The 115,343-nt window shown below is 44.8% G+C and carries 107 protein-coding genes and 2 tRNA genes (1 of these 109 running past the window's edge); 62 read left to right on the forward strand and 47 right to left on the reverse strand.

The features are described 5' to 3' along the window. Positions 1-9 precede the first annotated feature (9 nt). From J4227_01590 to J4227_01730, 29 genes are all read left to right on the forward strand, one after another. Positions 10-7,200 carry a hypothetical protein gene (locus J4227_01590; protein ID MBS3109198.1) on the forward strand — a complete coding sequence of 2,397 codons (7,191 nt, stop codon included), beginning with the start codon at positions 10-12 and terminating at the stop codon, positions 7,198-7,200. Between the two features lie 97 nt (positions 7,201-7,297). Then, entirely contained in the window at positions 7,298-7,843 is a 546-nt protein-coding gene (locus J4227_01595) for a hypothetical protein (protein ID MBS3109199.1), read from the forward strand. Between the two features lie 40 nt (positions 7,844-7,883). Then, a complete protein-coding gene (locus J4227_01600) occupies positions 7,884-8,993 on the forward strand; it encodes a hypothetical protein (protein ID MBS3109200.1) in 1,110 nt (369 codons plus the stop codon). A gap of 22 nt (positions 8,994-9,015) precedes the next feature. Next, positions 9,016-9,540 (forward strand): hypothetical protein, encoded by a 525-nt coding sequence (locus tag J4227_01605; protein MBS3109201.1) that lies wholly within the window; start codon positions 9,016-9,018, stop codon positions 9,538-9,540. Positions 9,541-9,586: 46 nt separating this feature from the next. Then, a complete protein-coding gene (locus J4227_01610) occupies positions 9,587-10,105 on the forward strand; it encodes a hypothetical protein (protein ID MBS3109202.1) in 519 nt (172 codons plus the stop codon). 264 nt (positions 10,106-10,369) lie between these two features. Continuing rightward, positions 10,370-10,618 (forward strand): hypothetical protein, encoded by a 249-nt coding sequence (locus J4227_01615; GenBank protein ID MBS3109203.1) that lies wholly within the window; start codon positions 10,370-10,372, stop codon positions 10,616-10,618. A gap of 67 nt (positions 10,619-10,685) precedes the next feature. Further along, positions 10,686-10,964, forward strand: coding sequence for a hypothetical protein (locus tag J4227_01620; protein ID MBS3109204.1), 279 nt, complete (start codon positions 10,686-10,688; stop codon positions 10,962-10,964). Positions 10,965-11,219: 255 nt separating this feature from the next. Then, positions 11,220-11,375, forward strand: a complete 156-nt coding sequence (locus tag J4227_01625) for a hypothetical protein (GenBank protein ID MBS3109205.1) — start codon at positions 11,220-11,222, stop codon at positions 11,373-11,375. A 148-nt stretch (positions 11,376-11,523) separates the two neighbouring features. Beyond that, a complete protein-coding gene (locus tag J4227_01630) occupies positions 11,524-12,348 on the forward strand; it encodes a hypothetical protein (protein MBS3109206.1) in 825 nt (274 codons plus the stop codon). A 12-nt stretch (positions 12,349-12,360) separates the two neighbouring features. Next, positions 12,361-13,239, forward strand: coding sequence for a hypothetical protein (locus J4227_01635; GenBank protein MBS3109207.1), 879 nt, complete (start codon positions 12,361-12,363; stop codon positions 13,237-13,239). Between the two features lie 51 nt (positions 13,240-13,290). Beyond that, positions 13,291-13,446, forward strand: coding sequence for a hypothetical protein (locus tag J4227_01640; GenBank protein ID MBS3109208.1), 156 nt, complete (start codon positions 13,291-13,293; stop codon positions 13,444-13,446). 53 nt (positions 13,447-13,499) lie between these two features. Next, the gene (locus J4227_01645; GenBank protein ID MBS3109209.1) at positions 13,500-14,621 is read left to right on the forward strand and encodes a hypothetical protein; all 1,122 of its coding nucleotides are present in this window, start codon (positions 13,500-13,502) and stop codon (positions 14,619-14,621) included. Between the two features lie 9 nt (positions 14,622-14,630). Further along, positions 14,631-14,909, forward strand: coding sequence for a hypothetical protein (locus J4227_01650; protein ID MBS3109210.1), 279 nt, complete (start codon positions 14,631-14,633; stop codon positions 14,907-14,909). 56 nt (positions 14,910-14,965) lie between these two features. After that, positions 14,966-15,208, forward strand: coding sequence for a hypothetical protein (locus J4227_01655; protein MBS3109211.1), 243 nt, complete (start codon positions 14,966-14,968; stop codon positions 15,206-15,208). Between the two features lie 9 nt (positions 15,209-15,217). After that, positions 15,218-15,700 (forward strand): hypothetical protein, encoded by a 483-nt coding sequence (locus J4227_01660; GenBank protein MBS3109212.1) that lies wholly within the window; start codon positions 15,218-15,220, stop codon positions 15,698-15,700. A gap of 17 nt (positions 15,701-15,717) precedes the next feature. Next, positions 15,718-17,781, forward strand: a complete 2,064-nt coding sequence (locus J4227_01665; GenBank protein MBS3109213.1) for a hypothetical protein — start codon at positions 15,718-15,720, stop codon at positions 17,779-17,781. An 85-nt stretch (positions 17,782-17,866) separates the two neighbouring features. Continuing rightward, the gene (locus J4227_01670; GenBank protein ID MBS3109214.1) at positions 17,867-18,925 is read left to right on the forward strand and encodes an N-acetylmuramoyl-L-alanine amidase; all 1,059 of its coding nucleotides are present in this window, start codon (positions 17,867-17,869) and stop codon (positions 18,923-18,925) included. 28 nt (positions 18,926-18,953) lie between these two features. Then, on the forward strand, positions 18,954-19,523 hold the full coding sequence (locus J4227_01675; GenBank protein MBS3109215.1) for a hypothetical protein: 570 nt from the start codon (positions 18,954-18,956) through the stop codon (positions 19,521-19,523). Further along, positions 19,516-20,142, forward strand: coding sequence for a hypothetical protein (locus J4227_01680; protein MBS3109216.1), 627 nt, complete (start codon positions 19,516-19,518; stop codon positions 20,140-20,142). The genes J4227_01675 and J4227_01680 overlap by 8 nt, the downstream gene beginning before the upstream one ends. 32 nt (positions 20,143-20,174) lie before the next feature. Beyond that, positions 20,175-23,057 (forward strand): hypothetical protein, encoded by a 2,883-nt coding sequence (locus tag J4227_01685; protein MBS3109217.1) that lies wholly within the window; start codon positions 20,175-20,177, stop codon positions 23,055-23,057. A 283-nt stretch (positions 23,058-23,340) separates the two neighbouring features. Beyond that, positions 23,341-24,396, forward strand: coding sequence for a DUF2240 family protein (locus J4227_01690; protein ID MBS3109218.1), 1,056 nt, complete (start codon positions 23,341-23,343; stop codon positions 24,394-24,396). Between the two features lie 388 nt (positions 24,397-24,784). After that, positions 24,785-25,336, forward strand: coding sequence for a hypothetical protein (locus J4227_01695; protein MBS3109219.1), 552 nt, complete (start codon positions 24,785-24,787; stop codon positions 25,334-25,336). Then, the gene (locus J4227_01700; protein ID MBS3109220.1) at positions 25,333-37,926 is read left to right on the forward strand and encodes a DUF853 family protein; all 12,594 of its coding nucleotides are present in this window, start codon (positions 25,333-25,335) and stop codon (positions 37,924-37,926) included. Before J4227_01695 ends, J4227_01700 begins: the two co-directional genes overlap by 4 nt. 106 nt (positions 37,927-38,032) lie before the next feature. After that, positions 38,033-39,079 carry a hypothetical protein gene (locus J4227_01705; protein MBS3109221.1) on the forward strand — a complete coding sequence of 349 codons (1,047 nt, stop codon included), beginning with the start codon at positions 38,033-38,035 and terminating at the stop codon, positions 39,077-39,079. Positions 39,080-39,313: 234 nt separating this feature from the next. Continuing rightward, positions 39,314-39,745, forward strand: coding sequence for a hypothetical protein (locus J4227_01710; protein ID MBS3109222.1), 432 nt, complete (start codon positions 39,314-39,316; stop codon positions 39,743-39,745). 55 nt (positions 39,746-39,800) lie between these two features. Beyond that, positions 39,801-40,808: a DNA repair and recombination protein RadA gene (gene radA, locus J4227_01715; protein ID MBS3109223.1), complete on the forward strand. Its 1,008-nt coding sequence runs from the start codon at positions 39,801-39,803 to the stop codon at positions 40,806-40,808. Positions 40,809-40,951: 143 nt separating this feature from the next. Continuing rightward, entirely contained in the window at positions 40,952-41,314 is a 363-nt protein-coding gene (locus J4227_01720) for a TRAM domain-containing protein (protein MBS3109224.1), read from the forward strand. A gap of 43 nt (positions 41,315-41,357) precedes the next feature. Further along, positions 41,358-41,882: an RNA 2',3'-cyclic phosphodiesterase gene (thpR, locus tag J4227_01725; GenBank protein ID MBS3109225.1), complete on the forward strand. Its 525-nt coding sequence runs from the start codon at positions 41,358-41,360 to the stop codon at positions 41,880-41,882. 34 nt (positions 41,883-41,916) lie between these two features. Then, positions 41,917-42,004 (forward strand) — tRNA-Arg (locus J4227_01730). 7 nt (positions 42,005-42,011) lie between these two features. On the opposite strand, the gene J4227_01735 is transcribed toward J4227_01730, so the two are convergent. Beyond that, the gene (locus J4227_01735) at positions 42,012-42,905 is read right to left on the reverse strand and encodes a hypothetical protein (protein MBS3109226.1); all 894 of its coding nucleotides are present in this window, start codon (positions 42,903-42,905) and stop codon (positions 42,012-42,014) included. Between the two features lie 114 nt (positions 42,906-43,019). Between J4227_01735 and J4227_01740 the strand changes: the two genes are divergently transcribed. The 5 genes from J4227_01740 to J4227_01760 all read left to right on the forward strand — a co-directional run bounded on the left by J4227_01740 (position 43,020) and on the right by J4227_01760 (position 44,850). Further along, positions 43,020-43,202, forward strand: coding sequence for a hypothetical protein (locus J4227_01740; GenBank protein MBS3109227.1), 183 nt, complete (start codon positions 43,020-43,022; stop codon positions 43,200-43,202). A gap of 138 nt (positions 43,203-43,340) precedes the next feature. Continuing rightward, positions 43,341-43,432: transfer RNA gene (locus J4227_01745), tRNA-Cys, on the forward strand. Positions 43,433-43,739: 307 nt separating this feature from the next. Continuing rightward, a complete protein-coding gene (locus tag J4227_01750; protein MBS3109228.1) occupies positions 43,740-44,132 on the forward strand; it encodes a hypothetical protein in 393 nt (130 codons plus the stop codon). Between the two features lie 202 nt (positions 44,133-44,334). Beyond that, on the forward strand, positions 44,335-44,568 hold the full coding sequence (locus tag J4227_01755) for a DUF2683 family protein (protein MBS3109229.1): 234 nt from the start codon (positions 44,335-44,337) through the stop codon (positions 44,566-44,568). Continuing rightward, the gene (locus J4227_01760; protein ID MBS3109230.1) at positions 44,569-44,850 is read left to right on the forward strand and encodes a type II toxin-antitoxin system RelE/ParE family toxin; all 282 of its coding nucleotides are present in this window, start codon (positions 44,569-44,571) and stop codon (positions 44,848-44,850) included. 180 nt (positions 44,851-45,030) lie between these two features. Here J4227_01760 and J4227_01765 read toward each other — a convergent pair whose 3' ends face one another. The 3 genes from J4227_01765 to J4227_01775 form a co-directional block, all read right to left on the reverse strand. After that, entirely contained in the window at positions 45,031-45,465 is a 435-nt protein-coding gene (locus J4227_01765) for a hypothetical protein (GenBank protein MBS3109231.1), read from the reverse strand. Further along, a complete protein-coding gene (locus J4227_01770) occupies positions 45,462-46,043 on the reverse strand; it encodes a nucleotidyltransferase domain-containing protein (protein MBS3109232.1) in 582 nt (193 codons plus the stop codon). Before J4227_01770 ends, J4227_01765 begins: the two co-directional genes overlap by 4 nt. Positions 46,044-46,186: 143 nt before the next feature. Beyond that, a complete protein-coding gene (locus J4227_01775) occupies positions 46,187-46,696 on the reverse strand; it encodes a hypothetical protein (protein ID MBS3109233.1) in 510 nt (169 codons plus the stop codon). Between the two features lie 131 nt (positions 46,697-46,827). Between J4227_01775 and J4227_01780 the strand changes: the two genes are divergently transcribed. The 4 genes from J4227_01780 (at position 46,828) to J4227_01795 (ending at position 48,710) form a co-directional block, all read left to right on the forward strand. After that, on the forward strand, positions 46,828-47,046 hold the full coding sequence (locus tag J4227_01780; protein MBS3109234.1) for a hypothetical protein: 219 nt from the start codon (positions 46,828-46,830) through the stop codon (positions 47,044-47,046). Positions 47,047-47,108: 62 nt separating this feature from the next. Beyond that, the gene (locus J4227_01785; GenBank protein MBS3109235.1) at positions 47,109-47,837 is read left to right on the forward strand and encodes a tRNA (adenine-N1)-methyltransferase; all 729 of its coding nucleotides are present in this window, start codon (positions 47,109-47,111) and stop codon (positions 47,835-47,837) included. A 71-nt stretch (positions 47,838-47,908) separates the two neighbouring features. Continuing rightward, the gene (locus tag J4227_01790) at positions 47,909-48,136 is read left to right on the forward strand and encodes an Lrp/AsnC ligand binding domain-containing protein (protein ID MBS3109236.1); all 228 of its coding nucleotides are present in this window, start codon (positions 47,909-47,911) and stop codon (positions 48,134-48,136) included. 13 nt (positions 48,137-48,149) lie between these two features. Next, positions 48,150-48,710, forward strand: coding sequence for a DUF99 family protein (locus J4227_01795; protein ID MBS3109237.1), 561 nt, complete (start codon positions 48,150-48,152; stop codon positions 48,708-48,710). Positions 48,711-48,726: 16 nt separating this feature from the next. Here the strand turns inward: J4227_01795 and J4227_01800 are convergent, their stop codons facing one another. From J4227_01800 to J4227_01815, 4 genes are all read right to left on the reverse strand, one after another. Further along, positions 48,727-50,481 carry a ribosome biogenesis/translation initiation ATPase RLI gene (locus tag J4227_01800; protein MBS3109238.1) on the reverse strand — a complete coding sequence of 585 codons (1,755 nt, stop codon included), beginning with the start codon at positions 50,479-50,481 and terminating at the stop codon, positions 48,727-48,729. Between the two features lie 121 nt (positions 50,482-50,602). Then, positions 50,603-51,130, reverse strand: coding sequence for a hypothetical protein (locus tag J4227_01805; protein MBS3109239.1), 528 nt, complete (start codon positions 51,128-51,130; stop codon positions 50,603-50,605). A gap of 118 nt (positions 51,131-51,248) precedes the next feature. Next, positions 51,249-52,727 (reverse strand): type I glutamate--ammonia ligase, encoded by a 1,479-nt coding sequence (gene glnA / locus J4227_01810; protein MBS3109240.1) that lies wholly within the window; start codon positions 52,725-52,727, stop codon positions 51,249-51,251. Between the two features lie 128 nt (positions 52,728-52,855). Beyond that, complete coding sequence (locus J4227_01815; protein ID MBS3109241.1) at positions 52,856-52,999, reverse strand: hypothetical protein; 144 nt, start codon at positions 52,997-52,999, stop codon at positions 52,856-52,858. Between the two features lie 135 nt (positions 53,000-53,134). On the opposite strand from J4227_01815, the gene J4227_01820 reads away from it, so the two are divergent. The 3 genes from J4227_01820 to J4227_01830 all read left to right on the forward strand — a co-directional run bounded on the left by J4227_01820 (position 53,135) and on the right by J4227_01830 (position 55,718). Next, complete coding sequence (locus J4227_01820; protein ID MBS3109242.1) at positions 53,135-53,578, forward strand: Lrp/AsnC family transcriptional regulator; 444 nt, start codon at positions 53,135-53,137, stop codon at positions 53,576-53,578. Next, positions 53,575-54,237, forward strand: a complete 663-nt coding sequence (locus J4227_01825) for a YggS family pyridoxal phosphate-dependent enzyme (GenBank protein ID MBS3109243.1) — start codon at positions 53,575-53,577, stop codon at positions 54,235-54,237. Before J4227_01820 ends, J4227_01825 begins: the two co-directional genes overlap by 4 nt. A gap of 68 nt (positions 54,238-54,305) precedes the next feature. Further along, a complete protein-coding gene (locus J4227_01830; protein ID MBS3109244.1) occupies positions 54,306-55,718 on the forward strand; it encodes an alkaline phosphatase family protein in 1,413 nt (470 codons plus the stop codon). 18 nt (positions 55,719-55,736) lie between these two features. Here the strand turns inward: J4227_01830 and J4227_01835 are convergent, their stop codons facing one another. Further along, positions 55,737-57,110: a hypothetical protein gene (locus J4227_01835; protein ID MBS3109245.1), complete on the reverse strand. Its 1,374-nt coding sequence runs from the start codon at positions 57,108-57,110 to the stop codon at positions 55,737-55,739. A 45-nt stretch (positions 57,111-57,155) separates the two neighbouring features. Between J4227_01835 and J4227_01840 the strand changes: the two genes are divergently transcribed. Beyond that, positions 57,156-57,524, forward strand: coding sequence for a toprim domain-containing protein (locus J4227_01840; protein MBS3109246.1), 369 nt, complete (start codon positions 57,156-57,158; stop codon positions 57,522-57,524). Between the two features lie 52 nt (positions 57,525-57,576). Here the strand turns inward: J4227_01840 and J4227_01845 are convergent, their stop codons facing one another. The 5 genes from J4227_01845 to J4227_01865 all read right to left on the reverse strand — a co-directional run bounded on the left by J4227_01845 (position 57,577) and on the right by J4227_01865 (position 61,961). After that, positions 57,577-57,756, reverse strand: coding sequence for a hypothetical protein (locus J4227_01845; protein ID MBS3109247.1), 180 nt, complete (start codon positions 57,754-57,756; stop codon positions 57,577-57,579). Positions 57,757-58,020: 264 nt separating this feature from the next. Beyond that, complete coding sequence (locus J4227_01850) at positions 58,021-59,046, reverse strand: NFACT family protein (GenBank protein ID MBS3109248.1); 1,026 nt, start codon at positions 59,044-59,046, stop codon at positions 58,021-58,023. Positions 59,047-59,114: 68 nt separating this feature from the next. Then, positions 59,115-60,593, reverse strand: a complete 1,479-nt coding sequence (locus J4227_01855) for a phosphoenolpyruvate carboxylase (protein ID MBS3109249.1) — start codon at positions 60,591-60,593, stop codon at positions 59,115-59,117. Positions 60,594-60,657: 64 nt separating this feature from the next. Beyond that, a complete protein-coding gene (locus tag J4227_01860; protein MBS3109250.1) occupies positions 60,658-60,819 on the reverse strand; it encodes a hypothetical protein in 162 nt (53 codons plus the stop codon). Further along, positions 60,792-61,961 carry a pyridoxal phosphate-dependent aminotransferase gene (locus J4227_01865; protein ID MBS3109251.1) on the reverse strand — a complete coding sequence of 390 codons (1,170 nt, stop codon included), beginning with the start codon at positions 61,959-61,961 and terminating at the stop codon, positions 60,792-60,794. Before J4227_01865 ends, J4227_01860 begins: the two co-directional genes overlap by 28 nt. Positions 61,962-62,113: 152 nt before the next feature. Between J4227_01865 and J4227_01870 the strand changes: the two genes are divergently transcribed. Then, a complete protein-coding gene (locus J4227_01870; GenBank protein MBS3109252.1) occupies positions 62,114-62,629 on the forward strand; it encodes a hypothetical protein in 516 nt (171 codons plus the stop codon). A 50-nt stretch (positions 62,630-62,679) separates the two neighbouring features. Then, entirely contained in the window at positions 62,680-63,315 is a 636-nt protein-coding gene (locus J4227_01875) for a hypothetical protein (protein ID MBS3109253.1), read from the forward strand. A 40-nt stretch (positions 63,316-63,355) separates the two neighbouring features. On the opposite strand, the gene J4227_01880 is transcribed toward J4227_01875, so the two are convergent. Genes J4227_01880 through J4227_01890 form a run of 3 tightly spaced genes read right to left on the reverse strand, consistent with a single transcriptional unit; the run spans position 63,356 to position 66,343 of the window. After that, complete coding sequence (locus J4227_01880; protein ID MBS3109254.1) at positions 63,356-63,778, reverse strand: GNAT family N-acetyltransferase; 423 nt, start codon at positions 63,776-63,778, stop codon at positions 63,356-63,358. 34 nt (positions 63,779-63,812) lie between these two features. After that, positions 63,813-65,639 carry a glutamine--fructose-6-phosphate transaminase (isomerizing) gene (gene glmS, locus J4227_01885; GenBank protein ID MBS3109255.1) on the reverse strand — a complete coding sequence of 609 codons (1,827 nt, stop codon included), beginning with the start codon at positions 65,637-65,639 and terminating at the stop codon, positions 63,813-63,815. 5 nt (positions 65,640-65,644) lie between these two features. Next, complete coding sequence (locus J4227_01890) at positions 65,645-66,343, reverse strand: NTP transferase domain-containing protein (protein MBS3109256.1); 699 nt, start codon at positions 66,341-66,343, stop codon at positions 65,645-65,647. Positions 66,344-66,625: 282 nt separating this feature from the next. On the opposite strand from J4227_01890, the gene J4227_01895 reads away from it, so the two are divergent. Both J4227_01895 and J4227_01900 read left to right on the forward strand, forming a co-directional pair. Next, positions 66,626-67,567, forward strand: coding sequence for a helix-turn-helix domain-containing protein (locus J4227_01895; protein ID MBS3109257.1), 942 nt, complete (start codon positions 66,626-66,628; stop codon positions 67,565-67,567). A 600-nt stretch (positions 67,568-68,167) separates the two neighbouring features. Then, on the forward strand, positions 68,168-68,860 hold the full coding sequence (locus tag J4227_01900) for a hypothetical protein (GenBank protein MBS3109258.1): 693 nt from the start codon (positions 68,168-68,170) through the stop codon (positions 68,858-68,860). 157 nt (positions 68,861-69,017) lie between these two features. Here the strand turns inward: J4227_01900 and J4227_01905 are convergent, their stop codons facing one another. Further along, positions 69,018-69,548: an adenylate kinase family protein gene (locus J4227_01905; GenBank protein MBS3109259.1), complete on the reverse strand. Its 531-nt coding sequence runs from the start codon at positions 69,546-69,548 to the stop codon at positions 69,018-69,020. 227 nt (positions 69,549-69,775) lie between these two features. Further along, complete coding sequence (locus J4227_01910) at positions 69,776-70,468, reverse strand: winged helix-turn-helix transcriptional regulator (GenBank protein MBS3109260.1); 693 nt, start codon at positions 70,466-70,468, stop codon at positions 69,776-69,778. Positions 70,469-70,679: 211 nt separating this feature from the next. Here J4227_01910 and J4227_01915 point away from each other — a divergent pair, with 211 nt between their 5' ends. Then, complete coding sequence (locus tag J4227_01915; protein MBS3109261.1) at positions 70,680-71,177, forward strand: TIGR00270 family protein; 498 nt, start codon at positions 70,680-70,682, stop codon at positions 71,175-71,177. Here J4227_01915 and J4227_01920 read toward each other — a convergent pair. The 7 genes from J4227_01920 to J4227_01950 all read right to left on the reverse strand — a co-directional run bounded on the left by J4227_01920 (position 71,161) and on the right by J4227_01950 (position 81,985). After that, on the reverse strand, positions 71,161-72,726 hold the full coding sequence (locus J4227_01920) for a glycosyltransferase family 39 protein (GenBank protein MBS3109262.1): 1,566 nt from the start codon (positions 72,724-72,726) through the stop codon (positions 71,161-71,163). The two genes, J4227_01915 and J4227_01920, sit on opposite strands and share 17 nt — an antisense overlap. Positions 72,727-72,762: 36 nt before the next feature. Beyond that, positions 72,763-74,193 carry a phospholipid carrier-dependent glycosyltransferase gene (locus tag J4227_01925; GenBank protein ID MBS3109263.1) on the reverse strand — a complete coding sequence of 477 codons (1,431 nt, stop codon included), beginning with the start codon at positions 74,191-74,193 and terminating at the stop codon, positions 72,763-72,765. 12 nt (positions 74,194-74,205) lie between these two features. After that, the gene (locus tag J4227_01930; protein MBS3109264.1) at positions 74,206-76,785 is read right to left on the reverse strand and encodes a glycosyltransferase family 39 protein; all 2,580 of its coding nucleotides are present in this window, start codon (positions 76,783-76,785) and stop codon (positions 74,206-74,208) included. A gap of 120 nt (positions 76,786-76,905) precedes the next feature. Further along, positions 76,906-77,607, reverse strand: coding sequence for a thioredoxin fold domain-containing protein (locus tag J4227_01935; protein MBS3109265.1), 702 nt, complete (start codon positions 77,605-77,607; stop codon positions 76,906-76,908). Between the two features lie 4 nt (positions 77,608-77,611). Further along, complete coding sequence (locus J4227_01940; GenBank protein ID MBS3109266.1) at positions 77,612-78,889, reverse strand: glycosyltransferase family 2 protein; 1,278 nt, start codon at positions 78,887-78,889, stop codon at positions 77,612-77,614. Positions 78,890-78,940: 51 nt separating this feature from the next. Further along, a complete protein-coding gene (locus tag J4227_01945) occupies positions 78,941-80,476 on the reverse strand; it encodes a hypothetical protein (protein ID MBS3109267.1) in 1,536 nt (511 codons plus the stop codon). A 9-nt stretch (positions 80,477-80,485) separates the two neighbouring features. After that, on the reverse strand, positions 80,486-81,985 hold the full coding sequence (locus J4227_01950; protein ID MBS3109268.1) for a glycosyltransferase family 39 protein: 1,500 nt from the start codon (positions 81,983-81,985) through the stop codon (positions 80,486-80,488). Positions 81,986-82,038: 53 nt separating this feature from the next. Here J4227_01950 and J4227_01955 point away from each other — a divergent pair, with 53 nt between their 5' ends. Further along, positions 82,039-82,770, forward strand: coding sequence for a DNA repair protein RadB (locus tag J4227_01955; GenBank protein MBS3109269.1), 732 nt, complete (start codon positions 82,039-82,041; stop codon positions 82,768-82,770). A 70-nt stretch (positions 82,771-82,840) separates the two neighbouring features. On the opposite strand, the gene rpsB is transcribed toward J4227_01955, so the two are convergent. From rpsB to J4227_01990, 7 genes are all read right to left on the reverse strand, one after another. Then, complete coding sequence (gene rpsB / locus J4227_01960) at positions 82,841-83,434, reverse strand: 30S ribosomal protein S2 (protein MBS3109270.1); 594 nt, start codon at positions 83,432-83,434, stop codon at positions 82,841-82,843. Positions 83,435-83,641: 207 nt separating this feature from the next. Continuing rightward, positions 83,642-84,337 (reverse strand): ABC transporter ATP-binding protein, encoded by a 696-nt coding sequence (locus J4227_01965; GenBank protein MBS3109271.1) that lies wholly within the window; start codon positions 84,335-84,337, stop codon positions 83,642-83,644. 25 nt (positions 84,338-84,362) lie between these two features. Then, a complete protein-coding gene (locus tag J4227_01970; GenBank protein MBS3109272.1) occupies positions 84,363-85,088 on the reverse strand; it encodes an ABC transporter ATP-binding protein in 726 nt (241 codons plus the stop codon). Next, the gene (locus J4227_01975) at positions 85,081-85,941 is read right to left on the reverse strand and encodes a branched-chain amino acid ABC transporter permease (GenBank protein ID MBS3109273.1); all 861 of its coding nucleotides are present in this window, start codon (positions 85,939-85,941) and stop codon (positions 85,081-85,083) included. Before J4227_01975 ends, J4227_01970 begins: the two co-directional genes overlap by 8 nt. Further along, positions 85,941-86,822: a branched-chain amino acid ABC transporter permease gene (locus J4227_01980; protein ID MBS3109274.1), complete on the reverse strand. Its 882-nt coding sequence runs from the start codon at positions 86,820-86,822 to the stop codon at positions 85,941-85,943. Before J4227_01980 ends, J4227_01975 begins: the two co-directional genes overlap by 1 nt. Before the next feature lie 82 nt (positions 86,823-86,904). Next, entirely contained in the window at positions 86,905-88,107 is a 1,203-nt protein-coding gene (locus J4227_01985; protein MBS3109275.1) for a penicillin-binding protein activator, read from the reverse strand. Positions 88,108-88,271: 164 nt separating this feature from the next. Beyond that, positions 88,272-88,841: a M48 family metallopeptidase gene (locus J4227_01990; GenBank protein ID MBS3109276.1), complete on the reverse strand. Its 570-nt coding sequence runs from the start codon at positions 88,839-88,841 to the stop codon at positions 88,272-88,274. A 90-nt stretch (positions 88,842-88,931) separates the two neighbouring features. On the opposite strand from J4227_01990, the gene J4227_01995 reads away from it, so the two are divergent. Next, positions 88,932-90,230, forward strand: a complete 1,299-nt coding sequence (locus tag J4227_01995; GenBank protein ID MBS3109277.1) for a hypothetical protein — start codon at positions 88,932-88,934, stop codon at positions 90,228-90,230. A gap of 32 nt (positions 90,231-90,262) precedes the next feature. On the opposite strand, the gene J4227_02000 is transcribed toward J4227_01995, so the two are convergent. Next, on the reverse strand, positions 90,263-90,457 hold the full coding sequence (locus tag J4227_02000; protein MBS3109278.1) for a hypothetical protein: 195 nt from the start codon (positions 90,455-90,457) through the stop codon (positions 90,263-90,265). 91 nt (positions 90,458-90,548) lie between these two features. Here J4227_02000 and J4227_02005 point away from each other — a divergent pair, with 91 nt between their 5' ends. Continuing rightward, positions 90,549-92,033 (forward strand): glycine--tRNA ligase, encoded by a 1,485-nt coding sequence (locus J4227_02005; GenBank protein ID MBS3109279.1) that lies wholly within the window; start codon positions 90,549-90,551, stop codon positions 92,031-92,033. A 207-nt stretch (positions 92,034-92,240) separates the two neighbouring features. Beyond that, complete coding sequence (locus J4227_02010) at positions 92,241-92,927, forward strand: hypothetical protein (GenBank protein ID MBS3109280.1); 687 nt, start codon at positions 92,241-92,243, stop codon at positions 92,925-92,927. Between the two features lie 108 nt (positions 92,928-93,035). On the opposite strand, the gene J4227_02015 is transcribed toward J4227_02010, so the two are convergent. From J4227_02015 to J4227_02025, 3 genes are read right to left on the reverse strand one after another with little or no spacing between them, the layout of a single operon-like run. Further along, positions 93,036-93,605: a hypothetical protein gene (locus J4227_02015; GenBank protein ID MBS3109281.1), complete on the reverse strand. Its 570-nt coding sequence runs from the start codon at positions 93,603-93,605 to the stop codon at positions 93,036-93,038. 52 nt (positions 93,606-93,657) lie between these two features. Continuing rightward, positions 93,658-94,275 carry a hypothetical protein gene (locus J4227_02020; GenBank protein ID MBS3109282.1) on the reverse strand — a complete coding sequence of 206 codons (618 nt, stop codon included), beginning with the start codon at positions 94,273-94,275 and terminating at the stop codon, positions 93,658-93,660. Positions 94,276-94,277: 2 nt separating this feature from the next. Further along, positions 94,278-94,874 carry a hypothetical protein gene (locus tag J4227_02025; GenBank protein ID MBS3109283.1) on the reverse strand — a complete coding sequence of 199 codons (597 nt, stop codon included), beginning with the start codon at positions 94,872-94,874 and terminating at the stop codon, positions 94,278-94,280. Between the two features lie 161 nt (positions 94,875-95,035). Here J4227_02025 and J4227_02030 point away from each other — a divergent pair, with 161 nt between their 5' ends. Together J4227_02030 and J4227_02035 are read left to right on the forward strand one after the other, a co-directional pair. Further along, the gene (locus tag J4227_02030) at positions 95,036-95,653 is read left to right on the forward strand and encodes a hypothetical protein (protein ID MBS3109284.1); all 618 of its coding nucleotides are present in this window, start codon (positions 95,036-95,038) and stop codon (positions 95,651-95,653) included. 239 nt (positions 95,654-95,892) lie between these two features. Then, complete coding sequence (locus tag J4227_02035) at positions 95,893-96,681, forward strand: hypothetical protein (protein ID MBS3109285.1); 789 nt, start codon at positions 95,893-95,895, stop codon at positions 96,679-96,681. 43 nt (positions 96,682-96,724) lie between these two features. Here the strand turns inward: J4227_02035 and J4227_02040 are convergent, their stop codons facing one another. After that, on the reverse strand, positions 96,725-96,892 hold the full coding sequence (locus J4227_02040) for a hypothetical protein (GenBank protein MBS3109286.1): 168 nt from the start codon (positions 96,890-96,892) through the stop codon (positions 96,725-96,727). 302 nt (positions 96,893-97,194) lie between these two features. Between J4227_02040 and J4227_02045 the strand changes: the two genes are divergently transcribed. The 6 genes from J4227_02045 to J4227_02070 all read left to right on the forward strand — a co-directional run bounded on the left by J4227_02045 (position 97,195) and on the right by J4227_02070 (position 105,222). Then, a complete protein-coding gene (locus J4227_02045) occupies positions 97,195-98,739 on the forward strand; it encodes an ATP-binding protein (protein ID MBS3109287.1) in 1,545 nt (514 codons plus the stop codon). An 85-nt stretch (positions 98,740-98,824) separates the two neighbouring features. Beyond that, positions 98,825-100,051 (forward strand): DNA repair exonuclease, encoded by a 1,227-nt coding sequence (locus J4227_02050; protein ID MBS3109288.1) that lies wholly within the window; start codon positions 98,825-98,827, stop codon positions 100,049-100,051. 248 nt (positions 100,052-100,299) lie between these two features. Further along, on the forward strand, positions 100,300-102,657 hold the full coding sequence (locus J4227_02055) for a beta-propeller domain-containing protein (GenBank protein ID MBS3109289.1): 2,358 nt from the start codon (positions 100,300-100,302) through the stop codon (positions 102,655-102,657). 94 nt (positions 102,658-102,751) lie between these two features. Next, positions 102,752-103,504, forward strand: a complete 753-nt coding sequence (locus J4227_02060) for a hypothetical protein (GenBank protein ID MBS3109290.1) — start codon at positions 102,752-102,754, stop codon at positions 103,502-103,504. An 80-nt stretch (positions 103,505-103,584) separates the two neighbouring features. Then, complete coding sequence (locus J4227_02065; protein ID MBS3109291.1) at positions 103,585-104,418, forward strand: hypothetical protein; 834 nt, start codon at positions 103,585-103,587, stop codon at positions 104,416-104,418. 66 nt (positions 104,419-104,484) lie between these two features. Further along, positions 104,485-105,222 carry a hypothetical protein gene (locus tag J4227_02070; protein ID MBS3109292.1) on the forward strand — a complete coding sequence of 246 codons (738 nt, stop codon included), beginning with the start codon at positions 104,485-104,487 and terminating at the stop codon, positions 105,220-105,222. A gap of 36 nt (positions 105,223-105,258) precedes the next feature. Here J4227_02070 and asnS read toward each other — a convergent pair whose 3' ends face one another. After that, positions 105,259-106,560, reverse strand: a complete 1,302-nt coding sequence (gene asnS, locus J4227_02075; GenBank protein MBS3109293.1) for an asparagine--tRNA ligase — start codon at positions 106,558-106,560, stop codon at positions 105,259-105,261. Positions 106,561-106,620: 60 nt separating this feature from the next. After that, entirely contained in the window at positions 106,621-107,166 is a 546-nt protein-coding gene (locus J4227_02080; GenBank protein ID MBS3109294.1) for a hypothetical protein, read from the reverse strand. Positions 107,167-107,272: 106 nt separating this feature from the next. Between J4227_02080 and J4227_02085 the strand changes: the two genes are divergently transcribed. Together J4227_02085 and J4227_02090 are read left to right on the forward strand one after the other, a co-directional pair. Then, positions 107,273-107,722: an Lrp/AsnC family transcriptional regulator gene (locus J4227_02085; protein ID MBS3109295.1), complete on the forward strand. Its 450-nt coding sequence runs from the start codon at positions 107,273-107,275 to the stop codon at positions 107,720-107,722. A gap of 30 nt (positions 107,723-107,752) precedes the next feature. After that, positions 107,753-108,115 (forward strand): hypothetical protein, encoded by a 363-nt coding sequence (locus J4227_02090; GenBank protein MBS3109296.1) that lies wholly within the window; start codon positions 107,753-107,755, stop codon positions 108,113-108,115. Between the two features lie 11 nt (positions 108,116-108,126). Here J4227_02090 and J4227_02095 read toward each other — a convergent pair whose 3' ends face one another. Genes J4227_02095 through J4227_02120 form a run of 6 tightly spaced genes read right to left on the reverse strand, consistent with a single transcriptional unit; the run spans position 108,127 to position 113,636 of the window. Then, positions 108,127-108,600: a hypothetical protein gene (locus J4227_02095; protein MBS3109297.1), complete on the reverse strand. Its 474-nt coding sequence runs from the start codon at positions 108,598-108,600 to the stop codon at positions 108,127-108,129. Positions 108,601-108,606: 6 nt separating this feature from the next. After that, entirely contained in the window at positions 108,607-109,926 is a 1,320-nt protein-coding gene (gene aspS, locus J4227_02100; GenBank protein MBS3109298.1) for an aspartate--tRNA(Asn) ligase, read from the reverse strand. Positions 109,927-109,974: 48 nt separating this feature from the next. After that, complete coding sequence (locus J4227_02105) at positions 109,975-110,601, reverse strand: MBL fold metallo-hydrolase (protein ID MBS3109299.1); 627 nt, start codon at positions 110,599-110,601, stop codon at positions 109,975-109,977. Between the two features lie 42 nt (positions 110,602-110,643). After that, complete coding sequence (locus J4227_02110) at positions 110,644-112,347, reverse strand: N-acetylmuramoyl-L-alanine amidase (GenBank protein MBS3109300.1); 1,704 nt, start codon at positions 112,345-112,347, stop codon at positions 110,644-110,646. A 54-nt stretch (positions 112,348-112,401) separates the two neighbouring features. Further along, positions 112,402-113,091 carry a hypothetical protein gene (locus J4227_02115; protein ID MBS3109301.1) on the reverse strand — a complete coding sequence of 230 codons (690 nt, stop codon included), beginning with the start codon at positions 113,089-113,091 and terminating at the stop codon, positions 112,402-112,404. Further along, a complete protein-coding gene (locus J4227_02120) occupies positions 113,088-113,636 on the reverse strand; it encodes a hypothetical protein (GenBank protein MBS3109302.1) in 549 nt (182 codons plus the stop codon). The genes J4227_02115 and J4227_02120 overlap by 4 nt, the downstream gene beginning before the upstream one ends. 112 nt (positions 113,637-113,748) lie before the next feature. Between J4227_02120 and J4227_02125 the strand changes: the two genes are divergently transcribed. Continuing rightward, the gene (locus tag J4227_02125) at positions 113,749-114,819 is read left to right on the forward strand and encodes a dihydrodipicolinate synthase family protein (protein MBS3109303.1); all 1,071 of its coding nucleotides are present in this window, start codon (positions 113,749-113,751) and stop codon (positions 114,817-114,819) included. A gap of 18 nt (positions 114,820-114,837) precedes the next feature. Here J4227_02125 and J4227_02130 read toward each other — a convergent pair whose 3' ends face one another. Further along, positions 114,838-115,343, reverse strand: the 3' portion of a protein-coding gene (locus tag J4227_02130; GenBank protein ID MBS3109304.1) for a hypothetical protein. 256 nt of this gene lie beyond the right edge of the window; the window shows 506 of its 762 coding nt (coding positions 257-762); its start codon lies off the right edge, out of view; it ends in the stop codon at positions 114,838-114,840.

Here is a 115,343-nt window from a genome sequence, read left to right on the forward strand (position 1 = left end):
AATGCCAATGTGATAAGGGCATATGCCTACGACGATGTCGGGAATTATGCTGTCTCCGACAGCATAATGGTTGTGCATGATAATGTGAAGCCTGGCATGGCAGGAATATATCCAGTTGCTGCGACAAGCATTAATAATCCAAAGCCAACAATCAAGGCTTTTGCCTCGGACTATGGAACCGGACTGAATAGCTCAAGCGGCTCATTCTCAATAAGGGGAGCAACATTCAGCTCTAATGAAGGTGTCAAGTTCGAGGGGGATGCGACTTATGGAAACCTGTCGTTCTATTATTCCATGGGATTGCTGGCTTCGCCTGATGGGAAAGCCGCAAGCTATGACTTAAGTGCATTGATGAAGGACAACGCGGGTAATTTGGGCAGCGTTGCATGGAAATTCTTCTATGATCCCAATGCACCAATCATGACATCTGTTTATCCGGCAGACCAGTCATTTATAATGGAGCCCAGCCCGATTGTGTCTGTTGCATTCAACAAGAAAATAGAGCAGATAGATGTAAGGATAGAGAACAATGACACTGTGACTTCATTGCCCATGATTGAAAATACAGGATCGCAGTCATTTAAATTCAAAAATGATGGCTTAACCCTTGAGGGAGAAAGCACATTGATGGTAGGAGTGACCGACACGGCAGGCAATTTTGCGCCTTATGCAACAAGGTTCTATGTTGATATGGACTTGCCTGTTGTGGAACTTGACAGGATCCTGCTCACAAATGCCACATCGATAACAGTCAATGGCAGGTATGCTGACAGATATGTTGACAAAATTGAGCTGGTGTCGCCAGCGTCGCAATATAGAAAGATTACTTATGGCGTTGACGCTGATGACCAGGGAACTTTCAGCTTTGACAGCATTGCCTTGCCCAAAAACACGCTGAATGCCATTGCTGTCAGGATTACAGACAAAGCAGGACGAACATACCAGGACACATTCAATATTGAGCAGGATTCAACACCTCCTGGCCTGGCATTCACAATCCCAACCCTGTCCAGGATTGCTGAAATTCCAATTGCCGGGACAACCGACGGCATGATTATCAAGCTGTATGTTGATGGTGATTTCGTCAAGGAATTAAGAATAATTGACAATGAATTTGCAGATACAGTCACTCTGCCAACTGATGGAATCCATAAAGTGGCCATTGCTGCGTTTGACGCTGCTGGCAACAAGGCTTATGCAGAAAAAACAGCAAGGCTTGATACACACGTGCCGATTGTTGATGCTGTTGAACCTGCTGCAGGTGAAGTCCGAAAAGATGCCAGTGCCATACGCGCTTACTTGTCAGATGAGACAGGGGGAAGCGGCCTGGATTTCACCAAAAGCAAAATAATCCTGACAAAAGACGCAGTGGAAATAGAAGGGACACTCAGCAACGACGGAAATTCGAGGGTGTCTTTTGCACCATCAGCGCTGCTTGCTGACGGCAGTTATATTATCAGTGTTGTTGCTTATGACAAAGCTGGAAATGCCGGAACAGAGTTTGCCTCAGCTTTCAGCATTGACTCAACCGGGCCAAACATAATTATAGACATGCCAGCGGAAGCACTGACCTACACAAATGCCAGCAACATCAGGATTGCAGGAAGGGTGGATGCCTCCATAGGCAAGACAATCCTTGAAAGTGCTGTGCTACACAATGGTGCTGCGACACCAATCACTTCGCCATTTGATTATTCCCTGGCTTTGGCTGCGGGACAGAATAATGTAGTTATCTATGCAAAAGACAGCACAAATATTGAAGCAAGCGTGCTGAGACAGGCAATACAGGACATGGCATTGCCAACAATCAGCATACTGAACAGGGAATCAGTTGTGAATGTTGATACAATTGAAATTTATGGAGCCTACAGGGATAATTATCCACTGCTGCCCAATGCTGTGATTGTGAAAAACCTCATGACTGGCCAGTCTGTTGAGGCAGATTTATCGTCCAATAGCGCCTATCGCACATCTGTCAGCCTTGTTGAAGGCCCGAACAGGATTAGGGCGACAGTGACTGACAGGTCAGGCAATGTGAATTCTGCAGAAATGGTTATTGTCAAGGATACATCCGCTCCGGTGATAATTGTAACATCACCGGCCCCATTGCCATATGTTACAGGCTCAAGCATGGTCAATGTGACCGGAAGCGCGAAATCCAACAATACTGCCGGGACAATTGTCAAGCTGTTTGTAAATGGAGGGCAGAAAGCGAGCAAGACCCTGACAGAGGATGGCTTGTTCAGCTTCATGAACATTGCAGTAATCGATGGCGCCAATGAAATGCTCATAACAGCAACCAAACAGGGCCAGACCGGAATGTTTGCCTTCAATGTGACAAGCGACCGAACAGGGCCAGTTATCCAGATTGTACAGCCATCTGTTTACCCTGAAGGAAGCTATGACGCGTACACAAGCCTGGACAGGAACATACCAATCCAGCTGAAGACTGATGAAAATGCAAATTGCGCAATTAAGCTGAGAGTGACCGGGGCATCGAGCATTGCAGAATTTGCGCCGGGAGGAACTGAGCACAAGTTTGAATACCCATATGTATTGCCAGCTGGAATCAGCACCTTTGACATGACTTGCGCCGATACCTTCAACAATGTGAATACCAAGCTGATGAGGCTGCATGTTGACATTTCTGACCCCAAGATAAACAGCGTGGCAGTGGCTCCAAATCCTGTTATGCAGTTCACAGAGCCATTGACAACAATGACTGCAATTGCTCATGAGGCAGTCAGGTGCAGATATGTTTCCAATCTGACATCAGGCATACAGCCAATTGACAATCCTGTGAGAAAGGAATATGCGTACAGCGTCGGAAAGCAGTTTGACACGCTTGGCTATACCTCGGTAAATGTCAGGAGCATGATTGCCGAAGATGACTTCGGCTCAACCCTGAATGGAACCTTTGGATTCTATGTTGTCTGCAAGGACATTTCAGGCAGGATAACTTCCAATGTAATGAAATCGGACATTGAAATTAACTTTGACTGGCCGCTGCTAATAATGTCGCAGGGGCCGGCTGGCTTGATTAACAAGAAAAATGCAACGCTATATGCTTCCACGAACATCAATGCAAGCTGCGACGGGATAAAGAGCCTGTTTGAAAGGGTTTCCATGCAAAGCAGGTATGTTGGAGGCCCATTGAAACTGGAGGCATTCAACCATACTGCATTCCTCAGCAACCTGGACGACGGCGATTATGAATACACAATCACGTGCACTGATGCTTCAAATTCAGCAAAGACTGCCAGCTCACAGGCGAGGTTTACTGTTGACACGCAGACTCCCGCACCAATATTTGCAAATCCGACTCCTGATATGCCAACTGACCAGAATGCAGTTGAAGTGAAAGGCATAGTGGAAGTGAACTCAAGCGTCAGGATATTTGTGAATGGCATTGCTGTTGGATGGGCAGATGTGAATGGCACAGAATTCACGCTTTTGGTTGGGCTGCCGTGGGACGGCTGGAACACAATCATGGCCGAAGTGACAGACCGGGCAGGAAACAGGAATTCTGCAAGCACCACTGTTGTTTATACCACAAGGGCGCCGGTCATCTGGCCCGGGTACCCAGATGAGGAAAGTGTGAACGGCCTCACTGTCCGTGAGATTATGGCGTGGGCATACACGGATTGGGGAATTGATTTGAACCACGACCTGTCAAGCATTAAATTGCACAATAGCCATGGAATCATTGCAGATGCTGGCACGGTTTTGATAGGCGACGATGGCACAATAGGGCTGGTGTTGTCCTCGGCTTACGATCCATTGCCAGAAGAGAATTACACTGTTGAAATAACTGCAACTGATGTTTTAGGCAGGACAACAACTTATAGCTATCCGTTCAGTGTTGACCTGAGCGGCCCGATTATCCAGCTGACAAGCCCGAAAACAGGCGCGAGCGTTACAATTAATACGCCGAATGTAAATGTTGCAGGAACAATTACCGGCTCATCAAGGATTTACTCAGCGAATCTCACCCTGAACGGTGGCACAGCAATTGACATTCTGAATTATTCAAATACCGGCACAATGTCATTCAAAGTGCCCAGCACATTACGGGAAGGAGTTAACACATTCACGATAATGGCAAGCAGTGAGCTGGGAAGGCTCCCGCGAATTGGCACTTACACAGTCATGCTCGACACTGTCGGGCCAATAGGCACTGTTGAAGTTGATGACATGCAGGCTCTGGAGCCGGGAACTGACAAGCCGATGACAACAAGCAATCCGAGGCCAGCCATAAAGGTTTCATTTGGGGAATTAGCGAATTACAGCAATGCCAGCTTTGCCCCTTATCCGCCCGGAGCGCCAATTGGACTGTCATTGGTTGAGAATTCAGGGAACACATTCTTTGTGTTCAGGCCAAACAATGACCTCAATGAAGGGCAGTATAGATTTAACATGTGGGCAAGGGATGAGATTGGAAATCCAGGAAAAACTGAAAGCATAATGGCAGTCAACTTCAGCTTCAATGTTGAGCTGCAGGAGCCGCCAAATGGCAGGAGCCAGACAAGCATATTCAACATAACATTCAGGACCTCGCAGAATGCTTCATGCAGGTATGGCTTCATAACCAGCAGGCCCTTTGCATCCCAGGAAATGTTTGACTATACTAATTTCAACCAGCATAAGCTGTACAATTTCAGCCTCGGCACTTCAGGATTCAACGGGGATAATTTCTTTGTAATCTGCAATACAACAAGCGGGATAAGAGGCAGCAATGGGGAATACAGGTTTGCGTTCACGCAGGACAGCGTGCCCCCTACAATTACTGAATTGTATGCTACGCCAAACCCTGTAAGCGAATGCACTGCAACCGGCTGGAGCGGCTGCACGCTGATGACCGAAGTGACTGCAATTACAGATGAGCCAACAAAATGCAGGTATGATGAGGACCTGCAGGATTTCAGCCAGATGAGGCATAACTTCGGCAGCTTCAACAAATATTCATTGACAAACAAGGTCAACATTACCTTCCCGGATGAAGGGGACTATGACTATTTTGTTTCATGCCAAGACCAGACATGGCCGGCTTTGGACAGCATGACAAAACCGCTGGCAGTTGCAGTGGACACATCAATACCATTTACAATAATTGAAACCGGGCCAGAAGGATTTTTCTCAACAGGCTCTGTTACATTGACTGCCAGAACCAACAAAGCCGCTGATTGCGCATTCTACACCCATGCAGGCGGCCTGGTCTCGCCAAAGAGCTTTGGCAGGACAAGCCACTCAGTTGTGTACGCAAATTCGCAAAGCGGAACCATGTCCTTCCAGGTAAATTGCTCGACACTGTCTGAGCTTGCGCACGCTGAAATTTCCTTTGTGAGCGACAAGACACCGCCTGTTTTCAAGTATGTGAATGACAGCGCAGCTGCCGGTGACCCTGGCAAAACAAATCTTGACGATGAGCTGAGGGTCAAATTCCTCGCGGAGGACGAGGAATCGGGAATTGATTATTACCAGTATACAATTGAAAACAGATCAAACAGCATGATTATTGCATGGATTAAGACAACAGATGATGACACCTGGATTGAGGTTGACAACCTTGAGCTAACCAATGGGACTTACAAGTTCAGGGTCAATGCGACAAATAAGGCCGGCCTGAGCACTGTTGCATTGAGCGACGGCATTGTTGTTGACACCTCATACCAGCCATACATTGCACCTACCTGCACCGACGGCATAATGAACCAGGGAGAAAAAGGAATAGACTGTGCAGGGCCATGCTCCCGAAAGTGCCCATTGGACAGCGAATGCAACAGCAATGGTGACTGTGCTTCAGGCTACTGCGATATCAGCGAAGGCAAATGTGCAAAATCACTCTGCGAAAATGGAGTATTGGACACCAACAACGGCGAAACAGCAATTGACTGCGGCGGCTCATGCCAGAAGAAATGCAGCCTCGGCCAGGCATGCAGCATCAGCAGCGACTGCAGCAACAATTATTGCAACCCCAAGCTGAGAATTTGCGCTGTGGAAAGCTGCACCGATGGCATCAAGAATGGCGATGAGTCTGGAATTGACTGCGGAGGAAGCTGCGATAAATGCGAGGAAGGAGAATCGTGCAGGAGTGATGATGACTGTGAATCAGACTATTGCGGAGAAACAAGGACTTGCGGGCCTGAGCCTGATGAGCCAGGCAGTGAAGTGCCTCCCGAGGATGTGGACACAGATGGTGACGGGATACCTGACCTGATAGAAATACAAATGGGCTCAAACCCGAACCTGGATGACGCTGATGAGATAAATCAGGAAACAGGCAGAACATACAAGGAAGACTATGATCTGCTCCTGGAACAGGAAAGGCAGGAGAACCAGGGAGGAGCAGGAACTGAAGTCCCGCCGCCAGAGCCGGTTAAGGGATGGAGCATCATGACATACCTGCTGTTGCTGCTGCTGGTCATACTCCTGGGCGGAGGAGGCTATTATGTTTATACAACTTACTTCCAGGAAAAGAAGGCGCCAATAAGGCCGGGAATGCTGCAGGGGCAAAGGCCTGGCATGCTGCCTGGAGCAGGAAGGCAGGGCATGGGGCCTGGAATCCTGAAACCTGGCATGGCACGGCCGGGAATGCTGCCGGGGCAAAGGCCATTGACACCGCAGATGAAAGCCCTGATGCAAAGAAGAGCCCAGGAGCGCCTGCAAAAAAGAAAAGGAGTTTTCCAGGCATTCGCTGAAGGGCAGGCAACAAAGACGCAGGCGCGGCCAGGGGAAATCCGGCCAGTCGATGCGGGCAAGCAGGGAGTGGAAGCTGGGCCAACAGAAAAAGGCAAGGCCAAAGAAGGAGAGGCGCCAAAATGGGACCAGGGAATTGACCAGCAGCAGGAATGGCTTGACCTAAGGGAACTTACGCCTGGAAAGATTGTTGCGAAGATTACAGAGAAAGGCAAGGACATATTTGACCAGCTCGCAGACTTTGCAGGGTTGTCCACAGCGGAACCAAAAAAAGGCGAAACCAGAATAGGAAAGGAAACAAAGCTGCCTCAAGAGGCGCAGGAGAAGCCAAAAACACAGGCAGCTCCGGAAAAAAGTGAAGGCAAAAAGCCTGTAAGTGAAGCACCAGAAAAGCCCGAAGCCGAAGAACAGGCAGAGAAAAATAAGAAGGGCAAGAAAGAAAGAACAGATGAGGATATTTTTGAGGAACTGAGAAAAACTGCTGAGGGCAAGGATCAAAAGTGATGGGCTGATACAATTATTGAGATTGTGCTTATTGAAAGTATATTTGCTGAAATTATGCATTAACTTGGAAATCATAATGGCATGGCAGGGCTGAAAAATGGGAAACAAAAAGATGGCAGGAAGTGCAGCGACAAAAGCGCAAATGCTGAACAGCCAGATATTTATCTACATCCTGGCAATGATTGTAACGTCGCTTATTCTCCTTTATGGCTATGATGCTATAGGCAAGATGAGGGAGCAGACAAAGACTGTTTCAACGCTCCAATTCAAGACTGACATTACGAATGCAGTTGAGTCATTGGGGTATGAATTCGGGACTGTTGAGATAAAGTCGCTATCAATGCCCGGTGAAATTATTGAAATTTGCTTTACCAGCCTTCCGAGCGACACTGTGAATCCGCCGCCGCCAGCAGGAGACCCTGCCTGGAATGGGTATCAGACAATTGAGGACAGTGTGTACAGCAGTGTTGAAAACAACATGTTTCTTTTGGGCAGCGGAATTTTTGACCCCCATTATATTGGGCCAATAAGTGTGGACAATGGCGCCCACCAGGGATTCAAGTGCTGGAGAAGCGTGGGCGGCAAGGTTAGGCTAAGGCTGGAAGCAAAAGGCAGGTTTGTCCTTATTTCAGATGCTCCCTAAGGCAATCAAAGGATACCTGATTAATCCTTAATCTCGGACAATGGAATCAAAAAAAGGGGTTATAGAGGTACAGTTCAACTGGATATTCATTCTTGTAGCAGGAGCACTCATTTTAACCCTATTTGTTGGGCTTGTGCAAAAACAGGGAACAATTTCCAACCAAAAAAGGGATGTGGATATCAGGGGAAAGCTGAATACCATCCTGGTGAGCGCCAAGCAAAGCGTTGGAACGCAGTTTGTTATTTCTATCCCAAAGACTGAAATAACATTTGGATGCAACGGCTATTCTGTTGGAGGCACAAATCCCTTCCAGCTCGGTGAAAGCTTCTCACCGAGCATGATTAAGTCCAGCGACAATACCCTCGTATTGCAGTCTTTGGACTGGAGTGTTCCATACAGGATCTCCAATTTCCAGTATATCCTGACGCCCGATGTAAGGTATGTTATTACCCCGGACTCAGCATATGTTAATGATGTGAGGAGGCTATTGCCCGATAACATAAGTGTCACATATTTCAGCGGCACTAATATTGCAGACTTGGGCGGCATGGATGACCTGAATAATTACAAAGTGAGGCTTATTTCGGTTGAAGAAGGCGGATCTGGAGGACAAAGGCCGTCTGCCTATGGGGGATTCGTTCCAGGATGGATTGTGGATATGAAGAAGGAAGATGTAACAGCGTTGCATGTGGTTGTGATGGAATCCCCGAGCGGAAATCCATTAAATGGGTGGGGCATTCTGGAATTCTACTCCTGGGACGGCTCAGGCTTTGTGCTTGACAAGGAATACAGATATGTAAAAAAAGAGACCATGCTCGGCGCCATTGTGACTGACAACCATGAAACCTTTGGGTGCGTTTTTGAGAGGGTAAAGTCAAAATTCAACATGGCTTCGGACATTTACAGAAAAAAATCAGAATCGCTTGATGGATTATACCAGTTTGGCGTTGCTGCGCCTTATGAAGGGCATTGCGCAATTCCGAGCCATTATACACTCGCAGTGTCAAAAATTGATGGCATGAAAACTGAAATGAACAAGATGCCCCAGCCTGACCTTGAACAACTTTACAACAAAGCCTACAAGGAAGCCGGCAACCTGGCCACCATGAACAGGGAATTGCTGCAAAAAAGCTGCCCGCTGATTTATTGATGGGAAAATGAATGGGGAAGCAATGGGAAAAAAAGCGCAAATAAGGATGAGTGAAAGCATAGCAATCATGATTGTGTTCTTTGTGCTTTTGGTATTCGGGATTGTATTCTATTCGCAAATAGAAAGAAGAAACATCGGTGTTGCCATTTCCAGCAGCCAGGACCTGAAGGCAGTTGAAGTTGCCCAGGTGTTTTCATTCCTGCCTGAAGTGCAGTGCACAAAAGAGAATATTGTGATAAACAACTGCTTTGACCTTATGAAGCTTGAAAGCCTGAGGCATTGGGTTGACCCCGACAATGCAGGAACCAATCCTGTCGAGCAATACTATTACCCCATGTTTCTCATGAGCAAGCTAACAGTCAGGCAGATATACCCTGATGCAGGGGAGATGGTGATATATGACCTGGAGCCGCCTGGAGGGGAGTGGACAAAAAGCGCCGCCACGCAGATTCCTGTTTCGCTTTACAATGCAACCGGTGACCCTGTTGCCGGGAGGCCGCCATTTTATGCATTCGGCTACCTAGAAGTGGAGGTTTTCAGCAAATGATGAGAACAGCCAATGGTGAGAATAATGCTAACTGAGGAAAATGCAAATGGCACTAAAAAATAAAAAGGCCCAAATGGAGATATTGGGGATTGCGGTGATAGTTGTTTTCCTGGCCCTCGGCATATTCTTCATTGTCAAGTTCAACATCCTAAACGAGCCGGAATCAGCCAAGAAGGTTTATACGCAAAGTGAATTGGCCTCAAATACAATAAGCGCAATGCTCGAGACAACTGCTGCAGACTGTTCAAACCTGAAACTGCTGGATATTATCATAGACTGCGCAGATTTCTATTCAAGCGACGGTGACATTGTGTGCAATACGGCAGGAGGGGTAGAAAACAGGTCATGCAGCTATGCTAGGCATACCATGGATTATATGCTTTCATCAACGCTTGAGTATTGGGAAAAGAATTATGTTTTCAATGTGACTACCCTGAGCGGGAGCAGTGTTTTCCCGGTCTATGGCCGCGCATATGGAAAATGCGCAGGGGAAAAAAGGCATGGACAGTTTTTCTTCCAGACAGGCACAGGAACTATGCTGGTGCAGCTGGATGTGTGCAGCTGATGGGATTGTTCAGATATGAAGCCAATGGCTCAGTTGAAAATATAGCCAGCATCAATATGCGATGGTTATTAAGCAGATTGGCCAAGTTGACAGGGGGATGTCCCTTACGGGGATGTCAACTCCTGCACTAAAGCAATTTACACCAGAGCCGATGCTGGCCGAAGCGAAGCTGAGATTTTCAACTGAGCAGAAGCCAACGATAAATTTAAATACTACTTGTAACTAAATCCCCATACAATGAAAGCCTTGAAAGAGGTGAGGTTTATGAATAAAAAAGGACAGGGAATTTCTCTTAATGTTATAATCATTGCAGCGATTGCCCTGCTTGTTCTCGTGATACTTTCAGTGATATTCATGGGAAGGATGGGCATTTGGAGCACAAAGAGCAAGGAATGCTCATCTGCAACAGGCGGAGCCGGTACATGCATGGAAGCCTGCGGAGGGGAATATCCCACACCAATTGACATCTATGAGTGCCCAACAGGGCAGCAATGCTGTGTTAAGCCAACATAAAGGCTTGACAGGCATTTTTTTAATTTTCTTTGTTTTATTATTATAGTTTTTATAGTTGGTTGTTAAAATGAATAAAAAAGGGGATATATCAATTACAACAATCATTGTGGCAGCAATAGCCCTGCTTGTGCTCATAGTTCTAATTGCAATTTTTACCGGGAGAATAAGCCTTTTTGGCAAGACTTATGACACTGAGACAACGGCTGCTCAGAGGTCTATTTGCGGTGTCGGGGGGGGCAGGTGCGTCAAAGGTGACTGCCCATTCCCATTGACGCAGGACAGTTCACGAGCGGACTGGATAGACTGCGCAACTGGCACTGAAATCTGCTGCAGGCCGGGCAGTTAGAGTTCTTTGAACCATTGAATTGGCAGTATGCGGAAGGCATAGGGCTTAATTCGGCCCTCATTCAACTGTGATAATGAGAGGGTTAATTTTCTCTTTTCCCCCATCGCAAAACCGAGAGCGGAGAAAGATTAAGCCGCTGGTACAACGACCGCGAATCATGTTGCTATAGGCCAATTAATTTTGGCTGGTGTGATAAGATCGCATTAAGCAATTATGACCGCAACTTTTATATACGCTTTGGGCTTGAATTCAGGCATGAAGTTAATGATTTTGGCAAACAAAATCCTGAAATCGCGGAAAGGCGACGAGGACAGTTCAGGGCTTTGGTCGCCAGCTGGCCTGATCATTGTCGGGACAGTGCTTGTGCTGGGATTTTTCATAATAGCCAAGATAATAGGGATATTGGACTAATCAGAACTTGCCCATATGATTGTGCCCAGATGCAAGATTGATGTGTGCACGAGACAAAGGAAAAATGAATATTTTTGTCCGGACAAAGAAAAAAAAGGGGAATATTGCAGTTATGCCTTATGTAATTCTGACAACTGTGTTTATATTAGTGTGGTCAATCTATATTGCCAATTTTAACCTGAAAGCAAAGGAAAGCAAGGAGGTTGAGGCATGCAGGTTCAGCGTTTTCAGGAACTCTGAGCTTAGGGCAGAAATACTGGCCAAGAAATTCATTGGCCTTGAAATCCCGTCTTCTGAAATTGCTGCAATTGAATGTCCAAAAAGAAAATTGTTAATTGACACAAAGATGACAAGCGCGTACGAAGACAAGGAATTTGGGGCCAAGGACCATATTGCCGAGGCCATGCGGCTATGCTGGTACCAATGGGGCAGGGGCAAATTATCGCCTTTTGACGAGAGCTTTTTTGACTCAAAAAATAAATTCTGCGCTGTGTGCTATGATGTAAAATTTGATGACTCGTTTAGCAGGAAATACGCAAAGCTGGACAATTTTCTTAACTTCCTGGCGCAATATAATGTCCCTGACGGCGGCACCAGGTATATCAACTACCTTACTAACAGCAACCATACTTGGGAGATTACGCAGGAAATGAAGCTGCAATTCATTGACAGCATTGACACAAGCAAGGATTACGCAATCTTGTACACCATTGACAAGCCTGGCACAATTGTCCAGAGCATGACAGGGGCTGGAGGCGCTGCTGTAGGCACGTATGCTGGCTGCAAATTCGGTGGATTGCTAACCCCTTTCCTGGGGCCTCTCGGAGTGGTCATAGGCTGTGGCGGCGGTTTTGTGATTGGAGGATATTATGGCTATGCAATCGGTGAAACAAGCCTTGTCGGGGACTCGAAAGTCATGCTTTTGCAGAGCAGCGTGCTGAGAGAGCACGGGTGTGATGTTCTCTACCAATAGCAGGTGTAATAAATGCCGGGAAAAAATGGGCAGGTTGCCGAGCAATTGACAACTGTCATTATTCTTGTACTGATATTGCTGGGAGTTCTTCTTGTGTTCCAGCAGAAAGTGTGGGACCTGAAAAAAATGGACAACCAGAAGGATATATGCAAAACAAGCGTGATGCAGTATGCCGCTGCAAATTTCCAGGGCCAGGAGTTTATTAGTGAGCTTAAATGCCCGACACAAAAGCTGGAAATTGTGGATAAGGATGAGGCAGACATTAAAGCCAAATTGGCAAATGCAATGTATGACTGCTTTGACCAGTTTGGCCAGGGAAAATATGCCTTGTTCACCGGCAAAGGCGATGGCAATTACTGCATCATCTGCCATGTAATCAGCTTTGACGCCAGAATGAAGATATCTGCAAAGAGCTTCAATGACTACCTTGCCCAGACAACAGTGCCAGGCACCAGCTACAAATACCAGACATTCCTGCTTGGGCACAAGACAGAGAGCGGCTGCGGGGAAGTTGAAGGCTACGGCCAGATTCATGACCAAAGCTATGATATAAACACTGAGCTGGAATATGCTACAATTTTTACCTATGGAAAAAAAGGCTACATGGGAAAGCTGATGACAAGCTTCACTTTTGGAGCTATAGGGATTGTGGCAGCAATACTCACTCCTTTTACCTGGGGGGGCAGCCTTTTGATGGCCTCACTGGTCATTGGCACAACAGGCACCACAGGCGCGATAATTGGCTATAATGCAGGCTGTGGTGAGCTCCAGGATTGGGATGCAGGCATTATCCTCATGCCTTATGTGCCTGAGGAATTGGTCAAGTTGGGATGCACAGAATTGCCTGCTGAGCAGTTTGTCCCCGGCCCCGCTGAGGAAGTGCCTTCATAATCCCGCACATAAACACAAAAAATTTATACTCACACGGCATTGACGGCATGTATGAAACGGGAAAAATTCTGTGGAAAAGGCCAGAGTACAAGCCTGTTGTTCTGGATAATATTTGCCGTGCTGCTGCTCCTGGCAGGGCTTGCATTTGTCTATTTCAAGTTTCAGCCCGCAACCAATGATATTTTCAAATTTTTCAAGTTTGGATAAGAAAACAAGATCAGCGCAAATTGCCTGGCAAAGCGGGCAAATGAACATTAAATATGGCAAAATTCCCTGGAAAAAAAGGGCTTGGATGGAGCACAGTCATCAAGCTGATTGTAGTGGCACTCCTTATCATTGTGATTGTGCCTTTTATCAAGTTTGGATATTATGACTGGGCAGAGATTGCTGCCAGGAACTTGGACCCCAACTGCCCCCAGCCAGAGAAATATTACATTAATACCATGGACACTATGCTTGACCAGGGAAAAAGCCAGGAAGCAGGAAAGTTCATGGCTGATTCATATGCATGCTTTAGGATTAAGCGCCTCAACCTTGACCAGCAAAAGAACTTTGAATTGGCTGAGGCCGTGGCTGCAATTGACAAGCAAAAGGCAGTTGACCTGTATCTCACTTATATAACGAGCTATCCAACAGGAGGCTACATTGACCATGCCAGGTTTGGGATATCCACTGCTTATTTTGACAGCGGAAACTGGCTGGGCGTCACACAGATGCTTACGTCTGTAACCGGAAGCCTGGGAAGCGAAGACAAAGATGACCAGAAAGAATTGATGCTGGCCAAGGCAAATTTTATGCTTGGGCAGAAAGACCCTGAGACTTATCCGGGCTATACGGAAACCGGAATCAGCCTCCTGCAGCAGTATTATTCAAAACATTATGGCGATGAAAAAGCAACAGCTGTGGCCTTTCTCTTGGCCGGATATTACTCCAAGGGACTGGATTATGACAATGCAATAAACTGGCTGAATGTGGTTGTCTCGGGTGACAATACAATCCTTGCGCTTGATGCGCAAAGCCAGATAGCAAACCTGTATTTCCTGAGGAGCAGGAATGAGCCTGCCAACAAAATCAATGATTTGAGGACATCAGTTGATGAGTATGGCAAATATGAGACTGAGGTGTATGCACGGCTTGAAAGCTCAGGGGTTGTCGATGATTGGAAAGATGGCAGGCTTGATACAATAAAGATGACACAGTGCAAAGTGCAGCATGAATTAGCTAATAATATAAAGACAGACAAGGAAGAGTATGAGAGAGCCAAGGAAATGTGCAACAAAATAGTCAAGGATTATTCCAGCAGCATATATAAGATTGAAGCAGAAAAATATATTGAGGAGCATATTATTGCGGACTGCAACAAGAATAACCTGGGATGTTAGGTGGTAAGAATGGGCATGATCTCAAAGGAAAGAAAAGGGGATATTTCGATTGAGGTGCTTATCTGGGCTGCGCTTGGATTGCTGGTCTTGATATTCCTGATATTCATATTCATGGGAAAAATTAATTTCTTTAACATGAATACCCCTGATGACTGCAAGGGGTCATGCATAAAGGCAACAGAGGACTGCCCGTCGTCCGGAATGCTGAGGGTATACACGAAAGACTGCCCGGATGTTGAAGAAGGGGAGACCAAGGTCAAGCAGGTTTGCTGCCAGGCATTGGGATGATGAAATCGCCCAACACAGTGATTAGGGCATTAATGCGGATAATCCGGTGAAACAAGATGGAAAACAGAAAAGGGGAAATGACAATCGAAACCCTGATTGGTTTTGCACTCCTGATAGTTGTGATTTTTGTGGTCATTTTCATCCTGATGGACAAATATGATTTTTTCAGGCAGAATACAAGCTGTGAGGCGCAGGGCGGCACATGCCAGACTGAAGAAAGCTGCGATTCCACAAGGGTTTACACCGGGAAATGCGACAGCGGAAAAATATGCTGCAGCCAGGAAATTGGAGGGGGGTAGTGCAAGCCAATGGGAAAAAACCACAGATTTATTTCAGGAAAAAGAGGGCAGCTTCTAAAATATTTGGGCATAATGATTATAGGCATTGTAGTACTTGTGATTATAATGTGGTACATCAAGACTGATATCAGCGACCCCCTGAATTATTTTAAGCCTGGAAAGATGGAAGAGACCAGGAGGGTACAGTTGCAGGTCCAGAAAGAAAATTGTGAGAAGTATGCTGCTGATGAATTTACAAACCTTGATGCGGATTTATGTGTGGACAGGTTTGACGCATGCCTGGGAGATGGCCTTGGAAATACTGCTGACATTGACAATGACAATATGCCTGACTTGTGCGAAAGCAACCCTGAAACCAGCAAGATTACAAGGTGCAAGGATTTTGAAGCTGTTGACAGTGGAGCAATACAGTGCTGCACGCAGGATTATGTGGAACTGTATGCTTCTGCAGTCGGCTATATAGAATGTGAGAAAGTTGGTCTTTTTGGCTAGGCAAAAGATTGAGCAACATGGGAATTTTTCCAATACTAAAAGCGGTGAAGCTTGGGAGGCATAAAAATAAGAAAGCGCAGGTAGCAAGGATGTTGCTCGAGTTGGGAGGCTTATTTCTTGCAGTGGTTGTATTCTTTGCATTTGTGGATTTTGGCGGGAAAATGCTGGGCATTTTCCTCAAGGACCCAAAAATTGAGCAAGCAAGGGGCAATTTCAATGCATTGGTCACGTACGTCAATGAAGCCATGGAGGAAGATGATGAATTTGCAGCCAGGTTCGGCAAGCCGATTACAATACCTGAACAGTTTGCAATAATCGGCTTTGACAGGGAGTATAACAACCTGCAGGCTACAACAACTTGTTATGGGAATACCAATGACAACGTAGACCTGATAGGAGGGACATATCTCAAGCCAACGGCATGCGGCAATAAGGCATGCCTTGTCCTGTTTTCAAAAAACATTGTGACACCATGGGACAAGGGAGTCAGAAGTGAGGGAGGGGATTGGGACTCAATCCAGGCACTCACAGACGAGGCAGTTGTGGCCTATGTGACCTTTGATGACGTTGAGCAGTTTTCAGGGACAGCAGAGAAAGACAGCGTTTTGTTTGACAATTGGGGAAAGATGAAACCTGACGATGACCAGTTTTACCATTACCTTGATTTGCCAAATGAGGGAAGCGACGAGTTTAATGATCTTTATGCATCGGAATACCTTATGCTTTTTGGAGAATGCTGGCCCAGGGAAGGCACACGCTGGGGAGTCAGGAATGTCTATGTTGAAAAATTCACAGCTACAACGCCATCCGGTGATAAGCACACACAGATTTACATAGCCAAGGAATCTGACACTACAACGAGGCGTTACAGCGAAATCAATGCCAGGATGGACTTCAAGGAATACATCGAAGCACAAAATTACTGCGAGGCCAGTGAAGGAGACATTTGGTGGAGCAGGAATGAGCCACATTATAATGAAAGGCTGTGCCAATGCGGCTATGCCAATATCAATCTGCCCCCTGGCTATATCATAAAAATCGAAAACGGCTGGGCAAGGCTGTATCTTCAGGCAAACCCTGAAAATCCTGATGATTTGACAGAGATCATGAATGAGCCGCTTACCGTGCCCATGCTGGGCAAAGCAAAAAACAGGATAATAATTATAGGTGACCAGCCTAAACTGGAGCTCGAAGGCTACCATAGCCTCCACATGCATAGGGTTGATGGCAGCATAGTGGCAAGCGACAACAGCCTGAGCGTCAGCGAGCAATGCACCCTGAGAAAAGAAGCTGAACAAATGGCCATCAGGACTTATCACTCATTCGAGGATGCGATTGGATATTACTATCCGGCCAATTTCAAGCTTCCCGATGATGCCCCGGCAGATTACCCGTGCATTATGGGAAGGTCTGCGTTTGAAGTTCTGCAAAGCCTGGACAAGGAATACAACCTGCTCCTGAACGAGGATGGGCAAAGGGAGATAAAGCTTAAGGATGATGAAGACAATGTAATCAAATCTGACAAGTCTGTTTTGCCGAACAGCCCGTGCGTTATTGACAGTTCTTTGGCCCTGAGCAATGTTGACATGTTCCACAGCTTCGGGGTTTATACCGATGACACTTCATTGACAGGCTTCCCCACATTTTTCCTTAAGGATGGCAGGTCATGCTTTGAGCTTATTGGCGCTTCAGATGGCAGCGGCACATGGATCAGGGATAGCCTTGGCCAGGAGCTCCCTGTGTGCAATTACAGGCAGATAAATCCGAAAATGGCTGAGAGGCTCGAATTGATAATAACAAAACTTAATGAGTGCCAAGGAGCTGCCTTTGGCGACTGCAGTGATGACATGGAAGCAATTAACGCTCCTGGCTATGCCATAATGCTTGAACAGCTGGAAGGGGTTAATGAGATTAGGATTGGCCTGCACCTCAATGGCTTTGCAGTGGACGAGCGGATAATTCATGGCAGTGTCTGCAGCGGGCAGCCATTGAAGGCAGACATCGTCACGCTTCCTTCTTCGAGCTCATACATTATGAGAAAAACAATTGATGAGGGAATTTGCTTTAATTCACTTAACTGAATTTCTGGAGCATTGTTTGGCACGCGCAACAAAAAGTATATATAGTGCATAAACAGAATCCGGCTATGCAAAAGAGGGCCAAAGCATGGCGCTGAGAAGCCTCAAAGGCAAGAAAGGGGATGCCAATGAGCAGGTACTTTGGGTACTTGGGGAAATGCTATTCGTGGTAACCTTCGGGGTGGCTGTTTTCACCTGGCTTTCTTCGCTGGAAAAAGACACTACCCTTGAGAAGAATTACCTGGCCAGGGACCTGAGCCTGGTTGTTGGCGCAGCCTACTCTTCACCGGGCGGGCTTGAATATGAATATGCGCAGACCCTCGTCAACCTGTCTGACTATAATTTCTTTTTCAAATCGCAAATTCTTTCTGTCAGCGAAAAAGCCGACAAGAAGAAAGGAAGCCTGTATTACTGGTATGCCGACAATAAAATCAGCAAGTCGTTTCTTGACAAGGAGCTTGACGGGCCAGCGACAATCAAGGTATGCAATTCTGGCGGAGAAGTGGTTGTTGGTGAAGAAGAATGCCTGAGCGTTGTCCTGCCAAAATGCCCCGAGGCTGAGACAAAGCTTGACAGAAAGCCTGTAATCATGCTGGACCCGGTGTTTGGAGGGGCAGAGACAGGCAAGACAAGCCCTGATGGCACCGCCAAGGAGGCTGAGATTGCGAGAAAAATAGCGCTTTCCCTTCAAAATTATGATGTGGCAGGGCATTTTACCATTATTCCCACAAGGGACCTGAATTTTGACCTTGCTGATGACCAAACCATGACAATTGACGACAGAAAAGAATTGCTTTCAAGGACAAGCTATGACGTGCTGGTGAAAATCAGCATTGGCGAATACAGCGATGACAGGACTGCTGTAAAGGTCTGGGTCCCGGATTTTGCAATAAGGAACATGCTCAATGAAAAAATGGGGTGCAATATCGGCAACATGCTCCTGCAAAATGTCCCTGACATTGCCTCAGCAAGCCCGCCGATTGAAAAAATTGACCCATTGCTTAACCTGAAGGAAGAGCCAGGCGTTGTGGCAATTGAGCTGGAGCTTGGAAACATTAACAGCCCTGATGCAGAGCTGCTGTCGGCTCCTGGAAAAACCGCAAAGGCGATCTATGACGCACTGAAATTTTACTATGGAATCGATTAAATTGAGGAATTACAGCATGAAAAATACCATGGCAAAAACATCAAGAGGCAAAAAGAAAGGAGACATAACTTTTGGAACGCTCGTTCATGCCTTTATCAGGATTCCATTCCTTCTGATAGTGACTTTCTTCATTTATTTTGCAATAAGGGGGCAGATTGTAAACAATATTGATGTGCAGGGCGCTGAGATGGAGCTGTTTACACAAAGGATGATTTATGGAAGAAACAGCATTTCATATTATGACAGCCAGCTTGAAAGGCTTTACCCGGGAACAATACGGCTGGAGGATTTCAGCCAGGAATATTTCTCCCAGAATGTCGAGCCTGCAATTTTCTACAGCGAAGACAATAGGATCATAGGCGCGAAATTAACGCTTCTGGAAAAAGACGGGGCAAGGATTGGCGACAAGGACTACGTTGTCTATTACAACAAGGGGTTTTTTGTGGAGAAGGACAAGCTTTTCCGTGCAGGTGCGGGTTTCCAGACAGGCAAAGGAGGAGTCACTGCGAGCCTGACAAAGGTCTTGGTGACAGTCATGGAGAAAGGCAAGGCGCGCCAGGGATTGCTTGAGGTAATGATACTGATGCAAAATGTTTAAGGCAACAAATCGAAAAAGGGCAGGGAAAAAAGGGAGCCTTCTGGCCTCGCCGCTTGTAGACATGTGGGCGTTCATTGTCTTTGTGATAGTGGCAATTTTATTCCTGATACTGATGTTCTTCACCAGGACAGGAATACAGTACAGCATCAGCGCAGAATATGGAAAAATCAATGCGGAGACAAGCTTCATGAGCTTCCTGAGGGCAAAATCAGTCCAGATGGAAAATGGAAAGTACGCGAGCATAACTGAAGTTATCCCAATTGTTGATTTTGATGATGAGAACAGCGGGTATTTCAAGGCCGTGAAAATGGCGTCAGAGGACTTTGTCAACAGCTATAATTTCGAGAGCAGTGCGCAAGACGCCTGCAGGGCCAAGGTCACGGTCAGGATAGGCGAGGACAGGGAAATTGTCCTTGTTGACAAATTCAGGGAAATGCATTATTGCAATGCGGTCCGGGGAGAGGGAAATGCCAAGCATGACATTTGGGCATCGACAGAAGTAAAGGTTCCTGTGAAAATTGGCCTGGAGAAAACAGAGGGCAACAGGTTCCACGTTGTATTTGAAGTTTACAGGACCTATCTCTGCAGCACAGTGCCGGGCGCGCCTGACCAATGCTAGGATGTGAATAAAAACCAGGAGACTCAGGAAATATGCAAGGAAATAAGCAAGCACGGGGATTTTTTAGAAGGGAAAAAGGCTTGATTTTCAGCCCTTCGATAGTCCTGATAGCATTTGCTGCCCTGCTTTGGGGATTCATAATAATCCAGGCCAAGAATGCTCCTGAAAAGCATGAAATAGGGGAAAGGCAGGTGCAGGTTTTCAAGGCAATTCAAAGAGGCGAAAGGGCCCTGCTTTACACCGACCTGTCTGCGATGCTTGCAGTGGACCAGGCTTTCTATGACCTTGGAGTCAACGGCGGTTTCGGTGAGATTAGCAATTGCGGGCAATACCTCGGAACCAACCTTTGGAATTCAAAAACAGGATACTGCATGCCTGACTCCACAGCTGAATTTCCCTTAATGTTCAATAAGGATTTCCAAAAAATCCTCGCGACTTATGATGATGTGATGATCTCTGTTGACAACTATGACTATAACTTTGACGCTTCCAAAAATGTCCTTGCAGGAATAGCGACAACGGATGTTGTTTTGCCAATCGGAACCCCGCAATTCCAGGCCGGGACTCTTGGTGGAGAACAAATTTATACTGCTTATTCCGCAGTTTACCAGCCTCCGAAGAATGCCCAGGAAACCCTTGAAAGGATTAATTCAGATTATTCCGGCACAATTAGCCAGGCTTTGGCCGAGGATGGGATTTCTGGCCTGATTGACACTTCGCTTATGGCTGCAATGATTGCACAGGAAAGCAGGGGAGTATATGATGCCATATCACCGACAGGGTGCCTCGGGGTTGCACAGGCATGCTACTGCACTGCATGGGCATATTCTTCGCTTCCAAAGGGCGGCGGATGCCAAGGATACAGCAAGACAGGCATTGAATTATACCAGAAGCTCAAGACATGCAATTGCGTTGGGACAGGCAACTCCAAGGTTTGCGAGTGCAATCCTGGAAATGATGACAGGTTCCAGGTTGATCCGTCAATAAAGCTTATGTCACACAGGCTCTCATCAGCATTGGACCATTATGATGGATACAAGGAACAGCTGATTCTTGGGATAACGGCATACAACACAGGAGAAGGCGTGCTGGACAAGGCAATACAAAAGGCATCAGCTGGCGGGGCCAATAAGAAGGATTTGACATGGGCAGAGATTGCCAGCAAGATTGATGCAGGGCTTGTTGCAGAGCTTATACCATACTTCAGGACACGGCCTGCTGAGGCGCAGAGGCAAGTCCGGGACCTTTTGGCTTATGCCCAAAGCGTGCTTGGCTACAGGCAAAAATATCTTGAGTTGTATCCAAGTAGCCCTGGCAGTGCCAGTCCTGACCCTGAAAGGCCAGTTGTCATAGAACAGAAGAAATATTCCTCGTCAACAATAGTCGGCGCCTCTGGAAAATATGCAATAAAGCCGTCATTCAGTGTTGAAATCCCCTTCAGCTTCCAGGATTACAAAAACATTATGGAGGAAAGCCTGAAGATGATTGCGGCATGCAACAACACTGGGCAGGTTGAAAAATGTGTTGCTGACTTTGTAGCAGGATTGAATTCAAAATGGGGTGAAAACCTTGTGTGGGATATTGGAGAATGCGGGCAATACCCGGATACCTTGGTCAGCCAGATTGCTGAAGGCATGGAAGACTGCAGGAGCAGCATTGAGGACAATTGCACATGCCTGGTTCAGCTTCCGCATAAGGATGACCCGATAATAGCGGAGAGCTACATTTCCATGAAGAACAGGCTTGGCAATCTTGACATGTATTATGGAAGGCTGGAAGATGAGGATGCAAGCCAGGAAACCGGGACGCGCAGAAAGGCAGGATACAACATGAAAAATGCAAATGTGAGCCTGCTTGCCTTAAGCGATGAGCAGGAGCCAATGCAAAATGCAGAAGACCTGGAAATACAGATAATTTTCAGCTCGGACAGATTTGACAGGGTAGTGTTTAGCGGGAGCGAAACAGGATACGGCACCGAATGGATTTATGATGAAAACAGCAAGCTTAGTGAGGAAAATGATGTTATCCTTCTTTACAAGATGGGCAATAATTTATCCTTTGTGAAGCCAGGTGATGCTGCACGGCCAGACCTTGCAAGAAAATGCGGCCCGGACAGGACGACAAAGATTTGCGTCAGGACTAAAACTGAATTGGTCGCCTATGACGCTGATGATGAAGAGGTCAAAAATAGGAATGCCAAAGTCGGGTATGCTGTGTACATCCCTGACAATATCCCGCCTGCGAAAGTCAGGAACATCCTGGCTGAAGACGCCCCTGGTGCAGAGAATGCGCTGCGAATAACATGGGACAAGGGCAGCGAAGAGGATATAATGAGGTACAGGATTTACTATTCAACTGAGCCGTTTTCTGAAATCAGCAATTTTAACCCAGTGCTTTTCCTCGCAGATGAAGTGGAAAAGAATCTGGATGATGCTCAGACAACACAGAGCAGCATTATACGAGGATTAAGCCTTTATGACAACCTGGCTGAAAGGAACAGATATTACATAGCTGTGACAGCAGTTGATTATGTTGGCAATGAAGAAAAAATGATTGGGGCCGCGCCAGGCCCTGATGGCTCTGGCGGCAATGCGGAAATTGATGACATAGATGATGCACGGCCTGTGATAATACCCGGGTTTTTTGCGCAGGCGAGCGGAGGCTCAGTGACTTTATTGTGGAACAAGCCGGATACAAATAATGATGGAAGCAGGGTTTGGGACCTTCAGGGATACAGGCTTTACAATGGCGACGACAGTTTTGTGGCAAATATTGTTAATGCGGAAGCCACAACTTATACAGTTGAAGGTGTTTCAAGCGGGACGCACAGCTGGAAGCTGGAAGCAGTCGATGAAACATGGAAAAGCGCAACTCCTGCATTGAAAATTGAAAGCAACAGCGTTGAGATTCCGTAGCATTCATCGTGATATATGCCGCAAACTATCTGAGCCGCTTCTGCCATGGGTAAATCCATGGCGATTTTCCCCCCCCCTCGGTTGCCAAAAGGGAGAAAAAAAATCGGTCGTTGAAAACAACCAGAAGCGATGCCATGCAAAGGCCGATTGTTGGGCTTTATTGTCAGAAAAATGAACCTAAAGCTAAAATTTAAAAAAGATTTAGGCTTTTTGGCCCTTAATCACCTTTTTATTCGCAAATTACATGGATTCCGGAGCGCATATGGATATAGGGGGTTGATTGATGATTAAGGTTCCTATCGAAGACATAAGAAAAAGAATTTCTGAACAGGCCAAGCTTTCCGAGGCTGAAATTGACACCCGCATCGAGAAGAAGATGGAACAGCTTTCTGGCTTAATTTCAAGGGAGGGGGCTGCGCATATCATCGCGAATGAGCTTGGAGTCAGGCTTTTCGAAGTGCCTTCAAGCGGGCCTGTGCAAATCAAGAACATAATGGCCGGCATGAAAAGCGTTGAGACTGCCGGAAGGGTCCAGCAGGTTTATGAAGTCAGGAATTTCAATGCCAATGGCAGGGAGGGGAAAGTAGGCTCGTTTGTTCTCGCTGATGAGACTGGGAATATAAGGGTTGTGCTGTGGAATGACCAGGTCAGCAACATGGATGGCCTGAAACAGGGGCAGATTGTCAAGCTCGAAAGCGCATATGCCAAAGACAACAGGGGGAGAAAAGAGCTTCACATAAATGACAGGAGCAAGCTTGTTGTGAATCCACTGGGGATTAGGGTGGCTGAGGCTGTGAGTTCGGCAGCGGAACGGCCAAAAGCGACAAGGAAAAGCCTGAAAGACCTTTCTGAAAATGATGACAATGTTGAAATTGCAGGCACTATAGTCCAGGCTTTCAATATAAGATTTTTTGAAGTATGCCCAAGCTGCGGCAGAAGGGCCAAGGAAAGGGGCGAAGACGGATTCTATTGCGACCAGCATGCGAGGGTTGAGCCGCAGTATTCTTATGTGCTCAACACTGTTTTGGATGATGGCACTGGAACCATAAGGTCAGTAATGTTCAGAAACCAGGTGGAAAGGCTGCTGGGCAAAAGCGCGGATGAAATGAAGCTGTACAGGGAAGCGCCTGAAGAATTTGAAAATGTAAAGCGCGACCTCATCGGGAATATGGTTAAGTTCATTGGCAGGGTCAACAAGAATGAAATGTTTGACAGGCTCGAGTTTGTGGCAAATATGGTGTTTACAGACATTAATCCAGAAGATGAAATAAAAAGGCTTGAAGCTGAGATTGAGGCCACAAAAAAAGAAAAGGACATAAAAAACATAGAGGATATCTAATTTGGATTTCTAAGCATTGATAATTGATTTCTTTATTTTATAAGACTATAATCATTAGTTCATCAGAATTTTATTTATCTAATATGAGTTTATTATTAGATTGTCACATTATATTATTTATGGAGTTATTATTACATTAGTTTATTGGATATTCACTTTATTTTATAGGTATTATTTTCTATATATTTCCTAGATTATATGATAAAAATATTAATTAATACTAGTGTATATTCTGTAATATTGTAATTTTATTACTTTATGTGTAATATGTCTTTATTTTATATTATTATTTTCATATATAAACAGATAAATTTATATAAGATAAGGAGTGATTGTGTATAATACTTTACATAATTAGTGTATTAGTCGTTGAAAAGCAGAATTGGTCGTGGCAATTTTGGACAAGGATAATAAAAACGACAAAAATGAACTTCTTGATATATTGAGGACTCTAATTCAACAGATCAAGGAAAAAAGAGGCCTGACAAAAGATGAGCTTTTGGGGTTGCTTGAAGAGGAAGGAACCACTGTTCCGCTTTATGTTTTTTCAACTCCTTTAGGGCCGCTGGAAGCCCTTGTCAAATTCCTGAAAGAAGAACGCAACTTGAAATTCAGTGAAATTGCCAGCATTCTTGGCAGGGACAATAGAAGCATCTGGAGCAGTTATAGGCATGCAATTGCCAAAATAAAAAATCCGCTGTCGGCATATGCAAAAGAATCCAAAAAGAAAAAGGCAGATGCAAGATTGGAGAGTTTAGCGGTTATCCCAATTGATGCCGGTATTTTTTCTGACCGCAAATTAAGCGTTTTTGAGCACCTTGTTGCCTATCTAAAGGAAACAAAGGGCATCAGCGTGGCCGACATTTCCAAAATTGTCAATAGGTCCAATGGAACAGTCTGGGCAACTTACCATAATGCAAAGGTGAAGCTAAAAGCATGAGCAGCAGGAAACCCATTAGGAAAGAGAAAATTACAAATCCAGGGGAGCACCTTGAGGAATGGAAAAAGTTCAAGGAGCAGCTGAAAGAGCATTATGAGAGCAATCCTGACCAAAAAATCCAGGACAAGGACCTGCATTACTGGAAAGAACATGCTGACAACAGGATTGCCAGCCTCGAAGACGAGGTCAAAAAGGCAGAACGAAAGCAGAAATGGGCTGCTGGGCTCCCATATGCGTATCTGGTTGTATTGCTTTTTGTTGCGCTTTTCCTGGGCAATGGAAATCTTACCGGATTCGTTGTGAGTGAGCAGGCATATGACTCAGACCTTGGCGGCTTTATTGGCTACAGCGAGAGCATTGGAATCTCATACGTTGATTCCAACCAATACATGTGGCAGCCTGACCAGGCAGGAACAATTACCGCAGTGAGGCTTTCAGGCACTGTGATTGGGGAAGGAACAGCCAGGGTGTACCTGGCAGACGGCAGTAGCAAATACTTGATTTATGATTCAACCGGGGACAAGCTGGCTCTGGCTGATGGAAGCGCAAAGCCCGGCTGGCCAACATATGCAGAAGACTACAATGACAATATTTCAGCCATAATGGAATATGCGCAGGACAGTGAATTTGACACTGACAATGATGGGCTTGAGGCTGAAAATGGCGTTGTTGACTTTACTGTTGAAAACAGCGATTTTGGGCAGGGCATGGCTGATGATGGCAAATGCACAAGGTGGGAGATTTACTCAGAGGATGAAAAGGAATCGAGCTTTGAATGCTATGGCGCTGAAAGGTGCTGCAATTTCATCGGCCTGATACCTGCTGCAAATGACTGGAATGAAAGGTATTATGTCTTCAAGGGAAAATACACAGCGACTGAGAACAATAAGGTAAGGTCGCAGCTGGTCTATGTCTCTGAAGATGGATGGGGTATTCATTCAACAGGGTGGATGGAGTTGAATGCCAGGTTTGAGTCTGCAAACAAGATAACCTTTGCCAGGCAATGCCGGGAAACATGCGACATGTCACTTGCCTCAGACCATTACTTCCTGCTTTTTGAGCTTGATAATGCAGCTGTGAGCATTGACAGCATCGAATACGCACTTAAGGATGATGGAATAATTGCTGGCACAGTGGTTTCAGGCAATCAAAGCATCAATGAATCATATGATGCAGCAAATGCGTCTGATGCAGCAGAAGAGATTCCTGAAGCGGAAATTGTTGAGGAGGAATTGGAACAGGGCGCATTGGATAGAGGCGATGTTTCTGTTGATGGCAAAGTATTGGAGGAGATTTCCGGGAATGGAAAAGCAAGGGTTATCCTGAAGAAAAAAGTGCAGCCTTCAGTGCTTGACTTTGCAGCTGTGCTGGAGGCTGCAATACAGGGAGACACTGGCCAAATCAAGACAGTGAATTTCGCAAGGGATGAATTCTTTGAGGAAATGCAGGGCATGGAAGGCATAACTGGCTTTGCACCGCAGGATGCCGGCCTTCTGGAAGAAAAGATAAAGGAAAAGAAAAAGGATGTGGCGGATTCGAAGAAAGCGGCAGAGGATGTCACCAGCCTGCTGGCATCTGCCAATATTTTGAAAATTGAGCAGGAAACAGATGACATTATTGCAGTTGAGATAGATGCAGCTGACCTTGCTGATTTGGTAGCAAGCGGGGAGTTCAGTGAGATAGCTGTTGATGAGCCCGTTTCGCTCTTCATAGAAGAAAGCATGGCCCTCACAAAAATAGCTGATGTGAAAAATACAGGATATGACGGGACAGGCAGGAAAATCTGCTTCCTGGACACGGGAATGAATTATGATGCATTTGGACTGGCCCTGAATTCAACAGTGTTCGGAAAGGATTTCATAAATGATGACGATGACCCAATGGATGACCATGGCCACGGGACAAGCGTTGCCAATGTGCTGCTCAATGTTGCACCGTCAGCCAGCATTTACTCGGCAAAGGTCGTCAATGCATCCGGGTATGGCTATGAATCTGATGTCCTGGCAGGATTGCAGTATTGCATGGACCAGAATGTTGATGTCATTTCATTCAGCATCGGCTCCGGAATGTCAGATGGCTTTTGCGATTCAAATCTTGTTGCATCACTGAGCAATGACGCGGTTGAGCAGGGGATTTATGTTGCCTCGGCAACAGGCAATGACGGCAGCCAGACAGGATTAAGGGTGCCTGCGTGCGCGAGCAAGGTTGCGAGGGTTGCTGCTACCACAAAGCAGGATGAAGTTGCCCCATATTCCAATGTCAATGAAATAGTGGATATATTTGCGCCCGGAAGCCTGATAAATACAATTGACCTGAACGGCAATGCAATTGTCAGCAGCGGAACATCGTATTCTGCTCCTTTTGTCGCAGCATCTGCTGCCTTGCTGCTGCAGAATGAAAGCCTTGCCCCGGCTGAGATGACCTACAGGCTGAGAAGCACTTCTGAAGTTTTCAATTATTCAGGGATACAAAGGAACAGGCTGAGTCTATGGAACGCCCTAATTGATAATGTGACAAATGAACCGTATGATTATAGTGCGGGTGAAGCAAATGCCAGTACAAGTGTGTATGTAGTGCAGTATTCATATGTGAGCAGTGTAGTAAGCGATCCTATTCTATATTCTGTAGCGGACGAAGATACAGGAGACCGATCTTGGAGTACTATTGCTACTGGATATGATCCCAGGTATGCTGCTGTCAGTGATAATGCATATTCGAGAGTTTATCTTGGTAGTAATGACGTTTCCGATTATTTAAACCTAACTCATTTCACCTTTACAAGCATACCCAGTACAGCTGTTGTGATGGGTATTGAAGTCGCTGTGGAAAGACACTGCATCAATACTTGCGATGTATTTAGTGATCACACAGTTCAATTATTAAAAAATTCAGTTCCTGTGGGCGATAATAAGGCTACAGGTTTGTATGACTGGAATCCTACGACAGATACAGTCGTGACTTATGGCTCAAGCACTGATTTATGGGGGACTTCATGGTCTCGATCTGACGTGACAAACAGTTGGTTTGGAGTAAGATATGCTGTCCAAAATGGTGTCGATAGGCAGTATCAGGCTCGTGTGGATATGATAAACATAACAATCTATTATAATATGCCACCAACAATTTACCAGCAGATAAATTTCACCAATTGGACTAGCGCACATGCTTTCAATATGAGCGCAGCTGTCACTGATGTCGATGGGGCTTCAGACATATTGTTTACGAATTATACAGTAAACAATACCAATGTTGTTTGCCATCCGGGCAGCAATAGCAGCAATGGAAATGTATTTAATGTGACATACAATTGCAGCGGTCCTGCGTTGACGCATGTGAAAGTGATGATTAACTTCTCTGATACTGCTGGCAATCATATATTCACTAATTATAGTGAATATATTGTGCCGAATCTGCCTCCTACCATAACAAGTGGCTCGGTTTACCCAAACACTGTTTATGTGGGAAATAATGTTACCATGAATATTAATACAATGTCAGATCCTGAAGGCGATGGAATAACAAAGTTCTGGTACAGGTTTTACAGCGGCGGACTATCCCAGAGCAACATTGTCCAGGACTGGACAGTCTTGAACAGGACAAACTACACAATACAAGTGACAGACGCGCACAAGACAATATACATTCGCGCTAAAGTTGAAGATAATTACACCAATAGCTCAGAATATACACGACAAGTTGCTGTAGCTAACTCTCTGCCAGGCCATGACATCAACATGTCACTGTACCCCCTGAGCGGCGCCTACATGACAACAACATTGAGAGCAAACTGCAATTTCACAGATGCAGATGGAGACTCATATACGAGGTATTATAATTTCTATGATGTAAATGATAGTGCCTATCGCACAGGTTGGACAACAACTCCAACATACACTCCAAGTTCACATGCAGCCAATGCGCATGATAACTTAACTGCCAGCTGCAAGGCAAATGATGGGTATGGTGACTCGGAAGAAGTCTACACCAACCTGACAATAACCGTGCATATGGATAATACAGCCCCTGGAACGCCAACCTCGCTGTCCTTGACAAATCCAGTCTATGTCGGCAGCACCTTGACGGCTTCAGGCAGCGGAGCCAGTGATGCGGACAGTGACACATTGTCATACTACTACGACTTCTACAATGTGAATGATTCCACCAGCCTTCAAAGTTATTCCACTGATGCTACTTATGTGCTTGCCGCATCTGATGCGCATGACAGAATTAGGGTAAGGGTTTACGCCAATGACACCCTGAATGGAGGCAATTACTACGAGCAGAATAGGACTGTAAGCAACAGCAATCCTGCTATGTACAAACAGAATGTGGTCAATCACTCCCATACCTCGCACAGCTTCATTGTGACAGCAAATGTATCAGACGATGACACTGCAGCTGACATAATCCATACCTCAATTGCAACAACCTCGGGAACTTGCACACTAGTAGGCAATTCAACGTCAGGAAATTATTATGGCGCCAAATACAATTGCACCGGAACCCCGTATCAGTCCACCACAATTAGGATAGGTTTCAAGGACGCCTTTGACGCAACAGTCAACAGCACAGCAACATCGCATACCTACATAAACCATGTCCCTGAAGTCTACCTCCAGAACAACTTCACAAACGCAAGCATTGGGCACAGCTTTATTGTGGCAGCAAATGTGTCAGACAACGACACATACACTGATATTGTGGCAACAAGCATTGCAATCTCATCAGGCTCGTGCACCCTGCTTGGCAATTCCTCTGCTTGGAGGTATTTCGGAGTGAGATATAATTGCACAGGATTGGGATTAGTGCCGGCTTCAGCGAGCATTGGCTTCCTTGACATTGCAGGAGACGATATAAACACAACCACTTCAACCAACCATTATCCCAACAATGCCCCGACATTATTGAGCGATGTGACATTTGCCAACCTATCCGGCTACCATGGATTCCTTGCGACTGCAAACGCTACTGACCTTGACGGTGCATCGGACATAAGGGTTGTTGCGATAAACACGAGCAACGGGACATGCGACTATGTAAGAAATTCCTCATCGCTGAATAATTTCGGCGTTGTTTTTAACTGCACTGGAAAAGGCCTGGAGATCGCAAGCGTGATTGTCAATTTCACAGACAATTCGTCAGAATTCATCACCACGTCAGGGGCGAATACTTACCCGAATATGGCGCCTGAAATTAATCCTGTAAGCCTGAACCAAAGCACTTTTGCCACAACCGAGGAGATTAATGCCAGCGCCCTTGCCTGGGATGACGACCTGGATACCCTAAACGCCACATTCTACTGGATTGTAAACGGCATAGGCAGGTTTACTGATACCAGGTGGGTAATACCATATAATACGAACATATCCTCAGTGTTAGCGTCAACAGGATACCATGCCTTTGAGAGAATCAAAGTAAACATCACAATACTGGACAACAACAGCTACCAGAATTCAACTGTGAGCATGGAATACTTTATTTATGATTCAAATGCTCCTGAAATCGGGCTGCTCAGCCAGTCCTCAGGATACTATGACAATATTACAGACATAACCTTGTCGGCAGAGGCACAGGATGAAGATGGGGTGTGGTATGCCTATATCGCCACAAACGAGTCAGGTGCCTGGAGCAATCATACAACTCTTACGAACTTCCCATTGGGCAATTACAGTGACTTCAACTTCACTGCCAATGAAACCCATATTACAGGCATGGCATATGTCAGCTCAAAGTATTATATCATAGGAAACGATACAGCGAGAGTTAGGGAAATAAACGAAACAGGCGGATTCACGAATTTCAATTTCAGCGTTGCTGCACAGGATACCAATCCAACTGGCATTGCCTTCATCAACGGCAAGTTCTATGTGCTTGGAAATGCAACTAACTCAGTTTACGAATACAACATGACAGGCAACTACACAGGCTTCAACTACAGTGTTGGGAGCCAGGACACTGCGCCGCTGAGCCTTGCTTATGCCAATGGAAAGATGTATGTGCTCGGCCAGGCAAACAAAAGGGTTTACGAATATAATGTTTCTGGCGGCTATACAGGCTACAGCTGGAATGTTGCTGATGTTGAAACTGACCCAAGAGGCTTAACATTTGTCTATCCAAATTTCTACCTGGCAGGGGCTTCGGGGCTTTCAGTGTTTGAATTTAATGGCTCAGGCAATTATTCAGGGAGAAGCATGAATTTCAGCCAGCACATAGCAGACCCTCAAGCAATAACTTTCGGAAGCGGAAAGTTCTATATCGCTGATTCAGTCACGGGGCTTGTCTTTGAGTATCACAACCTGAGCAGCTACAACTCTCCCGTTGCTGTCAATTCCTACCCCTATGAATACTCCATTGAATCATTCATATGGAACAACCACAGCAAGCTGAACAAGGATGTTGTGGCATGGAGGATATACAGCGTTGATTACTCAGGCAACATTAATACCAGCGCAGTCAGGACATTCACAGTAGTCACAACAACGCAGGGGGAAATTGAAATGGAACCGGGAAGCGATTTCCCGTATAATGCCAGCTATGTCCAGAACAATATAACACTGCATCTGAATCTGAGCAACATAGGGGCAGCAAATATGACAGATGCGAACATGACAATTTCATTCTCAGCAGGAGACTGGCTGACAAACCTGTCTAACAATTTCATATCATGCGGCAATGTCACAAACGGCACAAAATGCAGCAGGGACGTGACGATTTCAATTCCTGGGAATGAAGCGTCCGGACTGTATACAGTCTCAGTTATAGGGGAATGGATAAATCCCGACACCACAAGCGACTTTACCCTGGCCAGCTTTGCAATGAACATACTTGAGCACCCGAACATAAGCGTCTCAAGGGCAAATGTAAGCATTGAGACACAACATGGAAGATCGACATTATTGGCAAATATAACAATCAATTCAACAGGCAATACAGTCACGCCCACGATTTACCTCAATGCTGACAGCGGCAACCTTTCATCATCTTACATAGTTTTCAGCCCTGGCTCGGGAACATTCTCACTGGCGCAGGGCACACAAAAAAATGTCAGCGTATATGCCAACCTTCCGGCCGGCCTGGCCCAGGGACTTTATGCCGTTGACATTACAACTGTGATGGGAACATTGCAGAGAGGCAACATTACAATATTCGTGACAGTGCCGGAGGACACAACCTGGAACATAACGCATGATTTGGTCAATGGGACAGAGGTTGACCAGGGCGCCACAGATTATGTGCTCGGAAATATTACAATCAATAACAGGGGCAATACCCTGGATGCCTACCAGTCCAGCGATACTTCCTCATACATTACAAGGAGCCCGTCCGGGGCTTTCACAGTTGTCAACCAAACTGGGAATGGGATAACAATCACAGCCACAGTTGCATCTGATGACCCAGCAGGGACCCAAACTTACAGCGTGACTGTATTCCGCTCAGCGAATTTCTCAGACAGCATAACCATACTTGCAAATTTCAGTATCGCCAACAAGCCGCCGAACATAACCAATGTTGCCCTGTCTGATGATTATCCTGAAATGAACTATGGCCATACAACAATAAGCGCAAATGTCACGGATATTGGAGGAGTTGATGCAGTCTGGGCAAACATAACCCTCCCTGACTCAAGCTTTGTTATCCAGGTAATGGCCAATATCTCTGACGCTGAATATGAATTAAATTACACTCCAACAAATGCCGGCACCCATTATGTCACAATCTATGCAAATGACACTGAAAGCAACATAAGCTTCTCATCATCATTGCCCTTCTACCCGATTGAAACAGTGAGCCTCTATGCATATTTCAACTCCACTTCGGAAACAGTGTCAGGCATCACACAGTCGGATGGATTTGACATAGACATAAATGTTTCAGTCAACAAATCAGGCAAGGGAACTGGCTATAACGCAAATACGACCTGGTCATTGCCAGCTGGCTGGAGTGTTTCGCCGAGCATGACCACCCATGGCAACCTAACCTTGAATGAGACTGCAGTGTATTCAATCACAATCCCGCCGGGCACATCTGCCGGAACCTATGCTGCAGTTGCAAATGTCAGCTGGAAGAACCCAAACAATTCCTACAATTTCTCAACCAGGAACATCACAGTCACTGTGTCGAGCAACCCGCAGCTGGGCATGGCTGCAACAGGAAGCCAGACAATCAGCCACAACACAACAGGCACAGTCGAATTCTATGTGAATGCAACAGGCAATGATGAAGTGAGCAACATAAACCTTTCATGCTATTCAGGCATTGTGTGCACCGACTTCACAACATCCATCAATGAATCGCACATTGACTTGGTTGCGGGAGAAAACAGGTCGTTGTCAATAAATGTAACTGTGCCTAAAGGCTATGCGCCAGGAACCTACACCGGCCAGGTTAATGCCTCTTCATCCAGCCTGAATGTTTCCATGGAATTAAGCATCACTGTGCCAACAGATGACAACTGGTATTTGAGCCCTGCTCTGTTCAATAATTCAGTGGGCTATGGCAATATCGGATCATTTGGCACACTGACAATTGTCAGCACAGGAAATGTGAACCTGACATTTGACACAAACAGCACCAACATGAGCATGGCTGCACCAAATGTCACAAGCATATTTGTCCAGGCCAATAGCGCAGCATATATCACTGTAAATTACACTGCGCCCAACACCCCTGGTACGCATAATGCGAACATCAGCATTTTCAATGCGAGCAGCACAGTGACAACACAGAATGTAACAGGATGGCTAAGCGTGGTGAATTTTGTTGTATTCCTGGACTTCCCACAGAACGGCAATGCAGCGACAACATCATCTGGATATAACCTGTCAATTAGTGCTGTGGGATTTGTAGATAATGCGGAACTGCTTGAAAACTTAACATGGACAAGGGTGACAATTTATGATGTTGATTGCCCAATCTATGCGCAGGACTTCGAGACAATAAATTGCACTACGCCAAGCCTGGATGATGGCCCATACTATGACATAAAGGTATGGGGAAATTTCACAAATTACTCTGCAATAGCCACAACAACAGAATCAGGGGCAGTCCATTACATTGACCTTACGCCGCCTGTTTTCCACAATTGGACTGAGCCAAGCGCTGCGAACGGCAGCGATGTGATGGTGGAGATGAATGCTTCTGATAATGTTAATGTCACTAATGTTTCAATTACTGTTGTATATGAAGATGGCACAAATTTCACAAGCCTGATGCAACAGCTTGGAAACCTGGTAACATTCCGGGCAATCTTAAGCGGAAGCGTCGGGGACTATGATGTCTATTTCACTGCAACGGACAATGCATCCAACACAAGGAATGCAACTGGTTATTATGAGATCTATATCCCGGTAAATATCACAGGTGAAGTCACAGACAGCAACGGAGATGCGGCAACTGCAAGCTTCAGGCTTCTCAGGCCGTCCAACAACAGAACACTGTTCAATTTCACAGGAGGCAGCTATAATTTCACAAGCCATGAAATCCACCAGAGAAGATACGATGTCGAGATATGGCAGGACACTTCAAGGATTTTCCTTGCAAATGTTTCCTTCAATGACAGCCTGCAGGATTTCTTTGACTTTGACACACTTGGCCTGAATGTGATAACCGAAATTCCAATGTACAGGGAATTGAAGGGGTTGGCTGTTTCATCAAACTTAAGCAGCCAGACCGGAAACATAACTTTCAATTATTCCGGGATGGCAATAGATGATCCAATTGATGTAACTGTTTTGGGCTGCTTAAATTGGAGTTTCGCATCAGGCCAGACAACATGCGATGGCACATGGGCAGAACTTGGCAATGTCAGCAAGGACATTAGCAGATATACAGTCACCGGCCAGATAACAGGATTCTCGGCATACATTGCAGCAGAAAATAGGTGTGGAAATGGCAATTGTGAAACAACCTACAGCGAAACTGTGTCGAATTGCGCAGTGGACTGCGCAGCAAGCTCATCCTCAAGCAGCACATCAAGCAGCAGTAGCAGTGGTGGAGGGGGCGGAGGAGGCGGAGGTGGCGGATCTGCATCAGCCGAGCCTAATGCCACAGCCCTGCAGGAGCAGTTGAACGAGACCAGGCAGCAGCTCAATGAAACAAAGGAGTTGCTAAAGGATTTGGGAACTGCTGTGAAAAAGCTTGAAGTCGGCCTGTCAAGGCTGGAATTTGAGCTGTACCAGGGTGAAACAGCAACAACAACCTTAACTTTACAGAATGCACAGCTTACAGACACTTATGTCCTGCTGGAGCTTGAAGGAGATGCCGGACAATTCATCTCGATTGAGGACAACAGCTTCACAATGGCTGGCAAGCAGTCATCAAGCCTGTTAATTACAGTTGACATTCCAAAAGACACAAAAGCTGAAACTTATAGGGGCTACTTGATTGTCAAATCAGGCGGGGAAGAAAACAGCATTCCAATTAGGATTAAGGTGCTGGAATTCTCCCAGCTTCTGGATTTCAGGATAGAGCCACTGGAGGAGATTGTGCAGCAGGGCGACAATGTGAGGATACAGGCCAACTTCATCAACCTCGGAACTGAGAGGATAGATGACATAACATTCGAGCTGAGCCTGGTTGATGTGCAAAATGGCGAGCTAATAGACAGCGTTGAGGACACTGTTTCTGTGAGGACAACATCCAGCATTACAAAGAAATTGAGGACAACCAAGAAAACAGGGATAGGAGATTATCTTGTTCAAGGCAAGGCAAAATATGGGACAGGCACAAGAATAGATGAGGTTGAGGCAACAACCCATGTCGCAGTCATCACCTCCCAGAAATTCGAGCTGCCTGGCCCGCTGAAAACAGTCCCAATATGGCAGCTGATCGTGGCAGTTGTCACGCTAATACTGATGTCAACAGGCACAGTATCTGTTTACAAGACAGTGCAGAGGAAAAAACGCTACCAGTTCAAAGTAAATTCTGCGCTGCTGCCCAAAAAGGCTGAAAGAAATGTGGAGATTGGCAGGCTTGCAGAAAGCATGACCTCCAGCTATCTTGAGCTGGACAAAATGCAGACTCATACCATTGTTGCCGGAGCCACGGGCTCTGGAAAAAGCGTTGCATCACAGGTAATTATTGAAGAGGCCCTGAAGAAAGGGATAGCAGTGATTGTATTTGACCCAACTGCCCAATGGTCAGGATTCCTGAGGCCGTGCCAGGAGCAGCAGATGCTTTCAAAGTACGCCAAGTTTGGCATGAGCACAAAGCAGGCAAAGGCTTTCAACGGGAATATCTACCAGGTAAACAACCCGCTAGAGATAGTGGATGCGCAAAAATACGCAAAGCCAGGCGAGATTAACATCTTCAGCCTGCACAGGCTTGAGCCAAAAGATGTAGACATGTTCCTCACAAACACGATTAGGCAGATATTTATGTCCACGCCGGAGGAGTCGCCGAAGCTGAAGCTGCTGGTGGTATACGACGAAGTCCACAGGCTATTGCCGAAATTCGGCGGCTCCGGCGCTGGATTTGTGCAGGTTGAAAGGGCGTGCAGGGAGTTCAGGAAATGGGGAATAGGCCTTGTGCTCATCAGCCAGGTATTGTCGGACTTTGTGGGTGAAATCAAGGCGAATATAGGCACGCAAATACAGATGAGGACTGCAGATGAGAAAGACCTGGAAAGGCTGAGGGTAAAATACGGAGAGGAGATTGTCAGAAGCATTGTCAAGGCGGACACCGGGACAGGAATGCTGGAGAATCCATCATACAACAAGGGCCTGCCATACTTTGTCAGCTTCAGGCCATTGCTGCACAGCGTGACAAGGCTCGGTGACATTGAGCTTGCAAGATATGACCTGTACAACAGGAAAATAGACGACATGCGATACCAGATGGAGCAGTTGGAGGCAGAAAAGATTGATGTGTTTGAGCTGAAGCTGGAGCTGGACCTTGCCCTTGAAAAGCTAAAGATAGGGAAATTCGACATGGTTGACATTTATCTTGAAAGCATTGAATCAAGGCTGCAGAAATACTGGCTGCAGCTGAAGAAGAGGCCAAAGAGAAAGCAGGTGCAGCTGGCCAAATTGGAAGACATTATAAAGCTGACCCAGAGGGATGTGATGATGAGGCAGGCTGAGCAGAGAAGGCCGAGCCTCGGCAATTCCAAGGTCGCAAAGGCTATATTGAACAATGCAAGGCCGGGCAGGATATATATCATAGAAGAAAAAGGGATAGAAGGAAGCATTTTGGCCTCGACAGCCATTGCCAATAAGGGCTATAAGTCAATTTTGATGACAAACAAGAATCCCGCCATGCTGTACAGGCAATTCAGGCTGCAAAATACGCAAATGTTCATGTTCAATGCATATGACAGGAATGGAAGCATCACTGACGAAAGCCTGGAAAGGCTGTACTACAGCATAGCCGAGGTTATGAACAGGAACCCGAAATCAGTGATTGTCATCGACGGGCTCGTTGGGCTGAGGAACCATGTGGAATTCAGGAAGCTGGTCATGTTTGTGAACTATCTGAAAAATGCAATCGCAAAGAAGGAGGCAATAATTTTGGCGCCCATGTCCGGCACCCCTCTTTCAGACGCTGAATATGAAGCTATGAAAAAGGATGCTGACCTGATAAGGCCGACCTGAGACGGATTTTAAAAAAGAATATAAGATAGAAAATTATTATATTGAGTAAATTGCCTGGATTGATTGGCAGGAAAACCTGCAGCAACCCGGGAAAAAGAGGTGGACAGTGAGATTGTTCGGAAAAAAAGAGGAGAGTGCGGAAACCCCTGACATTGCTAGCGATGCCCCTCCGGCACCAATGCAGGCCACTTCTAAGGACATTGCCCTTCTTCAGAAGGATGTTGAAACAATGAAGGCAATGATTTCCACACTGCGTGAGATGAAAAAGGACGACCAGGAAAAATTCTCCCGCCTCCTCGAGCAGATTGGGGAGCTCAGGAGCATGCTTTTCACAAAGGAGCAGGAGATGAAGGACATCAATGTCAGGGTCGGAAAGGCAATCGACCTTGTTGAGACAGCACAGGTTGAGAAGATCCTGGTGGAAAAAAAGAAAGAGGATGCCAAGGTGCAGATTCTTGGCGCAAAGATTGACAGCTACAAGGCAATTAGCGACAACATTATCACAGAGCTCAAGGACATACGCGGCAAGATTGAGATGTTCAAGGGAACTGAGCAGGTGCTGAAGCTGAACAGCGAGATTAAGCATGACCTCGCAAGCACAAAGCTGCTGAAAAATGAGATTGAGCGCCATGCGGACAGGATTGAGAACGCATTTATCGACTTCAACAAGAAATATGATGAATACAGGGTTTTCAAGAATGAGATTGAGAAGCTCAGGGACAAGATTACCCTGACGCTGAAGGAAATTGACCAGTTCAAAGTTGAATTCCGCAATCTCGCAAAGAAAGAGGACCTTATAATGATTGAGGGGGACGTGTCAAGGAAATTAAGGTCAGTTGATGAATACAGGAACATGTTTGAGACGCTGAAAACGACAATAATACAGATCAAGGATGATTTGGCGCTCGAAAAGAATAATTTCATGGAATGGCATGCGCGGATGAGGCAGGAAGCAGAGGAGGAAGGGGAGATTGAGGAGCTGCAGAAAAATTTCCTGGAGATTAAAAACAGCCTGCACGGCAACATCATCAAGATTAACAGGTGGATTGGCCATTTCAATTCAAAGCTGCAGAGCATGGAAGAAAATGCCGGCCAGAATAATCTGCAGGGCGGCCAAAAAAATCAGGGAGGGGCAAGAAACAAGAACAGCTAAACTTGCTGGCGCGCCCTGAACAAATTGCCATTCTTCGTCGATAAAACTTATTTTTACGGAATTCTCCCAAACAAGACACAGCCACTGGACACTGGACATGCTGCCGCAGCGTATTTATAGATTTCTGCATCCATTAGCAAATGCAAATAACCCGGGCTGCGCCTGGAAAGCTTGCAAAAGTGTCAATTGAACGCTCCACTATGCGTCCGAGATGCCAGAAACGGCGGAAGATGCATGGATGAAACAAAACCCGAAAGGAAGGAGGCGGAGAAAATGGAATCGAAAGGCATAAGAAAATATGGTGTAGTGGGACAAAGCAGATATGGGATGGGGGATCAAAGCGAAACCCCGGTGGCAACAGCAGCTGAAAAAAACCAGCCTGAGAAAAAAATCTCGACTGGAGGGATTTCTGCAACAATCTGGCAAAACCAGGGCGTTTCCAAAACTGGGCAAGCAGCTGTTTACAGGACAATTACCTTGCAGAGAAGGTACAAAGACAAGGCCGACAAGTGGCAGAGCACTAATTCTCTAAGGGTCAATGACCTGCCCAAAGCAGCACTTGTGCTGAACAAGGCCTTTGAATACCTTGTTCTAAAGGAACAGGGCTCAAACTTCAACAGCCAGGAGGCTGTTGAAGATGACATTGAGGAAGAGATAGTTATATAAATTATGAACAGGTGATAAGATGCCAAGACATGAAGCAAAGCTGGTTGAACCAGAGATGGAAACAGTAGTTGAAATGATTGAGATTACAAAAAAAGTAGAGCCGGTCAAGATGGAAAAAACAAAAAAAGCGCTATCAGTCATTGATTTGCCAGGAGTGGGGTCTGCAACAGCAGAGAAATTGTCAGCTGTTGGCTACACTGACCTGCTTTCCATAGCTGTGGCTTCGCCTGGCGAACTTGTTGAAGTTGCCGGCGTAAGCGAGGCTGTTGCCAGGAAGATGATACAGGGAGCGAGAGACTCCATGGAGATGGGCTTTGAATCCGGCGATGAGCTTCTAAAAAAAAGGGAAAGCGTCCAAAGGATTACCCTTGGAAGCGAGGCCCTTGACAAGCTGCTTGGGGGCGGCATAGAGACCGGCGCCATCACAGAGGCATTCGGCGAGTTTGGCTCTGGAAAGACACAGATTGGCCATAACCTGGCTGTTCGATGCCAGACAATGGCTGGCGAGGAAAATCCGGTTGCAGTTTACATAGACACAGAAAGCACATTCAGGCCAGAAAGGATAAAGCAGATTGCAGAAGGGCACGGGCTTGACCCGGAAAAAGTGCTGAAGCACATAAAGATTGCCAGGGCCTTCAATTCAGACCACCAGATGCTGCTTGCGGAGAAGGTTGAAGATTTAATCAAGAAGCAGGGACTGAATGTCAAGCTTGTGGTTGTCGATTCCCTGACAGCGCATTTCAGGGCAGAGTTTATAGGGAGGGGGACTCTCGCGGAAAGGCAGCAGAAGCTTAACAAGCACATGCACACGCTCATGAAACTTGCGGACATGAATAACCTTGCGGTTTACGTAACAAACCAAGTCATGGCAAAGCCGGATGTATTCTTTGGCGACCCAACCCAGGCAATTGGCGGCCATGTTGTTGCCCATGCATCAACTTACAGGATGTACCTCAGGAAAGGCAAGAAGGGGAGCAGGGTTGCAAAACTTGTGGACTCGCCGAGCATGCCAGAAGGCGAAGCGGCATTCTATGTCGAGACAGGCGGACTCAGGGATGTTTAAGCACCCTGGTTTTTTTCTTTTTTACAATAAAAACCTAACCTTTATAAATGAAGGGCAGGAAGAGAATTGATACTGTGCTTATGCACAGAAAGCTCTGTGGCAGTGTCACGGAGTTAGATAAATTACAGAAGGTGAAATAACAGATGGAAAGAAATTTTAGAGGAGGTTCTGGATTCAGGCCTCAAGGCGGTGGATTTTCTCCCGTTAAAGTGGGGGATGAGTTGGACGTAAAGATAGAAGCTGTAGGCGAGAAGGGAGACGGTATCGCCAAGAAAGATGGTTTTGTCTTGTTTGTGCCTAACACAAAGAAGGATGATCAGGTCAGGATCAGAGTGACAAAGGTGCTCAGAAAGGTTGGCTTTGCCGAAGTTGTCGGCGCTGGAGCCAGCAGCGATGACGCTGGAGAAAGCTCCGAAGTGTCTGACAACCAGGGTTCTGACAGCGGCGAAGAAGATTACGCAGGCGAAGACTCCGAAGATTTCGGAGAGGAAGAAGAAACCCAATAAGCTTTAGGTAAATTTTTTATTTTCTTATTTTTTCTTTGTTTCTATGAGACTTTTTGTAGCTGTAGACTTGCCTGAAAATGCCAAGGGATACTGCCAGGACCTGCAAATGCATATTTCCCATGGAAAATTCAGCTTGGCAAAAGGCTTCCATATAACGCTGAAATTCCTTGGGGAAGTTGATGAGGACAAGTCATGTAAAATTGTGGATCGCCTGAAAAAAATCACGGCCCAAAAATTTGAGGCGACAACAGGCAGGATTGGATTCTTTCCCAATGAAAGCCATGCAAGGGTTGTCTGGATTGCTTCTGGCCCTGAAAGCAGGTATGAAGCATTGCATCTGGATGTGGAAAATTGCCTAAGAGGGATGTTTCCAAAAGATGATTTTGTTCCGCATATTACTCTGGCAAGGGTCAAGTTTATTGATGACAAGGAGATGTTCAGGAGCAGCCTGGAAAAGGCCGAGCTGAGATCAATTGCATTTCCAGTTGACAGGATCTTCCTGAAGCAGAGCAATTTGACTCCGGATGGGCCTGAATACAGGGATTTGGCAGAGTTTGCGCTGCAATAATCTTTATATAAGGCAGCGGTTACCATACTGCCATGAGCCTGTAGCCTAGTCTGGAAGGGCGACAGCCTTCTAACCTAATGAAGGAAAGCTGTAGGTCGAGGGTTCAAATCCCTCCAGGCTCGTTTTAATTCAATTCTCTGCGACTGCCTTTTCCAAGAAAATGACTGGATCCCTTATAGTGGTCTGGTATTTCTTCCTCTCGGGGTCCATTGGTGTATAAATCTCATTCTTATCAGCATCCACTGTCTTCTTTAAGGGGATATATTCATAGTCCAATGACAAGATAACGCTTTTTTTCTCTTCCGGATAGATTATATCATATGAAGACATGGGGATCATTGTGATATTGGTCTGCCCAACTTTGCTGAATTTCAGATTAAGTCCTGCCCTATACAGGATATTTGTGCCTTCCATCAGCCTGATCTCAGTGAATTTGATGCTCGGGTCTACAACCTTGGTGTCCAGGTCTGTCAGCTTATACTCAACCCTGAATTCAGAGCTGTTGTGATAGAATGGGTTGGGATAGCTGACATAAAAATTGAATGAGAAGCCTGAGCCTGCAAAAGTGGTAAAATATTCCGCTGTTTTCTGGAGCGTGTCTTCATACTGCATTTCGCATTGCGCATTGGCATTGCACGCCCAGAAGATGTAGCTTGAGGTTTGCTCCCTGCCCCTGGAATCCATGTAAACAAGGTTGCCTTCGCACTTGCCATAGTCCTCGGGGCAAGTGCATTTGCTGCCTGTTATGTTGTTTTCAATTTCTTCCTGCACACCGTTGCCGCAGCAGTCCTGGACAGGCCTTTTCCTGCAGATCTCTTTTTCGCAGAAGGCATATTGGCACACGCCAAGGGTAGAGCCGAAAACCCGCATGCAGTCAGCATCCTTTTTGCACTGCGGCTCAGGAGCCGTTGGCTCAGGAGCCGTATTCTGCGCAGTGTTGCTCACCTTAATACTGCTGCACGCGCTCAGCAAAATAACTGCTGCCAGAAGAATCCCCAGTGTCAGTCTGTGCCGGAACCTCATCCATATGCAGTATGAACAAGCTTATTTAAATATTATGGTCGATAAAAGCAGTCAACAGGAGGTACCATGCTGATTATGGAAAAATATAAATAAGTTTTCAAGTATGATAACGGTATGCGACGCATCATTACCTGGATTGAGGAGGAGCACATAACACTCCTGATATTATTGGTGGTACTTGGCATAATCCTGAACTCCCCCCCGAGTAATAGCCTGTTCGGAGGGCTACTGATTTATGGCGTACTGATTGTCCTTCTCTTAAAAGCAGGCCACAGGCTATACGGTAAATTCAGATGATTGCGGCTTGGATAAATTTCCACAAAGTTTTATAAACAGTATTAAATGGCTATGCATGGGGTTTTAGGTATTGAGCAAAGCGAAATTCCCAAAAGACTTGTGCTCCTCCTGTTTTTACCGGATTTTTGTTAAAAATCCGCGGGCATGGCCAAGCGGTAAGGCGACCGCCTGCAGTTACCAGAATTGCAGGAGAAAGCGGTTATTCGGGGGTTCGAATCCCTCTGCCCGCTCTTTTAATTCTAATTTTATAGACGAGAATTTCGAAAAGTCAGATATTTAGGCAAATATTTATTAATAGCTACATTTTTCAAGTTTGTATGAAAAACATAGAATGTATTAAATTAAATATCCTCTTTTCTACAGTTACAACTACAACATTCTAAACCATTGTTCCCTGCCACTCAAGGGCCTTTCTTCGCTTTTTGCTTGGTCTTGTAAACCTCTAAGGCAAAAACCTGAGAAAAGCTTCTGGCAGAAACCTGTTTTATGGACGAAATTTAACTTACATAATGCAAATTAGATGGAGGACTGATTAACATGAATGATTTTGATATGAAAGTATACGATGCAATGGGAAAGTATATTGGTAGAAAGTTTGAGGAATCAAGACTCGCACTGAGAGAGGTAGCTGTGTATGCTGATGGCTTACGCAAGCCAAACCTTTGGAATCCCGGAGCAGACAGCTTTGAGAGTCTGCTTGATTGCTTTTCGAATGAAGGGCAACATGGGATTGATGTATGGGCTGACAATGGTCATTGTTACTATGACTATTGGTTGGGTCCTAGAATAATTAAACTTGCAAAGTTGGCAGAAGTTCATGGAGAGAACAGCACACCTGCTGAAGCCATTGTAGATTACTATAAAGGCAAAAAAATGCTGGTGTCCATACAGAAAGTTAATCATAATTGGGCTATAGTTCCCGAAATCTGACTGGCTTTAGCAGTTGGTGCCATTAGTCTTGACGAAGCAAAAAAGACAATAGAATCAGCTTAGAAGCTTATTAACTAACAAATTATTTTTTTTATTTTTTTAACTTTTTTGATGTTGCCAAACCTTTTATACTCACTTAACTGCATTCAAAACCGAAAACTATATAAATAAGTTAAACTTAGTCTAACTAAGGTGATATTATATGGTAAATGCGCTGGTCAACTTGGACGAGAATACCAATAGGGTTCTGAATATTGTAAAAGCACAGCACGGATTGAAAGACAAAAGTGAGGCAATTAGTTTTGTTGTTGAAAAGTATATTGAAGAGCAAGGTGAACCTGAACTCAGGCCTGAATTCATTGCAAAAATGAAACAAATAGAAAAGCAGAAAAGTATCAGGGTCAATGACTTTGCAACGAGATATGGGTTGAAATAGATGTATAATCTTGATATCAAACCAGAAGCAGACAAGATATTTAGCAAGCTTTCAAAGAAAAACAAGAAGCAGCTGGCAATAATTTATAAGAAAATTGAGGAAATAAGGAACAACCCTGAACACGATTACAAATTCTTGAGAACCCCCTTACAATCGTTCAAAAGAGTCCATATTGACAAACATTTTGTTCTGATTTTCAAAATAGACCATGAAAATGAAATTGTTGACATATACTACTTTGACCACCATGATAAAGTCTACGAATGGCAACCTAAGGAATAAGATTGAGCCTTTCTTTAGTGGTAACCTATTCCTTTATACTTAAGATATTTACTTTAATTGTGCGTATAAATGAAGCAAAGAGCCAATCTCATTAGTTCGGGAGATTGAGCGAAGCGAACAACTCCCTAAGTTCCGTGCGAGCTGAGGCCAGCTCTGATGAATCCCTCTGCCCGCTCTTTTCTATTTTAACTCTTTTTTCAAGGAGGCGATAATTTCTGTTGCGCACTTCTTCCAGAATGTCTTTATCTCTTCGGCTTGCTGGACAGTGACTTTGTACCCACGATAGTTTGCATCATGCCGGATTTTCTTCAAGCGAGTCAGATGGTTCAGCATGATTTTTTCTTTTATTTCAAACGCCTTAAGAATCTCTATGCTAACTTCATGGTTTCTCGGCTCATATCCATTCAACCACCACTTCGCATCTCCTAGTTGTCTTATAGACTCATAGATTTCTCTAAAAATCAGAGTGGCAGAGTCTTCGTTTAGGCCAACAGAATTGGCAACAGTAGCGTTTGTTTCCGCAGATTTTATCATGGATGTAACCTGCTGGAGGTCTCTTTGCCTCAACCTGAGCTGGTCTGTCTTTAGGTAATATTCTATATTTTCCTTCTTCATGGCCTAACCTCCAGGAAACCAGATAGTAAAATACCATTTGCAATGTTATTGAATACATTAATATCAATTTTCTTGCGGTTGAATTTATGTATCTGTATTTTTCTTTCAATCTGCTTCTCAAGCTGTGTTTCTTCCTTAAATATAAATGTTTGATAGTCAATATCTTCGTCTGTTTCTATGGCTATGTCGATATCAGAACCAGAAATATCTTCCCCTTTCCTAAAACTGCCGAACAGGACAATCGCTTTTGGATTGTTGAAATCGGTGATAAGTTGCTCCACAAGACCGCTTTGGTATACAAGATTGAGATTGTATATGATTTTATTTTTGATGTATAGCGGGTTGTCCATCTTGGCCCTTATCCGCCATATTTTAGAAAGTTTAGTAATGTCTATAAGACCAAGTTTATTAAAATCATTCAGGACTTTGCCAATATGTGCTTTAGCTACTCCAGCTACCTTGGCTAGGTCAGATAGGCTAAATTCCCTGTCGGGATACTTAAACAATACCTCTACTACTTTCTGTCTTGCGGTTTCATAATATAACTTAAGTAACATATTTGGAACAATAGGTTTCATTTTGTAACATATGTTACATATTAGAACTATATAAATTTATGCATTTTTAGAGCCCGTAAAATTTGAAATAAAGAACAATTTACCCGATTCTCCAAAAGTTTAAAGCCCTTATCGTAAACGCTCTGCCCGCTCTCTTAATTTTCTTAGATGATCATATTGTAAACAAATCTCGCGACCGGGTCCACATCCGGGCCGCGCACAATGGCACCGCCAAGCGCGCCTGTTATTGTTATCAGCGCCAGCCCGGCCAGGCCAACAAGAACAGCAAACCATGAGCCAAGCAGGAAAGAGTTTATTGCAGCAATTCTGCGAAACAGCGGGTTTTGCCTCCACTTTTCTGCGAAACTTGTTCTATCCAGAATTGCGACAAGGTATAGCAAGGACACCACCATAAAGAAAATAGTTGTCATGTATGCAAAATTCTGGTGGGTTTCAACAAGCTTGTGAAAGGCTCCCCGCTCAAACTCATCTTCAATCATTTTGCCGGTTATTACGCTTGGAAAAGCTGAAAGCGTTCCAATAAACAGCATGGAAGCCTTGACACCGAACCACCAGCCAGCCGAATTCAGCTTTTTACTGTGAACTATCTCAGAGATGGAGTACAGAGTAAACAATGCAACAGGAAAATGCACAAAAATAGGATGGATGTTCATGCCAGTCTGGATTATTGCCTTGATTATAAATTTTGTCCTTAAAAAAATATAGGTTTTACTACTCTAAAATCGATAATTATTTATAGTCGATAAATAATAAAATAAGCACTTACGCCCGGGAGGTGGGATGAATGGGAGAGATATACTGTCACGGTGGCTATTGCAACAAGTGCCGAGGGATGATGTGGATTGTTGGCGGCATCCTGATTCTGGCGAATGTGTACTGGCTTAAATGGGACTGGTGGGTCTTCATTGCAGCATTGATAATCCTCAAGGGATTGTCCAAGACTGTCATGCCCATGTGCTCCTGCTGCAGGGACCAGATGAAAAAGGCCGGCAGGAAAAAATAAGCGATAAACCGCAGATGTTTGGATTACCAAGGTTTTTATAACCTTGAATTTTCTTTTTAGTTATGCCTTCGAGAATATTAATTGCGGACAAAGGGCGGAAATTCTTTGTTAAAGACATATCAAAAGACTATCACTGCCAGTTCGGGTTCGTGTCAGCAAAAGACCTGAAAAGGAAGTCCGGGAAGGTATCTACAAACACAGGGAAGGAGCTTCATATTTTTGAGCCGTCATTCATTGATGTGTACAGGAAAATCAGGAGGGATGCGCAGATTGTCGCCCAGAAGGACATTGGCCTTATAATTGCAGAAACAGGCCTGAATTCCAAAAGCATTGCTGTTGATGCAGGGGCAGGCAGCGGGGCAATGTGCTGCTTCCTTGCCAACATTGCAAAAAAAGTCACTGCATATGAAATCCGGGAGGATTTTTTCCAGGTTGTCAGGAAAAACATTGAATTCCTAGGGTTAAAAAATATAACTTTGAAGAATGGTGACATATACAAGGGCATTGATGAGAAAAATGTGGATTTGGTTACCCTGGACCTGCCTGAGCCGTGGAAGGTTATAGACCATGCGTCAAAGGCCCTGAAGAACGGGGGCTTCCTTGTGTCGTATTCGCCGTCAGTGCCGCAGATGGCTGACTTCGTCAATGCACTGCACGCCAGGGATGATTTTGTGCACGTCAAGACAATAGAAATAATTGAACGAAGCTGGGAAGTGGCTGAAAGGAAGGTCAGGCCGATGTCCAGGATGATAGGCCATACCGGATATTTGAGCTTTGCCAGAAGGGTTTAGCGAAGATTTTTATAATGAAAAAACAATATTAGCAAATAGCCAACTTAATTTCAAAATCAGGGGTGGTCCGAATGATAGCGTATGTTTTAATTGCCCTTAAGCACAGCGACGAGAAAAAAATCCAGACCCAGCTCCAGAAGCATAAGGAGGTCATGGATGTGCACATATTGTTTGGCGAGTGGGACATAATGGCAAAGGTGAATGTCAGTTCGCCTGAAGAGCTCGGGACCTTTGTCATGGAAAAGATCAGGAGCTTAAGCGAGGTCAAGCTTACAAGCACGCTCATAGTTGCCAAATAGCTTCTTCCTTAAAATGAAAAGGGAAATACGCGTCATCGGAATCGATGATGCGCCTTTTGACAAGTTCAGGGACAAAACAGCAATGCTAGTTGGCATTGTCTACCGCGGCGGGCAATTTATGGACGGTGTTTTGTCATCCAGGGCCAGAGTGGACGGGGAAGATGCCACAGGGAAAATTGCATCAATGGTCAAAAAATGCAAATTCCGCCCGCAATTGAGGTGCATATTTCTAAAGGGCATTGCTGTTGCAGGATTCAATGTGATTGACATCAACAGGCTCAGCAAGGCAACTGCGCTGCCAGTTATAGTAGTGATGCGCCGGGCTCCGAGGATAAAGGAGATGGCAGACGCTTTGGCCAAGATCGGGATGGAGAATAAGATTAAGCTTCTTGAAAACGCAGGCAAAATCCAAAAAATTGGCAAGCTGCATGTCCAAGTGGCCGGAACAACATTAAACAAGGCAGGGGAATTCCTGAAGCTGTCAGTTTCCCATGCACAGATACCTGAGCCGCTGAGAATTGCGCATCTTGTTGCAGGCGGGATAATTGATGGGGAAAGCAGAGGGCATGCGTGACTAATCAATTCTAACTTTATCCATAATACAGCTTGCCTTTTTCTTTCTGCTCCCTGTCAAGCTGGCTGCCGGGCTTGTTGGCCCTTGGCCTTTTGCTGATTTCATCCCTTCTGAAAGTTATGCCAATATCAGCCAGGAAAAGATTCATGCCTTTTTCCATGTCAAAGGGGCCCTTGGCAAGGCCGTGTAGGGCAGGCCTGCCCTGGAAAACCATGAGTTTTTCTGACAGGTAGTCAAGGAAAAGCAGGTCGTGGTCGACTACCAGGGCGGCAGTATCCTTTTCCTCCATGAAGCTCCTGATAACCTTTGAAACTGACAGCCTTTGCTCGACATCAAGGTAGGCTGATGGCTCGTCCAAGAGGTAAAGCTGCGCCTGCTTGGAAAGGCACAGCGCAATTGCCACCCTCTGCAATTCTCCCCCTGACAACTCGTTCAGCGGCTTAAGCAGAAGGGGCTGAATGCCCAATGGCTTTATGAGCTGGGCATCATATTTCCTGACAGCATCGTGCAAAACAGACATCACAAGGTCATCGCTGGCCTCAAGGTATTGCGGCTTGTATGAGACAACCACCTTATCTGTGATTTCACCTGCATCGGCATCCATTACCCCTGCAAGGATTTTTACAAAGCTTGTTTTTCCAATGCCATTTTCCCCGAGGATGCCAACTGTATCTCCACGGTGCAAAGTGCCTTCTGATGCCTCCAGCGAAAACTTGTCAAGGCTTTTCCTAATCCCCTGCCATGAAGTCAGGTAGCGCTCGCGCTCGATTTTTCTCGGCGGCCTTTCAAAATACTTTATTTTATGGTCGCGAAAACGGACATTTTCCTCCTTGAGATACCCCTCAAGATAGATGTTGATTCCTGCTTTTGTGGACTTGGGCTGGCTCACTACACCATACACACTTTCCTGGCCGTACATTAAATGGACCAGGTCAGTCATGTAGTCCAGGATAATCAGATCATGCTCCACAAGAAGGACTGCTGTGCTTTCATTTGCCAGTTCCCTGATGAAGGAGGCAACATTCAGCCTCTGCTTCACGTCGAGATAGGAGGTCGGCTCGTCAAAAATGTACAAGTTAGCTTTCTTTAGCGATGCGGCTGCCACGGCAACACGCTGCAGCTCCCCGCCTGAAATGTCTTTCAGCCTGTGCCCAAGGATTTCAACTAGCTCCAGGCGCTTGGCTACCCTTTCGAGCTGGCCCTTTTCGTCGACTTTTTTCAGCAGGTCCCCGACTTTGCCGTTGAATTGCCTTGGTATAAGGTCAACCTGCTGCGGCTTGTAGCTTATCTTAATTTCGCCTTTCAGGATTTTCTCAAAAAATACCTGGGCTTCGGTTCCCTTAAATCTCTCCAAGAGCTCGGCCTGGCCGATTTTTTTGTTCCTGTAATCCCCGAAATTCGGCTGTATGAGGCCAGCAAGTATTTTCAGGGCTGTTGATTTTCCAATTCCATTGATTCCCAAGATTCCAACCACCTTGCCAAACATTGGAGTGGGAAGGTTGTAAAGCGCAAACTGGTTTTCGCCGTAGCGATGGATTGGGTCCTGCTCCAAAGCCTCCGGAAGATTGATTATCTTAATTGCCTCCGGCGCTGCCTTGACACATATCCCGCAGCCTATGCATGTGAGCTCATCAATCAGAAGCCTTTTATCCGGGGCAATAGTGATGCATTCAGTGCCTGCCCTGTTTACCGGGCATAAGGACTGCACGTAAAGCTTCTTGTTCATGTCCTTTAGTTTCTCATTCTGGACAACTGCTATTCGGTTAGCCATGTAAAATTGGAAATAGCTGCTCTTAATAAATCCTATTGTGGGGCAAGGCAATCAGCCATGCAGTTGGCAAGAAAATCTGAGGAATCGCAGAAGCATGGATGATATTGATAGGGCGCGCCAATTAGGATAAGCCCTTTTCCCTTTCCCCGGGATAGCTTGTAAAATAGAGGAAAATATTGGCCAGGACAAATACAAGGATTATGAACAGATTGTTGGCATATTTGCCGCCTATGCCAATCCCGACCAAAAAGCCGATGAGCAGCAGTGCATGCGTATCTGAGTTGGGCCTTCCTGAGCGGAAAAGATAGAATGCAAAGACAATGCCCACAATGACTATCAAGTAAACCATGAAAGCGCTCTGGAACAGGACCTGTGAGATAAAAAAGCCTATCACCACGAAGAACATTGTAAGGATGCCAAACCAGTCTCCGGTAAATGCGGTCCTGCTGAATATTTTGTACAGGATTGTCCTGCCAATTTCACCCATGAGCTCCCATTTGGCCAGGTAATAATTCAGCACAAAAATCAAGAGTAAGGCAACCAGGAGATACGGGCCGATTGTAAGGCCAGTTGAGCTTTTCAGGAATTTGTAAAATAGCAAAATAAAGAAAAGCTCCACCACTACAATAAGAAATTTTCTGAGCCTCATTGCAGTGAAATGGTGCAAGTCCCTATTTATATTTTACTCAATGAAATGGTTACTCAATGAAAGGCAGGCCCCGTAGGTGGCCGCGGATTGCTTAGTTGCCGCATCCCAACAGGCTGGTTCAGCCACTGACATACAGCTCAAATTCCTTCGGGGGGATGGACAGCCTGACTTCGTCTGCCTCTTTTCTTTTCATGCCAATCCAGGCTGTAATCAGCTCTTTTGGAAATACCCCTGTTGCTGTCAGGAATTCGTGGTCAGCTTCCAGTGCATCCAGGGATTCATAGAGCGATGATGGCACTGAAGGCAGCTTCAATTCACCCTTGTGCTCATAGGCATTGCCGTCAAATGGCTTTCCCGGGTCAATCTTGTTGATTATGCCATCAATTCCTGCCAACAGCATGGCGCTGAATGACAGGTAGGGATTTGCCATTGGGTCAGGCGTCCTGAATTCAATGCGCGTGGCCTTTTCCGACTTGGAGTAAGTGGGGATCCTTATTGCCGCACTCCTGTTTCTCCTTGAATAAACAAGGTTGACAGGCGCTTCAAACCCGGGCACCAGGCGCCTGTATGAGTTTGTTGTTGGAGCAATAAAGGCGCAAAGCGCAGGCGCGTGCCTGAGTATCCCTCCGATATACCACAAGGCCATTTGGCTCAGCCCGGCATAGCCGTTAGGGTCATAAAAAAGATTCTTGCCGTCTTTCCAAAGGCTCTGATGAACGTGCATGCCTGACCCATTGTCGCCGTAAAGAACCTTGGGCATGAATGTGGCAATTTTTCCGTTCTTGTGCGCAGCGTTTGTCACAATATACTTGTAGAACATCACCTTGTCAGCCATGGACAGCAATGAGGCAAATTTCATGTCAATCTCATTTTGCCCGCCGGTGGCTACTTCATGATGATGGTACTCAACTGAAATGCCAACAGACTGGAGATAGCGAGTTATCTCAGACCGCAGGGCATGCATGGTATCCATGGGCGGCGTGGGAAAATAGCCCTCCTTGTGGCGTATTTTATGGGATGTGCCATTTTCAGGCTTTCCTGAATTCCAGGGTGCTTCTTCAGAATCAATCTCGTGAAATGAGCTTTGCGCATTGACAGAATACCTTACACTGTCAAGGATAAAAAATTCCAGCTCAGGCCCAAAAAAAGCCTCGTCGGCAATTCCGAGCGATTTCATGTAGGCAAACGCTTTTATGGCAATGTTGCGGGGGTCTTTCAGATACATGGAAAGAGTCTCGGGGTCTGCTGTGTTTCCAATCATTGTTATGGTATTGGGCATAAATGGGTCCAGCACTGCAGTTTTGGGGTCAGGGAACAGCAGCATGTCGCTTTCATGGATTTCCTGAAAGCCCCTGATTGAGCTTCCGTCATAGCCGATGCCGTGCTGGAATATGGTTGCATCCTTTTCAGTCCTTCCGAATTCTGCAATCGGCACACTGAAATGCTGCCACCTTCCGTGCAGGTCTGTAAACCTGATGTCAATTTCCTGTATGTTATTCAGGCGGACAAGCTCGAAGAAATTCTTTAGGGCCAGCGTGCTGGCATTGATGTTTATTTCTGCCCTGTGCACCTTTGGCACAACAGCCATCTCGGTCATTTCAGACTCCATTTTTTCCCCTCCACAAAATTGCAGCCACATGGCTAGCAAGTAAGTTGCCTGTAAAATAGTCTTAAGGAATTGACAAACAGAAATCAGGGCCGGCTGCAAAATTTTGGATTGACAGCTTAACGCGCCTCAATCTCATCTTCCATGCCCATGTCAGGCATATCATCCTCAAGGTAGCTGACCAAATCCAGATGCATGGTATCAAATCTTGAAATATCCTGCATCATTGCCGGATCCTGCGCAAGCTGTTTGGCTGTCCTCATCCATTCCAGGAATTTTAAACAATATAAATAATTTTGTGGTTTTTACTGTATCATTTGTTTACATAAAAAAGTTAATTTTAAATATATGTTTCAATTAATTGAATTAAACCTGCTATAACTAAACAATTGATGCGTATGGAAATCGACGACACGGACAAAAAGATCCTGGGAGTGCTGCAGGACAATGCCAAGCTCTCCTACAGGCAAATATGCAAAAAAGTAGGGGTATCCGTTGCAACTGTGATGCACCGCGTGAAAAAGCTGGAGCAGTCAGGCATAATTAAGAAGTACAGCGCCCTGTTGGATTATGACAGGCTGGGCTACGACGTTCCTGTGATGATAGAGATCAGGGTTGCAAAGGGAAAGCTGTTCAATGTTGAAAACAAGATTGCGACCCATCCAAATGTATTCGCGGTGTATGACAAGACGGGCGATTTTGATTCAACCATAATTGCCAGATTCAAGAACAGGAAAAGCATGGATGCCTTCCTGAAGAAAATCCAGACCTATGATTTTATTGAAAGGACTGAAACACAACTTATTCTGAATACAATCAAGGAAGAAGGCACAAAGCTATGAGCGTTTCAGAAAATATTGCTATGGTGAATGGAAGAATAGCAAGCGCTGCGGCCAGATCAGGAAGAAACTCCTCTCAGATAAGACTGGTCGCTGTCACAAAATATGCGGATGCTGGCCAAATAAAGGAAGCCATTGCCCAGGGAGTGCAAATAATCGGCGAGAACAGGATTCAGGATGCAGTTGAAAAAATTAAGGGCCTGCCAAAAGTCGAAAAGCATTTCCTGGGTGCCGTGCAGAGCAATAAAATCAGGCTTATAGCGCAATACTTTGACTGCGTCCAGTCAATAAGCTCGATTGGGGCGGCGAGAAAGCTCGACCAAGAATGCAGGATGCTTGGAAAGGCCATGCCTGTCCTTGTCGAGGTGAACATTGGAAAGGAGGAAACCAAGCACGGCGTGATTCCTGAAAATGCGCTTGAGCTTTGCAATGGCGTGACAAAATTCCTGAATCTTAGGCTGGAAGGCCTGATGTGCATTGCGCCGTATTTTGATAAAAAAGAAATTGAAAAAACACGGCCATATTTCAGGCAGATGAAGGAATTGAATGAGAAAATTGGCCTGAAATGGATTTCAATGGGAATGAGCAATGATTTTGAGATTGCGATTGAGGAAGGGAGTACCATGGTCAGAATTGGCAGAATGATATTCAACCAGGGTTAAAATTGAGTGTTGAGGTTTCTTTTACTATTCCATAAGAGTTATAAATCTGTGGTTTGAATCTTATCTTTATGGGGATGCGAGAAAATTATAGGGTTTTGGTTCTGTATTTTGATGGGCCCAATGTTGGAATTTTCAATAACGAGCTTTACCAAGGGCGCATGCCGCACCTGGAAAGAAATGTAATGGATAGGGAATTCATAACCGTCCGAAATGCAGTCACGGTCAGCCCATCATCCACACAGGAAGCTGGTCAAGCAGCAAGCACAGGCTCGTTTCCATTCATGGGCGGAGCTATAACCTACAACAAAAAAACTCGCAGAATCAAGGATTTGACAAGATTAGAGCATTTCTCCAAAGGAAACACGGCCAAACGTGATACGGTATTCAGGGATTTCCCCGATGAAGCGTATTCTGTACTGTTTCCGTGGAATGACCATGCGGATGACAAGCATGCTTACAGCACATCAATTGCACAAGTCCATCTTTTGAAAGGACGCCGTGGAATGGACGATTTTGCCACTGCGAGAGTGGTGGATATAATAAGGAACGAGGACCCAAAACTAATTTTTGCGTGGTTTCCCACCGGGGACTATTACGGCCACAGGCACAGCGATACGGAAAAACTTGCTAAAGTATACATAAAAGATGATAGGCGCATTGGGAAAATAGTCAATGCATTGAAAGAGAACGGAAGATATGATGATACAGTGATTGTGGTTGTGTCAGACCATTCGATGGCACCCGTCCATGATAACATGAATCCAAATGAAATTTTAAGGGAGGCGGGTTTCAATCCTATGATTTGGAGAACCAGAAATGGCGATCCGGATTCATTGGTTCTTAGCTATGGATATAGTGTTGGACAGGTTTATCTGCTGAGAGATCATTCTGAAAGCGAATTGGAGGGAAAAATTCACGCACTTCTGAATAATAATGCCATTGATCAGGTTATTTCGAAAAATGGAAATGGAACTCGAAGAGTGTTCTCACGGATGGGCACGGCTGATATCGTGAAGAAAAGAGGATTATACAGAATGATTCAACTTACAAGCTCAAATCCTTTTGGATATCCCGATAACCTGGCTGAAAAGCTTGCCCAATGGCATACTTCTCGGGAATCCCTGGACTGGACCTGCGAGCAGCAATATCCCGACGCTGTGGTCGGAATAGCCGAATCGCTCAACCATGAACTTTCACCTGATCTTAGAATTTTCGCTGCAGACGGCTATGATTTCGGAAAAAACAGGAACCTTATCCATCCATTTGCCCTGTTTAATGCAGATAGGGTGGGAACGCATGGCTCTCTTCATAGCTCACAAAGCAGGATCATGATGATGTTTGCGGGCCCTGATGAATTACCCAGAAAAGAAGTTAAGGCTGCAAGGCTGGTTGACCTAAGGCCAACATTGGCAGATATTGCTGGATACAAAGTCCCAGAAAATATAGATGGTATCTCCTTGTTTGGCGGAAGAAATCAATAACTGATGGAATCGAAGGCGTCACATCTCATCCTCATCCTTCTTTCTTCGCCTTCTCTTTGGCTTTTCCTCGCCTTCCGGCCCGAAATTTGCCATTCTTGCTCGTTTTTTAGCCCATTGCACGGGATTCTTTATCCCTGCATGGCCAGCATCTGCCTTGCATGCTGGAAAAAAGCCATAATACATCTCGTTGTCGCAGTTCGGTGGAAGAATCTTTTCCTTCCTGGTCTTGTGGTACCGGACATGGCCGACGAGGTAATTTTCCCGCAAGGGCTCGTGGTTTTTTTTGTTCCATTCCAAGAGAAGCTTTTCAATCTGCTCATAATCCCAGCCAACATTAACCAGGAAGTTCACAAGAATGAACATGAACCTTTTCCTGCCGTCCTTAAGCCCCTTGAGGCCGGTTTGAATGCACAGCGGGAAGAATTTTTCAGGTATGGCAGTTGAGGGAATTGAAAATTCCCGCTTTGGCCTGAATTCTTCCTGCTCTTCCTGCCTGGCAGAAAAGTCAAATGCCTGGACAAACAGCTTGTTTGCCTCCCCATTTACAGTCCTTGATGCATCCAAAAACCTGAATGCGCTGACCTTGACAGGGTGCTTGGCCTGCTCCTTGGAAAATTCCAAAACCTTTGCAGGGTCAACCGGCACAGAAATCAGTCCTGACTTCTCATTAAAAGAATATACCATCCTGTAAAGGTGCCTTGAAGAGATGAGGATGGTGTCAATGTCCAGGAATGACTCAACATTGAGATGCTCGGTCTGGCCGCCTGTTTTTGAAGATGAAAAATACTTTATCTTGCTTTCATCGACGCCTGTCTTCTCCAGAATCCTTGCAAAATCATGCTTCTCGTATTCAAGAATCTTGTCCCCCAGGGGCTTTTTTATCATTTCCCTGATATACATTGCAATCTTCCGCGCGGCCTCTGGAAATAAAAGCTGCAAGTCCTGGCCTGCAACCTTTTCAGGAAAGGCCTCAAAGGGAACACCTATATGAAAGCCCTTGTTTCCGGAAAACTTGCAGGATATGCTTTTCACATCATTATATTTCAGGGCTTTTATTGTAAGGTCAGCCGCCATTTTGGAGTATTCCAAAAAATGGCAGTCAATGTCTAGTATAAGATCCCAGCCAGTCCTAAGCTCATCCAGCTCCTGGCGGCGCATAGAGGTGTCTATCCGCATTATGTTTTTCCATCGCTCCTCGCTTGCGTGGAAAGAAGTGGCGCCCTGCTTTGCCAGCTCAAGAATGTCATTGCCATATGCCAATGTATCCGGCCTTTTTCCAAACCCCCTGTCGGCAAATTTGACGGCGATTTCCCTGTCCTTTGCTGTTAGAAGCATTTCAGCCTGAATGTCATCCCGCTTGTAGTGCTGCAATAAAGTTGAAAGATGTATCATGGCACAGCAACAAATTTTTTATTTATAAGAGTTTGTTTTTTCCAAATGATGGCTCAAAATGCACTGGAATTCATCAATGGGTGGCTGCAGGAACTTGCAGATTCGGGAAAGCTTATTGTCGTAGAGGGAAAAAAGGACCGTGCTGCCTTGCAGCGCCTTGGCATAACCAATGTTTTTTCCCTTGACAAAAAGCCACTGTTTCAGGCGGTGGAGGAAATTTCAGCCATCTCAGACAAGGTGGTCCTGCTCACGGACCTGGACAATGAAGGCAAAAAACTGTACAGCAGGCTGAACACAGACCTTCAGCGGCACGGCGTGCAAATTGACAATTATTTTAGGGAGGCATTGTTCAGGCGAACTGCCTTGAGGCAAATTGAGGGGCTTGATACCTATGTGTACAACCTGGGAAAATGAGTGAGCCAAAATAAAAAAATAAATAAAGAAACAAAAAAATAACCAGACAAGGCTAATAGTCCTCTGATTCATTCTCAAGAATCGCCTTGTAATATTCTACAGGCTTTACCTGGGAGATTATTGTCCTGTGCACAATAAATCTCTCGTCAGGCGTCTTGAAAACCTTGCTTTCAATCAAGGGCATTTTCTTAAGCTGCTCGACTTTCTTTTCCCCTAATTTCAACCTTACCATATTAACACCTCCATAATATCTTATTGTTTGGTGAATTAAGTCCGGTGCGGGAATTAAATTGGCTTTCGGGCAGGTTGCCGGGGAAATGGCGCGGGATCCTGGCAGATTTCCGAGAATAGTGGTTAAAGTCACGAATAAACTGGCGCATGGCAGAATTTTTTGAGTTTAGCCGATGCTTGGCATTCTACCAGCCAGGCTAAAAATTTGGGATGCGGGCAATTATCTTATACGCCAGTCTATATGCCAGGCATTTTATAAGTCAGGCTATAAGTCAAGCGTCACTTTTCCTTTGGATGGGTCTACTGATTTCACTGATTTGTGCTTCCTGAGTCTTTCCTCAATCTGCTTCCACGGCATTTTTTTCCTTGCATCGCGGATTGAATTGAGAAACCCGCTGACTTCCTGGTATTTTAGATAGAGATAATCTGCCTTTTGGTTGTTTTCAGCAATTTCTGATTCCAGCTCCTGGATATTTTTCATCTGTATGGCCATCATCCTCTCCAGTTTTGCAACTGCCGGCGAAACCCTTGATTCCTCGGCTGCCTCTGCAGCTTTCCATTGCGACATGGCCCAGGAATTGTAATTTCCATGCTGTTTCTCCAGCAAAACCATCCTTATGGCCTCGGCAAGCCTGGCAGCTGCATCTGGATTAATTTTTGAGATATTCTTGCCAATGCCTGCCATTTCGCAGACTTTCTCAGCATTTGCGCCTCCCATGGAAAGCTCAATTGCAATTGTCTTGACTATGGAATCATGCCTTGAATTTGACGCCATTTCAGCAATCTGGCCTGGCTCAATCCCAAGAGGGCTGTATTTTTTCTTCGGATAAGCATAGGTTATGCCCCTTTGCAGCGGCCTGTTTTTGAGCGCCTGTTCCTTGAGAAGGGAAATTATCTTGAAGCCTGAGTCGCATAAAATGACATTGCCTTTGCTGAATAGCTCAATAATCAGGAAATACTCGGCTTTATTTCCCTCGGGCGCAACTTCAAGCCTGAATGTCAAGACACGCTCAAAGCCATGCTGTGAGACTTGCCTTATTCTTGCATTGTACAGCCTTTTTCTCAGCAGCATCGGAAATCCCGAGGGCGCTTCTGGCTGGGCTTCTTTTTCGTCAGAAATAAAAATCAGCGAGGGGAGCAAGATGTTTACAATCTTTTTCCCGACTGCCGGTACATGTATCTGGAGGAGGATGCTTTCCGGATTGGGCTGGTAAATCTTGTTGATTTTTGAGTTTACCATGTATTGAAGTTCTTCGGCCAGGAAGTGCAAATCAAGCGAAGTAAGCTCCATGTTTATCCTCCCTCATGATTGATGCGAATTGATGAGTGATGCAATAAATGGCCAGGTGAAACTTTGGATTAGCCAAGGAATCTCCTGGTCTGGCCGGCCCTGATGATATTTTCCCGCATTGAAGCAAAGTTCATTTTCTTGTAATCATCCATAATGCGGGTTGTCAGGCTTTTGTGCTCCTCGTTGATTTCGAAGTCAATCAGCTTAGCGGCCTTCTGCACAGCTTTCTGGACAGAGACAGGGAAATGCCTTAGATTGCCCGGATTAAGATATTGCGCAGCATCCCTGAAATCGCTGTTGAAATTCTCATAGCTGACATTTATGGCCTCAAGGTCCTGCTTTGTCACCACGTTAAGGCCAAGCAGCTCAGGTGGCAGGCCCATTGAATAAAGGCTGGCGCAAAAACTGATGGCCCTTGGGAGCTTTATTCCCTGGCCCTCGCGGGAATAGCCAAACAGCCCAATATGCAGCTTCCTTTTCCTTCGCTGCGGGATATAGGTGGAAAACTCATTGATCTTCTGCGCAAGCTCCCTTATCAGGCGGTAATATTCAGCTGAGACTTTTTCGAAGACCTCCATGCCTTTTTTTTCGTCAATGTATTTTGGCTGGGACCTTTTCCGGCTATTCATTTGGCCTATGGCATTTCGCACCTGTTCTTCCGGGTAGTCATACTTGAAGGCCGACTGGAGGGTAAAGGTCTGAACAGACGGATAGCCGTTCATGATTGTCTCGGCATTCTTGGGCGTGAGGTTGCCCCTGAAGGGGACGCTGCCAACGCCGAGCACTGGGAGGATTGGCAGGCTCAATTTTTTTTCAAGCTCGGCCAGGCGCTGCAAGGTTATTTTGAGCAGGATAATAGTCGGAAAAGAGCCATAATTCAGCGCAGGATCGCTCCTTGCCAGCCATACCCGGTAATAATCATCAACACCCTGGGACTTGACATAATCGCTGACAATTGAAGGCGCATTCAGCATGCTTTCCTTTGTCTCAAGAAGAGGGGTAACCCTGATCTTTTCTGGAAGAAATTCACCGCACCATTCCTGAATTTTTATGTCGCCTGGAAAAAGGGATGCGCTTGACTTGCCCACGACATATTTCTTGTAATACTCGGCAATCCTGATAATAGAGCTGCTGTTTGTAGTCATTGGCAGATACAGCTCAAAGATAGGGGGCACGACATTCTTGCCATAGAACATGCTTGCAATATCATAGCTGCGGGGTATGCTTTCAAGGGTCTCAAGCAGAAGCTTGGCCTCGCTTTTTTCAACCTCGGGATTGGGAACCCGCGGGGTTAAAAAAATATCCTTGCCCAGCTGCATATTCTGGAAAAAGGATTCGTATTTTGCAAATAACTTCTTGATGACAAAATTGTCAACCTCCTTTCCCTCAATGTCCCACAGCTGCTCCTTTACCTTCAAGTGCGAAAAAGAGTAATATGCCTCTGTTATCTCGTCATCCCCGCCTATTATTGAATTTTCAGCGAAAAAAGGCTGGAATGCATTGTCAGGATGCTGTGTCGACATTGTTCTTGAAACATTGATTTTCATGGTATCACATTCTTTGCTTTCTAAACCATCTGGATTCAACCCATCTGGATTCTTATCCTATGCATCAGTAATTTGTCAAGAACCACCTGCCAGAGACCGGTGGAATGTCATGTTTGGTTCCACAGACCTCGTGGTTCTTGAGCATGCTCAGAATTTTCCTGCCAAGTGGAAGAAAATGCATGCAAAGCTTGCCACCGGTTACAGACTTGACGGAAAATTCTGACATTTTATAAAACTTTCCAGTCTGTCCATGCCTTCTGCAAGTTTTTTCATGGATGTCGCATAGCTTATCCTGAGATATCCCTCGGAACCGAATCCCGCGCCGGGCACAACTGAGACATGGGCCTTTTCCAGGAGCTGCAGCGCAAATTTCCTGGAATCCTGCTCTATCCCTGATATGTCAGGAAACGCATAAAAGGCGCCGTCTGGGACCTTGCAGCGCATGCCCTTGATCTTGCTCAGCCTCTGCATCGCGTAATCCCTTCTCTTCCGGAATTCCTGTGCCATCTTCTCCGAGTCTGATTGCCCTTGCTTGAGGGCATACAGGGCTGCTGCCTGGGAAATGCTGCTTGGGTTGCTAGTGACTTGGCCCTGCAGTTTGACCATGGCCTTGATGATTTCTTCCGGGCCTGCTGCGTACCCTATCCGCCACCCTGTCATGGAGTATGCCTTTGAAACCCCGTTGACAGTTATTGTATGCTCCTTTACATTATCATTGAATGATGCTATGCTAAAGTGCTCTTTTCCATATGTTATTTTTTCGTATATCTCATCGGATATGAGCATAATCCCTTTTTCAACAGCCAAATCCGCAATTTTAACCAATTCCTTTTTCTCGATGACCGCGCCGGTTGGATTGCAGGGAGAGTTGAGGATTATGAGCTTGGTTTTTTTGGTGACTTTGGATGCAATATTCCTGGCTGTAACCTGAAATCCTTCGGTTGGGGCAATGACAGGCTGGGCCTCGGCAAGCTTGACCTGCTCAGTGTATGTGGCCCAGTAGGGAGCAGAGATTATTGCTTCATCCCCTTTTTCCAGCAATACCTGGCAGATGTTGTAAAGCGCCTGCTTAGCGCCGACACAAACAATAATGTTCTTTGGCAGGTAGGCCAATCCATTGTCCTGTTGAAGCTTATCGCAAATTGCCTGGCGCAGCTCAAGGGTGCCTGCCACATCTGTGTATTTTGTTTTGCCTGCCTCAACAGCTGCTATTGCAGCTTCTCTGGCCGGCCCCACAGTTGGGAAGTCCGGCTCGCCTGCACTCAGGCTGACGACATCTATCCCTGAGTGGATGAGCTCCCTTGCCTTCTGCTCAAACGCAAGTGTCTGGCTTTCTTCAATGCCGAGAATTCTCTGGCTAAGCTTGATTCCCATGACTGAATAGATGAAATGAGGGTATAATATTAAAGTTGCCGATTTCCATTGTGAATTATGGAAATAGTATGGAGATGCCATGGCAAATAACGGGACTGAATAAAAATTCAGAAAAGAATAAATAGTGCCTAAAACAAGGCAATCCCATGTTCTTCAGGATAAAGAGAATTAATGGAAAAGAATATGCGTACATTGTAAAAAACAAGTGGACGCAAAATGGCTGCAGGCAGAAAGTTGTAGGCTATGCGGGAAGGGTGTTTAAGCCTGATAAGCTGCGGGAAATAACATTTGAGGATTTCATTGCAAAGATACTGAAAAAAAACCATTCAGAATACCTGCAAAAAATGGATTTTGACGAGGCCATAATGGATTTGGCCAAATGGCAGCTTTATGTCCACGGCGCTGAAATAAGTGGAGATATGGCCCAGTTTGCAGAATTCTTTGTGACCCTGGCCGGGAACAATGTCCTGGCTGGCAAAAAAAATGTTGCACTGAAAATGAATGAGGGTTATTTTTGCACACGAAACCTAAAAGCAATAATGGCAGCCGGGATAAGGGAAAGCGAGGATGACCTGGGCTCGGATTTTGCGCATAGCCTTGTCAATGCAGGATTAATTGTCCCAAAGGATGTGTTCGTGAAACTGTATGAGAAATTGAGCTGAAAATGCAAGGCGGTTTAGCAAAAAATATATAAGGCTGATGAGTTAAGAATATGATAATTAAGAGTAATGACCTATTTGAAAGAGTAGAGAAAAGAGGCAAGTTAATGTTCAGGAAATCCGGGAAAGGCCAGGCAGCGCTTGAATTCTTGATGACCTATGGCTGGGCCATATTGGTTGTGCTGATAGTTATTGGGGCCCTGGGCTACTTTGGCGTGCTTAACCCGTCAATCATGCTGCCTGAGAAATGCACATTGCAGCTGGGATTGAACTGCAAGAATCATATCTTGAGAATAACGCCAAGCGCTTCTCCGGCGATGCTAGATCCAAACAGCACAATATTTCTGGAACTGGAAAATGGTATGGGCAAGGGGATTATTATTACAAGTTTCAATGTCACAGGAGGTTCCTTATCATGTGGTGTTACCACATCCGCTGCTCCGGTAGGGTCAATATGGAACGATGGATTCACAAGCAAGAATGGATGGCGTTTGCAGCAAGGCAGAACCAGGATCCTTGCACTTTATAATGTCACGCCAGATGCAGAATGGGCAGATTGCAAGCTGTCTCCGACTCTTGCCAAGACAAAAGCCGATGTGGAGATAAGGTGGTACTTCGAGGACGCATCAGATATTTTCACGCACACCATGCGGGGAGAAATCCTTGCAAATGTAGAGGATTTGACATAAATTCTTGAAGAAGAAAAATAGGCATAATTTTATGGATATTCTATTTGAAGTCTATCCTCATTTCCACGCCGTGCCTTTTGTAGCCGGATTTTTCATAGAATGCTACGGTTTTTTCGCTGCAATCAAGGATTGCTTTATAGCATCCGAGGGCTTTGGCTTTTTGAGTGGCGTGGCGCACAAGGGCAGAGCCTACTCCATGGCCTTCATGGCCTTGCCTGGCTGAAACGTCCTCTATATGGCCCACTTTTGACAGGCCGTGAATGAATTTTTCCTCGACCAGAAGCGTTGTAACGCCAACTATCTTTCCATCCTTTTCAGCCACAAAAAAGTGGTAGACTGGGTTTTTTGATATTTTTTTTAGATGGGCAATAGCTGATTCAGGGGTTGTGCCTTCAGTTGGCGCCAGGTTGTTGAGGCTCTCAAAAAATCCCGATGTAAAATCTTCTGGTTTGAGCTCCCTTATTTTGATATTTGAGTTTGACTCTGTTTTTTCCATTTCATTCCACCGTCACGCTCTTGGCCAGGTTTCTGGGCTTGTCGATGTCGCAGCCCCGCAGGTCTGCTATATAGTACGCCAGCAGCTGAAGGGGGATTGTGCTCAGGACAGGCATAAGCACTTCAAGCGTTTTTGGTATAAAAATTACATCGTCTGCGATTTGGGTTATAAGGGTGTCACCTTCGCTGGCAATGGCAATTATCTTGCCGTGCCGTGCCTTTACTTCCCTCATGTTGCTGATAACCTTGTCGTAGGCAGTTGTTTCGTTTGCAAGAAAAACAACCGGCATGTTTGCATCAATCAGGGCAATCGGCCCGTGCTTCATTTCAGCAGCAGGATAGCCTTCAGCGTGGATATAGCTGATTTCCTTGAGCTTCAGCGCGCCTTCCAGGGCAATAGGGAATTCATAGCCCCTGCCCAAATAAAGGAAATTGTTGGATTTTGCATATTTTTTTGCTATCTGCTCCACTCCCGATGCCTGGCTTAGGATGCTCTTCATTTGTGCTGGAAGGTCCTGCATGTGGGCAATAAGCTCTTTTGCTTTTGCAGGAGAGACAATTTTGCGAAGGATTCCGATATGCAGGGTAAGGATGCACAGCGCTATTACCTGGCTGGAAAATGCTTTTGTGCTGGCAACCCCGATTTCCGGGCCGGCGTGGGTGTAGATACCGCCGCCTGCTTCCCTGGCTATTGTGCTGCCCACAACATTGACAATGCCCAGGGTTTTTGCCCCATTTGCCTTTGCCAGCTTCAATGCTGCGAGGGTATCAGCAGTTTCCCCGGACTGGCTGATAACGAGCACAAGGTCATTCTTGGTGAGCACAGGACTGCGATACCGGAATTCGGATGCATATTCAACTTCAACAGGAATCCTCAGGTATTGCTCCATAAGATATTCGCCAACCAGGGCAGCGTGCCAGGAAGTCCCGCAAGCCGCGATGATTATCCTGCTAATTGACTTTACCTGGGTTTCCGGCAGGTTTAGGCCGCCCAATTTTACATTGTCTTTCTGAAGCCTTCCCCGCATGGTATTGAGGATGCTGTCAGGCTGCTCGAAGATTTCCTTGAGCATGAAATGCTTGAAGCCCTTTTTCTCAATCTGGTCAACGGACCAGGAAACTCTTTCAACTTTCTTGGCCTGGCCAGTATTGTCACCATCGGTGATGTTATAGCCAGACTTTGTCAGTGTAAGGACATCTCCGTCATCCAGATAGATTACTTTCTTTGTGTATTCGACGATTGGTGAGACATCACTTCCAATGAAATACTCATGGTCGCCTATCCCCAGAACGAGGGGGCTGCCATTTTTCGCAGCGACGATTTTGCTTTCGTCTTTGTGGATGACCAGGATTCCATAAGTTCCAACCAGCTGCCTGAGCGTCATCAAAACAGCCTGTTCGAGATTGCCCTGATAGAATTTTTCCACAAGGTGGGCAATGACCTCTGTATCAGTTTCGCTGGAAAATTTGTGGCCTTCCTTAATCAGAATTTGCTTGAGGCTGTCAAAATTCTCAATTATGCCATTATGGACAACTGAGATTGCAGCATTGCATGAAAATTGAGGATGGGCATTCTGCTCAGAAACCCCGCCGTGCGTTGCCCAGCGTGTATGCCCGATTCCAATGCCAATCCCATTATTCTCCTTCATGCGCTTGGCAATGATTTTTGCCTCGCCAATTTTTCCAACGTGCCTCTCAGATTCGATTTTGCCACGCGCCTTTGATGCAACTCCCCAGGAATCATAGCCTCTGTATTCTAGTTTTTTCAGGCCTCTGACTACTACATTAAGAGGCAACTTCTTTCCAATGTATCCAAAAATTCCGCACATTTGTTTCACCTGGCCCCTTTGAGATAATTATCAATAAGTGGTATGTCCTCTGGACAGCCCATGTCAATCCAGGCGTCCTGGCATTTTACAGTCCGAATTTTTTTGCCTTTTGCGAGCAGAGTCAGGGCATCTGTGAGCTCATATTCCCCCCTAGAGGATTTGCCTATTTTTGCAATTGCATCATAAATTTCAGGAGTAAATTTGTAAAGCCCTGTATTTATTTGATTCCCGACAAATTTTTTTGGCTTTTCAACTATGCGGGAAAGATAGCCTTTTTTCTCCACGATAATGCCGTACCTTTTCCAGTCCTTGACTTTTGTGGTGGCCACATAGCTGAGTTTATCGTCTTTTGAAATTTTTCGGAGGTCAGGCACAGACCATAAACTGTCCCCGCCGAGGGCAATAAACTGGTCATGGCCAGTGAATTTTGAAGCAAGCTTTAAGGCATGGGCAGTCCCGAGTCTTTTGTCCTGGTGGATTAAACGGGCTTTAAAGCCATATTCCTGCAAAAATGATTTGACTTTGCTGCCTTTATGCCCAACAATAATTGCATAATCCGAATAGCCTGCTTTTTTCAGGCGAATGAGCAGATGATAGAGAAAAGGTTTGCCATTTATATGTATCAATGGTTTAGGCACCAGTTTGGTGAGTGGCATCATCCGCACGCCTTTTCCCGCAGCCATAATAACAGCTTTTCTTATCATGGTAAAAAGAACAAACTTGATGTGGTATAAATATTTAATTGAAAAAAACATTATAATAAAAAGTGAAATAAAGATTGGATAACTATTATTACATGAATTTAAGTGATTATAAAACTTTAAATTCTTTTTTAGAATGACAAATAGATTAAATTAAATTTTAAATGTTTATAAGTGTATATTTTGAAATTTTATATTATAAAATACTATAAGAATATTATAATGAAATTTATAATAATACAAAAAGTTTTTAAATAATAAAAGATTTCCTGAGCCCGAATTAAAATGGTTGAGAGCTTCATAGTAAGGGATGAGGGCAAAGGGCTTCAGCGGCAGAGTATTAAATTGCTTGACAAGCCTTCGGCAATTAAATTAATAGACAATGCTGCACGGATAGAAATCATTAAAGCGCTTAGCAAAATGCCCATGTATCCTGCAGAGCTTGCAAAGGCCCTGAAAATGCATGAGCAATTGGTATATTACCACATCAAGCAGCTGATGAACGCTAGCATAATCCACGTCGTGGAAAGGCAGGAAATCAGGGGCACAATGGCCAAAAAACTGGCAGTAAAAGACTTGAATTTTGCTGTGCTCCTCAGCGATGATTGGAAGGACTTTTCAGTTGCTGAAACTGGGCTGATGGATAAAAAACTTAAGGCATTTCTCGAGCCCCTGGTAATGGAAGGGGAACTGCAGGGCAAGATAGTCGTCGGCAGTCCTGATCCCCATGGCCCGTTCAAGGCAAGGGCAAGGGACAGCCATTATGCTATTGATTTGTCGATTTTCCTCGGTAAATATGTAAAAATGCCATCTGACTTCGCTGTCAGCCTTGATGTTGACATCAATTTATCGTCGACGGACACCAATTTCCTGTTGGTTGGCGGGCCGGTAACCAACCTTGTGGTGTCGACGGTGCAGGAAAAAATGCCAGCCAGGTTTGCTGACAATAAACCGTGGGGCCTGTTTTCGGATAAGACCCAGAAAAAATATACAGAAGAGTCAATTGGAGTAGTGGCAAAAATCCCCAATCCTCACTTTCCCAACAGATATGTCATTATACTTGCTGGAATAAGCAGCCCGGGCACAAAAGCAGCAGTGCTAGCTCTCACTCGCCACACTAAGAGACTCATGGGCTCATATACAGGACAAAAGGCATGGTCAGCAATTGTGCAGGGATTTGATGAAGATGGTGATGGGAAACTTGACAGTGTTGAGATTTTGGAATAAAATGAGCATTTAATAAGCATTTCCACGATGGTCCGTATTGCAGAGATTTATTTTCATATATAGTGTATATGATAGAACCAAAAAATTCAAGTGGCCGGGCAAGAAAAGGCAAATTCGGCAGATATGCGGAGCAAATCTGAGCTTGCCAAATCATAGGAACCCTCACTTTCCATATATCAGATACTTGCGAAATACCCAAAAAAAGATGCATAATGCCAAAGTTGAGAGGTTGATTGTGCTAATATGCCCTGCAAATCCTCGATATGGCCACTCAGGCTGCCGTGGCAACCCATAAAAGAGGGGAGTCTCGAAAACACACGTTTCCCATATATAAACAAGTTATAAACAAGTTTAAACAGCAACAGGGAAGGGATGGAAAGCATGATAGAAGGTATATATCAGATATCAGCAATGTATTCCAGATATGAATTCCATATGTGTGCATTTTAGTGCTGATGGGTGAAAAGATGATATGGAAAGGTCATTTTTGATGTTAGTTAAACTGTCAAGAGTATATAAAATAGATAAAAAAGACTGTAAAATGCTTCAAAAATTAAACCAAACTTTATAAGACCTTAAAATTATAAGGAGGGATTTAAAATGCGACTATTCAGAAAAAAACCAGCTATAAACGCAATTACAGAGCTAAATAAGAGCATGTCAAAAGTTGACAGGGACATATACCTAATACAGCAGTGGATTGCCCACTTGCATGGCAAGCATGAATTCATAAAAAATTCACATTTCAGGCATGTGGATATGACAAGGAGGGATGTGCAGGAGCTCAATAGATGGATCAATTATTTGCACAGGCACAACCTTGAAATGCATAATTTCGTAAAGGAAACAACAAAAAACATACTGGATTTGAGAAAAAATCAGGAAGATTTGCTAAAAAAGCTTGAAAAACTTGAAGAAGGACAACTGAGGACACTACAGAGGACAAGTCAAGGACAATTAAGGGACATGTCCCTCGTTGACCAGACTGCAAAGGAAATACGAATGATTACACCAGAAATAAACCAAATAGGTAATCAAAGCGAAACCAAATTTATCGGTAAGCATGAGTTCACAGGAAGCGAGATGGAGTTGATAAACATATTTTATCGCGCGGACAGGCCCCTGAGCTACCAGGATTTGTCAAAACTCCTCGGAAAAAAAGACAAAAGCATTAGGAACTTGATTTATGAATTGAGGGCAAAAAAAGTCCTGGTAAAATCAAAGCCCATAGGCATAAGAACAAAAGGATTCTTTTTGGAAAAAGAAGAAAAAATAAGGGTATCCGGCAGGTAAAAATGCCATGTCCCAAATGATTTGTCCTTTTGTCCTCTAAGGACGGGACAAGTCGGGACAAATCAATTAGCCTTTTTGGGCATGATTTGACTTGAATGGTGACTTAAGATGCAAATCCCTTGCCAATTTTTTTACTTGGCTTATTTGTTCCCAAGAATCAATTCTTTCTAAGTTTAAGCGCTGAAAGGATCTTCTTTGCGAGGGTTTTTATGGTTTTCTTGCCAGTGTCCAAAATCAAAGGCCTGTGACCAAATGACCTCGCCTCTTCCAGGCAGATATCAAATATCTCAGAATCAAGGTTTTCCCTCACCTTTGTGGCAGAATACCCCCTTTTTCTAAGGCGGTTCCTGATTGTATGGAGGTCGGCTTTCACAATAACGCACAAATCCACATAAGATGCCGGCAGAAAGTGGGCCATATGGCCATCGACAATGATACCATTATGGCCCTGCAATGCCATTATAGCCTGCTTAAGATGCCTAACAAGATGGGATGCATCCACAATGTAAGTTTGACGCGCACGGTCATATTTTTCGTATAAGCCATGTTTTTTGGCAAATTTGCTGATTTCAATTAGTTTCCAGCGTTTGGAAAGTGAGAGTTCTTTGGCTATACTTGTCTTCCCTGTTCCAGGAGTTCCACTTATTGCCACTATAATGGGCTTTTGGATTGAAATTTTTTTGCTCATTTTGATATATAAGTATATTAATTGATTATTAATTTTATATTATTTGTAATATTGATTCAACTTATATATGAAATTATTTGCTTAATTTTGGCTTATTTTGATAAAATTAAAGCGATGTTTTGACATGTTGCCCTCTTTGATGATTTTTACATTCATGATGATATATGATTGATACTCAATATGGGCAATTTTGGATAAGGTTTATGGTGCCTAATTTACAAAATTCTCTAATTTGCCTGTTTTCTTTCCCTGACCTTTTCAAGGAGAAAATACATGAAAATTGCAAAAACGGCTCCGACAAGGAACCAGACTGCGATACTGTTCCATGAAAAAAAAGAAGGGGAGGAAACGGATTGCGCGGTGCTGGCAGCAAAATCTGCCTGCGTTGCCGCAGCGCCCTGTGCTGCTGTTGCCGTGGCTGACACGTCAGCTGTGCTTTCTGCCATAAGCATTGGTGCGGCCTCTTTGGCTGCAATTGGGTCCATGCCGGCTGAACTGCGGGAAAGGGCACTAAAAAATATGTTGGATGACTGGTTTATGATGGCGATTACTGCTGTTGCTGCGAGTGTTATGATGCCAAGAGGGAATAGGCGCTTAAGTTTTTTCATGAATCCTTCGTCGGTTGTGGCCGGCGCAATGATAATCAGCTTGTTTGCGAGCTTATAGTGGAGCATTTCCTTGCCTTTTTGGCTGTAGTGGAATTCCTCGGCGATTACAAGCTTGTTTTCGACCAAATGCTGGAGGTTGTAGTGGACTGTTGAAATAGGCATTTTCAGGGCCCTGCTTATCTCTGATTCCGTGGATTCCTGCTGGGATAGAAAATCAAGTATTTTCCTGCTGGTCTCATTGCTAATAACCTGGGCCAGCTTTTTAGCCTGGTTCTCCTTAAGTGAAACCAGCATGAATGATTCTTCTGCCATTCCAGATATAAATCCGGACATATATTTAAAATTGCCTGTGACTTCGAATCAGGTCAAAGTTATGATGGCATTTATGGCCTGGCCGCGTGAAGGTGTGTGAAGATGGATGCCTGGGAAATAGTGCGGCATAAATGTATATACATAAAATATTTAAATGATGGAATGTAAAAAATCCTATAAATGTCATATCAATTGTTCTTGGGGTGAGAGCATGCAGTGCGAAATGTGCGGTATTAATATTGCCAGCCAGAAAGTCCTGATAGAAGGGACTGAAATGACGGTTTGTGCAGATTGCGGAAAGTTTGGTGAAATGATTGAGGCGCTTGCAAGCGCAAAAAAAGATGAAAAAGCCACAATCCAGAAAAGATCAGTGCTGTCGACATTCAACACCCGGCCGCGCGCCATGCCAGAGCCTGAAATCCAGGAAATTATCGTCGGGGATTATGCTGAAATATTGCACAGGAAAAGGGAAAGGATGGGCATGACCCAAAAGGAATTTGCTGCATTCTTAGCAGAAAGGGAATCCATAATACACAAGATTGAGACAAATTCCTATGAGATGCCGATAAAAATGGCCAGGAAGTTTGAGAAATTGCTCAAAGTCAGCCTCATTGAAGAATATGAGGAGAAGAAAATCAGCATGGGCAATGCTTCATCCGGAGACCAGGTCACAATAGGCGACTTGATCACAGTCAGGAAACGTGCCTAGCGCTGAAGATGTAATAAGAGCAGATAAGGCCGTTCTCCTCATAATTAGTATTGAATTCTTGCCTTATTTGTGCGAATAAAGCGGACTTTGCAGATTCACAGCCTGCATCCCATGGTGGGCATTCAAAATCGCATGTATCAATCAGTATGTCGCTCGCTGACCGCAGCTGGTTCGAAAGCTGTAGGATTTTTTGGCTATCAAACAATGGATAGTACATCAGGCCACTTGACTTCAAGTCGCTGTTTGCCATGAACAGGGGGCTTGAGACCCATACCTGCGCCTGATTGTCGAGACTTGAAAGGTGCTCATTGAATGCAGAGGGGATATAACGTGGAGCGTAATTCCAAGCTTGACCGATGCCGACGTAAGATTGTGCCATCCATGCCATCCCCGCAATGACCGAGATAATGACAATGGTTTTTTCAAAGGTTTTTACACGCGCATGAACATCTCCTACACGGATAGTCCTTGCAGACTGCCATGCCGTGAAAAGCCCAAAGCCCGCCAAAATGTACAGATAGGGCAAAAAGGCAAGTGCAAACCTCATTTCCTTGTGCTGGATTATGGTGAAATATGCAAAATACAGGATAAACAGGCAAGTGATGAGCCACGCATGCCAATAAAATTTGGATTTGTCTTCTGATTCATGCTGCCTATCCACCGCCGCGTCCCTTTGTGCCCACCGCCTTATGCCAAGAATGCCTGCAATAAAAAATATTGAGAGGAAATTTTCCTTAAGCAGGCCAACAACGTAAAAGCCAGCTGGCTTCCAATAGATCCAGCCAGTGTATTTTGACATGAAAATTTGGCGGATAAATGGCTGAAAAATATTGCCATACATTCCAAAATTGAATGCCAAAAATGGAACCAAGATGGTCAAGAACCCCAGTACAATTGCAATGACATCACCATTTCCTCGCCAAGGACCTGCAGGTCTTCCTTTTTTGTTTGCAGCCAATGCCATTATTACCGTCAAGACGAGCATTGCCAGGAAAACAGCCAGATGCAGGAAACGGGCAATAAAAGCCAAAGCCAAAACAACTCCTGAAGAATAAAGATGCCTCCTGATAAACAAATAAATGCCAAAAAGCGACAGGCATACAGCCAATATATCAGTTAGTATGAGACCCTGGAAAAGAACAAAGGTTGGGGAGAAGGCAAGCATTGCCGAAGCGAGCAGGGCTGTGGGCCTTCCGAAAATATTCATGGCAATTGTGTAAGCAAGGTAGATTGAATAGAGGCCTGCGGCGAGCATAAGCACCTTGCCGGCAATTAGCGGGTCAAGCCCGATTTTCCAGGCAAGGCCAAGGATTACAGGGAGCAAGGGGGGCCTTACATCCTCCCAAAAGCCTGAGGCACCGTTAGAAAACATGTATTTTCCCATGCCTATGTAAACTGAGGAATCCCACCAAACTGATGTTGCAGAAAAATGGAACAGGGCAATTGCCAAGGAGATAAGCAGTATCAAGGAAAGCAGTGGGTCACTCAAATGGCCATATTTTCTGCCTGTTTTGCCTGATTGGCCAGCCTGAAATTTTTTCCTCGACATGAAAAGCCTCCGTCTGCCATATAGCATCAAACTGCATCACTCCTTGTAATTATAATAATTTGCCTCCCACTGCCCGTTGGCAATAAAATACCTTGATCCCTGCCTTGCATAAACGCGGGGCTCCCTGAGGTCATGCAGAATCAGCACATGCTCTGCAGGCCCAAGATTGGGAAAATCATGTATTTGCCTCACTTCCATTTTGGAATAGTATGCGATCACAGGGCAGTTGAGATTGCAGTAGACAATTGAGCCATCGGCAATATTTAGCCTCAAGAAACCAGAGGCATCCTTTGTGACCTGCCTTAACCCATTCTCAAATCCAATTGAGGGTGTATAGGCCCTGGAATATCCCTGTGCCTGCAACATTAAAATGATTACAACAATCGGGAAGATAACCTGTGATTTAATATTGGACAGGAACAAAGAACACGATAAAATAACAGGGAGCAATGCGGGCAATAAAAAACGCTCGGCTTCCCATTCCATGGAGATTGGCTTGGCAACGCCTCGCTGCAGTATCACAAAATAGTACAAAAGCATGAAAAGCGCCCAATACATCATGAAGCTACTGAAATTCCCTGAATAAGATTTTCGCCCATGAAAATTATAAAAGGCAAAAATTATGAAAATTACTATAAACAGGCCGAAGAAATCGGCCAATGACCACAGGGAAAATGCGAGGCTTGTGGGCTCATTCTCTGCAACCACATGAAATGCGTCATGGAAAGGCCGGTAAAGATTCCCAAAGGTTGCATGGCTCCATGCCAAATATGGCACCATTGGCAATATTGCAAACACGGCAAACAGCAAGAGAGGAGCTGACAGGCTGGATAATTTGGCAGGCCAGGAAGGGATGGGAATAAGATAAATCAGCGCCAGAAATAATACGCCAGCATATATTATTGATGTGAATTTGACAAGGATGGATAACCCAAATATAAGGCCAGAAATGCCCATGTAAATATTTTGCATGGAGAAATTGCTTTTTTTTGCTTTAGGGACCTGTGCAATTCCGCGAAAGAAAAAGTATACGGAAGCGCCCGAGATTAGGGCTGCAAGTGCATCGGTCATCACCCATTTACTGGCAAGGATGTGGAAAGGCAAAAGCGAGACAATGACAGCTGAAATCCATGCTGCCTTACTGCTGTGCTGTTTTGCAAATTGAAAAGCCAGCAGCACCATAAGGCTGTTCAGAAATGCCATCAGGACCCTGGACCAGACTTCAGCATCCAACCCCAGAGAGTAGATGCCTGATAGCATCATTGGAAGCAATGGTGGCCTGATATTAAGCTCGGTATAGCTTGCAGGCATGCCTGCATAATATTGTGCATTTTGAAGATAAACTGTCTCATCCCAAAAGAAATAGCTTGTATCCACCGGGAACAGCCTTATTACAAAAGAAAATAGTATTAATAGCGCAAGGAATATATTTTCATATGCCTTATTCTTTCGGTCATGCTGCTTCATCTACTGCCCCTTCTAATATATTTGCTGAAAACGCATATAATTGCCTGCATCTATAATTGTGCACTCAGGAAGGCAGACTGTTATGGGCTTGGAGGCTGAATTTAGGAGGATTATGCTTTGAAGGTTTGTGGAAACAGACATGTTGACAGAAGCTTTTATAGAGAGTGTCACGGCTGTGGCGAAATCAGGATATTTTTCCTGGATTTCCGGGGAAACATTTATGCCAATGTTATTGTCTGATGCAGTGAGCTGTACGCCATCCAAAAAACCCAGCCAAAGATGCAATTGGTCAAGATTCATGAATTGAGCGCGATGGTCCTTTGCATATTCCACAAAAGAAACAAGGCTGGCAAAATCACCAGTTTCAAAGTTGAAATGCTGGAAAGCAAGCAAGACATAAGGCTTGACTGGCCAGCTTGCCTCATACTCAGAAATAAGCGCATCCGCATCCTTATTTTTCATTGAAGCCCAGTCTTTAACCATGGAAATCCCCTGGTCATATCGCTTAAGACCGTATTCATCAGCAACAATTGGGTCACCGGGAACAGAACTGTAAATTATATAACCAAGGCTGGCCAATGCCTTCAGTGTATTTTTATCCGATGATGAATATGGAGGGACAAAAGCCAAGGGGACAATCCCAAGCTTATCTTCGATAATATTCCTGCCCTGCTCAATGTCATTCCACTGGGATGCGTAATCCCGGCCTGCAAATTCTGATCCCAGCCCATAGTCATGGTATGAGAAGCCATTTTGTGCTATGGCAATATCGTGCGTTGAGATATAACTCCTAAGCAGGTCCAGAGACGAATTATTCAGCTCAAGCAAATCAGCAGGGATTATGCTCAAGGTCAATGGCGTGGAATTCAAGTCGTTCAGAATCCGGCTGAAGCTTTCTGCTTTCCAGATGTTGCCCTTGCCATCTTCCCTATAGACTCCTGCTGCATTGTCCATGCGCAAAACTATTATGCTGTTTCCCCCATAGGGAATCCTGGAAAGGGTAACAGCGCGGTCAAGCAAATACTTGTCATTAAGAGAGGGAAGCGTCTCATCCTTGCTGAAAATATAGTATGGCCTTTCACCATCTGACAAAACAGCAATGAGATTAAACCTCTGCAATAGGATTTGCAGGAATTCATCATCTGTATTCTGGCAGTCAATATCTTTCCGGAAACATGTTATACCCGCACTTATGTATACCAGGCCTCCTGCTTTTTGGTCTGTTGCAAATGCCTGATAATAGCCCTCCTGTGAGTAATAGTTTGGAACAAATAGGTAATCCAGGTATGCTGCAGGGACGGGAGTATTTGTTATGATTTTCGTGCCAAAGGGCAAATTGGCAAATGCCTTGTTGAGCCCTTTTTTGAAACCAGGGTTATAATTTGCAGAATCCATTACCAGCGGCACATTCAAAGCTGCGCCTGAAATTGCAGCAATGACAAAAATGGTCACCAAAAGTGGCATGAATTTAGGAGGTGCGGGCAGGATTCGCTGATTTCTTGTAAAATGCAAGATAGCATAGGCTGAGAGTATTGCCACAAATGGGAGGAAAGATATCAAAAATCTTGGCTGCTTGTTGCCAATATATGTGTAGTAAGAGAAAAATATGAGAAAGGAAGCCATGAGCGCCGTTTTATTGCTATCCTCCCAAAATTTTGCGCGCGCAAGGAGTATCAGGCCGGCAATTGATAACAGCAAGAGGAAATTCTGCCTTGCCATTTCAAAAAGATAGTACATAAGATTGGCATATATGCCATGTATTGCCTCAGCAGGGTTTTCCTGGTGCCATATGCCAAGAATCCATGGCCTGAAAAGCGCATGTGACACTTTTGCGGTTTCCCCATGATAGATTGCATAATTAAATGCCATAAACATCATGACAGGGATGGCAAAGGCAATGAGCATTTTTAGGATGCTGACAAAAAGGGGGAAAAAGTGCGAATAAAATTTTCCCTCGCCTCCAACAGTATTTTTCCTATTTTTTTTGATTTGTGCCTTATAATTGCCGCGTGGGAGGCTGATGAGCGTGGCCGCCGCCATGGCAAGGCCGCACACTGCCAGAACCAGCCCGCTGGGCCACCTGAAAAGAAAAGCAAGGGATGAGAATAAGCCCACAAGCCAGTATTTTTTCCCCAGCAGGAAATATATTGCCAGAATGCAAAATGTGATTGAAGGTATGTCGGTCATTGGCTGGCTTGCCCAGAAAAAAAATGAAGAAGTCGTCATTACAAGCACAGATGACAAAAGACCAGTCTCCTTGTTGAAGACCCTTGACCCCAAAAGGAAGGTTGAATATGCGAACAAGATTGAAAAGGCTATGGCCAAAATCCTGGAAGCCAAGATAACATCAATGCCCAGCTTCCACAATGGCCCAATTAGAAGAGACAGCCCTATAGGCCGAATAATTTCCATGAAACCCAAATGCCCTGCGGAAAATAAAAACTTGGCAATGCCAATGTATACAGCGCTGTCCCAGTAAATCCGGGGATACAAAACAAGCATGAGAATCTGCAAAAATAAGAATATTGCAATGAATACCCAAAACAAGCGCAATACCCCTGTCTTATCATCCTTCTTGCTTTTGGAAAGCATTGAATCTGCCTATTTGGCTGGCCATAAAAAGCTTTCTAGGGCAGGTGCAATGGTATGGCAGCTGCGAGAACCCAACTTGTGCGGCTTATATGGCAAATATCGTATTGCATGCCTGAGCCATCAATCGGCACATTCTGGCCTGGAATTACTGAAACTGGAGCAGATAATATCCCCCAATTGCGCCCTGTTGTAGTATCCTTCATATTTCTGGTCTTCTATAACTATTGCAGGAAGGCTGTAAACCTGATAGCGCTTTCGCAGCAATTCTATTACAGGCTCGTCTTTCTCGAGGTCAACATTGATTGGGAAAACCAGCAGGCTCTGCTCATAAATTTTTTTGTGGTATGTCAGCACCACACCAAGGTCTGAGCATTGCGGGCAATTCTCCTCAGAAAAGAAATACAGGACTGTGACTACATCCAGATTGCAGTTGCGCTTAGTTTCCCTGGCAAGAACCCAGTATTTCAGGTTGTCGAGAAGATATCTCCTCTTGATCAGTGTGAACTGGTTCTTCTGCAGCCTGCTTTCCTGCTCATATTGCGTGACCCTGTCAAGAGAGTAATCCAAATCTGATATTGCATCGTCAAGGCTGCCGTACAGAACAGAACAGCTTGCATTGTCATTCTGTATATATGTCAGATATATGGTCTGGAATTGAAGCCGCTTGTAATCAAGGTCAAATTGCTCATTTGCCTGGCTGGACCAGCGCAGCCGCTGGTAATCCATGATTATTCCAAGTGCCACGCCGAGTGCAAATATAAGCAGGGTGAATACCCCTGCTGCCATATATATTTTCTTGCTGAATTTGCGATTTGATGCCATGCTGCTACCACTTTTGCCTTTTGCCTATTATGACCTCCAGTATTACAATCAAGGTTATAAAGCTGAGCATGATATAATAGAGGAAAAAGTAATACAGGATCTGGAAGACGCTCGCTTTTCTCACTTTTTCCTTGGCATTGCGATGAGCCAAAACCACAGTTGCGAATGTAATTAAAAAAAGGGACACGAAAATGAAAACGTTAGAAATGTCAATGTCCAGCACCGTAAACTTGAAGGTGAAGAAATCTTCAAGGTATGGAAGCAAGTCAAAGCGAATAAGCCATGTGTTCCAAAGCTGCTTGATTATTGGATAAAGGAAAAAGTATGAGAATAACGTCAGCCCTGCAATCGCCAGGAAAAAATTGAAGACATTCACGGACATCTGCATAATGCCAAAATCACCGTAATTCTTATTCAGGAAAAGGTTGCGATATTTATAGGCGTTGAGAAGGCCCCCCTTATACCACCTGTTTCTCTGTTTGTACAGTTCCCTGGTATTTTCCGGCGCAATGGTGTAGACATTCGCATCAAAGCACTGCTTGATCTTGTAATTGTGCTTTTGCACCCGGTATGCGATTTCCATGTCCTCTGTGAGGTTTGATTCGCTGAAGCCCCCCAGCTTTTTGATGATGGATGTCCTATAGAGTGAAAACGGCCCCGGTGCCACGTAAAGGCAGTCCAGCTGGCTCATCAGGCGGGCCACAAAAATAACAGAAATGTATTCTATTCTCTGAAGCTTCTGGAAAAATTTCTTTGGCTTCTTTACTTTCATTGCAGGGGTAACAATGGCGAGCCTGGAACCGCCTTTTTCAAAGGTATGGACCATTTTTTTAAGGGTGTCGGGCTCTACTGTGGAATCTGCATCAAGGCAGACAAATAATTTTGTATGAAGCCTTTGCAGGGCTATGTTCAGGGAATTGGCTTTTCCGCTGTTGGCTTTGCTGATGAGAGTAAGGCGATTGCCAGTTTTCTCAGCCCGCATGAATTTTTTCACTTTTTGGGCTGTTTTGTCTTTGCTGCCATCATTTATCACAATGACCTGCAGCTTCTCTGGAGGGTATTCAAGCCTAAAAATGGATTCAAGACAGCTGTAAATGTGATGCTCTTCATTATAAGCAGGGATGACCACTGTTACCGTGGGAAAATCCAGTAATGCCCTGTCCCCATCCTCTTCTTCCTTAAAGGCCATTTCCCTGGAAATGAAGACCATAAGCCAGAATATAGTGATGTATAGGCCGACAATATATGCTCCCCATATTATTAGCGTTGTTCCGAAATCCATTTTAACCCTGATTCCCCGATGTTGCCTGAAAACGTGGTGGCGGGATGCACATTACCCAAATGAAATTACTTCCCAGATTTCCATGTTATCCTGGTCATATATATTCTTAAAAGTTTCGTTGTTTTTCAGCAGCAAAAGCATGCCCTGGTCAGGCCTCTTCCAGACCAGACCTTCCTTCATTTTCTCGTCTATAAATATGTACCTAATATTATTCTGGGACAACAATGAAACCACTGTTTTGAGGTCCCTGGACTGGAAGATTTCTTCAGAGATTTCATAGCGGCCATTTGGATTTGGCGCAAATTCGAATTTGGAATCCATGAAAGAAGGCATGCCTGTGAAATATTCAATCCAGACCCCATTGGAATAGTGGCTGAGCATTGTGCCCTCGGCAAGGCCGATGGAATACCTATTCTGGCCCAGCCAGCTAAGGGCGGCCACAGTTTTGACTGATGGCTCTGCTTTGGAAATCGTTGCCACGTTGTTTATGGCACTGAAAAGTATTCCACATACCAAGACAAGCAATGTCATTTTTTTCAAGAGCTTGATTTCCCATCGTGATTTTATCAGGTGAAAAAAAGCCAACACCGACAAGGCGCATATGGCTATATTTGCATATAAAACAAAGTCCTTATTTAGCAGAACCAACAGGCTCAGGACAGCTATGATGGTGTATACAGGCCAAAATCTCTCCTTTTTGGGCCATGTGATAAAAATGGATTGCACAGAGAGTATTATGACAAATATTGAGATGCCCGCTGCAGAGCCTATGCCTGCAAAAAACGATGAGACGAAGCTTGTTTGGGCAAATCCAGGAGCTTCTGATGTCAGAGTGAGATTGAGAAGAATCAGGTATACAGCTGACAACAGGGTTACTGGTATAAAAACTGCGAGATAGCGCTTTATTTTTCTGAAAGAAATGGAATAGGCCAGCAGAATCAGGATGGCTGATGCAGCATGCGCCACGCCAAACAGTGGCATGACAAGGAATATGATTGTTGACAGGCTTGCAATGAACAGGTTTTCAGAGATGAAGAGGTAAGAACCCAGCAAGAAAAGGAAAATTGCAAACCCTGCAGATTTGGATTTTGAAAAAGTATCAATATAAAGGGGAGAGCAGATAAATATCACCACAGCCAAAAAGCTGTGCTTGGGATTCACATTGAGGCTTTTTAGAATCATAAATAGCAAAAGTACTGAGAAAATCCCCAGCATGAAGGGAAGTGTTCTGGAGGCTGATTCTATTCCCACCAGTCTTGACAAGCTGGAAAGCGCTATCGGGTAAGGGTCAAACACATAAGGCCTTCCGCCGTAACTGAGCGGGTCATAGGTAATTATCTGGTTGTCCTTTGAATATGCCTGAGCAATTCTGGCATTGTAGTAGGAGTGTTCGCCAGGCAAGTAAGGATTGCCATCAATATGCCTGAGAATAATCGGGAGGGACAATATTATTGCAGCTGCCAGAAGGGCAAAAATAAGCGCATATATCCAGCTGAACCTAAAATTGCTAATCCTGAATATCAAAAACTTTTTGCCGGCAGGAAGGCTTTTCTTGCCCCCTGATTTGCTTATGGTAATCTTTGCCATTCTTTCCCCTTAATTTTGATTTACAATGCAGCTTGACTTGTATATCATGATATTGTCCGAATCATATACCTTGGTTATGCATTTTCCGTCCTCGTAAGCAAGACTGTCAACGTCAAGCGCCCTTCTGGTCCTTGGGCTCAGATAAATGTAATTGACACCATATTTGTTCAGCAATAAAACAGCGTTTGTCAGGAATCGGCCTTTATAGAGCGTGTTGATATCTTCAAGCCTTTGGCCCAAATCACCTATGAGTATAAAATTTGTGTCTGCAATAGTCTTCCTGCCTGCCATATAAGCAATGATATGCCCCTCTTCAGGTGATGCCAGGATTGTGCTGGATTCAGGGGTATTTTCCCTCAGCCATGCCAAGGCTTCGACTTCAGCCGCAGTTGGCATGTTCATATTCTTGTTGTCATCTGCTGCCTCTATAGATGGCACCAGCGATGTGATGATGACAACGGCATAAAGCCCGATTACCATATAAGGCCAGTAATGCGCTAATTTGGTCTTTTGTATGTAATAAAAAAACTTGACATAGAACTGGCTGAACAGCACAGCCAACACCGCCCCAAGAAAAATAAACCCTATTGTGAGGCTGATCAGTTTCAGCCATAATATGATGGCTATGGAAACCGCAAATGCAACAAGTATGTACAGGTTCTTATTCTTCTGTCCGTAAAGCCCCTTGTATATGATGTAAATGCCGAACAGGAAAGGCAGCACGCCTATCATCAGGATTGCCTGAAAAAAATCAATGCCTACAAAATTCTGGCGGTAAAGGATAGGTGGAAGGTTTTGCCAGATAACAGAGTACCCGTGAATCAGGATTGCTTTCTTGTAAATCATGAGATTGGCCCAGAGCCATAAAAAAGCCGAAAATATGGCCAGCTCAATTTCTTTTTGCGAAATTTTGATCTTCTCGAGCTTGCAGATCAACAGGTAAAAGTAGATTGCCATTATCAGTACAATTGATATTGGATGGGCAAGGACAAGAATGGCAAAGAAAATTATGTAGGATGTGACATATTTGCTGTTTTGCTGGATTTTCATAAAACAATACATCAAAAAGAACAGCAACGGGACCACGAATGACATCACTGAGGCAGAGACTATTGTTTCAGCAAAAAATATCGGGATAAACCCTGACAGCAGGGCTGAAAAAAGAGAGGCATTCGAATTCTTGGTCAATTCCCTGCTGACGAGGAAGACAACTATGGTCAGAAGGCTTGCGAGCAGATTAGGCAAAATTTTTGCCACAAGGTCAGGTGCCAGCAAATAGCTTCCCCCTGCCAGCAAGTAGTGAAAAGAGGGCAAAAATGTGAAAAACCTGCCACCGTAGCTGAGCTCGTCGTTGTATGCCGGAATGCCTGTTTCCCTTATAATGCCCGCCTGGCGAAGATTGAAATATGCATCATAGTCAAGGTATTCGTCTCCGAACGCGATATATAGCCTTATGGAGAAAACTAATGCAAATATCAGTCCAAGCGCTAAATATTCCTTCTTTATCATCGGATAGTAAAAAATATGAAGGTATAAAAAGGTTTATGTAAGAGTAAGCATACATGGGCACTTGGGCTGCAAGTGCCTTGATGGTGCCGGTTCAGGGTATTAGGCTGGATGCAATGACGGGAAAGCAAGAAGTTGGAGGGATACTGCAAAAATTATCACCTGGAATCAGGGGAGTCATAACTATCTATGGCGAAGGAGGATCTGGCAAGACCATGATTTGCCTTGAAGCCTGCATCAATGTCGCCCTGCAGGGAAAAAAGATAATTTATGTGGACCCCCAGAACAATTTTTCTGCAGAAAGGATTAAGCAAATAGCCCCCGATGGAAAGGCAAGGGATATCCTTTCAAAGATTATTATTGTAACACCGGAGGGCTTTGAAGACCAGGAAAAATTATTTGACAGGCTCAGAAAAGGCATCAGGGAAGGCGTTGGCCTGCTTGTTGTGGATCCAATCTCTGTTTTCTACAGGCTGGAATTCGCCAAGAAGGACAAAAAAGCCTATTTGATCAATCGCAATCTCGGGGTCCAGCTTAGCTACCTGAATGACATTTCGCGAAAATCCAACATTCCTGTATTCATTACAGCCCAGGTGCAGGCAAGCCCTGAGACCAAGCAGGAAGCCTCCATCGTAGGTGGGTCAGTGATAGACCATATGAGCGGATATGTTATAGAAATCAGGCGCATTGACAACAAGAGAAGGCAGGTTGTCCTGAAAAAGCCCAAGGGAACAGGCAGGAAAGAAGTTGCTTTCGAGATTCTTGAAAAAGGCATTTCCATTTTGTGAGACGAAATTAAAGGGGCCAAATGCAGGATAGTTAGAAAAATAAAAAAATAATGAATGCCAAAAGGAAAAATTATTCCTCCATCCACTGGTCAATCTTCAGCTCCTCATCTGAGATTGGCGTGCCCCTTCTTTTAAGGTATTCCCTTGTAAGGATGTAGAAAAGCAATCCCAGGCTCTTCTTGCCCTTGTTGTTGCACGGCACCACAAGGTCTATTCCATTTGCCTGGTTGTTTGTGTCGCACAAGGCAATTACGGGTATGCCAACCTTCAGCGCGTCATTGATTGCGTTCCTGTCAGGCCATGCATCAGTTGCCAGTATGATTTTAGCTTCTGTAAAAATCTCGAGCTGTGGATTCGTGAGTATTCCTGGAGGGTATCTGCCGGCAAAAACCCTGGCACCCGTGTACTTTCCAAAAAGCCTGACCGCGTCCCAGCCGTTTTCCCTCCTGCTGACAACAACTATATCCTCGGGCGCGTAATTGGCCAGCATGTTGGCCGCAAGCTTGAGCCTTTCATCTATCTTCTGGAGGTTCAGGACGCAAAGCCCGTCCGACCGTATCTTGTAGATAAACTGCTCCATGTATTTTGTCTGGAACCTTGTGCCGATGTGTATGCCTGACTTCAAATATATTTTAGTCGGCAACAAAAATTGCTCTTCTGCCATTTTAATCCTCCATTCTGATTTTTACGTTCTTCATATAGTGTTGATTGTGCTGTAACATTGAAGAAATTCATGTTACTGCATTTTATCGCCTTGCAGTGCGCCCTGAGTCCCTTTCGGCCAACCTCATGGCTAGGCAATGCCATTTAGGAGAAGAGGGGGGTTTAAAAAGGTTTTGACAGGACGGGCCAGGTTTCATGCAAGGCGGCCTCAGTATCCGCCAAGGTAGATTTGCTGTATCTTCTTCATCTTCAGGATTTTCCTGTCGCCGTGCAGTGCAATCTTTCCGCTTTCGAGCACGTATATCTCATCAGCTATTGCTGTGGCCATCCTGGCATTTTGCTCTACCATGAGAATCGATGTCCCTTTATTGTTGATTTCCTGAATCTTCTGGAAAATCTGGCCGACAATCCTGGGCGCCAGGCCTATGGAAGGCTCGTCAAGCAGCAGGAGGCTTGGATTTTGCATCATGGCCCGGGCCATTGCAAGGAGCTGCTGCTGGCCTCCTGAAAGAGAAAATGCATAGTCCTGCATCCGTGCCTTGAGGTCGGGGAACATCCCCATGATTTCCCCAATCCTTTTGCCGACCAGGTCAGGCTCCCTTGAGAGAAATGCCCCCATTTCAAGGTTTTCCTTTACGGTTAGGCTGGGAAATATTTGCCTTCCCTGCGGCACATAGCCGATGCCCAGCTCAATGAGCTCATATGTTGGAAGCCCGGTAATATCCTTCCCATTCAGAAAAATATTCCCGCCATAAATAGTGGTCAAATTGAAAATGCTTTTCAGGACAGTGCTTTTGCCCGCGCCATTCGGGCCAATCAAGACAGTTATGCCACCGCGCCTGACTGCCAAGTCCATGCCAAACAGTATTTGCAACTTTCCAAAGCCCCCCCAAGTTTCCTGCATTCAAGTATTGAATCAGCTGCTTTCCTCATTTGCCCAGATACACCTCAAGCACTTTTGGGTCCTTTCTAATGGCACAGGGGGGACCGCGGGTCAAAACCATGCCCTGCGCCATGACAATTACCTCATCACTGATGTCCATGACAAAATCCATGTCGTGCTCAATTAGCAAAATTGTGCTCTTCTTTTTCTTGAGATTCCTTAAAATATTCTTCAGCTCCTGCCTTGCCTTTTGGTTAAGCCCAGCGGTTGGCTCATCCAGTAAAAGCAGTTTGTGCTCAAAAAGAAGCGCCCGCGCAATTTCCACAATCCTCTGCTGGCCATAGCTCAGGTCGCAACATGGAGTTGAAAGATCCTTGTAAAAATGCATGGAAGCAAGAAGCTCTTTAATAGCTTCAGGGCTGGCAGAAGAAGCAATTGTTAGGTTTTCAAGCACGGACAGATTCTTAAAAAGCCTTGCCTGCTGAAATGTCCTGCTTATGCCAGACAATGCGATTTCATGCACTTGCTTTCTTGTTATATCCTTGCCATCGAGGAAGATCCTGCCGGTGTCAGACCGGATAACACCGGTTATTATGTTGAAGGCTGTTGTCTTGCCTGCGCCATTCGGGCCTATGAGCGAAGTTATTTTTCCCTCCTCAACTTGGAAGCTGCAGGATTCCACTGCATTCACGCCTCCAAAATGCTTGGAGACATTCCTGACTTCCAGAATGTTCCGGATGTTCCCTGCTCCATTGCTGATGCGGCTAGTCATTCAGGTTCACCTTCCCGAAAAGGCCGCGCGGCCAGTACACAAGAATTGCAATTAGGATGGATGCGTAGATTATATCCCGCATCGGGCCAAGGATATCCGCCGGGAGCCCTGTAAATCTAACAGCCACACTAAAAAATGACACAATAAAAGCGCCAAGAATTGAGCCTTCCAAATGCCCCAGGCCTCCCAGATTCAGGGCAGACAATAAAAGTATAAGATAGCCAAGCTCAAATATTGATGGATCCAGGAATGTTATGTAATGTACATAAAATGCCCCGGCAATGCCCGCAAAGAAGCCTGAAATGCCAAGTGATATTGCTTTGTAGATGGCAGGGTTCTTGCCAAGGACAGACACAGAAAGCTCATCGTCACGGATGCCCTGCATAATTTTGCCGATGCGTGAATTGGTCAAAATCTTGATTGAAATATAAGTAAGTGCGACCAGGGCAATGGCAATGATTAATGTGAGATTGTTGTCCTTGACAAGCCTGGAAAGGCCGGGCAACCCCAGAGCTCCCCTTGTCAGCGAAATCCAGTTCCTGGCAACAGCATACAAAATAAAGTTAAGGCCAAGCATGACAAGAGAGAGATAGTCCTTTTTCAGCCTCAGCGCAGGAATTGACATGAGAACCCCGAAAATGCAAGTCATGATTCCGGCAAACAGGATGGAAATCCATGGATTGATGCCAAGCAGTTTAGAGAGCAATGCTGAACTGTAGGCTCCAAAACCTATTAATGCAACATGGCCAAGCTGGATGACACCAGTATAGCCAAAGGCCAGGTTAAACGCCATCACATTAATTACAAATAAGGCGAGAATGATTCCTTCATGGACAAAATATTCATACGCCATTATGAAACATCCTCCCGTTTCTTGCGGCCAAGCAGCCCGTATGGCCTGAACAGCAAGAAGACAAAGAGCAGCATGAATGAAATTGCGTCCTTATATCCTGAGGGGATATACCAAATGCCAAAATTTTCTGCAAATCCCAGAAGGTAGCTTCCGAGCACTGTGCCGTGCAGCAACCCGACGCCACCCATGATTGAGGCGGCAAATCCCTTGACAATTAACATGAGGCCCATTTGAGGATAAAGGTTGTTCTCCATGCCAATCAGGATTCCGGCCACACCCGCAAGCAGGGAAGCAAGTATAGCAGTAACCATGTAAACTTTTTCTGGGTCAATCCCCACAATCTGCGCAACGTCCTTATTGTCTGCCAGAGCGCGCATGGCCTTGCCTATCTTGGTTCTGAAAGAAATCCAGTAAAGGAATGCTATGACCAAAATTGAGGCTGCAATTATAAACAACTGGATATCAGTCATTCGCGCACCAAGAATCTCATGCGACACATTGTTTGCCTTGATAATCTTGACATCTGAACTGAATGCAATGAGCAATAATGAACTAAGAAGCGTCAAAAGCGCCAAGGATGCAATCATCATGACTGTGTAGCTTGCATTGCGCCTGCGCAACTGCCTGAAAACAACAAAATCCAGGGCAAGCCCAAGGATTATTGTGGCCACAATTACGAGAGGTATGACCAGCAGGAAATGGCCAATAGCCAGCTTAGAATAAAACAGGTAGGTCATATAACCGGCAAAGGCAACCATTGAGCCAATAGCGAAATTCTGGAATTTGTTGACTGAGTATATAAGAGAAAAACCGCTGGCAACCAGCATGTAGATGCTGCCTGCGATTAAGCCATTGACCAGCAATTGCATGAAGACTGACATTTTAAGAATTTAAAACAAAAGGGTATTTAACCCTTTTGCAAAATGCCGCCGGGAAATTTCCCCGGCAGTTAAAAAAGCCGGATTAAGCCGTTGCAATCTCCACTGCCTTCCCACCAGTTATCTTCTTTACAGAGTAAGGCAGCAAAGGATCGCCATTCTCGTCAAAAGTCAGCTTGCCAATGGCGCCATTGTAATCCTTCACAGAGTAAAGATTGTCCCTGATCTTGTCAGTGTCCTCGCCATATAAGGAGATGGCATCTGAAACCAGGTAAACAGCGTCATAGACTCCTGCCACAAACTGAGGCCATGGAACTTCCTCGCCAGTCTGCTCCTTGTATTTGGCAAATAGTGCAGCTGTTGTCGGGGATGTGTCATCCACTTTGGGCTCAATCCCTATCGCTCCTTCTATAAGCTCGGAATTTTCAGCAATGAAATCCCGGCCAAGCAAAACCTCACTTGCAACGATCTCCTGTTCCATGCCTGATTCCTTGAGCTGTTTCAGCAATAAGGTTGCTTTTGCCGGAGTTTGGGCGACAATATATATTACATCGGGATTTGCGTTCTTGGCTTTCAGCACCTGTGTCCTCATGTCAGTGTCCTCTGAAGAAAATGTTTCATCTGCGACAACCGCGCCACCCAGCAATTCAAAATTTTCCTTGAACACTTTCCTAAGGCCCTGCGCATAATCGGTTGTCTCTGAGAAAACAACTGCCTTGGACCTGCCCAAATCATCAGATGCGTACTTGGCTGCGACTTCCCCTGCAAATGCATCGGAAGGTGCAATCCTGAAAACATAGTCGCCTGCTGCTGTGATGTCGGGCGATGTTGCTGATGGGGAGATTAAGATGACCTTAGCGGCCTCTGTAATCGGTGCCGCGCCGAGAGTTTCACCCGAGCAGGCTCCGCCGATAATCACCTTGACTTTGTCCACATTCACGAGCTTTTGGGCTGCAGATGCCCCATCCTTGGGACTGCATTTGCTGTCCTCTGTGACAAATTCTATCATCTTTCCATTGATGCCGCCTTTGGCGTTTATCTCATCAGCTGCAATGAAAGCTGCTGTCCTGATTGGATTTCCGTATGCTGTTGCGTCGCCGCTTAGAGGCAGCATCAGGCCAAGCTTGACAGTTTCTGTTGTTGCCTGCGCATCTGGTTCTCCGGATGTTTCAGTTTCGCCGTTTGCGGGCCGTACATCCGGAACACCGTTCTGTGCGACAGGCGTGCACCCAATCATTAGGATGACCAGTGCCGCCAATCCTGCCAGAAATAATTTATTTGTCTGCATTATCTGCACCCCCTAGTTTGGTTATTAATGATTAAATCGTGATTAAATCCCTGAAAATGCAAATGCTGGAAATATTTTTTATTCATTATTTATAAAGCTACCGACTGCATCGTATTGTTCATCCTGTAGATGTTAACCGTCGGCTGTTAAGAATTCGGATGTTTTTAAGCATTTTTCCATTCAAAATGGCCAAGAACCGAATTATTTAATTCATTCTTGTATTGTTCCCATTGTGGCATAAATGAATCCATTAAATCGTGGAATCGTTCTGTATGGGTTTTTTCTAATAAGTGCGTCATCTCATGCGCGATCACATATTCTGTTAATTTAAGCGGATTTTTTGCTAATTCAAGATTAAGCCATATTCTCTTATCTTTTGGGTTGCTTGTTCTCCATTTAGTTTTCATCTTCTTAACTTTAACTTCGTTTACTTGAACACCAGTTACCTTCTGCCATTTTTCAACAAGAGGGGGAAGTTGCTTTTTTAGTTCTCTTCTGTAAAAATTATTTAGCGTTTCTTCTCTTTTCTCTGTGCTGGCTTTTGGATTAATATGCAAGTCAATGTGTGTTTTTCTTTTAATCTCTACTTTTGGATTTCCGTCTGTATGCACAATATTTAATCGGTATCTGTTTCCTAGGAAGTAATGACTTTCCCCAGAAATGCTACAAGCCCCAGATAACATTTTATCTGTATCTGCAGAAAAACCTAGCAGGAAACTTGCTTTTCTTAACACACAGCACAATGTAACAATTAGGGACTAAAATGGGACAAAAAAGATTTGAAAAAAGAAGTTTTATAAATATGGATGTTCATTTATAAATGAATGATTAAATCAATTGTGCCAAATCCATTTTCAAAGGATTCGAGTTTAGCTGATTTAACTAAAAAAGCTGAATTAATCAAAGAAGGGCTTAGCTTCACAATCATAATAAAGAATATTATTTTTCTGGCAGTATTGGGATTTATCCTTTCAAAGTTTTTTCAGATACCTTTGAATATTATTTTGATACTGGTTGGTACAGAAATTATTATCACTCTAATAGCTGGTTATCTAAAAATTATTAAATTAAAAGCAGTATATGATATAAATACAGCCAATAATGATGCTAAAGGATATAGAACTCTAATAATAACAAGTGAATATTATGAGTTAATAAAAACCATCTTTGGTGTTATTGCACATATTTTTTCAATAGGTTTAATTTTTCTTTTTTTTCATAAGGAAATTTCTAACATTGTTACCTCAAGCATACCTTTAAACCAGATATCATTAAAATATTTTGTATTCATATTCTTAGGATTCAAAATTTTCGATTTCTTTATGAAATTAGTAAGATACTCTTGGATTAAAAATATAAAAGAAAGTAATAATTTTGATGAAGTCAATCAAGATTATCTAATAATCGAAAAAAAGCTTGAATTAGTAAAGTTTATTCCGTTTATGTTCATTTTCCTTGTTATTCTGTTCTTCTTAAAAGTTCCTTTCTTCATCCCTTTAATTTTTGGTGGATTTATGATTTTAATGTTAATTCTTTCAATAATAGAATTAAAAAGAATTAAAAATGTAAAATTTAGGGAAAATCAATCCAAAGAATATGTAGATATAGATAAAACCACAATTCAACATCAAATTATGTCTTACCAAAATGAACAAATAGTATTCTCTATTTTTGGCATACTTAAAACTGCAGCGAGTTTCAAGGACATTTTTAAGCCATTTGGTTCAGCAACTTTAGGTGCTGGAAAAACATATTTTCCAGAAAATACTTTATTTGTAACAAACTATAGATTATTGCTAGTTCAAGTGCCTGTTTCTGGAGGAAATAAAATAGTTGGTGAAGTTGATTATGTTCAAAACAATTTCTTTTACAACCGATCTGAAATAAGACAGAAAGGAGAACAAATGCTAAAAACAATGGGTCTAACTCAAATTTTATCTTATGCAATGAATGATTTTCTATATTCAGATATAAAGTTAGTGACTTTAAAAGGAAATGCTCAGATAATAATAGAAAAAAATAATGGTGAAAAATACAGTTGCACTTTTTTAGACAAAGAATATGCTGAACCCCTAAAGAAAGCATTATCTTTCTATTTGAAAGAGAAATTTACTCAGAAATAAAACAATTCTAATTCAAGGATTATATTTTAGAGCTATTCATATCCAGAAACCACGCATTGTCCATCTATCATAGCTTCTTGCAGAGGATTTTCAACTTGTTTTCCATCAATAGTATAATTAGTTTGCGTAACTCCACTTCCAAGATCTGCCTGAACTGAAGTTCCTACAGATTCTGCTTTGGCAAACAACCGATGAATTTTTGTATCCAGTCTTTTTTCCTTTTCCATGGCAGAGTCGCACCTCTGCCCTGCCCCAACTCAGGGCTAACGCCCCCGCCTAAACATAAAATTAATATACATCGCGGATTAGCTTGTTTCCATGGCAAGCATTGAAGAAATGACTGTATTTTGCAAAAAGAAGGGAATTGTCTTTATGAATTCAGAGCTGTATGGCGGCTATTCAGGGTTCTGGGATTTTGGCCCGTGTGGGGTTGAGATCAAGAACAACATCAAATCAGCGCTTTGGCGAAGATTTGTCCAGCAAAGGGATGATGTTGTCGGGCTGGATGGCGCAATAATAAGCCATCCGAAAGTATGGCAGGCTTCAGGGCATGTGAGCTCATTCACTGATTTTCTTTTGGATTGCACAAAATGCAAGATGAGGTTCAGGGCAGACCTGCTGCTCGAGGATGCTGCAGGAGTGGCCACCGAGGGCATGAGGATAGAGGAGATTGAAAGGCTGCTGGAAAAGCACAAGGTAAAGTGCCCGCAGTGCAAAGGAGACCTTGCAACGCCAAAAAAATTCAACCTGATGCTCAGGACAAATGTCGGGCCTGTTGAATCGGACTCATCAATCTCATACCTGAGGCCTGAAACTGCCCAGCTCATTTTCTCGAATATGAGGATAGTGGTCGAAACCGCAAGGCTAAAGCTCCCATTCGGGATTGCCCAGACCGGCAAGGCCTTCCGAAATGAAATTTCGCCAAGGGATTTTCTTTTTAGGAGCAGGGAATTTGAGCAATTTGAGATAGAATATTTTGTAAACCCGTCAAAGAAAAATACGTGCCCTTTTTTCAGGGAGATTGAGGATATGGAAGCAAATGTGCTCCTGGCTGATGAAAAAGAGATGCGAAAAACAACATTCAAGAAGATGGTTTCCACCGGAAAATTTGCCACTGAATGGCATGCGTACTGGGTCGCATCATTCTATCGTTTTTTCACTGATTACGGGATTAAGGCCAAGAACCTGAGGCTCAGGGAGCACCACAAGGAAGAGCTGGCGCATTATGCCTCAGCATGTTTTGACATTGAATACAATTTCCCGTTTGGCTGGAAGGAAATACACGGGAATGCTGACAGGGGGATATTTGACCTGGAGCAGCATATGAAGTTTTCAGGCAAGGACCTCTCATTATTTGACGAGGAAACCAAGTCCAAGATTGTGCCCTATGTGGCGTCAGAGCCTTCGCAGGGGATAGAGCGGGCAATGCTTGCATTTTTATTTGATGCATATGATGATGACAAGGAAAGGGGCAATATTGTTCTCAGGCTTCATCCTGCTTTGGCATCCACAAAGGTGGCAGTGTTTCCCTTGGTCTCCAACAAAGAAGAATTGACAAGCTTCACCAGGAATGTTTATTCCAAGCTGAAGCGGGAATTTTCCTGCTCTTATGACCAGTCAGGAAGCATTGGCAGGAGGTATGCCAGGGCAGATGAGATTGGGATTCCATTTTGCGTAACTGTTGACTTTGACTCACTCAATGACAGTACAGTGACGGTCAGGAACAGGGATGATACAACGCAGATAAGGGTCAAGATAAACGAACTCGCGGCGCATTTAGCTGCTGTAATGAATAATGGCTGAATGACATTTGGATAGAAGGGCAACAAATGCACAGGCAGGCCAGGAGAGCATGATTGCGTAACATTTATATACATTCCAGTTAATAGCTACCCTTGGCAGAAGCATTAGGGATTCGGATTAGCAGGTTAATTATGGGTATATGCTCAAGTACATTTACATCATAAACATAACATAGAGATTGATATTGCAAATAAAAGTGGTGAAAAGATGGCTCTTTTTGGCTTAAGCAAGAAAAAGGAAGAGGCTTCCATGCCTCCGCCTCCATTCTCTGATTCTGCAACAAACTTGCCGCCTGACCAGCTTGGCGCTTTCCAGCAGCCAGGAACACCAGACGACCTAATGGGCCAGCCGCAGCAGCAGGGAGGGTACCCAGCGAGCCAGCCATACCAGTCCTACAATACCATGGGCCAGGCTGACATGCAGCAGGGAGGCAATCCAATGGACTATGGGCAATATCCCGACCCGCAGGACATGGGAAGCCAGGGGCAGCCAATGGACCAGCCATATTATGGCCAGCATCCAGGCAGCTATCAGCAGAATTACCCAGCAGGGAGCCCTGATGAAAAAATTGAGGAAATTGCAGAAGCCATTATTGAAGAAAAATGGAATGAGCTTGTCAAGAATGTCAACAAGATTATTGAATGGAAAGACAAGACTGAGTCCAGGATTACACAATTGGAGCAGAGGATGAATGATATCCGGGCTGACTTTGAAACACTGCACAAGGGCATTCTCGGCAAGGTTGGCGAATATGACCAAAACCTCACTAACCTTGGTGCGGAAATAAAGGCCATGGAAAAGGTATTTTCCAAGATCCTGCCAACTTTCACTGAAAATGTCAATGAGCTGTCAAGGCTCGCCAAGGACCTTAAGATGAAATCCTCCAGCAAATAGATGCAAGATAAGGAATAATAGGTGTAATAGATCCAAATTCTGTTTTATATTGCCTGTTTAATATTGCTGTAACAATATGGATTTGCCTGGAGAAATTCGCCAGCCTGATTAGTCAAGCTTGACCTTGCTGGACAGCGTTGTGATTGTGAACACCCCAATCAGCATAAGGAAGATGAGGCCAAGCACCTTTGGATGGAATATTGTTGCGAATAATGCGCTTGTTCCGGTTTCTCCCACATCCCCATCCACATTTGCCTGGGTCCCATTGACAGTGACGCCTACATTGTGCTCGCCACCGCTGAAAAACACAGTTCCCAGGCCGCCAAGAAGGATAATCACGCTAAAAATCATAATCCAATAGACAATGGACTTGTTATGGATCATGGCATCCTTGATATCAGAGTCAGTTGCCCCTAACATCTTATATGCTATAACCATGAGAAGGATGAAAATAAACATCAGGACAAACCAAGGGGTAATGGTTGAAATTACAGTATTCACAGATGGCACAAGCAGCAGAGTAATTCCAATCAGGAACGCCACCAGGATGTGCAGCCCCTGCCTGTCCTTGAAGAGATTGATGTATTCAAGAATCCCGTACACAAGGACAATGATAAGCAACATAGAGAAGAGGAATGAGAACTTGTTCAATAGCCCGGTATCAAGAATAGTTGCCATTGTTTACACTTCCGAGCCCCTTAGAGCGGATTTAAAATAAAAATAAAAAAAATTAATGGTGACCGCCGCCACCTTGGCTGCCTCCACCGCCTCCGCTGTAAATATTCTTGAGGTCCTGCCTGAATTCGCTCGGTCCATGACTCTCCTTTGGCTCGCTGGTGATGAATGCGACCAGTAGGCCAAATATAATCAATATTATTGCCATTGACAGGGCGTCGTCTCCAAAATTAACTTCAATCCAGTCCCAGCCTCCCCACCAGTTAGCAGCTGCCCCGAAGATGAACAGTATCACTGCCACGGACAGGAAAGTTATCCAGCCGGATAAGGCAACTCCAAACAGCTTGTATTCGCCGCCGAACATGCCCACCAACACCAACAGCATCAGCACCGCAATCAACACGATGGATACATTTGGCAGGGCCTTATTCATAATGGCCACCGGATCAACATCTTCGGACGGGTAATCGTTTGTGACATGTGGGATTACCACAATCAGCGCGATTACCAGCGCCACAGCCAGGTTCATGTTCTTTTTTCCTTCACCCAATACTTTTGTCTTCTGCAGGATTGCGAAGAATATTGTGAAGATCAGTAGGAATGGAAGCATGACGTCTCTTACGCCAACATCGTCCAGCCACCTGATAAAGTCCTGCAAAGCTCCATTTGCCATGTTTAATCACCACCTTTCTTTTCGTGTGCCGATTTTGTCGGCCTTCCTTCGTTCACTATAAAATACATAAATATCACAACAATAATCAACAATATTATTGCTGCCATCCACCTAGTATCCCAGAAGTTGACCACTGAGCTCCAAAGCCAGACCAGCAGCCTTTGTTCTCCTGAGGATGTGTCAATCCTGATTGCCGCGGCAAAAATAAGCAACAATGCAACCAGCATCCCCCAGGTAAAAGCGGTCCTCCACCCGCCGAAGAGAGCAACATGCTCATCCTCCCTGTAAAAGGATCCTATTAGGAGCAGGAACGAAACTGAAATCAGGAGCAACAGCACAATATTGGCCATTGTCTCGTTGATTATCCTTACCAGTTGTGCAGATGCCACAACAAGGAATGCCATGACAAATGCAACCATTGAGTTCAGGTTTTTCTTTGTATATTTTTTGCCTTCGATTTCTTCGGTGCCAAGCACCTTGGTCTTTTCGAGTATGGCAAAAACGATGGTAAATACCAGCAAAAAAGGCAGGATGACGTCGTAAATGCCTATATCCGTAAAAAAACTTAGGACTGATCTGAACACTGATTCCTCTGCCATATTAGTCTACCTTACTCTTAATCCATATATAAATTTTTCTATTGTGGCAAATATGAAGAAAAATGGATTATCGAGAAGAAAAATGAGGGAAGATATGATTATTGCTTGGCCCGGCCCGGCAATGGCGAATCTTTATAAAATACCGTTGCATCTTTGCGGTTATGGCAGCAAGAACACCTGGCATGGCAAGAAACCTCAGTGGCAATGAAAGGGAATTTTCCCAAATGAGGGATGAGATGGAGAAGTTTGACAAGCAAAGGGACCAGCTTATCAAGCAAAGCAGGGACATTCTTTCCAATGCAAAATACGCGATTTACTGTGCCCATAGGGATGATATGGTTAAGGCAAGGGAATTTCTGGCCAGTGCTGGCAGCCAAATAGCTGTCCTGAGAAAATCCATGAAAGGCATGCCGGAAATGGAAAGCATTGGGGCCTTCAAGGCAGCCATGCAGGAGTATGCTGAAGCCTACCTATTCTACACCTATGCAACACAGGGCAAACTTGCCAGCAAGAAACAGATTGGAGCCAGTGCTGATGACTACCTGATGGGACTGTGCGATTTCACAGGCGAAATGGCGCGCAGGGCTGTGCTTCAGGGCGGAAAAAAGAACATTTCTGAGGTTGAAAGCATTAGGAAAATAGTCGAAATGACGCACGGCGAGCTGCTCAAGTTCAATTTCCGTAACGGCGAGCTTCGAAAGAAGTATGACAGCGTTAAGTGGAACCTCAAAAAAATAGAGGAAATCATGTATGATTTGAGTGTCAGGGACATCAAATGACCCGACAAACTTACCATGCTTTGCCCGAAAACTCGCCTTCCGGCTCGGTTTGGGCATCTGCTCAGCTTTGCAGCTTCTCGCGAATTGCATTTTTCTCCTCTGCAACCCCGAAAAATGCATAATCCCTCCGGGAACGGGCTTCGCAAAATTGATGCCCAAACTAACTTTTCGGGCGAAGCCAACTTACCGCAAAGCTTTTTATATCCGTGGACTTTAGGGTGTTAACAGAGGGGGTATGAATGAATCCTGAAAGAGAGATTATCAACCAATGGCTCAGCCGGAAGGGTTTCTTCACAATTGACAGCATACCGCTTGAAAATAACAGGATAATCGACATTCTTGCAGTAAAAATCACCGGCGGAAACGTCAGCAAGGTCATGCACATAGAGACTGCCTGCACCATCAGCAGCCTGGACAATGTTTCCATGGCTGAATTCGAAATGAAATTCAACGATAAGAACGTTGTCCGGAAGGTCAAGTCCACAATCAGGGAATCGCTTGGCATTGAGGCTGAATATGACAAAGTGCTGGTGATCGGAAGCTCAAACAGGCTGGCGGATTTTAAGGCATTGGACGGCATAAGGACAATCAAGTTTGAGGATATTCTTTTTGACACCATGGCAGGCCTGAACAAGCAAAGCTACAGGAATGAAGTTGTCAGGACCCTGCAGCTTGTGAAATACCTGCTGTTGTCCAAGCCAACAAAGGCTGCGGAAATAATTGGCTTCAATGGGCCAAACAAGTTCCTTACACAGATGGAGAGGGAGGAATTCATAAGAATGCTGCTGACGCAGGGGGATGTCAAGCGCATCCTGGGAAAAAAGAGCATGGAGCATGAAGTGGCCAATGTGCTTTCTGAATCAACCCTGGCAAGGCCTGAAAAGCTGGCAGAGGCAATAGAAGGAAGCCTCATGAACAGCAGGGCAAAGAGGAAGTTCCAGAAGCTCATGATTGCAAAACAGGAAATAAAGGTCACCAAGAAACAGCTTCAGCCAAAGGAAAAAAGCCTTGAGATTTTCTTTGGGTAAAATATCCATTGCGTTTTGAAACAGGAATTTTTGGCAGAAATAATTATTTTTTGTGGCCTTTCCTGAAAATCATGTCCTTGAGCTCTCTTGCCTCTTTCTGGAATTCAGCATCTTCCTGCTTCATTTTCCCTGTTGATTCAATCTTGCTGTCCTTTGACTCCAATTCTTTGGCCTTTCGCAGTGCCCTTTTTTTGTCATCTTCCCATGCCATGCAGCTTTCTAATCTGGGGTATTATATTAATTTTTCCCGGCAAAAGCTTAGCAGAAAACTTCGCCTGAAGGCTCAGGTTTTGCCATCGGCTCGCATGAGACACTTATCCATGAAGGCAGTTTTCTCCCTGGAACTTAACGATTTTTGGAATCGCTTAAGTGCCGAACGAGCAGAGCGAGTGACCGCACTTCGAAAACTGCTGCCTGCCTTATTTCCAGATGCTCGCAAAATTGATGGCAAAACGTAAACTTTTCTGCTAAGCCCCGGCAAAGCTTTAAAAACAATCAGATGATTATTGCGGCATGATAAAAGGCCAGGTCATAGGCGGGGAGATAGGCAAAATCATTATCCGGCAAAAGTCAGGGAATGACATGGAGCTTGGCGAGCTGCTTGTGGCTGACAGCAGCGGCCCCGGCCAGGGCAAAGTCCTGTTTCAGTGCTATGACCTTCTTTTCGGCAGCCAGCTTGGCCAGCAGACCCTTGAGCTTGTATCTGGAATGAAGCTCGAAGAGGAAACCGACCTTGATTTTATGGACCCGCATCTCAGGAATTACTCATTGTCCTACCTAAAGCCTGTCCTTGCCATAAAAGGGAAAAGGGCAGAGCTATGCAAAGCACTTCCGGGTTTTTTTTCAGAAGTAAGGGAGGTCACAAAGGACGACCTGGCATTTATGACGCGGCCAGAAAATGCAATTTCAGTGGGCAAGCTCAGAAGCGGCTCAAGAAAGCTGGATGTGGACATTTACCTAAAAGGGGATGATGTTTTTTCGCACCACATTTTGGTTGCCGGGACAACAGGGAGGGGAAAAAGCGTTTTGATCTCAAACATGATCTGGAATGCAATTTCAGAGGATTTTTGCGGGATGCTCGTCCTCGACCCGCATGATGAATACTACGGCAGGAACAAGTTTGGGATGAAAGACCACCCAAGCAGGGAAAAGGTAATCTATTACACTTCAAGAAACCCGCCATCTGGCGCCAGAAGCCTGAAAATCAACCTTAAATCGGTAAAGCCGCAGCATTTCTCAGGAGTGATCGAGCTTTCAGACCCGCAGACCCAGGCACTTTATGCCTATTACAAGCAGTATGGGGAAAGGTGGGTAGAAAGCCTTGTGCTTGACAAGCCAGTTGATGTCCCTGGCTTTCAAGAGGGAACAATAACTGTTGCCAGGAGAAAGATGATTAGCATGCTGGATGTAAAGATGAAGGATGACAGGCTTGTTTGCAGCGGGATATTTGACATTCAGGCAGGAGAAACCACAATATCAGACATTACGAATGAATTGGAAAAAGGCAGTGTTGTAATTGTCGATACCTCAAATTTTGCAGGGGCTGTTGAGCTTCTGGTCGGCGCCATGGTCAGCCACAGCATTCTTGGGAAATACAGGCATTACAACATGTCAGGCGACCTGAGAGGCAAGCCGGTCATATCAATTGTGATTGAGGAAGCCCCGAGGGTGCTGGGCAAGGATGTGCTTGAAAAAGGGCAGAATGTGTTTTCAACAATTGCCAGGGAAGGCAGAAAGTTCAAAATCGGGCTTTTGGCAATAACACAGCTTCCTTCAATGATACCAAGGGATATACTTGCGAATATGAACACGAAAATAATACTTGGGATTGAGATGGCCCAGGAAAGGCAGGCAATAATAGAAAGCGCCAGCCAGGACCTGAGCGAAGACAGCAGGACAATCGCCTCTTTGGACAAGGGGGAGGCAATAATTACAAGCACGTTCACCAAATTTGCCACGCCAATTGCAGTGCCAATGTTCGGCCCGGAACTATTGCCAAGGAGCCCGGTTGGGACGCGCAAAGAAGTCAAAAAAGAGTTCATCGGTGTTGGATTATAGCTTATATTAGTTATATTATAATATGTATGATAAAAAATAGATTATTATATATATAGTTTTTAAAATATCTACTAAAATATATATAATGAAGCTGATTAATATGAAATTTGCGCATATGGCTGACTGCCATGTTGGAAGCTGGAGAGACCCGAGGCTGAGATATGTGAGTACAGAAGCTTTCTGCAGGGCCTTGGATGCGGCAATTGAGCGAAAGGTTGATTTCATAATAATTGCCGGGGACCTTTTCAATACCTCGCTTCCGCCCCTGGACAGCCTTAAGGTTGTGGCAAAAAGGCTAAAGGAATTGAAGGACATTGGAATTCCTGTATATATTGTTGCCGGAAGCCATGATTATTCGCCTTCTGGCAAGACAATGCTTGATGTCCTTGAAAGCGCAGACCTGCTGGTTAATGTGACAAAGGGGGAGGTCGCAGGAGAGAAATTAAGGCTCAGGATGACAACGGATAAAAAAACAGGGGCAAAAATAACTGGCATCCTGGGCAGGAGAAACATGCTGGAGAGGGCTTATTTTGAAAGCCTTGACAGGGAGAGCCTTGAAAAGGAAAAAGGATTCAAGATTTTTGTTTTCCACACTGCGCTGAATGAATTGAAAAAAGAAGGGCAGGAACATCTGGACAGCAATCCAATTTCCATCATGCCCAAGGGATTCGACTATTATGCCGGGGGCCACGTCCACATGGTTTTCAACAAGGAGATTAAGGAGTATGGGAGGGTGGTTTATCCAGGGCCGTTGTTCCCAAACAGCTTCAGCGAGATTGAGGAATTGCACCATGGCGGCTTTTATATTTATGAAGACGGGAAAATGGAGTTCGTCCCAATCAAAATCTTCGAGACATTGCATTTGGAATTTGACTGCGATGGAAAAACGCCTGAGCAGGTGAGAAAGGAGATTGGTGACAGGACTGACAATGAAGATTTGCAGCATAAAATTGTGACATTGAGGCTTTTCGGGAATCTCAGCGGCGGCAAGATAAGCGACATAAACATCAATGAAACTGTTGAAGCAATGATGCAGAAAAAAGCCTATGTTGTCCTGAAAAATACCTTCAAGCTTGGAACAGAAAGCTTTGAAGAAATAAAGATACACCAGGGTTCAGTTGAAGAAATCGAAAGCAAAGTAATAGCCGAGCATCTTGGCCAGCTGAAAATTGATGGCATGAATGCCACAGAGGAGCAGAAGCTGGTTCTAGGCCTGATGAAAGCACTAACCGCTGAAAGGAATGAAGGGGAAAGGGTGGCTGACTTCGAGAGAAGGATAAAGGATGACGCCAACAGGCTCATGAAGATTTGACTGGCATGTTAATAACCACCGGTCATAGACTGGATGGAAAATTCTGACATTTTTTAGCCATTGTTGCATGCTTTTTGCGAATGGCAAAAAAATGATATATGAAGTTTAATGATGATTTATATATGACTTCAACCTGGATTGAAGGCTATGCAAGGCTTTTATACTCCAATATCTTACAAGCCTTATTGACATTGATTTAAAATTATAAAAAACAGCTATTGAGTCAAAAAATCAGGCGGTGATGCGAGATGAAAAACAAAAACAAGATTTTTTTTATGGCTGCGGCAGTGGCAATCCTGGCCATGGTTGTATCAGCATGCAAAATTGAGATGCCTGACAGAGGCCAGAATGGCGCTGACAATATTATCCCGTCCAGCGGCGGGCTGACAGAGGGAGTTTCACTCCTGTCTGAAGGAGAGGCCAAGCTTGCGACGCAGGGATTGATAAAATTCCAGGATGTCAATGAGCTTAGGCAATTCCTGGCCCAGAGGGCCATATCCGGACAATCCGGCGCAGACATGTATGGCATTGGAAGAGGAGGCATGGCCCCTGTGGCAACAATGGCAGAAGGCGCAATGGAATTGGCTGTTGCAGACAGCGTCTCCCAGAAATCCTCAGGCACAGCAAACTCCATGGACTTTGATGATGGAGCAGGGGACTATTCACAAACCAATGTGCAGTATGAAAATGTGGATGAAGGCGATTTTGTAAAGAATGACAACAGGTACATTTACATGATTGCTGACAACAAATTGGTGATTGTGGATGCTTATGATGCAGAGAATGCAGAGATTGTGTCAACAACTGAGCTTGCTGAGAAAGCCAGAACAAATCCTGCTGAAACGCAGACATCTGCTGGCAAAGCTGCAAGCATGGACTCTGTGATGATAGACATTGGCTATCCGGATTATGACTATAGTGACGAAAGAGGCAGGGAGATTTTCATAAACGGGGATAAGCTGATGGTTATTACCGAGAGCAGTGAAAGAGGGTTCTATTTCCCAAGGTATGACATCATGCCCCAGCCAACATACAGGCAGAGAACAAATATCTATATCTATGATGTCAGCGACAGGACTGACCCCCAGTTATCTGAATCATTCTCCATGACCGGAAGCTATTACCAGTCCAGGATGATAGGTGACATGGTTTACATTGTGACCCAGGATGGTGTAAGCTACGGGCCTTTGCTCATGGAACCCATGGTGACGGGACAAGAGCTAATCAAGCCGGAAATATATTATTTTGACAATCCAGAGAGTGAATACCAGTTCAACACCATAGCTTCAATAGACATGGACAATGAAAAAGTCGTTGACAGCAAGACTTTCATGCTTGGCTATGCCAACACCCTGATGGTTTCTGAAAACAACATCTACATTGCCTACCAGAAGCAGAATTACTGGAGATGGGGCGGATACTGGGGAGATGCCTATGAAAAAGAAAGGTTTGATGATGTAATCCTGCCTTTGCTTCCAGAAGAGCTCAAGACCCAGATAGTTTCAATTAAGGACCAAAAACTGCCTGAGAATGAGGAATGGCAGGAAATCAGCAAAGTCCTGTCTGTCTTTTTCACAGAGCTTGACCAGAATGATAACCTCCAGGACCAATACCAGGACGTCTTTGAGACTATCCTTGATGCATTGGATGAGTATGACACCAAAAAAGCAATGGAGGACAGGAAGACTGTAATCCACAAGATTGGCATACAGGACGGAATGATTGATTACAATGCCAAGGGTGAAGTGGATGGCAGACTTTTAAATCAGTTCTCAATTGATGAGAACCAGGGATACCTGAGAGTGGCGACAACAGTGGATGTTTGGGCAAGGAAAAGAGTCCAGTACAATAATGTCTATGTCCTTGACTCAGGCATGAAAACTATTGGCGAACTGACAGGCGTTGCAGAAGATGAGCAGATTTATTCAACCAGGTTCCTTGGAAACAAGCTGTACATGGTAACATTCAGGCAGACTGACCCGTTCTTTGTGATTGATTTGTCTGACCCAAGAAATCCAAAGGTCCTTGGCGAATTGAAGATACCTGGCTTCAGCAACTACCTGCACCCCTATGATGAGAACCATATAATCGGCGTTGGCAAAGAAACAACGGAAGGCGACTTTGGCGGCGTGACCACAACAGGAATAAAGATTGCGCTGTTTGATGTCACGGATGTCAATGACCCCCAGCTTGTTGACAAAGTCGTAATTGGTGACAGTGGAAGCGACAGCCCAGTGCTGTACGACCATAAGGCTTTCCTGTTCAGCAAGGAAAAAAACCTCCTGGTGCTGCCAATCACTGAAGTGACTGAAAGGACAAAGCTCAGCCAATACAGGTACAGCAATTCCATCTGGCACGGGGCATATGTCTTCAAGGTGACAGAGGAGGGTATAGACACAACAGGCAAGGTCACACATTCCAGCACAAAATCAGAATATTGGTACTGGTGGGATGCTGCAAGCGTCATGAGAAGCCTGTATATGGATGACAACCTGTATACAATCAGCAACAAGTTCATCAAGATAAATGACCTTGCGAACAACCTTGAGGAGCTGAACACAGTTAAGCTGCCTTACCAGGAGAACTCGCCTTACTATTGGAGGTAAGGCGAATTTTTTGTTTTTTTATTAATCATTATAACTACTTGAATATAGCAAAAATGCAAAGCTTTAAGAATTTTCTATCTTATATATACGCAGCATGGCAATAACAAATGTTGAGTTGTATCAAGGCGACAGGAAGTTGGTTCAGCCAGTTGTAATGACAGATTTGCCTAAGGAAATAACAGAATACATTTCTGGTTTCGGTGCTGGCAAAGGCTTAAGAATGATTAATGAGCTTGAAATTCCCGAGGGCATTTTACCTACTCCGGCCCAAACATTTTATAAAATGAATGAGTTGTATGACTTATACTATCAGGCACCTTCCAAACATAAGACGCTTGGGAAAGCATTTGGAGATGGATTATTCTTGACCGGGCATGTGATTAGGATTGTCAATGGTCAGCCTTACATTGGAACTTTAGATAATTTAGCAAATGGATATCCTGATGGGGGACCACGGCACATTGAAGATATGGGCCTAGATAAAATGGAAGCGGTTGACGGGAGAATCTTTAAACAGGGCAAAGGACAAATAGTTGCCTGGGAAATAGTTGGAGAATACAAAACCAGGGATGGAAAAACGGAATATTTTGCCCTGCCATTAGTAGGGGAAAATGGACAACGTTCTGTGGATTATGAAAGTTTTCAGGATCCATTTAACATTTTGGGATTTGAGCATGGAAAATTAATGTCGATAAATCAAGACCTTTTTAATAGATATAGGATTATCGCGGTTTTGGACAGGGGAAAATTCATAGAAGCTAACCCAGGCGTATCTCTTGAAGACGTTGCTAAAGCTGGCCCAAAGAGTTTCCCTCCTGTGGAAAAGGTAGAAAGGATTCCTCATTGAAGCCGTCACTACAATTTCTTTAAAATCTTATTTCAAATTAAAGGCATAGCTTTAAAAATGAATAAGCTGTTTTCATGCCCATGGAACAGGCAATGATATTCCCTGGATTGAAAAAAAGGTCAGTAAAGGAAATAGTCTTCAATATACTCTGCACAGATTACCCGCTCAACCTGACTAAGCTGCATGACATAATATCAAAAAAATACAACCTCAAAGTCAGCTATCAGGGGATTAGGTTCGCGATAAATGAGCTGAAAGATGAAGAGATCATTGAAAAGGTCGGAAAGGAGTACATTTTAAGCAAGGAATGGATTGACAGGCTAGTCAAGTTCTCTGAAAACCTCAAGGAGAATTATTCCCAGATGGGAAGGTTCAAGAGATTTGACCTGCAGACAACCCAGCTTACTGTCAACAGCCTCATGGAATTGGGGGATTTTCTTTTATATGCCCTTGAAAATGACTTTTTTGACACACAGAAAAAAAGGGAGCTCTACATGCAGTTCGTTCATCTTTGGATCCCTTTTGCCCAGAAGAACAAAAGGGACAGGCTCAAGAGGATTTTCGACCAGAACAAAGGCAAGATATACTGCCTTTGCCAGGAAAAAACATTCGGCGACATCATACTTGGGAATTACTACAGGTTCCTCGGGAACATAAAAGTTGGCGTAAACCTGAACCTTCCGGCAGACACATGGGTGCACGGGGACTGCGTAATCCAGATTTTCATGCCTGAAAAGCTGAGGAGCCGCATGAAGAATGCCTACAGCCTCTCAAAGGAATTCCTGTCATTCAACAAGATTGACATCCTGACTGAAATGACCTTTGAGAAGCATCCGATAGAGATTGTGATAACGAGAAATCCATCTGTAGCTAAGAAGATTAAGGAGAAAGTTTTGAAATATTTCGGCAAATGATTTGACATTGCAGCTTTAAAATTCTTGTAGCATTCGCATATTATAAAGCCCCTTCTTTATTTTTCCATGGGAATTGAAGAGAAAGTCGCAGACACAACAAATCATGAAGGGATTGCTGCAAAAGCCAATACAAGCCTGTGGCAGGCATGGAAAAATCTCAGCTGGAAAGGAAAGCTTGTCGCGGGAATGGCTGTCAGCCTGTCCGCCCTATTTACAGGTGGGCTGTCAGCTCTCGCTGGCTCATCATTTATCTATGGCGCAATGACCACGCCTGTTACAATGTCTGCGAATATGATTGTTTACAAGATGGTGCAAAAAAAGAACAAGCGGCCAGTCACATCCAAAGGGCTCCTTGCCGAAACATTGTTTGGCTCCTTGATGGCCCCGTATGGAATTGCTGGCTATGCAGGGTTTAATTTATTGCCCAACTGGATAACAAAGATGGCAGTTGGGTTTGGGGCATTGATTCCCTTTTCATATGCAATGTATTTTCCAATACGATATTTGCTGCACAATTACACTTTCAGAGGATTTATGGACGACCCGAAACAGGCATTCAGCGAGGCTCTTGATTCGCTTAAGCAGAATTTCTGGAAGGCATACCTGAAATCCCTGGTGTATTTGCCAATCCCGCTGGGCGCTTTTTGGCATTACACTTCCCAGTGGCCTGTCCCTGCACAAGCGCAAACACAAACATTGGCAGGAGTTGGAGGGAGGATATTCTTGAAATACAATGTTGACAAGGATATCAAAGTGTCAAAAAGTTATGTCCTGCCGCGACCAGCTTATAGGATGGCTGCATAAGTGAATTAATTATTTTTAATAATATTTTATAGAATTTTATGGGCTCTTTCTCAGCATTGTCCTTGGGAAGGGAATTGCATCCTTTATGTTGTCAAGATGGCAGAGCCATGAAACAACCCTTTCCACGCCAAGGCCGTAGCCTGCATGCGGAACACTGCCATATTTCCTCAAGTCAAAGTAGAAATTATAATTTTTCGGGTCCTCGCCGTCTCTCTCCAGCTTTTTTGCCATTTCTTCAACGTCGAGGTCCCTTTGGCTTCCGCCGACAATCTCGCCATATCCTTCAGGCGCAAGAACATCAACGCATAATGCTGTTTCAGAATCATTCGGGTCAGACGGCTTGTAGAATGCCATGATGTCTTTTGGGTAATTTGTGACAAGCACCGGCTTGTCAAAATGCCTGACAATCAGGTCCTCCTCTATTGTTCTCAGGTCCTTTCCAAATTCAACATCCATATTTTCCTTTTCCTTGAGAAGCTTCAAAGCATCCCTGTAGGTGATTCTCGGGAACGGCGGGACTATTTTCTTCAGCTTTCCGATATCCTGCCCAAGCAATTTCAAATCCTCTGCATTTTTTTCAGTGACTTCCTTGACAATAAATGCTATGCACGCCTCTATTGAGTCAAGCAATTGCGGCAGGCCAATCCATGCCTGCTCCATTTCGGCCATCCAAAACTCGCTTAAGTGCCTTGAGGTCTTGCTCTTTTCTGCCCTGAAGCATGGCGAAATGCAGAATAATTTTTCATAGCCGAAAATTGCGGCCTCGCCGTAAAGCTGCCATGTCTGTGCGAGATAGGTTTTTTCCTTGTAATACTTCACTTCGAACAGGGTTGAGCCTCCTTCTGACTGGTTGGGCTGCAGGATTGGTGGCGAAAATTCCAGGAATCCGTTATGCAGGTAGAAATTCCTGAATGCCTGGAGCACAGTGTTCCTGACTTTCATTACTGCCAGCATCTTCCTGCTCCTTATCCAGAGATGCCTGTTGTCCAAAAGAAATTCTGGGGATTGGTCTTTTTGAATGGGAAAAGGCTCTGCTATTTGCTCCACATGGAATTTTTCAACCAAGACTTCAAAACCGCTTGGTGCGCGCTTGTCCTCTTTTATTTCACCGGTGACTCCGAGCGAGGACTCAATCAGGAGGGAATCAATCTGCTTCCATTCTTCATCTGAGAATTTTTCACGGTCAAAGACACATTGGATAATGTTTGTGCCATCGCGCAGAACTATAAATGCTAGCTTGTTGCTCTTTCTTTCGCGCCAGGCCCAGCCCCTAATTGAAACATGGCCATGGCCCTTATGCATGGCTTCCTGGATTGTGAGATAATGTATTTTTTGCATTGTTTTATGCAGTAAAATATAGACTATAAAAAGTTTGCCTAATCTTTGCGCATGTCTGTATTAAAAGCGCGCCTGCAGCAGGGCTTCATGCCCATTGCTTCTTGGGAGTTTGACATATTTTTCACCAGCATGCTCTGCCACCAATTGAGTCAGGTAACCGTAAGGCACTATCACACCAAGCCTTCTGGTAACTGGCATTTCCACTAACAGATTCTCATCAGCAGATTCCATCATGACGTGCGTAAGGTCAGCAAGATTTTTTGGAAGGGGGTTGAGGTAGATATCATAATCTGGGTAAAAAAAAGAGGCATGAACATCTGGAAACAAAACTTGCCTAACGCCTAAATACCTTGCAAGCTTGCCTTTGTCAACCCTATCCTCCCCACTTTTCTTTGGCATTGAATGCAGGAAATAATGCCCATGCCCGCCACTTTTGTAAAATAACAACAAAGTCTGAAGGACAGCAATGCCATCTGGTATCTTTCCCTTTAATTTTCTCAGAGCTTCGAATTTTTCAGCAACAGTGTCTATTTCATGGCCATACCTAAGCAAATCAACCTTTCCGATGTCATGTTCTATTCTTTCTACAAGCGAGTCTTTTTGCATCCTATGGGGGAATCTAAAACACCTATTTAAATTTATTTCATAATTGTTGGAATTTATTACTAAAATAACCATAAATTATATAAATAATGGAAAATTTTTCCATATTATGAGAAAACTTGATGTCAAGGATTTGGAAATACTAGGCTTAATCCAGGAAAACAGCAAGCTGACAAGCCAGCAAATATCAAAGCGTACAAGAATACCAATAACCACAGTCCATAACAGGATAAAAAAGCTGGAAGAGGAAAAAATAATAAAGCAATATTCTGTGCAGATCGACAAAAGAAAAATAGGAAAGATGATATCTGCATACATATTGGTAAGCGTAAACTACCCGCAGCAGCACATCAAAAGATTCTCACAGGAGGAAATTGCAAGGAAAATACGACAAATTGATGGCGTTTCGGAAGTGGCAATTGTGGCCGGCGAAACTGACATAATACTCAAAATAGACCTGGATGATATCAACAGCTTGAATGATTTTGTTGTCAACAAACTGAGGAATATTGACGGCATTGACAAGACAAGGACAATGGTTATACTGCATGAGTTTTAGGAAGAGGTGAATTACACGAAAATTCCACCGATGGTGATTTTGGGAGTTGGCGCATTTGTCATATTGATGAGCTTTATTTCTTTTGAGCGAGGGACAAGGGTAATGTTCCTGATTGTTGGCATTGGCTTTTTGGTTTACGGCATAGTAAGGCTGTTTGACGACAAAGAGGGGGCCAGGGCAAAGCCTGCAACTCATGGAAATGCTTCAGCTGCCGCAATGATGCAACAACAGGCTGTGCATCATGCAGGAGCAAACCCGACATTCAAGCAGGTGTTACAAGGCAGGCAGCCTCAGGCACATCATCAGCATGCGTATGCAACATGCCAGAGATGCAATGCAAAAATCCACGCGCAACAAAATTTCTGCCATAACTGCGGCACGAGATTAAGGTAAATTTTACTTTATCATGACATAGTCATTGAAAATTCTTCAATAATTGGCTTTACAGCCTTGACATAATCCTCTGATTTCATAACTATTGATGCAGTCTGCACACCTGCGTTAAAAGCAATCTCATCATTTTTCAGCATGCTTTTGTCGAGATAAACCGGAATTGAGAAAAGATTGCCAAAAGGCGGAACTCCACCAACAACGCATCCAGTTGCCTTAAGAACTTCATCAGGAGTTGCCATTGAAAGGCTTTTCTCGCCTATGACTGCTCTCATTTTGGCAAGGTCGATTTTGCGATTCCCTGGGAGAACACATATTAGGAATTTTCCTCTGCTTCTCAGGACAATGGCTTTTGCGCCCTGGCTTTCACTGGTGCCCCTGACCTTTGCAGCTATTTGTGAGGTTGGAGTTGGCTCATGCTCCAAAAGCTTGTAATTAAAATTCATTGACTCAAGAAGTTCCTTTATTTGCTTGGTGACATTATTCATGTTAGCCTAAGGTGTAAGCCTATCAGGGTCGCGTGGCAAAAGTATGGCTTCCCTTATGTTTCCCAAATTGAGCATTTGCTCCACTATCCTGTCAACTCCAAGCCCGACTCCGCCATGCGGGATTGCCCCGAACCTGAAAATATCCCTGTAAAATTGCAGTTTTGCCATGTCAATGCCTTTTTCAGCTGCCTGCTTTTCGAGGATGTCCAGGCGATGCTCCCTTTGCGCGCCTGTTCCAATTTCAACACCGCGATAGATTAAGTCAAATGAGCGCGTCCCTTTTTGATTTCCATCTGGCCTCATATGATAGAATGGCCTTTTGGCCCAGGGATAGTTCAATGCAAAGACAAATTCGGAGCCGAATTTTTCCCTCACAATTTCACCCAGCAGTTTTTCAGCCTCAGCATCAAGGTCGTCATCTTCAGGAACCGCCTTGCCTCTCTCCTTCAGCAGTTTCCTGATTTCTGAAATATCCAGCCTTGGAATTTCATTAGGCACCTGGACCTGCGCACCGAGAATCTGGAGCTCATTGTGGCAATCATGGGAAACTGCCTTTGTGGCATGCTTAAGGTAGCGCTCTATGACGTCCATCACGTCATGCTCATCCTTGATGAATCCCATCTCAAAATCAATCCCCACAAACTCGGTAAGGTGCCTTGTCGTGTGGGATTTTTCCGCCCGGAAAATCGTGCCGATTTCAAAAACCTTTTCCAGGCCTGAAATTACGAACATCTGCTTGTAGATTTGCGGCGACTGCGCCAATGATGCCTTCCTGCCGAAATAGTCAATCTTGAATTCCTCTGCGCCTGATTCAACTCCGCTCTGTGTCAGCTTTGGCGTGTTTATGTTGATAAAGCCTTCCTTTATGAAAAATTCAGTTGTTGCGCCAAGGAGCCTGCTCCTGATTTTGAAAATTGCCTCAATCCTTTTCCTCCTCAGGTCAAGAAACCTGTAATCAAGCCTTTTGTCAATGACTGTTGTGGTATCCTCGGCAACTTCAATTGGAAGCGGTGTTTCAGCTCTGCTGATTAGCTGGATTTTTTCAGCTACAACCTCAATTTCGCCCGTTGGCATTTCTTTCTTGACCTGATTTTCAGGCCTTTTATTCACAGTTCCTTCGACCAAGAGCACAGACTCTTTGCTTATTGTCCCGAACTCTTTGGCCAATGATGGATTCAGGAAGAATTGCGTTATCCCGTGCCTGTCCCTCAAAAGCAGAAATCCAATTTTGCCCTGCACCCTCACTGTGTCTACCCAGCCGCAAAGAGTCACCTTTTCGCCAGCGTCATTTGCTTTCAATTCCCCGCAGGTGTGCGTGCGCATCATGGAAGAAAGAGAAACTGAAGATTATTTAAAGATGATTGTTTATTTAAGCTATTTCTCAGGAATCTGAACTGCTATTTTGCCCGAAAGAAGGTCCCTTACCATCTCTGCATCCTTGATTGTCCCGACAATGCTGCCCCAATGCATTGGGACAACCAGCTTGGGCCTGATTGATTCGGCAGCCCTTGCACATTCGCTTGCCGTCATTACATAGGTTCCGGAGCAAGGAAGCATTGCGACATCAATATTAAATCTGGGCATGCTGCCCATTTCCGGAATCAGATCAGTGTCGCCTGCATGGTAAATCCTTTTCCCCTCTGTTTCAATGATGTAGCCTACCCAGTCATTTGCCTGTGGATGGAAATGCTTGTTGACATTATATGAAGGGACTGTGTGGATTTTCACGCCTCCGATATCATAGGTGTTGTTAGGCTCAACAAGCACAACCTTGCCGGGAAAGTCCCTGAGGCTGCTTTGCGAATCAGGCGTGACTGCAATTGTTGTTGATGGTGTGGCAATCTTCTTGATATCTTCCTTGCTCAGGTGGTCATAATGGCTGTGGCTAATAAGGATGATGTCAGCCGTGTCAGAAGTCTGAATTTGGAATGGGTCAAGGAATATCCTTTTTTCGCCAATGATTTCAAACCCGGCATGGCCCAGCCACTTAATCTGCCCCATATTTCCTTAGAATGAAAAATGTTATTTAAATGTTGGTACAGCCTATTCCTTAAACACCACAATGATTCCGTTGGGTATGCTGGATTCCCTGTTGCCAATGTCATCGCCTGTAAATATTTTTGCAGGAGCCTTCTTTTTCCAGTCATATGGCAGGATGTAGTATGTGGAAGGGTCATTCCATTTGGAGCCCGCTATGCCCCCGGCTGATTTGCCGCCGCTCAAAATCCTCCCCCCATAAATGTAGCCCACAAGCATCCTGGTTCCGGCTGCGAGAGTGCTGAAATTTATTTTTGCATCCCGCAAATCCCTGCCTTGTTTTTTGATGTCCAATCCAGTCCTTATCCAGCCATTCTCAAGCAAATAGATTGTTCTGTCAGTCTCTGCCAGTGAGCCGGCGATTTCAAATGGTGTTTTTCCATGCACGCCAAGAACCTTGAAACCTTCAAATGATTCTTCGGAAGCAGCTATTTCTTCACCAGAAATAGGCTGATTTAGCTTAACCATTGTTCCAGAAGGTATGTTGCTCCAGTCTGCTATCTCATGCCCCCTGGCTTGCCTGCCATCAGAAAAAATATAAAGAGTAGATGGGTCATCAAACATTGCCCGGGCAATGTCCCAAGCTTTGTTGCTGCTGCTGATAATATTAGAGCCAGGGGCAGTATAAACACCAACAGCCCTATCAAAATCCTGCCCTGTTCCATAGAGAGCCTGCGCCAAGACTGGATCGCCAATTACCAGCCTATTCGGGACATCCGGGTCCTTTTTTGGCCTGTCATCAAGGCCAAGCAATTTCCTAAGCCGGTGATCTGCAAATAATAATCCACATTTCTTTCTCCCCCTGTGCGGTTTGGGGTGCCACCTGTTTGGAGAGCCATATGCAACCATGGAATGTGTCAGCACGTTGTAATCGTTTATCTTGTATCTTATTTGGAGCTGGTAAAGAAGCAATCTTAATGAATTGATTTGCTGTAAGTTTATAGGCCGGTCATAGTAGCCAACTACCTCAATTCCAATTGAATGATAGTTCAAATTTGTAAGGCCCCCCCACATGCTCCTTCCAGCGTGGTTGGAAACCTTGCCTGAATGGATTATCCGGCATACTTTCCCGTCCGTATCTACCATATAGTTTGCAGCGCCATGCTTTTTTAGGCTTTCAAGGCTTCCCCTTCCTCCACCTTCGGTGGTGTGGAGGATTATGTACTTTGTATCAGGCCTGTATGGCCTTTTGTTATTCCATCGGCTATATGAATCTACCACGCTAAGTTCCCCAGAGGCCTTCATTGATGTTGAGCCTGTCTTGGCTGCTGCTTTTTTGGCAAATGCTTTCAAAGAGTTTGGTATCAGGCTGGACAATGCAAATCCTGCTGCGGCCCGCCCTGCTGTTCTCAGAAATTTTCTCCTCGATAAGCCAAGCTCAAGATCGTCAATGATTTGCATGATATCCGCATCAATTTTATCGACCCATTTTTGCTTTGGCTCAATGTTGTTCAATTCGCTGAGAAGTTTTTTCAAATCATGCAATTCTTTAGTGTATTCCTGCCTGTTGACAAGATGGTGTGCTTTCAGTCTTCTGAAAATAAAAGCAATTCTTGATGTTGCTGATTCAATTTTTTTATAGTCCTGTTTCACCTCGTCTTTCCACACATATGCCAAATCCCTGTTTATCCATTCTTTTGCATCATCCCATGCAGCCTGCAAGGATTCTTGTGCAGAAGGCTGAGGTACAGGGGGATTTTTCGAAACCATGAGTATCTGTTTATGCATTTCAGTGTTATAAATAAATTGCGGTAAGAAGAAGGATTAAACTTTTTCAAGCTTGAGTATTCGTTCTATTTCTGCCTGGGAGACTGAACAGCCTTTCAGCTTCACGGCCCATAAAACACTGTCAAGAAGCTGCCTTTCCGCATCCTCCATCTGCGGCAGGTAATTGTCAAGCAGGCCCATCTCAAAGGCCACGGTTACAAGCTCAACGCTCCTTATGACCCTGATTTTTCTTGTATGATGGATAAACTCATCGATATTGCGCTGGATTGCCTTGATGGGGGCATGAAGCCTGTTTTTCAGTATCTCAGCCGCAACCCTGGGATTTTCTATGAGGATGCGGGTCATTCTTTCGTCCACTACAACAGCCTCGGATTCCATAAAAATTGCGCTTGCCAATGCCTGCATTTCGCCGTATTGGATTATCCTTATTGGATTACCATATGCTTCGAAGCTGTTGTTGGTCAGGGAAAGCAGATGGTTTGTAAGGCTGTTGATTTCATTGTTGTAGATTAGCTTGAAAGTGCCATTGTGGACAAGGGACTGGACCTGCAATGCCTCAAACTTGAAAACTTTGCTGGCCAAAGGCCTGTCGATAACTTCGCTTTTCACGCCTGTTGGCAGATAGAATTCACCATTGAACCGCCTTTTAAGTTGTTCAAGTATGGAAAGGAGGTTATTCATGGCCAGGCTTATGATTGGCCCTGCATCGAAAACAAGGCTTTTCATTTGAACAGGCTCCGGGTGTATTCAAGTCTGCGTTTTACATCCTCGACGCGCAATGGGACGTCTGTCATTGTTGTCTTCCCAATATAATCCAGCAGCTGCCACTGGGAAACGCCGAGCAGGTCAGCAGACTTGGCAATTGATATCCCATGCTCATAGAGCCGGCTGCCTTTCTTGATTCGGGCCTGCTGCACCACTTGCTCTATATATTTCCCGACTTTCAGATCCATGCGTGCAATATGCAGCATCATGTTCCGGACAGCCTTATGGAAATTCTGCTCATGATTGGCCATGAGGAAATGGAGCATTTGGCTTATATGCGCATGGAGGCTTGGATGCAATTCCCCTGTGCGCTCATAGATTTTGGAAATTGAGTATACTATTACTGCAACTGATATTGAATCAGGGTCCTGGAAGATTGAGGCATTGTGGATTGTTGTATTGCTCAGTGCCTTAAGCTCAGAATAATCTGTCTCATCCTTTGCCTCCAGGATTTTGACCACTTTGGATAGAGTTGATATCAAGTCAGTCCTAACTTGCGGGTGCATGGTTTTGCCATGGCTTTGGTATTATTTATTTTTATTGATATATTCCATGAGATACTACTTGATAATGACAACAATGCAAAGGTTTAAAAATAAGCATATATGGCTAGATCCCATGACTTCAACAGATTACATATCAAGAGAGATGAATACGCCATCTGGCATAATCATACCTGTCCCCACTGCAATGCAAGATGGGAGAGCTGACAGGGAAAGCATTGCAAAGATTGTCACAAGCAACCCCCATGCAGCCGGCTACATGGCACATTCCTCCACAGGTGAAAAATGGAGGCTCGGCAATGCTGATTTGGACGAGGCAATGCGGGGCATTGTCGAAGGGATGAGCGAGCTGAAAACAAGAGGCGGAAGTGACAAGCCTTTATGGGTCATACTGACCACTCAAAATTTCATGGATGATAGAAAATTAGGATATTTGGCTGACAAATATACGAGGATGGGAGCTACGGCTGGTGTTGTTGTTCCACTGAAGCATAGAAGCAATGGTGGATTATTGCAGCGGGGGAATTACAGCAAACGGGGTATTCTGGAAGGGTCTTTTGGTGACATTAATGATTCTCCATTGGACATAATCCTTTATGATAATCCGGCCATAACACGTGGTGAAAGCCTGGATGCTGACACTCTCAAAATGATGCTGGATGCTGACAAAAACAATCGCATTGTCGGCATAAAGGTTTCAAACAACTATGACCAGATGAAAAGGCTGTCAAAGGCTTCAGAGGGTAAAATCAGGATTTATGCAGGGGGCGAGAACTTTGCCAGCCCTCATCTTGAAAATGGCCAGCTGGTGCAGGGAGCAGTGTCAGGATTTGCTCCTGTTGCATTTGATGTTGTGAATAATTATGTCAGGCATATTATGGAAGCCGACAGGGCAGGCATAGACCCCATGCACCGGGCATTTATTCATAGTGCTTACGAGATGATGGGCCCTAATCGTGAAAAAGCCATTCCGGTAATAAAATACCTGCTCAAGGAACAGGGAATTATAGCGTCGGATGAAGTGGCAAGTGGCACTCCTGAGCTGACAAAAGAAGAGAAGCTGACACTGACCAGGCTGCTGGACAACCTGAAACAATATAACAGCCTTATTGCGAGGACCGATAAAGCGCTGAAAAATGATTTGGTGGCCTCTGCGGGCTTAGCAACAAGAATCAGAAAATTATAAAATAAAAAATAAACCGGATTAGATTCCGGCCAGCTTGTTCGAAAAGTTCTCCTTGATGAATTGCACCATCATGTCATTGCCTGCCAGCGTGTAGCATCGCAAGGCTGTGACAAAAAGGCTTTCCCTCAGGCATGTGTCGCCGAGCATTGACAGCTTGTCCTTGTCAGATGCAAGCTCATAAGCTTTTGCCGCATAGACAATTTGCCTGTCATCCAGGCACCTGTCGCCGACCTCAACGAGCTTTGCAGCGTCATTGATGGCTGTGAAAACCTCGATGGCATAATCCCATTTGGCCTTGGCTAGGCAGTCGTCTCCAACTGACCTGAGCTTGTCAACTGCGTTAAGTATGCGAAAGGCCTTGATTGCATCAAGGATGTGCCCATCCTCCAGGCACCTGTCGCCTAGTCTCTGCAGGCTGGGTGTATCGTCAGAAAGCCTGTAGACATCAATGGCATTCCCGACCTGGCCAAGCCTTTCATAATCCTGGCCAATGGCTGAAAGCCTTTTCTTGTTCGAAGACAAGA

This window comes from Candidatus Woesearchaeota archaeon (assembly GCA_018303405.1).
Lineage (GTDB): Archaea > Nanobdellota > Nanobdellia > Woesearchaeales > JABMPP01 > JAGVYD01.

What these genes read in the sequence shown, in the direction of transcription:
- J4227_01595 (MBS3109199.1), top strand. Translation starts at nt 7,298, where the DNA reads ATGGGAAACAAAAAGATGGCAGGAAGTGCAGCGACAAAAGCGCAAATG.
- J4227_01600 (MBS3109200.1), top strand. Translation starts at nt 7,884, where the DNA reads ATGGAATCAAAAAAAGGGGTTATAGAGGTACAGTTCAACTGGATATTC.
- J4227_01605 (MBS3109201.1), top strand. Translation starts at nt 9,016, where the DNA reads ATGGGAAAAAAAGCGCAAATAAGGATGAGTGAAAGCATAGCAATCATG.
- J4227_01610 (MBS3109202.1), top strand. Translation starts at nt 9,587, where the DNA reads ATGGCACTAAAAAATAAAAAGGCCCAAATGGAGATATTGGGGATTGCG.
- J4227_01615 (MBS3109203.1), top strand. Translation starts at nt 10,370, where the DNA reads ATGAATAAAAAAGGACAGGGAATTTCTCTTAATGTTATAATCATTGCA.
- J4227_01620 (MBS3109204.1), top strand. Translation starts at nt 10,686, where the DNA reads ATGAATAAAAAAGGGGATATATCAATTACAACAATCATTGTGGCAGCA.
- J4227_01625 (MBS3109205.1), top strand. Translation starts at nt 11,220, where the DNA reads ATGAAGTTAATGATTTTGGCAAACAAAATCCTGAAATCGCGGAAAGGC.
- J4227_01635 (MBS3109207.1), top strand. Translation starts at nt 12,361, where the DNA reads ATGCCGGGAAAAAATGGGCAGGTTGCCGAGCAATTGACAACTGTCATT.
- J4227_01640 (MBS3109208.1), top strand. Translation starts at nt 13,291, where the DNA reads ATGAAACGGGAAAAATTCTGTGGAAAAGGCCAGAGTACAAGCCTGTTG.
- J4227_01645 (MBS3109209.1), top strand. Translation starts at nt 13,500, where the DNA reads ATGGCAAAATTCCCTGGAAAAAAAGGGCTTGGATGGAGCACAGTCATC.
- J4227_01650 (MBS3109210.1), top strand. Translation starts at nt 14,631, where the DNA reads ATGGGCATGATCTCAAAGGAAAGAAAAGGGGATATTTCGATTGAGGTG.
- J4227_01655 (MBS3109211.1), top strand. Translation starts at nt 14,966, where the DNA reads ATGGAAAACAGAAAAGGGGAAATGACAATCGAAACCCTGATTGGTTTT.
- J4227_01660 (MBS3109212.1), top strand. Translation starts at nt 15,218, where the DNA reads ATGGGAAAAAACCACAGATTTATTTCAGGAAAAAGAGGGCAGCTTCTA.
- J4227_01665 (MBS3109213.1), top strand. Translation starts at nt 15,718, where the DNA reads ATGGGAATTTTTCCAATACTAAAAGCGGTGAAGCTTGGGAGGCATAAA.
- J4227_01670 (MBS3109214.1), top strand. Translation starts at nt 17,867, where the DNA reads ATGGCGCTGAGAAGCCTCAAAGGCAAGAAAGGGGATGCCAATGAGCAG.
- J4227_01675 (MBS3109215.1), top strand. Translation starts at nt 18,954, where the DNA reads ATGGCAAAAACATCAAGAGGCAAAAAGAAAGGAGACATAACTTTTGGA.
- J4227_01680 (MBS3109216.1), top strand. Translation starts at nt 19,516, where the DNA reads ATGTTTAAGGCAACAAATCGAAAAAGGGCAGGGAAAAAAGGGAGCCTT.
- J4227_01685 (MBS3109217.1), top strand. Translation starts at nt 20,175, where the DNA reads ATGCAAGGAAATAAGCAAGCACGGGGATTTTTTAGAAGGGAAAAAGGC.
- J4227_01690 (MBS3109218.1), top strand. Translation starts at nt 23,341, where the DNA reads ATGATTAAGGTTCCTATCGAAGACATAAGAAAAAGAATTTCTGAACAG.
- J4227_01700 (MBS3109220.1), top strand. Translation starts at nt 25,333, where the DNA reads ATGAGCAGCAGGAAACCCATTAGGAAAGAGAAAATTACAAATCCAGGG.
- J4227_01710 (MBS3109222.1), top strand. Translation starts at nt 39,314, where the DNA reads ATGGATGAAACAAAACCCGAAAGGAAGGAGGCGGAGAAAATGGAATCG.
- radA (MBS3109223.1), top strand. Translation starts at nt 39,801, where the DNA reads ATGGAAACAGTAGTTGAAATGATTGAGATTACAAAAAAAGTAGAGCCG.
- J4227_01720 (MBS3109224.1), top strand. Translation starts at nt 40,952, where the DNA reads ATGGAAAGAAATTTTAGAGGAGGTTCTGGATTCAGGCCTCAAGGCGGT.
- thpR (MBS3109225.1), top strand. Translation starts at nt 41,358, where the DNA reads ATGAGACTTTTTGTAGCTGTAGACTTGCCTGAAAATGCCAAGGGATAC.
- J4227_01735 (MBS3109226.1), bottom strand. Translation starts at nt 42,905, where the DNA reads ATGAGGTTCCGGCACAGACTGACACTGGGGATTCTTCTGGCAGCAGTT.
- J4227_01740 (MBS3109227.1), top strand. Translation starts at nt 43,020, where the DNA reads ATGCGACGCATCATTACCTGGATTGAGGAGGAGCACATAACACTCCTG.
- J4227_01750 (MBS3109228.1), top strand. Translation starts at nt 43,740, where the DNA reads ATGAATGATTTTGATATGAAAGTATACGATGCAATGGGAAAGTATATT.
- J4227_01755 (MBS3109229.1), top strand. Translation starts at nt 44,335, where the DNA reads ATGGTAAATGCGCTGGTCAACTTGGACGAGAATACCAATAGGGTTCTG.
- J4227_01760 (MBS3109230.1), top strand. Translation starts at nt 44,569, where the DNA reads ATGTATAATCTTGATATCAAACCAGAAGCAGACAAGATATTTAGCAAG.
- J4227_01765 (MBS3109231.1), bottom strand. Translation starts at nt 45,465, where the DNA reads ATGAAGAAGGAAAATATAGAATATTACCTAAAGACAGACCAGCTCAGG.
- J4227_01770 (MBS3109232.1), bottom strand. Translation starts at nt 46,043, where the DNA reads ATGAAACCTATTGTTCCAAATATGTTACTTAAGTTATATTATGAAACC.
- J4227_01775 (MBS3109233.1), bottom strand. Translation starts at nt 46,696, where the DNA reads ATGAACATCCATCCTATTTTTGTGCATTTTCCTGTTGCATTGTTTACT.
- J4227_01780 (MBS3109234.1), top strand. Translation starts at nt 46,828, where the DNA reads ATGGGAGAGATATACTGTCACGGTGGCTATTGCAACAAGTGCCGAGGG.
- J4227_01785 (MBS3109235.1), top strand. Translation starts at nt 47,109, where the DNA reads ATGCCTTCGAGAATATTAATTGCGGACAAAGGGCGGAAATTCTTTGTT.
- J4227_01790 (MBS3109236.1), top strand. Translation starts at nt 47,909, where the DNA reads ATGATAGCGTATGTTTTAATTGCCCTTAAGCACAGCGACGAGAAAAAA.
- J4227_01795 (MBS3109237.1), top strand. Translation starts at nt 48,150, where the DNA reads ATGAAAAGGGAAATACGCGTCATCGGAATCGATGATGCGCCTTTTGAC.
- J4227_01800 (MBS3109238.1), bottom strand. Translation starts at nt 50,481, where the DNA reads ATGGCTAACCGAATAGCAGTTGTCCAGAATGAGAAACTAAAGGACATG.
- J4227_01805 (MBS3109239.1), bottom strand. Translation starts at nt 51,130, where the DNA reads ATGAGGCTCAGAAAATTTCTTATTGTAGTGGTGGAGCTTTTCTTTATT.
- glnA (MBS3109240.1), bottom strand. Translation starts at nt 52,727, where the DNA reads ATGACCGAGATGGCTGTTGTGCCAAAGGTGCACAGGGCAGAAATAAAC.
- J4227_01815 (MBS3109241.1), bottom strand. Translation starts at nt 52,999, where the DNA reads ATGAGGACAGCCAAACAGCTTGCGCAGGATCCGGCAATGATGCAGGAT.
- J4227_01820 (MBS3109242.1), top strand. Translation starts at nt 53,135, where the DNA reads ATGGAAATCGACGACACGGACAAAAAGATCCTGGGAGTGCTGCAGGAC.
- J4227_01825 (MBS3109243.1), top strand. Translation starts at nt 53,575, where the DNA reads ATGAGCGTTTCAGAAAATATTGCTATGGTGAATGGAAGAATAGCAAGC.
- J4227_01830 (MBS3109244.1), top strand. Translation starts at nt 54,306, where the DNA reads ATGGGGATGCGAGAAAATTATAGGGTTTTGGTTCTGTATTTTGATGGG.
- J4227_01835 (MBS3109245.1), bottom strand. Translation starts at nt 57,110, where the DNA reads ATGATACATCTTTCAACTTTATTGCAGCACTACAAGCGGGATGACATT.
- J4227_01840 (MBS3109246.1), top strand. Translation starts at nt 57,156, where the DNA reads ATGATGGCTCAAAATGCACTGGAATTCATCAATGGGTGGCTGCAGGAA.
- J4227_01845 (MBS3109247.1), bottom strand. Translation starts at nt 57,756, where the DNA reads ATGGTAAGGTTGAAATTAGGGGAAAAGAAAGTCGAGCAGCTTAAGAAA.
- J4227_01850 (MBS3109248.1), bottom strand. Translation starts at nt 59,046, where the DNA reads ATGGAGCTTACTTCGCTTGATTTGCACTTCCTGGCCGAAGAACTTCAA.
- J4227_01855 (MBS3109249.1), bottom strand. Translation starts at nt 60,593, where the DNA reads ATGAAAATCAATGTTTCAAGAACAATGTCGACACAGCATCCTGACAAT.
- J4227_01860 (MBS3109250.1), bottom strand. Translation starts at nt 60,819, where the DNA reads ATGTCAGAATTTTCCGTCAAGTCTGTAACCGGTGGCAAGCTTTGCATG.
- J4227_01870 (MBS3109252.1), top strand. Translation starts at nt 62,114, where the DNA reads ATGTTCTTCAGGATAAAGAGAATTAATGGAAAAGAATATGCGTACATT.
- J4227_01875 (MBS3109253.1), top strand. Translation starts at nt 62,680, where the DNA reads ATGATAATTAAGAGTAATGACCTATTTGAAAGAGTAGAGAAAAGAGGC.
- glmS (MBS3109255.1), bottom strand. Translation starts at nt 65,639, where the DNA reads ATGTGCGGAATTTTTGGATACATTGGAAAGAAGTTGCCTCTTAATGTA.
- J4227_01890 (MBS3109256.1), bottom strand. Translation starts at nt 66,343, where the DNA reads ATGATAAGAAAAGCTGTTATTATGGCTGCGGGAAAAGGCGTGCGGATG.
- J4227_01895 (MBS3109257.1), top strand. Translation starts at nt 66,626, where the DNA reads ATGGTTGAGAGCTTCATAGTAAGGGATGAGGGCAAAGGGCTTCAGCGG.
- J4227_01900 (MBS3109258.1), top strand. Translation starts at nt 68,168, where the DNA reads ATGCGACTATTCAGAAAAAAACCAGCTATAAACGCAATTACAGAGCTA.
- J4227_01905 (MBS3109259.1), bottom strand. Translation starts at nt 69,548, where the DNA reads ATGAGCAAAAAAATTTCAATCCAAAAGCCCATTATAGTGGCAATAAGT.
- J4227_01910 (MBS3109260.1), bottom strand. Translation starts at nt 70,468, where the DNA reads ATGGCAGAAGAATCATTCATGCTGGTTTCACTTAAGGAGAACCAGGCT.
- J4227_01915 (MBS3109261.1), top strand. Translation starts at nt 70,680, where the DNA reads ATGCAGTGCGAAATGTGCGGTATTAATATTGCCAGCCAGAAAGTCCTG.
- J4227_01920 (MBS3109262.1), bottom strand. Translation starts at nt 72,726, where the DNA reads ATGTCGAGGAAAAAATTTCAGGCTGGCCAATCAGGCAAAACAGGCAGA.
- J4227_01925 (MBS3109263.1), bottom strand. Translation starts at nt 74,193, where the DNA reads ATGAAGCAGCATGACCGAAAGAATAAGGCATATGAAAATATATTCCTT.
- J4227_01930 (MBS3109264.1), bottom strand. Translation starts at nt 76,785, where the DNA reads ATGCTTTCCAAAAGCAAGAAGGATGATAAGACAGGGGTATTGCGCTTG.
- J4227_01935 (MBS3109265.1), bottom strand. Translation starts at nt 77,607, where the DNA reads ATGGCATCAAATCGCAAATTCAGCAAGAAAATATATATGGCAGCAGGG.
- J4227_01940 (MBS3109266.1), bottom strand. Translation starts at nt 78,889, where the DNA reads ATGGATTTCGGAACAACGCTAATAATATGGGGAGCATATATTGTCGGC.
- J4227_01945 (MBS3109267.1), bottom strand. Translation starts at nt 80,476, where the DNA reads ATGGCAAAGATTACCATAAGCAAATCAGGGGGCAAGAAAAGCCTTCCT.
- J4227_01950 (MBS3109268.1), bottom strand. Translation starts at nt 81,985, where the DNA reads ATGATAAAGAAGGAATATTTAGCGCTTGGACTGATATTTGCATTAGTT.
- J4227_01955 (MBS3109269.1), top strand. Translation starts at nt 82,039, where the DNA reads ATGGGCACTTGGGCTGCAAGTGCCTTGATGGTGCCGGTTCAGGGTATT.
- rpsB (MBS3109270.1), bottom strand. Translation starts at nt 83,434, where the DNA reads ATGGCAGAAGAGCAATTTTTGTTGCCGACTAAAATATATTTGAAGTCA.
- J4227_01965 (MBS3109271.1), bottom strand. Translation starts at nt 84,337, where the DNA reads ATGCAGGAAACTTGGGGGGGCTTTGGAAAGTTGCAAATACTGTTTGGC.
- J4227_01970 (MBS3109272.1), bottom strand. Translation starts at nt 85,088, where the DNA reads ATGACTAGCCGCATCAGCAATGGAGCAGGGAACATCCGGAACATTCTG.
- J4227_01975 (MBS3109273.1), bottom strand. Translation starts at nt 85,941, where the DNA reads ATGGCGTATGAATATTTTGTCCATGAAGGAATCATTCTCGCCTTATTT.
- J4227_01980 (MBS3109274.1), bottom strand. Translation starts at nt 86,822, where the DNA reads ATGTCAGTCTTCATGCAATTGCTGGTCAATGGCTTAATCGCAGGCAGC.
- J4227_01985 (MBS3109275.1), bottom strand. Translation starts at nt 88,107, where the DNA reads ATGCAGACAAATAAATTATTTCTGGCAGGATTGGCGGCACTGGTCATC.
- J4227_01995 (MBS3109277.1), top strand. Translation starts at nt 88,932, where the DNA reads ATGATTAAATCAATTGTGCCAAATCCATTTTCAAAGGATTCGAGTTTA.
- J4227_02000 (MBS3109278.1), bottom strand. Translation starts at nt 90,457, where the DNA reads ATGGAAAAGGAAAAAAGACTGGATACAAAAATTCATCGGTTGTTTGCC.
- J4227_02005 (MBS3109279.1), top strand. Translation starts at nt 90,549, where the DNA reads ATGGCAAGCATTGAAGAAATGACTGTATTTTGCAAAAAGAAGGGAATT.
- J4227_02010 (MBS3109280.1), top strand. Translation starts at nt 92,241, where the DNA reads ATGGCTCTTTTTGGCTTAAGCAAGAAAAAGGAAGAGGCTTCCATGCCT.
- J4227_02015 (MBS3109281.1), bottom strand. Translation starts at nt 93,605, where the DNA reads ATGGCAACTATTCTTGATACCGGGCTATTGAACAAGTTCTCATTCCTC.
- J4227_02020 (MBS3109282.1), bottom strand. Translation starts at nt 94,275, where the DNA reads ATGGCAAATGGAGCTTTGCAGGACTTTATCAGGTGGCTGGACGATGTT.
- J4227_02025 (MBS3109283.1), bottom strand. Translation starts at nt 94,874, where the DNA reads ATGGCAGAGGAATCAGTGTTCAGATCAGTCCTAAGTTTTTTTACGGAT.
- J4227_02030 (MBS3109284.1), top strand. Translation starts at nt 95,036, where the DNA reads ATGGCAGCAAGAACACCTGGCATGGCAAGAAACCTCAGTGGCAATGAA.
- J4227_02035 (MBS3109285.1), top strand. Translation starts at nt 95,893, where the DNA reads ATGAATCCTGAAAGAGAGATTATCAACCAATGGCTCAGCCGGAAGGGT.
- J4227_02040 (MBS3109286.1), bottom strand. Translation starts at nt 96,892, where the DNA reads ATGGCATGGGAAGATGACAAAAAAAGGGCACTGCGAAAGGCCAAAGAA.
- J4227_02045 (MBS3109287.1), top strand. Translation starts at nt 97,195, where the DNA reads ATGATAAAAGGCCAGGTCATAGGCGGGGAGATAGGCAAAATCATTATC.
- J4227_02050 (MBS3109288.1), top strand. Translation starts at nt 98,825, where the DNA reads ATGAAGCTGATTAATATGAAATTTGCGCATATGGCTGACTGCCATGTT.
- J4227_02055 (MBS3109289.1), top strand. Translation starts at nt 100,300, where the DNA reads ATGAAAAACAAAAACAAGATTTTTTTTATGGCTGCGGCAGTGGCAATC.
- J4227_02060 (MBS3109290.1), top strand. Translation starts at nt 102,752, where the DNA reads ATGGCAATAACAAATGTTGAGTTGTATCAAGGCGACAGGAAGTTGGTT.
- J4227_02065 (MBS3109291.1), top strand. Translation starts at nt 103,585, where the DNA reads ATGGAACAGGCAATGATATTCCCTGGATTGAAAAAAAGGTCAGTAAAG.
- J4227_02070 (MBS3109292.1), top strand. Translation starts at nt 104,485, where the DNA reads ATGGGAATTGAAGAGAAAGTCGCAGACACAACAAATCATGAAGGGATT.
- asnS (MBS3109293.1), bottom strand. Translation starts at nt 106,560, where the DNA reads ATGCAAAAAATACATTATCTCACAATCCAGGAAGCCATGCATAAGGGC.
- J4227_02080 (MBS3109294.1), bottom strand. Translation starts at nt 107,166, where the DNA reads ATGCAAAAAGACTCGCTTGTAGAAAGAATAGAACATGACATCGGAAAG.
- J4227_02085 (MBS3109295.1), top strand. Translation starts at nt 107,273, where the DNA reads ATGAGAAAACTTGATGTCAAGGATTTGGAAATACTAGGCTTAATCCAG.
- J4227_02090 (MBS3109296.1), top strand. Translation starts at nt 107,753, where the DNA reads ATGGTGATTTTGGGAGTTGGCGCATTTGTCATATTGATGAGCTTTATT.
- J4227_02095 (MBS3109297.1), bottom strand. Translation starts at nt 108,600, where the DNA reads ATGAATAATGTCACCAAGCAAATAAAGGAACTTCTTGAGTCAATGAAT.
- aspS (MBS3109298.1), bottom strand. Translation starts at nt 109,926, where the DNA reads ATGATGCGCACGCACACCTGCGGGGAATTGAAAGCAAATGACGCTGGC.
- J4227_02105 (MBS3109299.1), bottom strand. Translation starts at nt 110,601, where the DNA reads ATGGGGCAGATTAAGTGGCTGGGCCATGCCGGGTTTGAAATCATTGGC.
- J4227_02110 (MBS3109300.1), bottom strand. Translation starts at nt 112,347, where the DNA reads ATGGTTTCGAAAAATCCCCCTGTACCTCAGCCTTCTGCACAAGAATCC.
- J4227_02115 (MBS3109301.1), bottom strand. Translation starts at nt 113,091, where the DNA reads ATGAAAAGCCTTGTTTTCGATGCAGGGCCAATCATAAGCCTGGCCATG.
- J4227_02120 (MBS3109302.1), bottom strand. Translation starts at nt 113,636, where the DNA reads ATGCACCCGCAAGTTAGGACTGACTTGATATCAACTCTATCCAAAGTG.
- J4227_02125 (MBS3109303.1), top strand. Translation starts at nt 113,749, where the DNA reads ATGACTTCAACAGATTACATATCAAGAGAGATGAATACGCCATCTGGC.